This window comes from Corynebacterium sp. 045007 (assembly GCF_040743205.1).
Classification (GTDB): Bacteria; Actinomycetota; Actinomycetes; order Mycobacteriales; family Mycobacteriaceae; genus Corynebacterium; species Corynebacterium jeikeium_D.
In genome coordinates, this window is the sequence record NZ_JBFLKW010000003.1 from 1 (window position 1) to 115,343 (window position 115,343).

General features: G+C 57.5%; 102 protein-coding genes and 1 pseudogene (1 of these 103 running past the window's edge). 38 read left to right on the forward strand and 65 right to left on the reverse strand.

Annotation, left to right across the window (positions count from 1 at the left end; translation table 11 throughout):
* Positions 1-344, reverse strand: a pseudogene (locus AB1Z34_RS02330) (IS256 family transposase); the annotation flags it as partial.
* Between the two features lie 411 nt (positions 345-755).
* Complete coding sequence (locus tag AB1Z34_RS02335) at positions 756-1,253, reverse strand: ferritin (protein WP_150963133.1); 498 nt, start codon at positions 1,251-1,253, stop codon at positions 756-758.
* A 103-nt stretch (positions 1,254-1,356) separates the two neighbouring features.
* Between AB1Z34_RS02335 and AB1Z34_RS02340 the strand changes: the two genes are divergently transcribed.
* The 3 genes from AB1Z34_RS02340 to msrB are packed head-to-tail and all read left to right on the forward strand — an operon-like array spanning position 1,357 to position 3,987.
* On the forward strand, positions 1,357-2,169 hold the full coding sequence (locus AB1Z34_RS02340; RefSeq protein ID WP_367157835.1) for a dihydrofolate reductase family protein: 813 nt from the start codon (positions 1,357-1,359) through the stop codon (positions 2,167-2,169).
* Positions 2,170-2,180: 11 nt separating this feature from the next.
* Positions 2,181-3,569: a glycosyltransferase family 87 protein gene (locus tag AB1Z34_RS02345; RefSeq protein ID WP_253689036.1), complete on the forward strand. Its 1,389-nt coding sequence runs from the start codon at positions 2,181-2,183 to the stop codon at positions 3,567-3,569.
* A complete protein-coding gene (gene msrB, locus AB1Z34_RS02350) occupies positions 3,562-3,987 on the forward strand; it encodes a peptide-methionine (R)-S-oxide reductase MsrB (protein WP_048733231.1) in 426 nt (141 codons plus the stop codon). Before AB1Z34_RS02345 ends, msrB begins: the two co-directional genes overlap by 8 nt.
* Positions 3,988-4,078: 91 nt before the next feature.
* Here the strand turns inward: msrB and hemQ are convergent, their stop codons facing one another.
* The 3 genes from hemQ to hemE form a co-directional block, all read right to left on the reverse strand.
* The gene (gene hemQ, locus AB1Z34_RS02355) at positions 4,079-4,777 is read right to left on the reverse strand and encodes a hydrogen peroxide-dependent heme synthase (RefSeq protein ID WP_049173031.1); all 699 of its coding nucleotides are present in this window, start codon (positions 4,775-4,777) and stop codon (positions 4,079-4,081) included.
* Between the two features lie 84 nt (positions 4,778-4,861).
* On the reverse strand, positions 4,862-6,340 hold the full coding sequence (gene hemG, locus AB1Z34_RS02360; RefSeq protein ID WP_101688167.1) for a protoporphyrinogen oxidase: 1,479 nt from the start codon (positions 6,338-6,340) through the stop codon (positions 4,862-4,864).
* Positions 6,341-6,445: 105 nt separating this feature from the next.
* The gene (hemE, locus tag AB1Z34_RS02365; protein WP_367157836.1) at positions 6,446-7,555 is read right to left on the reverse strand and encodes a uroporphyrinogen decarboxylase; all 1,110 of its coding nucleotides are present in this window, start codon (positions 7,553-7,555) and stop codon (positions 6,446-6,448) included.
* 134 nt (positions 7,556-7,689) lie between these two features.
* On the opposite strand from hemE, the gene AB1Z34_RS02370 reads away from it, so the two are divergent.
* Positions 7,690-8,280: a DUF3000 domain-containing protein gene (locus AB1Z34_RS02370; RefSeq protein WP_367157837.1), complete on the forward strand. Its 591-nt coding sequence runs from the start codon at positions 7,690-7,692 to the stop codon at positions 8,278-8,280.
* 24 nt (positions 8,281-8,304) lie between these two features.
* Positions 8,305-9,606 carry an HRDC domain-containing protein gene (locus AB1Z34_RS02375; RefSeq protein WP_048733241.1) on the forward strand — a complete coding sequence of 434 codons (1,302 nt, stop codon included), beginning with the start codon at positions 8,305-8,307 and terminating at the stop codon, positions 9,604-9,606.
* On the opposite strand, the gene AB1Z34_RS02380 is transcribed toward AB1Z34_RS02375, so the two are convergent.
* The 3 genes from AB1Z34_RS02380 to dut all read right to left on the reverse strand — a co-directional run bounded on the left by AB1Z34_RS02380 (position 9,607) and on the right by dut (position 12,357).
* The gene (locus AB1Z34_RS02380; protein WP_016422659.1) at positions 9,607-10,872 is read right to left on the reverse strand and encodes a class I SAM-dependent RNA methyltransferase; all 1,266 of its coding nucleotides are present in this window, start codon (positions 10,870-10,872) and stop codon (positions 9,607-9,609) included. It lies immediately after the preceding gene.
* A 134-nt stretch (positions 10,873-11,006) separates the two neighbouring features.
* Positions 11,007-11,786 carry a DUF3710 domain-containing protein gene (locus AB1Z34_RS02385; RefSeq protein ID WP_070602519.1) on the reverse strand — a complete coding sequence of 260 codons (780 nt, stop codon included), beginning with the start codon at positions 11,784-11,786 and terminating at the stop codon, positions 11,007-11,009.
* A gap of 118 nt (positions 11,787-11,904) precedes the next feature.
* A complete protein-coding gene (gene dut / locus AB1Z34_RS02390) occupies positions 11,905-12,357 on the reverse strand; it encodes a dUTP diphosphatase (RefSeq protein ID WP_048733249.1) in 453 nt (150 codons plus the stop codon).
* Between the two features lie 166 nt (positions 12,358-12,523).
* Here dut and AB1Z34_RS02395 point away from each other — a divergent pair, with 166 nt between their 5' ends.
* Complete coding sequence (locus AB1Z34_RS02395; RefSeq protein WP_048733250.1) at positions 12,524-13,000, forward strand: DUF3093 domain-containing protein; 477 nt, start codon at positions 12,524-12,526, stop codon at positions 12,998-13,000.
* A gap of 108 nt (positions 13,001-13,108) precedes the next feature.
* On the opposite strand, the gene AB1Z34_RS02400 is transcribed toward AB1Z34_RS02395, so the two are convergent.
* The gene (locus tag AB1Z34_RS02400; RefSeq protein WP_016422655.1) at positions 13,109-13,405 is read right to left on the reverse strand and encodes a DUF4193 family protein; all 297 of its coding nucleotides are present in this window, start codon (positions 13,403-13,405) and stop codon (positions 13,109-13,111) included.
* A 203-nt stretch (positions 13,406-13,608) separates the two neighbouring features.
* On the opposite strand from AB1Z34_RS02400, the gene AB1Z34_RS02405 reads away from it, so the two are divergent.
* Positions 13,609-14,217 carry a LytR C-terminal domain-containing protein gene (locus tag AB1Z34_RS02405; RefSeq protein WP_160310003.1) on the forward strand — a complete coding sequence of 203 codons (609 nt, stop codon included), beginning with the start codon at positions 13,609-13,611 and terminating at the stop codon, positions 14,215-14,217.
* A 9-nt stretch (positions 14,218-14,226) separates the two neighbouring features.
* Here the strand turns inward: AB1Z34_RS02405 and AB1Z34_RS02410 are convergent, their stop codons facing one another.
* Entirely contained in the window at positions 14,227-15,120 is an 894-nt protein-coding gene (locus tag AB1Z34_RS02410) for an inositol monophosphatase family protein (RefSeq protein ID WP_246819566.1), read from the reverse strand.
* A 118-nt stretch (positions 15,121-15,238) separates the two neighbouring features.
* On the opposite strand from AB1Z34_RS02410, the gene ppgK reads away from it, so the two are divergent.
* Together ppgK and AB1Z34_RS02420 are read left to right on the forward strand one after the other, a co-directional pair.
* Complete coding sequence (gene ppgK, locus AB1Z34_RS02415) at positions 15,239-15,994, forward strand: polyphosphate--glucose phosphotransferase (protein WP_367157838.1); 756 nt, start codon at positions 15,239-15,241, stop codon at positions 15,992-15,994.
* Positions 15,995-16,389: 395 nt separating this feature from the next.
* Positions 16,390-17,952 carry an RNA polymerase sigma factor gene (locus tag AB1Z34_RS02420; RefSeq protein WP_049189732.1) on the forward strand — a complete coding sequence of 521 codons (1,563 nt, stop codon included), beginning with the start codon at positions 16,390-16,392 and terminating at the stop codon, positions 17,950-17,952.
* Positions 17,953-18,279: 327 nt separating this feature from the next.
* On the opposite strand, the gene AB1Z34_RS02425 is transcribed toward AB1Z34_RS02420, so the two are convergent.
* From AB1Z34_RS02425 to AB1Z34_RS02440, 4 genes are all read right to left on the reverse strand, one after another.
* Positions 18,280-19,887, reverse strand: a complete 1,608-nt coding sequence (locus AB1Z34_RS02425) for an SLC13 family permease (RefSeq protein WP_070602509.1) — start codon at positions 19,885-19,887, stop codon at positions 18,280-18,282.
* A 282-nt stretch (positions 19,888-20,169) separates the two neighbouring features.
* Entirely contained in the window at positions 20,170-20,610 is a 441-nt protein-coding gene (locus tag AB1Z34_RS02430; RefSeq protein ID WP_070429445.1) for a hypothetical protein, read from the reverse strand.
* Positions 20,611-20,649: 39 nt separating this feature from the next.
* Positions 20,650-22,395 (reverse strand): DEAD/DEAH box helicase, encoded by a 1,746-nt coding sequence (locus AB1Z34_RS02435; RefSeq protein ID WP_048733265.1) that lies wholly within the window; start codon positions 22,393-22,395, stop codon positions 20,650-20,652.
* Entirely contained in the window at positions 22,392-22,640 is a 249-nt protein-coding gene (locus tag AB1Z34_RS02440; RefSeq protein WP_367157839.1) for a DUF3039 domain-containing protein, read from the reverse strand. The genes AB1Z34_RS02435 and AB1Z34_RS02440 overlap by 4 nt, the downstream gene beginning before the upstream one ends.
* 174 nt (positions 22,641-22,814) lie before the next feature.
* Here AB1Z34_RS02440 and AB1Z34_RS02445 point away from each other — a divergent pair, with 174 nt between their 5' ends.
* The 6 genes from AB1Z34_RS02445 to galE all read left to right on the forward strand — a co-directional run bounded on the left by AB1Z34_RS02445 (position 22,815) and on the right by galE (position 28,483).
* Positions 22,815-23,354, forward strand: a complete 540-nt coding sequence (locus AB1Z34_RS02445) for a DUF3099 domain-containing protein (RefSeq protein WP_070429444.1) — start codon at positions 22,815-22,817, stop codon at positions 23,352-23,354.
* A 38-nt stretch (positions 23,355-23,392) separates the two neighbouring features.
* Complete coding sequence (locus tag AB1Z34_RS02450; RefSeq protein ID WP_367157840.1) at positions 23,393-24,958, forward strand: methyltransferase; 1,566 nt, start codon at positions 23,393-23,395, stop codon at positions 24,956-24,958.
* A complete protein-coding gene (gene dtd / locus AB1Z34_RS02455) occupies positions 24,959-25,393 on the forward strand; it encodes a D-aminoacyl-tRNA deacylase (RefSeq protein WP_070546941.1) in 435 nt (144 codons plus the stop codon). It begins immediately after the preceding gene.
* A 136-nt stretch (positions 25,394-25,529) separates the two neighbouring features.
* On the forward strand, positions 25,530-26,519 hold the full coding sequence (locus AB1Z34_RS02460) for a sigma-70 family RNA polymerase sigma factor (RefSeq protein ID WP_016422644.1): 990 nt from the start codon (positions 25,530-25,532) through the stop codon (positions 26,517-26,519).
* A gap of 303 nt (positions 26,520-26,822) precedes the next feature.
* A complete protein-coding gene (locus tag AB1Z34_RS02465; protein WP_016422643.1) occupies positions 26,823-27,503 on the forward strand; it encodes a metal-dependent transcriptional regulator in 681 nt (226 codons plus the stop codon).
* Complete coding sequence (galE, locus tag AB1Z34_RS02470) at positions 27,500-28,483, forward strand: UDP-glucose 4-epimerase GalE (protein WP_069358725.1); 984 nt, start codon at positions 27,500-27,502, stop codon at positions 28,481-28,483. The genes AB1Z34_RS02465 and galE overlap by 4 nt, the downstream gene beginning before the upstream one ends.
* Positions 28,484-28,509: 26 nt before the next feature.
* Here galE and AB1Z34_RS02475 read toward each other — a convergent pair whose 3' ends face one another.
* On the reverse strand, positions 28,510-29,622 hold the full coding sequence (locus tag AB1Z34_RS02475) for a DUF4192 domain-containing protein (RefSeq protein ID WP_224433120.1): 1,113 nt from the start codon (positions 29,620-29,622) through the stop codon (positions 28,510-28,512).
* Between the two features lie 229 nt (positions 29,623-29,851).
* Here AB1Z34_RS02475 and AB1Z34_RS02480 point away from each other — a divergent pair, with 229 nt between their 5' ends.
* Entirely contained in the window at positions 29,852-31,054 is a 1,203-nt protein-coding gene (locus AB1Z34_RS02480; RefSeq protein WP_070643038.1) for a PAC2 family protein, read from the forward strand.
* A gap of 42 nt (positions 31,055-31,096) precedes the next feature.
* Positions 31,097-33,616 carry a DEAD/DEAH box helicase gene (locus tag AB1Z34_RS02485; RefSeq protein WP_367157877.1) on the forward strand — a complete coding sequence of 840 codons (2,520 nt, stop codon included), beginning with the start codon at positions 31,097-31,099 and terminating at the stop codon, positions 33,614-33,616.
* A 78-nt stretch (positions 33,617-33,694) separates the two neighbouring features.
* Here AB1Z34_RS02485 and AB1Z34_RS02490 read toward each other — a convergent pair whose 3' ends face one another.
* Complete coding sequence (locus AB1Z34_RS02490) at positions 33,695-34,627, reverse strand: hydrogen peroxide-inducible genes activator (RefSeq protein WP_049189738.1); 933 nt, start codon at positions 34,625-34,627, stop codon at positions 33,695-33,697.
* 105 nt (positions 34,628-34,732) lie between these two features.
* Between AB1Z34_RS02490 and AB1Z34_RS02495 the strand changes: the two genes are divergently transcribed.
* Together AB1Z34_RS02495 and AB1Z34_RS02500 are read left to right on the forward strand one after the other, a co-directional pair.
* On the forward strand, positions 34,733-35,329 hold the full coding sequence (locus tag AB1Z34_RS02495; RefSeq protein WP_016422637.1) for a peroxiredoxin: 597 nt from the start codon (positions 34,733-34,735) through the stop codon (positions 35,327-35,329).
* Positions 35,330-35,334: 5 nt separating this feature from the next.
* On the forward strand, positions 35,335-35,859 hold the full coding sequence (locus AB1Z34_RS02500; RefSeq protein ID WP_016422636.1) for a carboxymuconolactone decarboxylase family protein: 525 nt from the start codon (positions 35,335-35,337) through the stop codon (positions 35,857-35,859).
* 127 nt (positions 35,860-35,986) lie between these two features.
* Here the strand turns inward: AB1Z34_RS02500 and AB1Z34_RS02505 are convergent, their stop codons facing one another.
* On the reverse strand, positions 35,987-37,204 hold the full coding sequence (locus tag AB1Z34_RS02505) for a hypothetical protein (protein ID WP_323632750.1): 1,218 nt from the start codon (positions 37,202-37,204) through the stop codon (positions 35,987-35,989).
* A 142-nt stretch (positions 37,205-37,346) separates the two neighbouring features.
* Positions 37,347-39,449, reverse strand: a complete 2,103-nt coding sequence (locus AB1Z34_RS02510) for a neutral/alkaline non-lysosomal ceramidase N-terminal domain-containing protein (RefSeq protein WP_367157841.1) — start codon at positions 39,447-39,449, stop codon at positions 37,347-37,349.
* 217 nt (positions 39,450-39,666) lie between these two features.
* Between AB1Z34_RS02510 and AB1Z34_RS02515 the strand changes: the two genes are divergently transcribed.
* The 3 genes from AB1Z34_RS02515 (at position 39,667) to hrpA (ending at position 46,277) form a co-directional block, all read left to right on the forward strand.
* Positions 39,667-41,169, forward strand: coding sequence for a DUF1846 domain-containing protein (locus AB1Z34_RS02515; protein ID WP_147719061.1), 1,503 nt, complete (start codon positions 39,667-39,669; stop codon positions 41,167-41,169).
* 61 nt (positions 41,170-41,230) lie between these two features.
* The gene (locus AB1Z34_RS02520; RefSeq protein WP_367157842.1) at positions 41,231-42,163 is read left to right on the forward strand and encodes a rhodanese-related sulfurtransferase; all 933 of its coding nucleotides are present in this window, start codon (positions 41,231-41,233) and stop codon (positions 42,161-42,163) included.
* Positions 42,164-42,257: 94 nt separating this feature from the next.
* Positions 42,258-46,277 carry an ATP-dependent RNA helicase HrpA gene (hrpA, locus tag AB1Z34_RS02525; protein WP_367157843.1) on the forward strand — a complete coding sequence of 1,340 codons (4,020 nt, stop codon included), beginning with the start codon at positions 42,258-42,260 and terminating at the stop codon, positions 46,275-46,277.
* Here the strand turns inward: hrpA and nrdR are convergent.
* Positions 46,274-46,756, reverse strand: a complete 483-nt coding sequence (gene nrdR, locus AB1Z34_RS02530; protein ID WP_042388651.1) for a transcriptional regulator NrdR — start codon at positions 46,754-46,756, stop codon at positions 46,274-46,276. The genes hrpA and nrdR overlap by 4 nt on opposite strands.
* Before the next feature lie 864 nt (positions 46,757-47,620).
* Between nrdR and lexA the strand changes: the two genes are divergently transcribed.
* The 5 genes from lexA to AB1Z34_RS02555 all read left to right on the forward strand — a co-directional run bounded on the left by lexA (position 47,621) and on the right by AB1Z34_RS02555 (position 52,771).
* Positions 47,621-48,322: a transcriptional repressor LexA gene (lexA, locus tag AB1Z34_RS02535; RefSeq protein ID WP_016422629.1), complete on the forward strand. Its 702-nt coding sequence runs from the start codon at positions 47,621-47,623 to the stop codon at positions 48,320-48,322.
* Between the two features lie 93 nt (positions 48,323-48,415).
* Positions 48,416-49,195, forward strand: coding sequence for a DeoR/GlpR family DNA-binding transcription regulator (locus AB1Z34_RS02540; protein WP_016422628.1), 780 nt, complete (start codon positions 48,416-48,418; stop codon positions 49,193-49,195).
* Positions 49,192-50,163, forward strand: coding sequence for a 1-phosphofructokinase family hexose kinase (locus AB1Z34_RS02545; protein ID WP_016422627.1), 972 nt, complete (start codon positions 49,192-49,194; stop codon positions 50,161-50,163). The genes AB1Z34_RS02540 and AB1Z34_RS02545 overlap by 4 nt, the downstream gene beginning before the upstream one ends.
* Positions 50,164-50,198: 35 nt before the next feature.
* Positions 50,199-52,358 (forward strand): fructose-specific PTS transporter subunit EIIC, encoded by a 2,160-nt coding sequence (locus AB1Z34_RS02550; protein ID WP_256881899.1) that lies wholly within the window; start codon positions 50,199-50,201, stop codon positions 52,356-52,358.
* 140 nt (positions 52,359-52,498) lie between these two features.
* Entirely contained in the window at positions 52,499-52,771 is a 273-nt protein-coding gene (locus AB1Z34_RS02555) for an HPr family phosphocarrier protein (protein ID WP_016422625.1), read from the forward strand.
* Between the two features lie 91 nt (positions 52,772-52,862).
* On the opposite strand, the gene AB1Z34_RS02560 is transcribed toward AB1Z34_RS02555, so the two are convergent.
* The 5 genes from AB1Z34_RS02560 to AB1Z34_RS02580 form a co-directional block, all read right to left on the reverse strand.
* The gene (locus AB1Z34_RS02560; RefSeq protein WP_367157844.1) at positions 52,863-54,206 is read right to left on the reverse strand and encodes a uracil-xanthine permease family protein; all 1,344 of its coding nucleotides are present in this window, start codon (positions 54,204-54,206) and stop codon (positions 52,863-52,865) included.
* Between the two features lie 116 nt (positions 54,207-54,322).
* Positions 54,323-55,930, reverse strand: a complete 1,608-nt coding sequence (hflX, locus tag AB1Z34_RS02565; protein ID WP_367157845.1) for a GTPase HflX — start codon at positions 55,928-55,930, stop codon at positions 54,323-54,325.
* 75 nt (positions 55,931-56,005) lie between these two features.
* Positions 56,006-56,323: a FeoC-like transcriptional regulator gene (locus AB1Z34_RS02570; protein WP_141739556.1), complete on the reverse strand. Its 318-nt coding sequence runs from the start codon at positions 56,321-56,323 to the stop codon at positions 56,006-56,008.
* Between the two features lie 102 nt (positions 56,324-56,425).
* Entirely contained in the window at positions 56,426-58,411 is a 1,986-nt protein-coding gene (gene feoB, locus AB1Z34_RS02575; protein WP_367157846.1) for a ferrous iron transport protein B, read from the reverse strand.
* Positions 58,412-58,454: 43 nt separating this feature from the next.
* Complete coding sequence (locus tag AB1Z34_RS02580; RefSeq protein ID WP_016422620.1) at positions 58,455-58,712, reverse strand: FeoA family protein; 258 nt, start codon at positions 58,710-58,712, stop codon at positions 58,455-58,457.
* 280 nt (positions 58,713-58,992) lie between these two features.
* Here AB1Z34_RS02580 and AB1Z34_RS02585 point away from each other — a divergent pair, with 280 nt between their 5' ends.
* The gene (locus tag AB1Z34_RS02585; RefSeq protein ID WP_070827438.1) at positions 58,993-59,772 is read left to right on the forward strand and encodes a hypothetical protein; all 780 of its coding nucleotides are present in this window, start codon (positions 58,993-58,995) and stop codon (positions 59,770-59,772) included.
* Between the two features lie 60 nt (positions 59,773-59,832).
* Here AB1Z34_RS02585 and dapF read toward each other — a convergent pair whose 3' ends face one another.
* The 3 genes from dapF to AB1Z34_RS02600 form a co-directional block, all read right to left on the reverse strand.
* On the reverse strand, positions 59,833-60,756 hold the full coding sequence (gene dapF / locus AB1Z34_RS02590; RefSeq protein ID WP_101738659.1) for a diaminopimelate epimerase: 924 nt from the start codon (positions 60,754-60,756) through the stop codon (positions 59,833-59,835).
* A 31-nt stretch (positions 60,757-60,787) separates the two neighbouring features.
* Positions 60,788-61,690: a tRNA (adenosine(37)-N6)-dimethylallyltransferase MiaA gene (miaA, locus tag AB1Z34_RS02595; protein ID WP_367157878.1), complete on the reverse strand. Its 903-nt coding sequence runs from the start codon at positions 61,688-61,690 to the stop codon at positions 60,788-60,790.
* A gap of 67 nt (positions 61,691-61,757) precedes the next feature.
* Positions 61,758-62,462: a hypothetical protein gene (locus AB1Z34_RS02600; protein WP_224433129.1), complete on the reverse strand. Its 705-nt coding sequence runs from the start codon at positions 62,460-62,462 to the stop codon at positions 61,758-61,760.
* 161 nt (positions 62,463-62,623) lie between these two features.
* On the opposite strand from AB1Z34_RS02600, the gene AB1Z34_RS02605 reads away from it, so the two are divergent.
* Positions 62,624-63,988: a DUF349 domain-containing protein gene (locus AB1Z34_RS02605; protein WP_101687558.1), complete on the forward strand. Its 1,365-nt coding sequence runs from the start codon at positions 62,624-62,626 to the stop codon at positions 63,986-63,988.
* 166 nt (positions 63,989-64,154) lie between these two features.
* Here the strand turns inward: AB1Z34_RS02605 and AB1Z34_RS02610 are convergent, their stop codons facing one another.
* From AB1Z34_RS02610 to AB1Z34_RS02630, 5 genes are all read right to left on the reverse strand, one after another.
* Positions 64,155-64,904, reverse strand: a complete 750-nt coding sequence (locus AB1Z34_RS02610) for a hypothetical protein (protein ID WP_367157847.1) — start codon at positions 64,902-64,904, stop codon at positions 64,155-64,157.
* On the reverse strand, positions 64,897-66,444 hold the full coding sequence (gene miaB / locus AB1Z34_RS02615) for a tRNA (N6-isopentenyl adenosine(37)-C2)-methylthiotransferase MiaB (protein ID WP_367157848.1): 1,548 nt from the start codon (positions 66,442-66,444) through the stop codon (positions 64,897-64,899). Before miaB ends, AB1Z34_RS02610 begins: the two co-directional genes overlap by 8 nt.
* 107 nt (positions 66,445-66,551) lie before the next feature.
* Complete coding sequence (locus AB1Z34_RS02620; RefSeq protein ID WP_016422612.1) at positions 66,552-67,160, reverse strand: regulatory protein RecX; 609 nt, start codon at positions 67,158-67,160, stop codon at positions 66,552-66,554.
* A gap of 43 nt (positions 67,161-67,203) precedes the next feature.
* Positions 67,204-68,307, reverse strand: coding sequence for a recombinase RecA (gene recA, locus AB1Z34_RS02625; protein ID WP_049170952.1), 1,104 nt, complete (start codon positions 68,305-68,307; stop codon positions 67,204-67,206).
* Between the two features lie 316 nt (positions 68,308-68,623).
* Positions 68,624-68,830: a DUF3046 domain-containing protein gene (locus tag AB1Z34_RS02630; RefSeq protein ID WP_042389280.1), complete on the reverse strand. Its 207-nt coding sequence runs from the start codon at positions 68,828-68,830 to the stop codon at positions 68,624-68,626.
* Between the two features lie 107 nt (positions 68,831-68,937).
* Between AB1Z34_RS02630 and AB1Z34_RS02635 the strand changes: the two genes are divergently transcribed.
* From AB1Z34_RS02635 to AB1Z34_RS02645, 3 genes are read left to right on the forward strand one after another with little or no spacing between them, the layout of a single operon-like run.
* Positions 68,938-69,555, forward strand: coding sequence for a biotin transporter BioY (locus AB1Z34_RS02635; RefSeq protein ID WP_016422610.1), 618 nt, complete (start codon positions 68,938-68,940; stop codon positions 69,553-69,555).
* A gap of 34 nt (positions 69,556-69,589) precedes the next feature.
* Complete coding sequence (locus tag AB1Z34_RS02640; protein ID WP_016422609.1) at positions 69,590-70,291, forward strand: energy-coupling factor ABC transporter ATP-binding protein; 702 nt, start codon at positions 69,590-69,592, stop codon at positions 70,289-70,291.
* A complete protein-coding gene (locus AB1Z34_RS02645; protein WP_367157849.1) occupies positions 70,288-70,908 on the forward strand; it encodes an energy-coupling factor transporter transmembrane protein EcfT in 621 nt (206 codons plus the stop codon). Before AB1Z34_RS02640 ends, AB1Z34_RS02645 begins: the two co-directional genes overlap by 4 nt.
* 5 nt (positions 70,909-70,913) lie before the next feature.
* Here the strand turns inward: AB1Z34_RS02645 and AB1Z34_RS02650 are convergent, their stop codons facing one another.
* The 11 genes from AB1Z34_RS02650 to dapB form a co-directional block, all read right to left on the reverse strand.
* Complete coding sequence (locus AB1Z34_RS02650; protein WP_005509356.1) at positions 70,914-71,741, reverse strand: PspA/IM30 family protein; 828 nt, start codon at positions 71,739-71,741, stop codon at positions 70,914-70,916.
* A gap of 141 nt (positions 71,742-71,882) precedes the next feature.
* The gene (locus AB1Z34_RS02655) at positions 71,883-72,317 is read right to left on the reverse strand and encodes a helix-turn-helix transcriptional regulator (RefSeq protein WP_048733491.1); all 435 of its coding nucleotides are present in this window, start codon (positions 72,315-72,317) and stop codon (positions 71,883-71,885) included.
* 51 nt (positions 72,318-72,368) lie between these two features.
* The gene (locus AB1Z34_RS02660) at positions 72,369-72,911 is read right to left on the reverse strand and encodes a CinA family protein (protein ID WP_258225214.1); all 543 of its coding nucleotides are present in this window, start codon (positions 72,909-72,911) and stop codon (positions 72,369-72,371) included.
* A gap of 24 nt (positions 72,912-72,935) precedes the next feature.
* A complete protein-coding gene (pgsA, locus tag AB1Z34_RS02665) occupies positions 72,936-73,502 on the reverse strand; it encodes a CDP-diacylglycerol--glycerol-3-phosphate 3-phosphatidyltransferase (protein WP_048733493.1) in 567 nt (188 codons plus the stop codon).
* A gap of 31 nt (positions 73,503-73,533) precedes the next feature.
* On the reverse strand, positions 73,534-74,667 hold the full coding sequence (locus AB1Z34_RS02670) for a TerC family protein (RefSeq protein ID WP_088611974.1): 1,134 nt from the start codon (positions 74,665-74,667) through the stop codon (positions 73,534-73,536).
* Between the two features lie 236 nt (positions 74,668-74,903).
* Positions 74,904-78,197: a DNA translocase FtsK gene (locus AB1Z34_RS02675; protein ID WP_367157850.1), complete on the reverse strand. Its 3,294-nt coding sequence runs from the start codon at positions 78,195-78,197 to the stop codon at positions 74,904-74,906.
* Between the two features lie 105 nt (positions 78,198-78,302).
* The gene (locus tag AB1Z34_RS02680) at positions 78,303-78,920 is read right to left on the reverse strand and encodes a TIGR03085 family metal-binding protein (protein ID WP_070602471.1); all 618 of its coding nucleotides are present in this window, start codon (positions 78,918-78,920) and stop codon (positions 78,303-78,305) included.
* An 89-nt stretch (positions 78,921-79,009) separates the two neighbouring features.
* Positions 79,010-81,091 carry a ribonuclease J gene (locus tag AB1Z34_RS02685; RefSeq protein WP_049170842.1) on the reverse strand — a complete coding sequence of 694 codons (2,082 nt, stop codon included), beginning with the start codon at positions 81,089-81,091 and terminating at the stop codon, positions 79,010-79,012.
* On the reverse strand, positions 81,091-81,996 hold the full coding sequence (gene dapA, locus AB1Z34_RS02690) for a 4-hydroxy-tetrahydrodipicolinate synthase (RefSeq protein ID WP_367157851.1): 906 nt from the start codon (positions 81,994-81,996) through the stop codon (positions 81,091-81,093). The genes AB1Z34_RS02685 and dapA overlap by 1 nt, the downstream gene beginning before the upstream one ends.
* A 58-nt stretch (positions 81,997-82,054) precedes the next feature.
* Complete coding sequence (gene thyX, locus AB1Z34_RS02695) at positions 82,055-82,807, reverse strand: FAD-dependent thymidylate synthase (RefSeq protein WP_016422599.1); 753 nt, start codon at positions 82,805-82,807, stop codon at positions 82,055-82,057.
* Positions 82,808-82,827: 20 nt separating this feature from the next.
* Positions 82,828-83,580 carry a 4-hydroxy-tetrahydrodipicolinate reductase gene (gene dapB, locus AB1Z34_RS02700; RefSeq protein ID WP_049170836.1) on the reverse strand — a complete coding sequence of 251 codons (753 nt, stop codon included), beginning with the start codon at positions 83,578-83,580 and terminating at the stop codon, positions 82,828-82,830.
* A 262-nt stretch (positions 83,581-83,842) separates the two neighbouring features.
* Here dapB and AB1Z34_RS02705 point away from each other — a divergent pair, with 262 nt between their 5' ends.
* Entirely contained in the window at positions 83,843-85,231 is a 1,389-nt protein-coding gene (locus AB1Z34_RS02705) for an MDR family MFS transporter (RefSeq protein ID WP_246819623.1), read from the forward strand.
* 97 nt (positions 85,232-85,328) lie between these two features.
* On the opposite strand, the gene AB1Z34_RS02710 is transcribed toward AB1Z34_RS02705, so the two are convergent.
* The 4 genes from AB1Z34_RS02710 to AB1Z34_RS02725 form a co-directional block, all read right to left on the reverse strand.
* A complete protein-coding gene (locus AB1Z34_RS02710) occupies positions 85,329-86,285 on the reverse strand; it encodes an aldose 1-epimerase family protein (protein WP_070643069.1) in 957 nt (318 codons plus the stop codon).
* Positions 86,286-86,442: 157 nt separating this feature from the next.
* On the reverse strand, positions 86,443-88,740 hold the full coding sequence (locus AB1Z34_RS02715) for a polyribonucleotide nucleotidyltransferase (RefSeq protein WP_367157879.1): 2,298 nt from the start codon (positions 88,738-88,740) through the stop codon (positions 86,443-86,445).
* A gap of 457 nt (positions 88,741-89,197) precedes the next feature.
* A complete protein-coding gene (gene rpsO, locus AB1Z34_RS02720) occupies positions 89,198-89,467 on the reverse strand; it encodes a 30S ribosomal protein S15 (RefSeq protein WP_016422594.1) in 270 nt (89 codons plus the stop codon).
* Between the two features lie 141 nt (positions 89,468-89,608).
* A complete protein-coding gene (locus tag AB1Z34_RS02725; RefSeq protein ID WP_187405343.1) occupies positions 89,609-90,604 on the reverse strand; it encodes a bifunctional riboflavin kinase/FAD synthetase in 996 nt (331 codons plus the stop codon).
* Between the two features lie 64 nt (positions 90,605-90,668).
* Here AB1Z34_RS02725 and truB point away from each other — a divergent pair, with 64 nt between their 5' ends.
* Positions 90,669-91,655 (forward strand): tRNA pseudouridine(55) synthase TruB, encoded by a 987-nt coding sequence (gene truB / locus AB1Z34_RS02730; protein WP_367157852.1) that lies wholly within the window; start codon positions 90,669-90,671, stop codon positions 91,653-91,655.
* Positions 91,656-91,671: 16 nt separating this feature from the next.
* On the opposite strand, the gene AB1Z34_RS02735 is transcribed toward truB, so the two are convergent.
* The 9 genes from AB1Z34_RS02735 to rimP all read right to left on the reverse strand — a co-directional run bounded on the left by AB1Z34_RS02735 (position 91,672) and on the right by rimP (position 101,479).
* Positions 91,672-92,385, reverse strand: coding sequence for a 4'-phosphopantetheinyl transferase (locus tag AB1Z34_RS02735; RefSeq protein WP_049170823.1), 714 nt, complete (start codon positions 92,383-92,385; stop codon positions 91,672-91,674).
* A complete protein-coding gene (locus tag AB1Z34_RS02740) occupies positions 92,364-93,689 on the reverse strand; it encodes an MATE family efflux transporter (protein WP_070643404.1) in 1,326 nt (441 codons plus the stop codon). The genes AB1Z34_RS02735 and AB1Z34_RS02740 overlap by 22 nt, the downstream gene beginning before the upstream one ends.
* A gap of 55 nt (positions 93,690-93,744) precedes the next feature.
* On the reverse strand, positions 93,745-94,806 hold the full coding sequence (locus tag AB1Z34_RS02745; protein ID WP_049170820.1) for a DHH family phosphoesterase: 1,062 nt from the start codon (positions 94,804-94,806) through the stop codon (positions 93,745-93,747).
* 42 nt (positions 94,807-94,848) lie between these two features.
* Complete coding sequence (gene rbfA, locus AB1Z34_RS02750) at positions 94,849-95,280, reverse strand: 30S ribosome-binding factor RbfA (protein WP_016422588.1); 432 nt, start codon at positions 95,278-95,280, stop codon at positions 94,849-94,851.
* Between the two features lie 360 nt (positions 95,281-95,640).
* Positions 95,641-96,369 carry a hypothetical protein gene (locus tag AB1Z34_RS02755; protein WP_367157853.1) on the reverse strand — a complete coding sequence of 243 codons (729 nt, stop codon included), beginning with the start codon at positions 96,367-96,369 and terminating at the stop codon, positions 95,641-95,643.
* Between the two features lie 20 nt (positions 96,370-96,389).
* Positions 96,390-99,230: a translation initiation factor IF-2 gene (infB, locus tag AB1Z34_RS02760; RefSeq protein WP_367157854.1), complete on the reverse strand. Its 2,841-nt coding sequence runs from the start codon at positions 99,228-99,230 to the stop codon at positions 96,390-96,392.
* Between the two features lie 129 nt (positions 99,231-99,359).
* A complete protein-coding gene (locus tag AB1Z34_RS02765; RefSeq protein WP_016422585.1) occupies positions 99,360-99,752 on the reverse strand; it encodes a YlxR family protein in 393 nt (130 codons plus the stop codon).
* Between the two features lie 171 nt (positions 99,753-99,923).
* Positions 99,924-100,910 (reverse strand): transcription termination factor NusA, encoded by a 987-nt coding sequence (gene nusA / locus AB1Z34_RS02770; RefSeq protein ID WP_016422584.1) that lies wholly within the window; start codon positions 100,908-100,910, stop codon positions 99,924-99,926.
* Positions 100,907-101,479, reverse strand: coding sequence for a ribosome maturation factor RimP (gene rimP / locus AB1Z34_RS02775; RefSeq protein ID WP_069358755.1), 573 nt, complete (start codon positions 101,477-101,479; stop codon positions 100,907-100,909). Before rimP ends, nusA begins: the two co-directional genes overlap by 4 nt.
* 101 nt (positions 101,480-101,580) lie before the next feature.
* On the opposite strand from rimP, the gene AB1Z34_RS02780 reads away from it, so the two are divergent.
* A complete protein-coding gene (locus AB1Z34_RS02780; RefSeq protein ID WP_049189652.1) occupies positions 101,581-102,546 on the forward strand; it encodes a DUF4439 domain-containing protein in 966 nt (321 codons plus the stop codon).
* A gap of 12 nt (positions 102,547-102,558) precedes the next feature.
* Here AB1Z34_RS02780 and AB1Z34_RS02785 read toward each other — a convergent pair whose 3' ends face one another.
* Positions 102,559-104,331: a proline--tRNA ligase gene (locus AB1Z34_RS02785; protein WP_016422581.1), complete on the reverse strand. Its 1,773-nt coding sequence runs from the start codon at positions 104,329-104,331 to the stop codon at positions 102,559-102,561.
* A 60-nt stretch (positions 104,332-104,391) separates the two neighbouring features.
* On the opposite strand from AB1Z34_RS02785, the gene AB1Z34_RS02790 reads away from it, so the two are divergent.
* On the forward strand, positions 104,392-105,129 hold the full coding sequence (locus AB1Z34_RS02790) for a peroxide stress protein YaaA (protein ID WP_049189654.1): 738 nt from the start codon (positions 104,392-104,394) through the stop codon (positions 105,127-105,129).
* Here the strand turns inward: AB1Z34_RS02790 and AB1Z34_RS02795 are convergent.
* From AB1Z34_RS02795 to mqo, 7 genes are all read right to left on the reverse strand, one after another.
* Positions 105,126-105,407, reverse strand: coding sequence for a hypothetical protein (locus AB1Z34_RS02795; RefSeq protein WP_239271971.1), 282 nt, complete (start codon positions 105,405-105,407; stop codon positions 105,126-105,128). The two genes, AB1Z34_RS02790 and AB1Z34_RS02795, sit on opposite strands and share 4 nt — an antisense overlap.
* Positions 105,400-106,491, reverse strand: coding sequence for a uroporphyrinogen-III C-methyltransferase (gene cobA, locus AB1Z34_RS02800; protein WP_049170808.1), 1,092 nt, complete (start codon positions 106,489-106,491; stop codon positions 105,400-105,402). Before cobA ends, AB1Z34_RS02795 begins: the two co-directional genes overlap by 8 nt.
* Before the next feature lie 10 nt (positions 106,492-106,501).
* Complete coding sequence (locus tag AB1Z34_RS02805) at positions 106,502-107,878, reverse strand: cobyrinate a,c-diamide synthase (protein ID WP_367157855.1); 1,377 nt, start codon at positions 107,876-107,878, stop codon at positions 106,502-106,504.
* Positions 107,872-108,492, reverse strand: coding sequence for a cob(I)yrinic acid a,c-diamide adenosyltransferase (gene cobO / locus AB1Z34_RS02810; protein WP_070603859.1), 621 nt, complete (start codon positions 108,490-108,492; stop codon positions 107,872-107,874). Before cobO ends, AB1Z34_RS02805 begins: the two co-directional genes overlap by 7 nt.
* On the reverse strand, positions 108,473-109,150 hold the full coding sequence (locus tag AB1Z34_RS02815) for a VWA domain-containing protein (protein ID WP_224784241.1): 678 nt from the start codon (positions 109,148-109,150) through the stop codon (positions 108,473-108,475). Before AB1Z34_RS02815 ends, cobO begins: the two co-directional genes overlap by 20 nt.
* Positions 109,151-109,256: 106 nt before the next feature.
* Positions 109,257-110,414 (reverse strand): AAA family ATPase, encoded by a 1,158-nt coding sequence (locus AB1Z34_RS02820; protein WP_016422574.1) that lies wholly within the window; start codon positions 110,412-110,414, stop codon positions 109,257-109,259.
* A gap of 93 nt (positions 110,415-110,507) precedes the next feature.
* On the reverse strand, positions 110,508-112,004 hold the full coding sequence (gene mqo / locus AB1Z34_RS02825) for a malate dehydrogenase (quinone) (RefSeq protein ID WP_016422573.1): 1,497 nt from the start codon (positions 112,002-112,004) through the stop codon (positions 110,508-110,510).
* A gap of 164 nt (positions 112,005-112,168) precedes the next feature.
* Between mqo and AB1Z34_RS02830 the strand changes: the two genes are divergently transcribed.
* Together AB1Z34_RS02830 and mtr are read left to right on the forward strand one after the other, a co-directional pair.
* Complete coding sequence (locus tag AB1Z34_RS02830; RefSeq protein ID WP_367157856.1) at positions 112,169-113,209, forward strand: alpha/beta hydrolase; 1,041 nt, start codon at positions 112,169-112,171, stop codon at positions 113,207-113,209.
* Between the two features lie 67 nt (positions 113,210-113,276).
* Positions 113,277-114,716: a mycothione reductase gene (mtr, locus tag AB1Z34_RS02835; protein ID WP_070429299.1), complete on the forward strand. Its 1,440-nt coding sequence runs from the start codon at positions 113,277-113,279 to the stop codon at positions 114,714-114,716.
* Here the strand turns inward: mtr and AB1Z34_RS02840 are convergent.
* On the reverse strand, positions 114,713-115,343 hold the 3' end of the coding sequence (locus AB1Z34_RS02840) for a cobyric acid synthase (protein ID WP_367157857.1). Its footprint extends 833 nt past the window's final position; only the last 631 of its 1,464 coding nucleotides appear in the window; its start codon lies off the right edge, out of view; the stop codon is at positions 114,713-114,715. The genes mtr and AB1Z34_RS02840 overlap by 4 nt on opposite strands.

A 115,343-nucleotide genomic window follows, 5' to 3' on the forward strand; every position in this document is an offset into this window, starting at 1 on the left:
AGGCATCCGGACTTTAGATAGGTCGCGTCGAGGAAGATTTGGTCATGGATGCGGAATGAGTCGATGGTGGGTGTGGGGATGATCCACCAGCACCATCGGAATCGGTGGTGCATGGTTTGCCTGGTTACGCCATGGTGTGCGGCGAAGGTGGTTAGAGATTGGGTGCCGGTGGCCCATTGGATGAACAAAGCCATGGTGGCGGTGTTTTTGTTGTGGGTTTGGGTGTTGCGGGTAAAGGAGTGTCCGCAGTGGGTGCAGCGCCAACGGGTGGTTGATTTGCTGGTGGTGCCGTTTTTCTTTGTGTTGTTGCCGCATAGTGGGCAGCTGGGGCGGTTGGTGGTCATCCTTTAATCCAACCGGTGTGCGGTTAGCACAAATGTGGCCGGAGGTGCGGGATGGTGTGGGTAATAGCTTTCGGGGAGCTATTCTTTGGTGATTTGTGGTGTGTGGTCTGGGGTTATGGTGGCATGCGGACACACTTTTCTTTACTTAACCCCCTACCGCTCCCCCGGGTTAAGCAGGAAAAATATTGTCCGGCGGGCGTCTCGGCTGGCAGGTTTTCCAATTCGGCGAGCTTTGCTGAGCAGCTCGCTCGTCTAAATGCTATGGACGGTCAGCCCATGACAGCTCCCCGAATTTCGGTTTGGCTGGACGCCAAGCCCATCAATTGATACCCCAGCTAAATAGAAATGACCGCCCTAGGCAGTTAGCCCCAGGGCGGTCATTTCTATCCAAACTGCGAACCGAGCTCGATATTAAGCTGCGTCGCGAGCGCCAAGCTCCCGGTCGATACGCAGCAGGCCAGCACCGTTGTCGCCAACGATCTCCAGGCGACCGATGATGCCACGCACGGTGTCCTCTTCCTCAATCTGCTCAACCACGAAGCTGTCCAGCAGCGGGCGGGAGTCGAGATCACCCTCGCTATCAGCAAGCTTGCGGAGGTTACGGATAGATGCCGAAACCTTCTCTTCATGCTCGAGAGCAATGCGGAATGCATCGATTGCGGAAGTGACCTTCACCTCCGGTGCGTCGACAGCACCAATCTGCGGGTGGTTGTCGCGAGCATCGAGGTGTGCGATGAACTGATTCGCGTGATCAACTTCCTCATCCGCCTGTGCACGCATCCAGTCTGCCATGCCGGAGAGATCCAGCAGGTCCAGCTCGATTGCCAGCTGGCGGTAGACGTGGGAAGCGGTGAGCTCCATAGTGATCTGGTCGTTGAATGCCTTCTCAAGAGTATCTGTTAGTCGCATGCCCCTACTATAAGTCCAACCCTTATAAATGACAACGATTATAACACTTCCCTTATAAGCCAGGCCTTGCCTATTCTGCAATCGTCGGCTTAACCTCGGCGGTATGGCTACACTCACCTCCGTAAGCCCATCGACCGACGAAATTCTGCAGTTTCTTTCTCGACCTGCGCAAACGACACATGATACAGCGGCGGCGTCTCACAACACCTCCACCGTCACGGCCATCGCCGTCACCAGCTTGGACGGACGCGGCGCCGTCGAAGGCACCTCGGGCCAGCTTGGCAACGACACCGATGCCACAGTTTTCAACACGCTTCGCGCGCTTGCCGACGTCGTTTTCGTTGGTACAGGCACCATTGCGTCCGAGGGGTACGGGCCAGTTGAGATACCGGAGTACCTAGAGGCCGTTCGACAGAAGCTAGGTCGCTCCGAGCACGTGGCGATGTCCACACTTTCGCGCTCGTTGGATCTAGATATAGAATCCGACTTTTTCGCGAATGCAGAAGTCAATCCTCCGATAATCTTCACCCCGACTGAGGACGCTTTTAATGATGAAGGAGCAAAGACCGCTCACAAGAACAAAGCTAAAAAGATGGAGTCGGCCGGGGCTCGCGTCGTTAAGCTCCCTAACCCCTCGGTAAAAGCGGCGTTAACCTGGCTGGCTGAACATGGGTATCGGGACATTGTCGTAGAGGGTGGACCGACGATGTATCGAGAAGCATTCAAAAACGGGTGCGTCGACGAACTGTTCCTGACGTTGTCGCCGATGTGGGTGGGTAACGGTCCCCTGACTTTCGGAGAGAACGACCCTGATGAGGACTCGAACTCGACGAACCCGCAGGCTTTTGAAGTGCGGGATATCCTGCATTCCGACTCACACATCTTCCTACGCTATTCCCGCAGCTTCACCCAGTAGGGTGGAGTATTGTGAGTAAACCAAAAATCGACGTGAGCGCAAGCGCAACGGCATTAACGCAAACGTCCAAGGACACGCCAGAGACAAATTCGGTGGCAACACGCCCTCTGTCTCGGCACGTGTCGCGAGGACTCAGCGCTTTCTTGTGGCCTATCGCAGCTGTGGTGGTTTTTCACCGCACCTGGGTTTTGCCGAAAGACGTTTCTGGCACAGATGACTTTACGACGGTCTGGTCGGCAATTAATCGATTCGTATCGCAGGTACCCGTTTATTCGGAAGACTACGTAACAGCCGATCCGCACTATCTGTATTCCCCAGGCGCTACCCTACTTTTAGCCCCGATTGATTTGTTCGGCTCGCTTGAATCGGGCCGAATCTGGTTTGCGGTATTTCAGTCAGCTGCAATCATTGCGGCAATTGTGTTGTTACTCAGGTGGCTTGGTATTGCGCGCTCTGGCCCCATCATTCCAGCGTCGATAGCACTGCTCTACCTCACGGAACCCGTTACCAACACCCTTGATTTTACGAACGTCAACGGTTCACTGTTCCTTGCATTAGTGCTGTTTTTTATTGCACTGACCGAGCGACGCAATATCCTAGCCGGCCTGATTATCGGTATCGCAATCACCATTAAGCCCGTATTCTTGCCAATGCTGTTCCTACCGTTTATGCGCAGGCAGTTCTCTACGGTACTGACCAGTATCGGGGTGGTAATTGCAGCCAATGTCATTGCGTGGCCGCTCATGGTCCAACCACGTGACTACCTAGATATCACTATCCCCTACCTGGGAGTTGTCCGTGACTTTGCAAATGCTTCACTGACTGGACAGCTTGTTTGGCTGGGCGCCCACCCGACACTGATTTTGCTGTGGCAAATCTTTTTCGGCATTTTCGTCTTGGTATCTGTCGTGCTCCTTCTTCGCTGGCTCGAAAGGGATGAGATATTCTGGATTGCTACGACTTCCGGAGTTCTCTTCACCGGCGCGTTCTTCCTTTCCAGCCTGGGACAGCAGTACTACTCGATGACGCTCTTGCCAATGGTTCTCACCGTGCTTCGCCCATTGGTTTTGGCTCGCGACAATGAAGGAAATATTGGTTCGACTGTCATGTTGAATTGGGGCGCAGGACTTGGAGTCGTACTCTGTTTCTTCTACGCCAATTGGTGGATTGATGAAGATGACCTCTTTTTCCCGTGGTTCACGGTTGCAATCGGCGGTATTGGATGGGCCGTTCTTATACTCTCCATCACGGCAGCACTCATTCGAATGACGATTGTGGATGCCGTCAATGGGCGTAGCTTTGCATCCGGCTTCAGCTGGCTGAGCGGCTGGAAGATAGCAGGCAGGAAGCCTAATCACGAATCTGATCTCAAGTCTGAGGAGGCTATTCAGAATGGTTGACTCGCATAGCGAAGACTGGAATCTGAGCGAAGAAGAATGGCGCGAACGCCTCAGTGCCGCGGAGTACCAGGTTTTGCGTCAGGCAGGTACTGAACGCGCCTTCACCGGTGAGTACACCGATACCAAGACTCAAGGTGTCTACCGCTGCCGGGCCTGTGGTTACGAGCTGTTTCGGTCGAACGAGAAGTTCGACTCTCACTGCGGTTGGCCATCCTTCTTCTCTCCACTAGCAGGAGACCGCATTATTGAGCGCCGAGACACGAGTCTCGGCATGGTCCGTACCGAAGTGCTGTGCAGTCGTTGCAAGTCTCACCTCGGCCACGTCTTTGAGGGTGAGGGATACAATACTCCGACCGACCTGCGTTATTGCATCAATTCAATTTCACTCACGCTGGAACCGGACAAGACGGCTGAATAACTAGATAGAGAAGCAGCGCCGCTGGTCAAAATCCCGTCAGTTAACGGGGCTTGACCAGCGGCGCTGCTGATTCTCTCGTTGATTGCGTGAGCTACGGCAGAACGTTGATGATCTCTGCGATGTCATCGACGCGACGTCCCGTGTGGAACGGAATCTCTTCGCGGACGTGCAGACGAGCCTCGGTGTAACGCATCTTCCACATCAAGTCCACAATGCGGTCGAGCTCCGGCCCCTCGAATGCAAGGATCCACTCGTAGTCACCGAGTGCGAACGCCGGGACAGTATTGGCGCGCACATCCGGGTAGTCACGACCGGCCATACCGTGTTCAGCAAGGATGCGGCGTCGCTCGGTCGGCTCCAGCAGGTACCAGTCGTAGGAACGAACGAAGGGGTAAACCGCAATCCATCGTCCCGGCTCTTCACCCATGATGAACGACGGCAGGTGCGACTTGTTGAACTCAGCTGGACGGTGCAGCGCAGCGTTCGACCAGTGCGGAGTGGATGCCTTGCCCAGCGGAGTCTCGCGCAGGAAGGCGTTGTAGAACGCCTGCAGGTCTTCCAGCTTCTCTGCGTGGATCCAGAACATGAAGTCGGCTTCAGCACGCATGGCCGAAACATCGTAGAAACCACGGATGATCAGATCAGTGTCTTCGTAACGAGCCAGGAATTCCTTGGTCTTAGCCACTGCCTCTTCGCGGTTATCACCGAGTGCACCTGGGGTCACCTTGAAGGCAGACCACATGGTGTAGCGGATGGTGTCGTTGAGCTTCTTGAAATCGAGCTTGGTCATTAGTTGTCTCCTAGTTCGGTTGAAAGGTTTGTTTAAAAACGATGGGTCAGCGCCAGTTTCGTACTCAGCACCAATCTCGCAGCTTTATGCCAGCTCCGCAGCAATCTTGCTGGCCGCAGCCTTGGCGTTGGAGATACATTCCGGAATGCCCGGGCCACTGAGCCACGCCCCTGTTGCTGCAAGCTTAGGCACCTCGGCCAAATCCTGGCGAGCAAAATCCATCAGGCCTCCATGCCCCATATCGAAGCGTGGAATCCCCGCCCACCAACGCTGGACGAAAACCGCTGTCGGTTCGGCATCAAAGCCAGTCGCCTTAGCCAAATCTGCTTTTGCCCTGGCGATGAGGTCCTCGTCGCTACGATGCACGTGCGAGTCATCATCAAAACGGCCGAAGCTTGCCCTCACAACGGCACCGTAGCGCTCACCAATATGTGGCCACTTCCGGGACGACACTGTAAAAGCTTTCGCGGACAGGTCAGCACCAATCTCGCACAACACGCCGTTGATCTCCGGCAGTCCTTCCGACGAGTCGAAACACATACCGACCACCGCCGAGTTCGACGTGTCTACCCCACCAATGAGCTCGGCCGCCTCTGGCGCAAGATTGCTCAACAGCTCCGATGTGGTTGCAGAAGGTGCCGCCACGACAACACCGTCGACGTCGATAGTGCTAATGCTCGTGCCGCTTTCCGACGGCAGTTCCACTGTCACCTCAAAGCCGTTGTCATGCTGCCGCAGACCAGTAGCCTTCGTCGACAAGAGGAGTTCGGCTGCCGATTCGTCGACAAGCGTGTTGTAGAGAACCTCGAAGCCATCGCGGAACGTTTGGAAGACCACCGGCCGCTTCGTCTTCGTCGAGTCTGTCGCAGCCTCACTGCTCAGACGCGCCTGCTGCGCCTGCTTACGTGCTTCCAGAACGCGCTGGACAGCGCCGGTGAGGCTGACATGATCACCGGCACTGGCCATTTCATCAAGCGCTGCCGCCAGCTGTGGGATGGTCGCACGCAGGCCCAGGTCGTATGCGGTGGTTGAGTAGACGCCTCCGAGCAGCGGGGAGACGATGCGGTCAACGACTTCCTCACCGAGCCGCGCCGCGACCAGCTGGCCGACATTCATGTCGTCTCCCAGTACCCAGTGCAAGGCTGGAGTGAGCTCGGGGTTCGACTCGGCATCAATCTTGGCGAGGCTGGCCTCGCTGAGGAGGTAGCCCAACCCTTCTGAGCTTCCTGGAATACCGGTGACCGTGTTACGCGGAAGGTCCTTGAGTTCACCGCCAATGTAGAGCTTGGAAGGCAGCCCCGAAGGGGCGACTAGCTGATCTGCCAAACCGAGTTCCTTGAAAAACTCGGTGGCATCGTGACGGAACGCAAGGTACGCCTCAGCGCCCGCTTCAAGAGGGCCGTTAGCTCCTGGTCGAGTCTTCAGCTTGCCGCCAACCTGTGAACTGGACTCGATGACAATTATTCTTGCGGCGGGTCCGAGCTTTTTACGCAACTCATACGCTGCGGTCAGGCCGGAGATACCGCCACCTATGACGGCAATGGTAGAAGGTTGTGCAACCACGGTATTTCGTACGCTTTCTCTATGCCCGCGCCTCGAGCGGGCACGGTCGATAAGACTTGTAGGAAATTAGCTAGTGCGTGTTTTACACGCCTGTTGCGTCGGCTTTTACGTTGCGTGAATGATCTCAACGGCGCGCGTAATCGCGTCGGCATCGGTATTCGGTAGCACCCCGTGACCCAAGTTGAAGATATGTCCACGGGCGTCACCACGCTTAATTGCACGGTCCGCCTCAGAGCAGATGCGCTGAATCTCTTGGGTCATTGCATCTTCACCGGCAAAGAGAATCGCCGGGTCAAGGTTGCCCTGCAATGCAAGGCTGTTTTCCGCCGGGTCTGCGCCTCGGTGAACGTCGGAAAGCGTGGCACGAATGCGGTTGGCAGCAACGTCCAGTGGCACGCGCCAGTCGACGCCCATGACTTCTGGGCCGGCTTCAGCCATCGCACCGAGAAGCTCGCCGGTGCCCACACCGAAGTGGATGCGCGGAATGCCGGCGTCGGCGACAGCCTGGAAGATTTCCTTCGAGTACGGCAACACAAAGCGGCGGTAATCACGCTCGGTGAGATAGCCAGCCCAGGAGTCGAAGAGCTGAATAGCGTCCACACCAGCGCCAATCTGCGCGCGCAGGAAAGCAATCACCATCGGAGTGATTTTCTGCATCAGGTGATCCCACAATTCAGGGTCCGAGTGCATCAGCGCCTTAGTGCGCTCGTGATTGCGGGATGGACCGCCTTCAATCAGGTACGACGCCAAGGTGAACGGTGCACCGGCGAAACCAATGAGTGCCTGGGTATCAGTCAGCTCTTGCAGAATGAGGCCGATACCCTCGGCCACCGGAGCGAGTTGCTCTTCCGTGACTTCCGGTAGAGCCTTGATGTCTGCTTCCGAGCGCACCGGAGTATCCATTACTGGACCGCGGCCAGGAACAATATCCAGGTTGACACCCGCAGCCTTCAGCGGCACGACAATATCGGAAAAAAGAATCGCAGCATCAACGTCGTGCCTACGTACCGGCTGCATAGTAATCTCAGCGAGCAGTTCCGGACGGAAACAGGAGTCCAACATACCGATGTCCTTGCGCACCTCACGGTACTCAGGCAGTGAACGACCAGCTTGCCGCATAAACCACACCGGGCGGCGCGAAGGAGTTCGACCGTAAGCTGCATCAAGAATCGGGGCATCAGTCAAAGTGCGACGATTGTTCATACGGACAATCATGCCCCACTTACCTTAGAAATTGATATGTGGGGTACTAAGAACAGGAAATTCGCTCGCCCTGCTGTGCGTTTTCGACGAACCGCTTGGTCGCTTCCCACTCTTTTCGGCGCGCCTCCCACTAACGCAAGCGTCATATGGCTAAGTTCAGGTGCGTGAATGGAACCGATTCAATGCCACAGAACTTCCGCGCCGCGGTCCAGTCAATGCATTCTGCTGAACTGCGACCTGAGATTGCTCTGGGCACCGTTCGGCCACCGCAGAAGCTGGCACCGTTTAGCCACGCTGTCTCGCTTGAGGTCACGCAGCCCGAAGCTGATATCGTCCCTGAGTCCTCGGACGACGATGCCTTTGGTCGTTTAATTTTGCTCCATGACCCCCGCAGTGAGGAAACCTGGGACGGTGACATGCGCTTGGTTGCATACATCCAGGCGGATATGGATGCCTCCCTCGCGGAAGATCCGCTGCTTCCCCAGGTTGCCTGGCAATGGCTCACCGAGGCTCTGGCTGAGAACAACGCCGAACTGTCGAACTTGGGTGGCACGGTGACTACTACGAACTCTGTCCGCTACGGCGAGATTGGCGGCAAGCCACAGGCCTTTCAATTAGAAATGCGCGCATCGTGGACTGCTCGTGGCACCGACCTGCGCACTCATGTTGAATCCTTCGCTCAGGTACTAGCGAACGTCGCTGGTCTGCCACCCGTCGGCGTATCCCTGCTGGGCTGATACCGACGACCGAAGAGGCGTGCGATGAGCTCCGACGTGGAAACTAGTCCCGACGTAGAAGTAAGACTTGCCCCTGCCGAGGGAACTCCACGCGTGCTTTCCGACATCGACGACATTATTGACGCCGGAGAGCAGCTAGCCCAAGGACACGGTTGGCTCGCAGTCGATACTGAACGAGCCTCGGCATATCGCTACGACGACCGCGCCTTCCTGCTTCAATTTCGCCGCCGTGGAGCGGGCACCTTTCTCATTGATCCCGAAGACGGTCACAAGGCGATGGCCGTTTTCGGTTCCTCAGTCAACGACCTGACCTGGATCATTCACGCCGCTCATTCTGACCTTCCCTGCCTCGCAGCTCTGGGCCTCTACCCCACCAAAGTCATTGACACTGAGCTGGCCGGCCGGCTTCTCGGACTGGAGCGAGTCAATTTAGCAGCTCTGACGGAACGACTCCTCGGAGTTGGACTTGCCAAGGGGCACGGTCGAGAGGATTGGTCTACTCGTCCACTGCCAGCGGATTGGCTGGACTACGCAGCCCTGGATGTCGAGCTGCTCATCGAACTCGCCGAGGTTCTTTGTCAGGCGCTGACTGAGCTCGACCGTTTGGAATGGCTGGAACAGGAATGCGAACGCGAACTTGCTCTAAACCGTAAATACCTCGATGGTCTGCACGTCGGACACTCGTGGCAAGGACTCAAAGGCATTGGGAAGCTGCGCACTCCCGAACAACTTCACGTAGCCCGTGCACTGTGGACTGAGCGTGACGAAATCGCACAGCGCCGTGATGTCTCCCCAACACACGTCATGGGGCACAGCGTTCTGCGTGCAATCGCAGAACAACTCCCCGGTACGCAGCGTGAACTGACTGCAATCCGTGGATTTCCACGTCGCCGTCGCGGTGCTGCGGACGCTTGGTTGAAGGTCGTTAATGAAGCCCGTCAGGAACCAAGGTCGTCATGGCCGAAGCCCCAAAAGCCGCCACGGAACGAGATGCCCCACTTTCGACGTTGGGCTGAGCATGCCCCACAAGCCGCCGAAATTTTCGAAACCACGCGAGACTGCATCGACAACGTCTGTGCCCAAATACATCTGCGCAAAGACACACTCATCACTTCCGCGCAGACACGTGAACTGGTTTGGTGGATTCACAGCCGCGCAGTCGGCTCATTCGTTTTCCGCCACCACGACAACTACGCTGGCGGCCTGCCAGCCGTTACCGAAATCTCCGCTCACCTCAGCGAACAGGGTTTCCGCCCATGGCAGGCACATTTGCTTGCCGACGTGATCGGCGCCAACGTTCTTGCGCCCATGCGGCAGCCACTCTAGCTACAGCTGCTCCAGCACCGCGATGGTTTCAAAGTGATGCGTTAGACCAAATGCGTCCACGACCTCGAGGTGTTTGAACGCGTAGCCATAGTCAGCCCAGTACCGGGCATCGCGGGCAAAAGTCGCCGGATCGCAACCGAAATGTACGACCGTGCGTGGCTTGGCTTCTGCAATAGCGGCAATGGCATCCTTACCAGCACCGGAGCGCGGAGGGTCGAGAACGACGATATCCGGGTTTGGTGTTTCCGCATTAGCAACTTCGCGGCGCACTACCTTGGTGACATCCCCGGTTACGAACCGGACTGGTGCCGCAGGCGACGCATTTCCACTGTGGTCAGCTGCAGTGAAAGCCTTGCGCCCCGCCGTCGCGGCCGCGGCAAAACCCTCGACAGAGAGAATTGAACCCTCTGCGTCAACTAGCTTGCGCAGTGCCGCCGACAGAACGCCTGCGCCACCGTAAAGATCCCAACCGCAGGAGAAAGACTGACCAACCAACAGGTCGATGATGCGCGATCCATAGAACTCAGGGGCATGGCAATGGGCTTGCCAAAAACCGGTCGTCGGCACATCGAAAGTAATTCCGTGAACGGTGTGCTGTGTAGTTGGCTCGCCTTCAATCAACGTTTGCGTGCGGTTCCTGCCGCTGCCGGAAACGTATACAGCACTTCGGTTACCCTCCGTGTCCATGGCCACATGGAGTTCTCCTGGCTTCGGCTTCTTGCTCCCTCGACCGCGAGCAGGCTTAGCAACAGGGATGGTTCCGGCCGTCGAAAAGCCAGCGATGAGATTGGGAACTGTTTGGACGCACTCGGAGCCGATGACGAGCTCGTGGGAACGGGAACGACGTAATCCCGCTCGTCCCTGGGAATCCACACCCAGCCGCACGCGCGTGCGCCAACGGGAGGTCGGAGCCAGTGGAAGAACATCGATAGCTGGCAGCTCGTCGGCGGTGAAACGTCCAAGACGGCGCAGGCAATCGGTCAAGACATCAGCCTTGAGACGCGCCGCGTGCTCAGGATCAATAAAACCCCAGTCGCAACAGCCCGCGCCCTGCTGAGCTGCTTCGCAACGCTGCGAAATTCGATGCTCTGAGGCATCCAAAACCTCAACGACATTGCCGCGCCACAGCTTGGCATCAGGTTTGGCAATTTCGACAACAACGCGTTCGCCGGGGATACCGCCGGTGACGAAACCGATTCGTCCGTCGTAGCTGGCAATGAATTCTCCGCCGGCAGCGGGACGGTCAATAGTCACTTCGATGTTCACGCAGTGTGATACTACCCGCTGACAAGAGAAAAGCCGCCGTCGGGTGACGGCGGCGGGCAGTGCACAGTGGCGTCTGCAGATCCTTTTCTAACTGGTCAAGTAGCTAGCTTCTCTCTGCTGGCGGGTTGACCAAACTAATTGGTGGAGCCATCCGGGTTGATACCAGTAGCGCCTGGCACCTGCCCGGGTTCACCTTCAGCTTGGGCAGCCTGGGTCTGCTGCTGGTATGCCTGACGAATCTGCTCGGCCATCTGGGACGGCAGCGTAACCGGAAGCGGCTGACCTGCTGGCATCGGGTTTTCACCGCGAGAGACGAAGCTACGGGCAAGGAGACCGCGGGCGAGATCTGCGAGTTCCTCCGCCCGATCAGCCGGACCGGAAGCCGTCATGCGAAGCATCCAACGCGGGCCGTCGGCGCCGATGATTCGCATTTCCATATCGGAGGTGCGACCTACGACCTCAGAACCCCACGGCCCCTGCTCGACGTGGACATCGAGGCCATCGGACTCAAGACCGTCCTTGATTTCCTGAGCGGACTCCTCCCAGAGGCCGCCCGACGTCGGAGCAGCGAATGCTACAGGAGTTACGCGGCCATGCTCAGTGGCGACGTGCAGCATGGTTGGACCTGTCGGCCCCATCTCCACCTGAATATCACCAACGTGAGGAATAGGCAGCAGCATCGAACCGAGGTTCAGGCTGGCCTTCGCGAAGTCCGAAAAATCAAACTGCGTCGGGCTAGCGCTGTTGATATCGAAGGGGCCGTTTGCTGGTGCGTTCTCCGCGGCGGTTTCCGACGCGTCGTCATGCACGGTTGCGGTAGCCTCCTCAGAAGCTGGCGCCGCAGAGTCGGTGGTAACGGCCTCTGCCTCAGCAGCTGGTTCTTCTGGCTGGTTCTTCTTTCCAAATGGCCACATGGTGGTTTATTGACACCTCGCTAAAAAGAAATCTTTGTATACGCTTTTGTAAACGCTTTATTGAGCTCTTCACGCATTGAACCACACTTGGTAGGGTCCCCGCGTTGTCAGAGGCGTTTTAAAGCGTCGTGGACACTCCGGTTGACCCGTGACCGCCCGCGCCGCGTTCAGTTTCATCGAGCTCATCGACTTCCACCAGCGGGCTGAGCTCGACCTTCTGCACAACCAATTGGGCAATTCGATCGCCCTTGGCGATCTCCACCGCATTGGTCGGGTCCAAGTTGATCAGGCAGACTTTAAGCTCACCACGGTAACCGGCATCAATCGTGCCGGGAGCGTTGACGATGGACAGCCCCTTTTTGAAAGCCAATCCGGAGCGAGGATGAACCAATCCCACTGTGCCCGCCGGCAAAGCAATGGCAATACCGGTTCCCACGAGCGCCCGCTGCCCTGGTGCTAGGACGACATCCTCCACTGAGCTCAAATCCACACCGGCATCATCGGCATGCGCACGCTGGGGAATCACAGCGTCTTTAGCGAGCTTTTTCACTTGCACCGGGGCATAAGTCATTTCTTTGTATATCCTTCGCTGTCGCGTCTTTTAAGAACCGCACTTCGGCCTTGTCAGTACCGAGCATAGCCGTGCCCTAGAATGGATAACCGTGAGTGGAAAAGATAACCTGCAGCCTCGTCGCGGCGACAGCTCAGCATCCGTCTCTGAAGGTGCGGCAATAACAATGAGCTCGAGCGGAGATTCATCGATTGTCTATTCCGAAAAGCTCTGGGTTCCCTGGTGGTTCTGGGTACTCGGCGCTGCTGCCGTTTTTGTATGCACGGCCCAGATTGGCTTTAACCGTTCACCGATTTGGCTTGTCATCGGCGGCATTATTTGTCTGGCCGTGGGCGTGTGGGTGCTGTTGACTATGTCGAAGACCACGGTGTCCGTAGAAGTGGACAGCACTGGTGAACGCTGGCTTCACGCTGGCACGGCAGTTTTGCCAGCATCGGTTGTTGCCAAATCCCTGGTGGTCCCGAAGTCCGCGCAGCGCAATGCGTTGGGCCGTCAGCTCGATCCAGCAGCATTCCTGGTTACGCACACGTGGATTCCCACGATGGTACTGCTAGTCCTCGACGATCCGGACGACCCCACCCCCTATTGGCTGGTCTCCACCCGCCACCCCGAGGCACTACTTGACAGTTTCTTCGACCGCTAGGTCAAATCTCTCACCGCCGCTACACGCTTGCCGACGGTCCCAGCGCCGCCAGAACCGTGGTAGTGGCGGTTTTCCTTTTTCTAGGAAGCTATCCCGGCTGCGCGGGGATTAGGCACAGTCCTGGCAGATAGGGAATCCATCGCCGTTATCGATTGCGATCATCGAGCGGTGCATCACCATGAAGCAGGAGCCGCAGGTGAATTCATCCTCCCCCTTGGGGGCAACATCCATATCGAATTCTTCACCCGCGATGTCGGCGACCGGCAACTCGAACGGCTCGACAATTTCGCCGTCGTCAGTGTCGTCGATTTCCTTCTCAGCAGATGCAGCCTGAAGGCCCTCAAGGGAATCGGTCTCCAGCTCTTCGGTTTCACGAGTACGCGGGGCATCGTAGTTTACAGCCATGTCCCAAACCTTCTTTCTGGACCTTTGCTAGACATTGTGAACTGACTTTTTCTCGGAGAATACAACGCGTTGAGACGATTGACACCCTGTACTCTCCAGTGCCTTTCTCAGCGGATATTAAGGCAATTCACGCAATCTGTCATCTCTGCAGGTCAGAATAGGTTTCTATGCCTATTAGACGAGGAGACGATAACATGATGGCTATGAGTTCAGGCCCCGCGAGCATTACGAGCGCATCACATCGACGAAAAATTGTTCCCTACGTGGTGGTTTCCGTCGTTGCTGTAGTTATTGCCGCTACGTTGTGGGTGTTGGCATTCCGCAGCCAACCGGCAAGTTATCCGGTGTCCTGTTCCCTCCCCGCGGCTGGGGCCCCTGTTTCCTCCACCACGCTAATCGGAGAGCACGTCGTTCCACCGTCGGATGTTCATGTGCGCGTTTATAATGCCAACGGCAAAGTCGGCCAGGCTACAACCGTCGCCGAGCAATTGCGGCAGCTCGATTTTGTCCTCGATGAGCAGGTTCCCTACGGCAACGACCCTATTGTGGAAAACCAAGACCTCGGTTGCTTCGGCCAGCTGCGTTATGGCGAGGACTTCAATGGCCACGCCGCGGCGCTTCACGCTCTTTTCCCCTGCTTTGAGCTCATCCACGATGGTCGGCCGGATGCAACCGTCGATGTGTCGTTGGGTAAGGGGTTTAAGGATCTCGAAGTAGCCAGCCAGGTTGAGGAAACGATGTCCGCATTGAACCGTGGCGAACAAGCCGACCTAGAGGGTTTGAGCTCGTTAGGCTCGAGCACCTGCTCCTAGACCGACGCACTAATTCCTAGCCTTCGCGATAGCACCATCCAATGCCTCGAAGAACGCATCGGCAACTTCAGAGTTCGCCGCACCGACACCAAAGTCGAGCGGGTCTCCCTCCGGCTGGCCAGTAACGTTGGCACACTGAGTGAATTCCGGGACCCTAATCCTTGCGCCTGCTTCAGCCGCAATCAGAGCACCAGCTGCATAATCCCAAACCTTGATGTCGTGTTCGTAATACGCATCAACACGGCCGTGCGCCACCATGCACAAATCCAGCGCCGCCGATCCCATGCGCCGAATATCTCGACACTCCCCCAGCAACTGCGACGCTATCCGGCCCTGCACCTGCCGGAGACTAGCGGAATAGCTGAATCCCGTTGCCACAAGTGTCTTTTCCAGCTCGGCCGTTGGGGAACAACTAAGCGTCTGCACAGTGCCGTCCCGTCGAGAAACCTGAGCGCCCTCTCCCTTAGCTGCACTGTAAATCTCTCCCGAGGACGCATTTGCCACTGCACCCGCCACTACCTCATCGCCTACGGCGCAAGCGATACTCACAGCAAAATTGGGCATGCCGTAGAGGAAATTCACCGTACCGTCGATGGGGTCTACAATCCAGGTCACCGCTTCGCCCTCGTTGGCAGCCTGCGCTGGGGAACTCGCGCCGTCGTAAAGCCCGCCTTCTTCGCCCAAAATGCGGTCAGAGCTGCTAAACGTCTTGATAAGCGAACGAATGAGCTCCTCAGATTCACGGTCGACGACGGTGACGGGGTCTACAGCTGAAGACTTCGTTTCGGAGCTTGCTAAAACGCCATCGGAGCCGAGTTCGACCCGACGACTGGCGATGTGCGCCGCGGCTGCGCGGGCGATAAGTACCGCGCGATCGCGCAATTCCCTGACGCTGGGTCGCACGGAACCGGGGCTATTCGACGCACTAAACCCCCTATTATCTGCCCTGCTAGCGAGTTGTTCGGTGCCACGCGAGTTAATGCTCATGCCCCCATTGTGTCTGTTTCGTACAATTTGAGCTATGGGACAACGAATTGGATTTGGCATCGACGTCGGAGGCTCTGGAATCAAGGGTGGCCGCGTGGACCTTGATACTGGGCAGCTTATTGGTGACCGCATTAAGGTTTTCACGCCACAGCCGGCAACTCCGGAAGCGGTTGCGGAGACCATTGCAGAAATTGTGGACATTGCGAAGTGGGATTCCGATGTCGGCATCACGATTCCGTCCGTCGTACAGAATCAGATTGCCTTGCTGGCCGCCAATATTGACGGTTCTTGGGTTAATACGAACTGCCAAGAGCTCTTCGCTAAATACCTGCCCAACAACAAGGCACACGTGCTTAACGACGCTGACGCTGCCGGCCTCGCTGAAGTCCAGTTTGGCGATCCGGGCAATAAGACAGGCGCCGTGTTGTTGCTAACTTTTGGTACAGGCATCGGCTCGGCGCTTATTCATGACGGACTGCTCTACCCCAATTCGGAGTTAGGCCACCTCATCATTGATGGCATGGAGGCCGAACACTTTGCATCCGCGAGAGTTAAGGATGTGGAGGGGCTCGGCTTCGAAGAGTGGGCTGAGCGCGTGAGCAAGGTACTTAAGACCTACGAGGCGCTGTTTTGGCCGTCACGGATCATCGTCGGCGGCGGAATCAGTCGCGAACACGAAAAGTGGATTCCGCTGTTGACATGTAAGACTCCAGTTGTCCCCGCAAGTCTGGATAATAATGCGGGTATTGCTGGCGCTGCCTTTGCAGCTGACCAGGGACTTTACCCTTAACCACTTTCATTTCTTATATGGGGATTGGCAGCTACGTGTCGGGCGTGACACGTGCTTGAAACCATGCCCCGTGGCGGCGATTTTCAGAATTGGTTTACAATAAGAAGTTGACTCACGGCAAGGTTGAATAATCAACAGGCTCGAGGAGGATTGGGAAAATCGAATTCCAGCGCACTGCTTCGATGAGGATTTTCACCGATTACTTCTTCGCTAGGAGCCAGAAAGCAACACTGATGACCGTGGCACGAAAAGGTCAGCTCTGAATGTTTTCCATTCGGCTAGTTGGCTATAGACGAAGTAAAGGCGCACCACTGGCGCGTTGAGCTTCTCTTCGACCGAGAGAAGCTGGCGGCGGCTTTGGCGGCGCACACAACGTACATCGTGAAAGGGCGTTCGTGGCAGGCAACGAACTGGGGCAAGCTCAGGACCAATCCACCGGGAGTGGCACCGGTTCAGCTACTCCTGCAAAGAAGGCTGTAAAGAAGGCCATCAAGAAGGCAGTGAAGAAGACCGTGGCAAAGAAGACTGCCGCGAAGAAGACTGCTGCCAAAAAGACGGCTGCTACCAAAACTGCGGCGAAGAAGACGACCGCTAAGAAGGCAGCGGCCAAGAAGACCGTGAAGAAGGCGGCCAAGAAGTCCGTCGCTAAGAAAACCACGCGTAAGGCCGCCGCCAAGAAGGCAACTAAGCGGACAACGGCTGCGAAGGCCACCGCGGCCAAGGCTGCTGCAGCGAAGGCGAAGGACGCGCAGGCTCTCGACGCAACTGAGAACGAAGAGCTCGAGGACGAGGAACTCGACCACGACTTGGAGCAGGAGCAGGACTACGACCCGGATCTGGATGATGACCTCGAAGACGATGATCTTCACGACGATCTGGATGATGACGACCTCGAAGACGACGACCTCGACGATGATGAAGAAGAGGACGACGAGAACGAAGACGAAGACGAGGATGAAGAGGACGAGGGCGACGAGGTCTGGAACGAGGACGAGTCCGCTCGTCTGCGTCAGGCCCGCAAAGATGCTGCCCTCACCGCCTCCGCCGACTCTGTCCGCGCCTACCTCAAGCAGATTGGTAAGGTCGCGCTGCTGACTGCCGAGGAAGAAGTCAGTCTGGCAAAGCGCATCGAGGCCGGTCTGTACGCGCAGTACAAGATTGACGAGGCCAAGGAAGCCGGCGAGCGCATCGCTTACGCTCAGAAGCGCGACTTGCGCGAGATTTCTCGTGACGGTCAGCGCGCCAAGAATCACCTGCTCGAAGCCAACCTCCGTCTTGTGGTGTCCCTGGCAAAGCGCTACACCGGCCGTGGCATGGCTTTCCTCGACTTGATTCAGGAGGGCAACCTCGGCCTGATTCGCGCCGTCGAGAAGTTCGACTACACCAAGGGCTACAAGTTCTCCACGTACGCAACCTGGTGGATTCGCCAGGCAATTACTCGTGCAATGGCCGACCAGGCTCGAACCATTCGTATTCCGGTTCACATGGTTGAGGTCATTAATAAGCTCGGCCGTATCCAGCGCGAGTTGCTCCAGGATTTGGGCCGCGAGCCCACTCCGGAAGAGCTCGCTAAGGAGATGGACATCACCGAGGAAAAGGTTCTCGAGATTCAGCAGTACGCTCGTGAACCCATTTCGCTGGACCAGACCATCGGTGACGAGGGCGACTCCCAGCTCGGTGACTTCATTGAGGACTCAGAGGCAGTCATCGCTGTGGACGCCGTCAGCTTCACGCTCCTCCAGGACCAGCTTGGCGACGTTCTGGAGACTCTCTCCGAACGTGAAGCCGGTGTCGTCCGCCTGCGCTTCGGCCTTACCGACGGCATGCCGCGTACGCTTGACGAGATTGGCCAGGTCTACGGTGTGACACGCGAGCGCATCCGTCAGATCGAGTCCAAGACGATGTCCAAGCTGCGTCACCCATCGCGTTCGCAGGTTCTGCGCGACTACTTGGAGTAAAGCTTTAACCTGAAGTTGTTCAGGGGCTAACAGCTAGCCCCAGAGAATCGGGCTTGAATGAGGTTTCACACCTTATTCGGGCCCGGTTCTCTTTAAGGGGGGGCTAGGGTCAGGGCCAGCGGGTTACTGACTGCGTTTATGTCAAAAATGACCTGAAAAATGGCCTGAAAGTGTCATAAACTCACACAGTTTCACATTTGCAGCCAAAAGCCCCGAACCACCAAAGTGGAACGGGGCGAAGGAGCATCTGAGCAACGCTAGGCGGAGAAGCCCGGTGGCGGTTCAGAGCACTGCTCCACCATCCACTACGGGCTACTACATACCCAGCTAGTACACGACGCCGAATACCCACTGCAGCAGCGTCAGCGATGCCACAGAAATCACGATCAGTGCGACGACGTTCAGCCAGACACCGGCCTTGACCATGTTGTCCATGCTGACGTAGCCGGAGCCGTAGGCGATGGCGTTCGGCGGTGTTGCAACCGGCATCATGAAGGCCGAAGTAGCTGCCAGTGCAACTGGTACGGCGAAAATCATCTGGTCGTGGCCCAGACCGATAGCCATGGCACCTACCAACGGCAGGAAGGTCGCAGCCGTCGCTGTGTTAGAAGTGAACTCGGTCAGGAACAGAACAACGGCACCGACGACAACTACGAGTGCAGCCACTGGCATCCAGCCGAGGGTAGACAGCTGCTCGCCAATCCAGTCCGACAGCCCAGAGGCACCGAACTGCGAGGACAGTGCCAGGCCACCACCGAACAGCAGCAGCACGCCCCACGGCAGCTCTAACGCATTTTCCCAACGCATAAGCTTAACGCCATCAGGACCGCCCGGAATAATGAACAGCGCAATACCCACGGTCATTGCGATAACCGCATCGGCGATCTTGGTGTCGGGCAGCAGCACCGGAACAAAGACCCACGCCAGCGCAGCCGCGATAAACACCATGAGCACGCGACGCTCACCAGCCGACATACGACCGAGGCGCTTGAGTTCATCACGCATGAGTTCGCGGCCACCCGGAATGTGCGTAATCTCCGGCTTGAACAGCACGTTCGTCAACAGGAACCAGGCACAGAACATGAGCACAATCGCCACCGGGACACCGAGCAGCATCCACTGGCCAAACCCAATATTGACGCCTTGCTCCGCCATGTAGGCCGCCAGCATAGCGTTCGGAGGAGTACCAATAATGGTGCCCAGCGAACCAATCGATGCCGCGTAAGCGATACCCAGCATCAGCGCGATACCGAAGTTCGACTTTGGCATCGGGTCATAGCTTGACGACGACTCCTCGGCCTCCTCCAGCGCATCCCCACCGGGGGTTTCAGCGACGGATTCGCTCGCAGAGCCCGTATCCTCTGCAGCAACCTTTTCATCGTGCAGCATTCGGACAATGAGGCTCAGGACGGACACACCGATTGGCAGCATCATCACGGCCGTGGCCGTGTTGGAGACCCACATCGACAGGAAGCCAGTAGCCACCATGAAGCCGAGAATCAGCATCTTTGGTGACGACCCCATGAGCACCAGAACCCACAATGCGACGCGCTTGTGGAGGTTCCAACGCTGCATCGCCAGCGCCAACAGGAAGCCGCCCATAAAGAGGAAGATGGTCGGGTCTGTGTACTTGCCCGAGAAATCCTTAATCTCAGCGAGGTTGAGAATCGGGAATAGAGCCAGCGGCAGCAGAGCCGTAACGGCAATCGGGATAGCCTCGGACATCCACCACACGGCCATAAGCACTGCTACACCTGCGGTTGCACGCAGGTTGTGATCGAGCTCAGCCGGCATAAAGAAGTACACGAGCAGGGCCAGGATGATACCGAGTCCTAGACCGGTGCGCTTACGGAAAAGCTCCCGGCTGAGGTATCCACGGTCTTGTTGGCCCGGTGACAGTTCCGGGGAGTTGTCGCGCGTAGATGTCGCTGCCACGATTCACGCTCCTATTTAATAATCAGCAGACATCCTGTATTGCACGCGTGTTCAAACGTTTACCGCATGTAGGGGATGCCAAATGTGGGTACTTTCTGACACCAATATCATTACCAACACTCGGCCAAATATGAGATTTCACTAAGAAACCCCCGGCCGAAACTGCAGGCAGTTGGGCTTCGGGGGTGGATTACGGGGTTAGCTCATTTCCTGATTGCGTATTTGGCGTTGACCGAAAACTCCGGGCACAAAGTAAGACCGCCATTGATGTCGCTTCCGAACTCACTCCGATTGCTTCATTGGCTGATCAGTACCCATCTGCTTAGAGATGCACTCGGCATACTCTCCAGAGGTGCGCTCGAACTTCTCGCACTTCGACATCGCATCTGATGTCGACGAATACAGCATCAGCGACACCACGGCGGCCGCAATACCCGTCACAATGCCGACCACGCCCAATCCGAACGAACCGCTGATGACCGCGTCTCCCCCAGCTGCCTGCACGCGCTTCTTCGCACTCATTGCCTTCGCCATCGCGATGATGCCTAGAACAATGCCAAAGACACCGAGGATGCCACCAACAATCATCCAGGACATCAAGAGTCCGCCGACGCCAAAGATCAGCGCCAGCACGCCAATAGTCCGACCGTCATTGCCTGGTACAGCCGACAAACCACCGCCGGTCAATTCCGACGGCCTCGACTTATCACTGCTTGCCGACATTCTTCTCTCCACCATAGATTGCTCAGTTCGTTTGAAACCCTACCAATTACGCAGGTAGCTGATGCGATCACGCAACTGTTCCTCGGTACATAGCGCAGTCGGCGGGCCACCACAGGCGCGCCGAACCTCGTTATGCACTTGACCATGTGGCTTACCGGTTCGCGCCGCTGTCATCGACACCAGCGTATTGAGCTCCTTCCGTAACTTCGGCAACACCTCACTGGCCACCTTCTGCGGCCTTGGGTACGCTGATCCCTCAATCCGGTGCACCGCGCCCCCTTCGCCCCCGCTTGACGACGATTCCCTCGCCTCCTCGCGGGCTTCCTTCTCTCGGGCACTGGCGGCTTTAAGCTGTTCATCCTGCCGCTGACGCAGCAAGAGTCGCATCTGATCGGCGTCGAGAAGCCCTGGCAAACCCAGATAATCGGCCTCTTCGGCGGAACCGGCAACGGTTGCGGTGCCGTAGGAGGAGCCGTCGTAGATGAGGTAGTCAAGTTCAGCATCCGCGCCAATGGATTCGTAGGCCGGCAACAATTCGTCGGGCTCATCCTTGCGGCGATTGGCCTCAGCGACCAAGTCATCTTCCCAGCCCTCCGAAGGCCGATCCGGCTTGCCGAGCACGTGGTTGCGCTGCACCTCCATCTGCGAGGCCAAGTCGAGCAGCACCGGAATCGACGGCAAGAAGACCGAAGCGGTCTCCCCCGGCATGCGGCTTCGCACGAATCGTCCGATAGCCTGCGCGAAGAATAGTGGAGTCGAGGAACTGGTCGCGTACACGCCGACCGCCAGCCTCGGCACGTCCACGCCTTCGGAGACCATGCGCACGGCCACCATCCACTCATCGGTGGACTCGGAGAAAGTCTTGATTCGTTCCGACGAGCCCGGTTCATCCGAGAGCACTAACGCCACCGGCGTAGAGGCAATCTGCTCGAGAATGCGTTTGTACGCACGGGCAGTTGCCGCGTCGGAGGCGATAACCAGGCCACCCGCGTCCGGGATATGCTGCCTCATCTGCGAGAGCCGGGTGTGCGCTGCCCGCAGCACAGATGGCATCCACTCGCCCTTTGGGTCAAGCGCGGTGCGCCAAGCACGCGTGGTCTCCTCTGGACTCATCACGGTGCCCAGTCGCGCAGCGAACTCATCACCCGCGCTATCACGCCAGCGAGCTTCACCGGAATAAGCCAAAAAGACCACTGGGCGCACGACGCCGTCGGCAAGCGCATTGGAATAGCCGTACGTGTAATCGGCGACGGAACGCGAGTAACCATCGCCGTCCGGCGAGTAGCGAACAAACGGAATCGCCGCGTCATCGGAGCGGAACGGCGTACCAGTTAGGCACAGGCGGCGTTCGACATCGCCGTAAGCTTCGGAAATACCGTCGCCCCAGCTCTTGGCATCGCCGCCGTGGTGCACCTCGTCCAGAATCACCAATGTCGGCCGAGCGGTGGCTACGGCATGGTGCTTAAACGGATGCACTGCGACTTGGGCGTAGGTCACAACAATTCCCTGGTAGGAGGGGTTTACCACACCCTTGGCGTTGGTGAATTTGGGATCCAACGCAATCCCCGAACGAGCAGCGGAAGCAGCCCACTGCACTTTCAGGTGCTCAGTGGGAACCACGACGATGATGCGCTCGACGATCCGGCGCGACAGCAACTCACTGGCGATACGCAGGGCGAAGGTCGTCTTACCTGCGCCCGGTGTCGCCACTGCAAGGAAGTCCTTGGGGTTAGTCGCCAGGTATTTGTCGAGAGCCTCCTGCTGCCATTTACGAAGCCCGCTCACTTGCGACGCAGGGACTTGTAAATCCGCTCGCAGTCAGGGCATACCGGTGAACCCGGCTTCGCCGACTTCTTCACAGGGAAGGTTTCACCGCACAGAGCAACGACGTAGGAGCCGTTGACCGCGGAGTTCACGATCTGTTCCTTCTTGACGTAATGGAAGAACTTCGGGGTATCGTCCCTCGTCGACTCATCGACGCGGGTATCGGTGCGTTCAATCGTCTTTGTCGTCTTCAATGGAGTGCTCACAGATTCCAATTGTGCCCCATCGGTCAAATTATGCCCAGTGACCCAGGTGCTGGCCGCTGCTGACTGCTGCCTTCCACAGCCATCCACAACATCGCTACGACTACGCGAGCATGCGGCTGCAACGGACATAGCTAGTTGAGACGACCCCACGCCACAGGCGTATGCTAGACAACCATGGCGCGAATCAATGACCGTCGCGACTCCGCGCTGCCGAAACGCGGAAGTTCCCGGCGACGCAAGAAAGACGCGGCGTTGATTACCGACGCCCGCGGCTCTCGGATTCGCAACTATGACCACCGCCGCCACGTCTACGCGGCTCTGCAATGGTCTCGCATTCCGCTGCTGCTTCTTTCCGGCGCTTTTTATCTGTGGTGGGATGTGCCGTGGATTGCAGCGATTCTCATGGTCGTCTCCGTACCCATGCCGTGGATCGCGGTTGTTATCGCCAATGGCGTTGGAGAACCCGCGGACAAGCGTAAGCCGCGCGTCTACAAGCCTGGAGTTGTACGCGAGCAAAACCGCAAATGGGAGGAGCAGCAACGCCAGCGCGCCCTCAAGGAAGCGGAGATGCGCGCGCTCGGTTCTGCCGCCAGTACCGAAGACACCGACGCACGGCCGCAGTCCGGTAACGAGACCATCTCACCCCCCTTCGATGATGCAAATGTCATCGATATGCCGGAAGACGACGATCCGTCGTCAAGCTCCCCTAACTAGCCCCTCCGCCCCGCTTTACGACGAAGGTAGTGCCTACGATGACCTTTTCCCCCTCCACCTTCACCCCACCGACTGATCAGCAGCTTCGTGATTTTGTCGACTGTGCGGAGGAATTTGCCACCGCGCTCAGGCGCCTTGAGTTTTCCAGCGAGTCACTGCGTCGAGTCCTAGGCGCCGAGGGACTGGCCGCGCTGGACCGCGGTGAGCCCGGCGTTGTCGATGTTCTACTTACCGAAACTGAGGGCGTTTCTGCGGACACTGTGACCGCGTTGCGTCTTTTCATCCTGGGCGATTTCGCCGACGCACAGCAGCTATTTGGGGCTGAGCTGACAGCCAAGTTACTGGGCAGCGGCATACTTGCCGGCACCGCCACCAACGCACAGGTGTGTATCGATGTGCGCCCGGTCGAGATTGCGGGAGTCGACCGTATTGTCTTTTCCGACCGCGATGCCTCTATGAGCGATCACGTTCCTGGACCCAATCATGTCTTGGGCGTAGGGCGGGCTTCCCGCTCCCTCCTCGATATTTCGCCGACCTCGGCGGTGGAATCCGTACTCGACCTCGGTGCCGGTTGTGGCGTCCAGAGCCTTGCCCAGCCTGATGCAAAGTCGATTGTCGCGACGGACATTCACCCCCGGGCGCTGTTTTTTGCCCGCGCTACTTTCGCAGCAAATGGCTTCGCCCAGGCGCAGGCCGTCGAAGGCTCGTGGTTTGAACCGGTTGCAGGCAAGAAGTTTGACCGCATTGTGGCGAACCCGCCGTTCGTCGTAGGGCTGCCAAGTGTGGAACATGTTTACCGTGACTCAGGATTGAATCTGGACGGTGCCACCGAACTTATGATCCGCGGTCTGGCCGACCATCTCACCGACGGCGGCACGGCGCATCTGCTCGGTGCTTGGGCCCATATCGAAGGCGAAAGTTGGCAACAGCGCATCGCCTCTTGGCTCCCTGCTGAAGGCCTAGAAGTGTGGGTAACACAACGAGATGTCGCCACGCCGGCGGAATACATCGGCACCTGGCTTCGAGACGAGTCCATCGACCCCCGCAGCCCAGAAGGCTGCGAGCGCTCCCGTGCCTGGCTGGAGCACTTCCGCAACAGCGGCGTGACAGGCATCGGGTTCGGCTACATCACGGTTCAGCGCATCGACGGCCCGACTTCCGCTGTGTGTGAAGAAATGCCTCAGCCTTTGGCCGCTCCCTTCGCCGCCGAAGCCGAGGAGTATCTCGGCCGCGCCGAATGGCTTCGTACACAAACTGCTGACACCATCCTCGAAGCTGCCTTTACTGTGCGACCCGGCGTCGCCTTAGAACGCGTTTCGCTTGCCGACGTCGACAGCGGCCAGGGCTTCACTGAGTTCGATACGCGCATCTCACGCACCGACGGCCCCGCCTGGACACACTCAATCGATGAGTCCGTCGCAACCATCCTGGGTGCACTGCATCCCGAAGCTGCCCTGGGCTCCGTCATCGACATCATGGCAATGTTTGGAGCCTTTGATGAGTCCGAAGTCCCTGCAATCAAGGACGCCCTAGTTCCCATCGTCGTTGACCTGGTTCGCCATGGTCTGATTCTCCCCACCGAGATCTTGGAGGATAAACAGTAAATGAAAGCCGTTCTCACCCGAGTTAAATCCGCGTCAGTCACTGTCGACGGCTCCGTTGTTGGCCACGTTGACGGAGGCGATACCGGCGCCATTTTGGCGCTCGTAGGTGTTGGCCGCGAGGACACTGCCGATGCTTGGGAAACGATGGCCCGCAAGATCGCGGAGCTGCGCATTCTGGATGGCGAGCTCAGCGCTGTCGACGCTGGCGCCCCGGTGCTCGTTGTTAGCCAATTCACGTTGATGGGGGCGACAAAGAAGGGACGGCGGCCGTCGTGGGTAGACGCGGCTCCGGGCCCAGAGGCCGAACCCGTCATAGAAAAAATTGTCGAGAACTTGCGCAATCGTGGCTTGACGGTCGCAACGGGACAATTTGGAGCGATGATGGAGGTCACATCCGTCAATGATGGCCCCTTTACAGTTCTCGTAGAATGCTAGTCGCGGCAGTTTTTCTTAACATTATATTTGCATGGCAAAATTACCCTATTGACATTCATCAACTTTCACGGGAACATTTCCGTAACTCCGTGCGTTGTAGTTATTGAGTCCACTTAAAAATCCAGGAGGCAGATTCATGAAGAGTGCCGATATTCAAAATGACGAACTGGAAGGTCAGCCACGGGACAAGGGGCGCCGCACTGGCAATAACTCCAATCCGTCCGCCGATTTGGTTCGTGTGTATTTGAACGGCATCGGAAAGACTGCTCTTCTCAGCGCTGAAGAAGAGGTGGAACTTTCTAAGCGCATTGAAGCCGGTGTATACGCCGAGCATTTGCTGCAGACCGGCGCGAAAATGACCCGCGCAAAGAAGCGTGATGTCAAGATTTTGGCAAAGGAAGGTAAGGCTGCACGCGCCCACCTACTCGAAGCCAATCTCCGTCTTGTGGTCTCGCTGGCGAAGCGCTACACCAACCGCGGTATGCCTCTGCTGGATCTAATCCAGGAGGGCAACTTGGGCCTCATCCGCGCCATGGAAAAGTTCGACTACACCAAGGGCTTCAAGTTCTCCACTTACGCAACGTGGTGGATTCGCCAAGCTATTACCCGCGGTATGGCTGATCAGTCGCGCACCATTCGCCTCCCTGTTCATTTGGTTGAGCAGGTCAACAAGATTTCTCGTATCAAGCGTGAGCTCTACCAGCAGCTCGGCCGTGAGGCTACGAATGAGGAATTGGCAGAGGAATCCGGCATTCCAGAGGCCAAGATTGAGATGCTGCTGCGTCAGTCCCGCGACCCGGTGAGCTTGGACATGCCGGTGGGCACTGATGAGGAAGCTCCTCTGGGAGACTTCATTGAGGATTCAGAGGCAACTGATGCCGAGGAGGCAGTTGTCGCTTCCCTGCGTCACCACGATGTCCGCAAGGTTCTGTCCACTCTCGAGATTCGAGAGCAGGAAGTTATTAAGCTCCGCTACGGTCTCGACGATGGCCTGCCCCGCACGCTGGATCAGATTGGCCGCCACTTTGGCCTGTCTCGAGAGCGCGTCCGCCAGATTGAGCGGGAAGTTATGTCCAAGCTCCGCGAGGGTGACCGTGCTGACAAGCTGCGTGAGTACGCAAACTAACGCCACATGGCGGTGACATCGATAGGGTTCCTAATTTCAGCCCTGAGATAGAGCTGGACTTCAATGCCGACCCCGTGCCGGAGTTTCATCCACACTGGCGGTCGGCGTTTTCGTCTGCACGTCGAGCTTTCGACATCGCGTACGCTCCCTTCCGTCTCAGCAGCGCCCACCGAACCAAGCTTTTCGCTGCCTAATCAGCACCAAAGCCACTAGATTTGCGAGCCCTAACATCTTTCTTGCGCAAGTGTGGTTATCCTAATACTTGAGTGAAAACTTTTAAGACTGTGTTATCGGAGGAAAACCGTGAGGGATTTGGTTGACACCACGGAAATGTACTTACGTACGATTTTCGAACTCGAAGAAGAGGGCATCATTCCTTTGCGTGCTCGCATTGCCGAACGCCTTGAGCAGTCGGGGCCGACCGTTAGCCAAACCGTTGCGCGCATGGAGCGCGATGGCCTTCTCGTAGTTGCCCCAGATCGCAGCTTGCAGCTTTCCGACGAGGGCCGCAGGCTGGCCACGGCTGTCATGCGTAAGCACCGCCTAGCTGAGCGCCTACTTACGGATGTCATTGGCCTCGAATGGGACAAGGTTCACGACGAAGCCTGCCGCTGGGAGCACGTAATGAGTGACGAGGTCGAGCGCAAACTTCTCGACGTGCTTGACTCTTACACACGCTCCCCATTCGGCAATCCGATTCCCGGTTTGGGAGACCTCGGTGGGACTCAGTCACCAGAGTCGTTAGAGAACGTTCGCCGACTGTCCGATCTAAACCCCGGCGAGTACACCGTTGAGATCGTCCAGATTAACGAAATCCTGCAGGTCGAGCAGAGCTACATGAAGCGTCTCCACAAGGCTGGAATTATGCCGGGTACTGAGGCACTTGCCGAGGTTGCCGCCGGCCGCGTGACTCTCGCCCGTGGTGATCATTCTCTTGACATTCCGGATACTCTGTCTCACGCAATCATGGTGATTATCAAATGAAACTCCTCGTCACTGGTGGTGCCGGCTACGTCGGTAGCGTGTGCTCGGCAGTATTGATTTCTCTTGGCCACGACGTCACCATTCTGGACAACTTCTCTGTTGGCAACCGTGATGCGGTGCCAGAGGGCGCGACCCTAGTCGAAGGCGATGTGGCGGACAAGGCCTACGAGGTTCTGTCCTCCGACAGCTTCGACGGCGTCGTTCATTTCGCTGCGAAATCGCTTGTTGGCGAGTCTGTCGAAGTTCCTTCCGACTACTGGCACAACAATGTGGGCCAAACCCTGAAGCTACTCGACGCGATGCGTGATACCGGTACGAATAACCTGGTGTTCTCTTCGACAGCTGCAACCTACGGCGAGCCAGAGAAGACACCAATTACCGAAGACATGCCAACCGCGCCGACCAACCCTTACGGTGCCACCAAGCTGGCCATGGACTACGCCATCGCCTCTTACGCCAAGGCATACAACATCGGCGCTACCAGCTTGCGTTATTTCAATGTGGCGGGTGCCTGGGGCGGTTTTGGAGAAAACCGTGAGGTGGAAACTCACCTCATCCCACTGGTACTGCAGGTTGCGCTCGGTCACCGCGACAAGATTATGGTCTTTGGCAATGACTGGCCGACTCCGGACGGCACCGCGGTGCGTGACTACATCCACATCAAAGACCTCGCCGATGCGCATGTCTTGGCACTAGAGTCCAACACGCCGGGAACCCACCGTATCTTTAACCTCGGTTCCGGCGACGGCTTTTCAGTTCGCCAGGTCATTGAAACCTGCCGTAAGGTCACCGGTCACCCGATTCCCGCTGAGGATGCACCGCGTAGAGCCGGTGATCCGGCAACCCTTATTGCCTCTTCTCAGCGTGCCATGGACGAGCTCGGATGGAAGCCCAACCAGACGGAGCTTGAAACCATCGTCGCCGATGCATGGGAGTACACCAAGAACCTCGGCGACCGAGCCCACTCGGCGCACCGCTAGGTACTGCAGTACAGCTTGCAGGGTCGCTAATCAATACGCGGCATTTTCACCTTGTATACCCTGCGCAGTACCTCTTGTGCTGCTCCAAGAATTGTGCCGACGCACCTCGGCACAATTTGATTGGCGACCGCAATTTCCAGCAACTGAGTCAGTGAATGATTCGGTTGCTCCCCCGCTGCCTCATCGAGAGCTGTTTGCGCAAAGTTCTCCAGCCCAGCCGCGAACTTTGCGATGGCAAAACACGCTAAAGCGTTAGCACGCAGGCTGCCGCGGTGGACGATTGCGGCCTCGCGCCAGATTTCTCCCATTGATTGCGCCAACTGCGTAGTAATGAAAATCATGGACATATCGCGCAAGGTGACGTTGGTCAGTGCTGCTGCAATGGCATATCCTGCGTTTTCATCGCGCACCGCCTCATGTGCATCCATCACACCATCGGCCACGTTTTCCACGGCGGTTTTGAGCATGTCGAAGTGCTCAATGAGCGCGGGATTGTCCGAACCAATTTTGAGCTTCCTCGGCTGCTCAACGGCTGTCGCTCGTTCCCGGAGGCGTTCAATCAGAGCCCTGTCTTTACTGTCGTGGAATTGGCCACCTCGAAAATAGCTGCGGTACTCCTCATAGTTTTTGAAAATCTGCTCTCCCTGCCGGGAGATTAGATTTGCATTGTCGGTCATCAGACTGTCACCGACAATGCCGACGATCTCTCCCTGCTCGTCCGTGACAACTTCCCCCGCAGCAATAGTGGCAACGCCCGCCAAACGCACCTCATGCAGGCCGCCTTCTCGCAGCCAGCCTGTAATAGGTGTGGAGTCCTTTTCAATCCCCCAGGATTCGTCGATGATAAACACATCTGCGTGAGTGCATCCTTCATCGAGCAGGAAGTCCGCGGCTGCCCGCACCAAGTCAGGATTGTTCTCCATCGAGGCCACATCCTTAATCAGCATCGGGCCAGCATGCGCTGTCGGATCAAACTCGACCTTGCCATCGATGAGATCTTCGACCTGCTGACGATACAACGCCGCAATCACTACCTGCCCCCGCGGATAGAATCCAACGATTCCCGGCAGGTTCGTCAGAAAAACACTCGGCTCAATTTCAGGCTTTTGTCCTGCACCGAAGTTCTGTTTGTTTCCCATTAATTCCTTACCCCTTTTCCCCCATTGGAATAGCTCGACAGCGGACAATCCTCTCGCCATCTGGTGGCTCTCATTGTTATCGAATCCGCAACAGCCTTGCTTGTGCGCGACCGGAAAAATCGGCCCATCTGTGGACTACTTTCTACTTGTGGATAACTGGAATAGTTTCTGCGGTATCGTGGTTGTTTACTTCAAATGACGAAAAATGTGATGCAGGAGGTAGTCGTACGTGAGTGATCCGACCGACAAGCCTCAGGGCAATATGTACGAGGTAGTTTTTCCGGTTCCTGACGTAACGGGAAGCGAGGGCCATCTGACCCTGGTCATTGCACTTAGCGGTTATGCGGATGCCGGTAATGCCGTCTCGGAATCAGCTAGTTTCCTCTTGGATGCTCTCGAGCACCGTCCATTGGTGAACTTTTCTATCGACGAGCTGATTGATTATCGTTCTCGCCGTCCCTCTGTGACGATGAACCACGACCAGATTGTGGATGTATCCGATTTGAACCTGTCACTCAATGTGGTTCGCGACAACGTCGGTAAGCCGTTCTTGCTGCTTTCTGGCCCTGAGCCAGACATGCGGTGGGAGGCTTTCTCGACTGCCGTGGCAGATTTGGCGGAGCGCTACGATGTCGGTCGGACTGTGTCGCTGTACTCGGCTCCGATGACGGTTCCGCACACCCGACCACTGGGCATCATCGCCCATGGCACAGATAAGCAGAAACTCGGTGATATGCATACCTGGGGAAACCGCGTCACAGTTCCGGGTGCTGCGAGCCTGAACATTGAGTACGAGCTCGCAAGCCGCGGTTGTGATGCCTTTGGTTTCACCGCACAGGTGCCACACTATGTCGCGGCCTCTGAGTATCCGCTGGCGTCACTGCGGCTGTTGCAGGAGGTAGCAAAACTAGCCAAGCTCGAGCTCCCGCTTGAGGCGTTGGAGAAGGAATCCGCGCGGGTGGCGGAGCTGCTCAATACGCAGACGAATGATTCCGGCGAGGTCTCTCAGCTGGTCAATCTTCTCGAGGAACAGTACGACCAGGAAGTTCAACGTCGTCAAGAGCTGGAGACTTCTCCCCTGCTTGGACCTAACGGCGAGATGCCTTCCGCCGACGAGATTGGCGCTGAGTTCGAAAAGTTCCTCGCTTCTCAACCGCTGCGCCCAGTAGAGGATTCTTCCTCGCTTGACGACGAGGCGGAGACCCCGGCCAACTCGGATTCCTCGGCAACTACATCAGAGGACACTGACGCATACTCGGAAGAACCCGAGTCGGCCTCGGCGGATGATAGGTCTGCGGAGTTTTCTGCAGACGGCACTGCCGAACAGCCTGAGTCAGAACAGCCTCGGGAAGAGCAGGCGGAAAGCGAAGAATCCGGTGAACCGGAACAACCTCGCCGTCGGCGCGGCTGGAAGCCCTGGTTCCGCTTCTAATCCGGGGTTACCGCTAGGGTGGGAAGCGTGTCACTATCTGAAATGCTTCCCGACCTAGCTGAGGTTCCAGAGTCCCTTTTCGACGATGCGATTATGGACTCGTTCATTGCCTGGACCAGGGATCAGGGCATCACGCTCTACCCGGCCCAGGAGGAGGCCGCTATTGGTCTCGCTGGTGGCGACCACGTCATCCTTGCCACTCCGACAGGGTCGGGCAAGTCCATGGTGGCTATTGCTGCCCACTTCTGCGCCCTCGCTCGTGGCCAGCGCAGCTTTTACACAGCGCCTATTAAGGCCTTGGTCAGCGAGAAGTTCTTTGCCCTCTGCGAGGTCTTTGGCGCTGAGAACGTCGGTATGATGACCGGCGATGCCACCGTCAACGGTGGTGCACCCATCATCTGCGCAACTGCGGAAATTGTCGCCAATATCGCCCTGCGCGACGGGGCCGACGCCGATATTGACCAGGTGGTAATGGATGAATTCCACTTCTATGCGGATCCCGATCGCGGGTGGGCATGGCAAGTGCCCTTGCTCGAGCTTTCCCGTTGCCAATTCCTGTTGATGTCCGCCACTCTCGGCGATACTCAAAAGTTTGAGACGGATTTGAAGGAACGCACGGGACTCGACGTCAACCTCGTTACAGGTACGACGCGCCCGGTACCGCTGGATTTCCACTATGTCTACACACCAGTTCATGACACGCTGGCGGAGTTGCTGGAATCCGGCAAAGCCCCAATCTACATTGTCTTTTTCTCCCAGCGCCAAGCAGCTGAACAGGCGCAAGCACTGACCGGTCTGAAGCTGCTGACGAAGGAGGAAAAGGAGCGGATTCGCGAAGAGATTGGCGATTTCCGGTTTACCACGGCCTTTGGTCGAGTTCTTTCCAAGTTGGTGCGCCAGGGCATTGGCGTCCACCATGCGGGAATGCTGCCGAAGTACCGTCGTTTGGTTGAGCGTCTCTCTCAGACTGGTCTGCTGAAGGTCATCTGTGGCACGGATACCCTCGGCGTCGGTATCAACGTGCCTATTCGCACGGTGCTGATTACCGGTTTGGCCAAGTTCGATGGCCGTCGTAGCCGTATTCTCAAGTCACGCGAGTTCCACCAGATCGCTGGACGCGCCGGCCGTGCTGGCTACGACACCGAGGGCACCGTAGTTGTCGAAGCACCTGAACACGAAATCGAAAACGCCAAGCTGCGGCGCCGGGCCGGCCAGGATGAGGCCAAACTGAAAAAGTTGCGGCTGAAGTCTGTTCCCAAGGGCGAAGTGACCTGGTCAGAGAAGACCTTCGACAAAATCGTTTCTCAGCCGCCAGAGCCGCTGACCAGCCGCTTTGCAGTTACCAACGGTATGTTGCTCAACGTCATTGCTCGTGGTGGCGATACCTACGAACACATGCGTCATCTGCTGCGCACCAATCACGACACCCGCCACCAGCAAAATGAGGCTATTCTGACCGCAATTGAGCTCTACCGCGGTTTGGTCAACGCGGGAATCGTCGTCACGCATGGCGAGGGCGATGACTGCCGCTCCGAGCTGACAATGGAGCTGCAGCGTGACTTCGCGCTCAATCAGCCGCTGTCGCCTTTTGCGATCGCCGCGCTCGAACTGCTGGATAAGGACAGCCCGAACTACGCACTCGATGTCATCAGTGTGTTTGAATCAATTCTGGAAGACCCTCGCCCACTGCTCATCGCGCAGCAGAAAAAGGCACGCGGTGAAGAGATCGCCGCGCTCAAGGCCGAAGGCGTTGATTACACCGAACGTATGAACATCGTCGAAGACATCACATGGCCGATGCCGCTTGCCGACGAGCTGGAGGGTGCATTCGACACCTATGCTCAAGGCCACCCGTGGGTGCGTGAGTTTTCGCTGTCGCCCAAGTCTGTGGTGCGCGAGATGGTGGAAAAGGCCATGACTTTCTCGGACGTGGTATCTGAGTATGGAATTGCCCGCTCCGAAGGTATTTTCTTGCGCTACCTCACCGATGCCTGGCGCACTTTGCGACATACTCTCCCACCGGAAGCCGCTAACGAGGAGCTCCGGGACATTGTGGAATGGCTCGGCGAGCTCGTTGTACAGGTGGATAACTCCTTGGTGGATGAATGGGCGCAGATGGCCGATCCGGACAAGCCATTGGACGAGGAAACTCTCAAGGAAGCGGCTTTTGGCACCGACGAGTCGCGGCCCCTTACGGGCAACGAACGTGCATTCACCCGTATGGTGCGCAATCTCATGTTCCGCCACGTGCAGCTCTTTGCCTTTGAAAAGGAGGAGGAGCTGGCCGACCTGGACAACTACCTCGACGACGCACCGGATTGGCCTGCCGCGATGGATGACTACTTCGATGAATACGATGACCTAGGCATCGATGCAAAGGCTCGCGGTGGCGATATGATTTCGATTGACCGCCAGGCTGGTGAGGGCTTGTGGCACGTGATTCAGATACTCGATGATCCCGAGGGCGACCACGGTTGGCGCTTTGAAGCGGATATTGACTTGGCTGCATCTGATGAATACGGCGAGGTCAGGTTGGCATCGCTGCGAATTATTCAGGGATAGACGCGAAAAACCGGGCTGGAACTGCCAGCCCGGTTTTTGCTTATTTCGTACGCTACTGCGGCATGCGCCAAGAGAGCTTTAGGCAACAGCGTCTATGTATGCTTGCCGTACCAGTTCGGCAATTCGATTGAACTCGCCGCCGCGTACCGATGATGCGCGGTGAACCAGCCCAATGGTGCGTCCCGGCCGTGCCGGACCTTCGAATCGCGCAACAGCCAGGCCGGGTCGGTCGGCCTCAATCTTGACAGCCGATTCCGGTACAAGCGACTGCCCCAACCCACCGGCAACACACTGCACGACGGTCGATAGAGAAGCCGCCCGTGTTTCCAAGCTGGAGGTCTCGCCGTGAACAGCATCGACCTTGCGACAAATATCCAACACCTGGTCACGCAGACAATGACCGTCGTCAAGCAGGAGCAAGTCCAAGTCCCTGATCGCCTCAAGCTTTACGTCTTCTTTACCGGCCAGCGGATGATCCTCTGGCACGACGATGTAGAACTCCTCGTCGTAGAGGTAAATCTCTTCAAAGGAAGGCACATCAGACGGCAGTGCCATGATCGCTGCATCAATGGTGCCGGAGCGAAGTGATTCGATGAGACGCTCGGTCGGCTCTTCGACGATCCTAGGCTTTAGATCTGGCAGCTCGTCACGAACCAACTGGAGGAAGTTGGGCAGCACGTATGGAGCAACCGTAGGGATAACACCAATGGATAGTGGTCCGGACAAATCATCTGTACGGCCAGAGGCGCGAGCAACAATCTCGTCAACAATTTCAGATGCTTGGCGTGCATATGGAATCAGACCGCGACCGAGTGGCGTCACCAGCACTCGGCGAGTCGAACGCTCTACAAGCTGCACCCCCAGTCCCTGCTCAAGGGTGGAAAGCGCTTGTGACAGGCTGGGCTGTGAAATGCCGAGGCGGGCAGCGGCTTGACCGAAGTGACCGGTATCGGCAATCGCGACAAAAGCACGTAACTGAGGCAAAGTGGGCCGATAATCTCTATTACGCATACCTATAAGCTTACACGAGCTTATTAACTTTTTCCTCTTGACGGTTCGGGAATCCATAGGCATAATGGTGTGTGACCCCAAAAGGAATACATTCAGGAGGATTCCATGGCAATTTTGACTGTTGGCGACAAGTTCCCCGAGTTTTCTCTGACCGCTCTCAAGGGCGGCAACCTGCGTGATGCAAACGCTTCTTCTCCGGATGACTACTTCGAGCAGGTAACCAATGAGTCTTACGAGGGTAAGTGGAAGGTCGTCTTCTTCTACCCGAAGGACTTCACCTTTGTCTGCCCGACTGAGATTGCTGCATTCGGCAAGCTGAATGAGGAATTCGAGGACCGCGACACCGTTATTCTCGGTGGCTCTGGCGACAACGAGTTCTCCCACTTCAACTGGCGTGCAACCCACGAGGAACTGCTGGACATCCCGTTCCCGATGTTCTCCGACATCCGCCATGACCTGATGCGTGCACTCGGTGTCGAGAACGCTGACGGTGTTGCAGATCGCGCAACCTTCATCATTGACCCGGACGGCATCATTCAGTTCGTCTCCGTTACCCCGGACGCTGTCGGTCGTAACGTTGACGAGGTTCTGCGTGTTCTCGACGCTCTTCAGTCTGAAGAGGTCTGCGCATGTAACTGGCAGAAGAATGACCCGACCAAGAACATCGACAAGATGGACGTTCTGAAGCAGGAGCTGAAGTAACTCATATGAGCATCGATAACCTTCGTTCCGGTCTACCGGAGTACGCCAAGGACATGAAGCTTAACCTTGGCACTCTCACCCGTTCTACGGAACTCTCCGAGCAGCAGCTGTGGGGTACCCTGCTTGCATCCGCTGCTGCCACCCGCAACGAGACTGTTTTCTCCGAGATCGCCGAGGAAGCCAAGGAGCACCTGTCTGACGAGGCTTTCGAGTCTGCGCTTGGTGCGGCCACCGTTATGGGCATGAACAACGTTGCTTACCGCACTCGCCACATGCTCGGTGATGACTACGCACAGGTCAAGTTCGGCCTGCGCATGAACATCATCTCCAATCCGGGTGTCGAGAAGGAAGACTTCGAGCTGTGGTCTCTGGCAGTTTCTGCCATCAACGGCTGTGAAGCTTGCGTGACTTCTCACGCAAAGGTCGTCCGCGATGCTGGTCTGACCAAGGAGCAGGTCTGGGAAGCTGTGAAGATTGCAGGCACCGTCTCTGGCGTTGCACAGGCTGTCTTCGCTGAGGCTACCCGCTAAATATTCGGAGCTTAGGTTCGGCTTTTGATAGCCGAACGCTCCCCCGCAGGATTACCTGCTGACGAAATAGCGCCCGAGGAACCAATTTTTATCGGTTCCTTGGGCGCTTTTTCTTGTACGTTTTTGGCTACTGCTGTGGCGGGTAATAACCCGGATTCTCCTGGGCTTCATTAACTACTCGACGGCCACCGATGAGCTGACGGTAGATATGTACTTGCACGAGGAGAGCAAGCGGGACTGTGTACAACATACCGATATAGAAGAGCATTGCACCTGCGGAAGAAACAATTGACGTCAGAATGAATGCAACGAGCATCGTCCAATACTGAGGCTTCACCAAGCGCCAAGCGACGACCGGAGCCTCAAGTGCTGTTGCTCGACCATCGAAAACAAGAAGCGGCATAGTCGCTGTGATTGGCATGATGAAGATGGACAGCACAAATACCAACAGGTAGCCGATGGGAATCATCGCAGCTGCAGCTTCACTGCCGTTGGCAGACAGGGATGCTCCAGCGATGAAGAGTGCCATCCCCGGAAGCATGGCGAGCAGCCCCACCAGGAACGTGACAATGTAGGCACCGATAAGAGATCCCCACCGGTTTACACGGAAGAAAGTACCGTAGCTCGGCACTCGCCCGTCGACAGCTTCGAATGCACCGCGCAGCATGAATGCCTGCATCGCGAACATGCCCACCGCAAATAGCAGTGCCATCGCGCCGAGAGTCGCGAACATCGACCCTAAATCCTCAAACGGAACATCGCCTGGATAGTTCGGCTCAAAGTCCGGATCGAAGTCACCAGATGCAAAGAGAATTGCCGCTGCGCCAACAATCAGGGCAACTAGTACGGCGAAGAACGTCAGCATGATGCCAAGCCAGGAAGCAAAATTGCTGTTTAGACTACGAAACGCCGCGGAAAAGGCACGTCCAATGTCGACCTTCGTCGACCCCTGTGCCACAGGCTTCACCGGCGGCTCATCGCCACCTGGCATGTTGACACCTGGAGCAAGCGCGCCGGCTGCAGGATTCCCACCTGCCGGTTGCTGCCAGTAGCTCGAGTCCGCACCATAGGGTTGCCCGGCATAACTATCGCGAGACTCGCCAGTACCGTAAGAAGGAATTTCGCCATAAGCCTGTTCACGGCCGTAAGCCTGATTCCACTCTGGCGAATCCTCTGGTCCACGCGGGCCATGTTGTGCGTCCGAATCGAACCCGTAAGGGTTGTAATCCTGCGAACCATTGTTGGGAAAACCGTGACTCTGGGAGTCATAGTTATTGGACTCATTGTCCCGGCTGCCGTCACCGTAAGGATCGTTGTTGCTATATGGATCGTTTGAGGTACTCATGAAGCAAATTGCTCCTGCCAAATTGACGGATACATACAAATAATGCGCACAACGGACTATACGTGAGACAAGCCCTTGATGAGTTTTTAAAGGCCGAAGTATAAGTCACATTATGCGCATGGACGTATTTAATTGGACGTTCTTACACGAGCTCCACCGCGGCGACTCCCTCGAATTCGTTCAGTGAATCACCGACACCCAACGCGCTACCACGCACGATGATGTCATACTTGCCCGGCGCGACTCCTGCGGTCTCCCAAGTGACCTTGGCGGTGGTATAAATACCGTCCTTGGCAAACTCAATGACAGTTGCTTGGTCCCAGTCGTCGGAAACAATCTCGCCGCGGTCATTCTTGATAAGTAGGTAGCCGTCTTCCAGTCGCAAGTCGTTATTCGGATTTGCCGCGACGAATTGGGCAACGGCCTTCTGCCCTACCGTGATGCTTGCAGTCGATTCGAGCACGTCACCAAAATTCTTGCCCATTGGTGCGGAATCGATAATCTTTCCTCCTGCTGGCGACGGCGGGATGATGCCAGTGAGATCACCTGCAGCACTACCCGGGTCGACAGCCATGCCGTCGGCAAGCGCGTGGGCGAGATCGTGATAGATGGAGATCATCGCACTGAGCGTGTACTTGCCGAAAGCCGTCGCGCCGCCCTCGTAGTCCTGCTGATCGTATTCCTCTGGGGTAACGACGTAGTGTCCATAGCTGTTGGTGTAGCCCTGGCAGATGACAGTGTCGATTGGAACGCCGAGGACTTCGGCGACGTGCTGACGCATGCGGTAACCCGACATCGTGGTGGGTTCAAGGCCGTTGGTGATCAAGGTGAAGCCACCGATGCGGGTGATGGAGAACATATGGGTCTGCTGGAGAAGACCATCGATGTAGCCCACTGGCAGCAGGCACTCTTTCTCACCCTGAATCTCCCCGATATTCTTCGGGAGTACGACGTTATTGAGCTGACGTACCCACGGTGTGCCTCCACGCTGACCCTCGTTGAAACCTAGGGCCGGTTCGCCGCCGCCGTCCTCCTGGCTACTGGCTGCGAAGGCCGCACCGAGGATTGCAGGTCCAGTGCGGTGTGGCTGGCCATCGGGCGTGAATTGGCCATCGATGTCGACATCGCCGAGGTTGACCCACTTGTGGACGGTGGAGATCCCGCCTCCTGGCAGTGCAATGGTCTGGCCTTGGGTAGCGTCAATCTGACGCTGACCGAGAATGCGGGCGGACTCTGCTTCGTCTCCGTTGCCGGGACCCGAATTTGGCACGAGCCCCATGTTCGGGCTGATGTCACCCGGGCACGACATGGTAAATGCGGCGACAAAGGGGGCATCGGCCGGCTCACGGTGGGTAACCCCGCGGTCGACCTCGACCTTCCATGCTGCGTAGCCCTTGTTGTCGCCGTCGATGATGGTGTGCTCGGGGCCGAAGGTGGTCGGATGAATTCCATACCAGTTAATGAAGCCGACTTCGCGACCACCACGACTCACGTGCAGTGTATGGCTTTCCGGATTGACACCATTGGGGAAAAGCTGCTGTTCTTCCTCGGGGTTACGCCTGAATGCCTCCAGGGAGCGGTTAACACCCGCATCCTGGGCAATCCCCTTGGTCAGGTGGATAGTCGACGGCTGGTAATCAGCGTGTGCACGTTCAATAGCCTTGACCACACCGACGACTACAGCTTCGAAAGTGACGGGACGGAATCCGAGAGTAGTCAGGTCGACCATAAGATGGCCCGATGTACCACCCGGCGCGACATGCGTATGAGATGCGCAGATAAGCACGTTGCCCTCGTGGTAGAGGTCTCCGAAGAGAGCTCGCAGTCGCCGCAGAACTTCCATCTGGATGGACTGGAACATGAGCCCCATATCTGCGGTGACGTGGACGACACGGTTGTCGTTGTCATCGCCGAAGATGAATGCACGCGCCATCTGGCGAAGACGCAGACCCGAAGTGGTCTGATCCATGACCGCATACCCATTCATGCCAGCACCGAGTGGCTCACCTGTCATGTCGGCCATTCCTCGGCCGACATTCAAATTGGTCGTCGAGTTCCCCGCGGCGGCAGAAGCCCCGTTTGCAGGAGCGGCGTTTGCCTTTGGTGCACCACTTACGGCAGGCATCATACTCGCAGCTGACACGGCAGTTGCTCCGACGAGGAAGCCTCGCCTGCCCACTTGGTACGGGGCGCGTGCGGTTGGTTCTGCCGAATTCGACGATGATGCCATCTGGGGATCAAGCATGTCACATCCTCTTCATATTTCTTTTTGAATATCAATATGTTGGACTTTAATCAGACAATCCCCTACGCGTGGCCTAATAAGCCAAAGTTTCCAAAATTCCCCCCGCGACAGCAGTAACCGATACGACATTCGTAAGGCGGTATCACTACCATGGACACAGTAGAATTTCGCAAGCTTTAGCGCGCTCCCCCGCAGACACAACTTCAGAAAGGGCACCATGGCTCAGGCTGTCGGTTTTAACCGCGAAAAGTACATCGAAATGCAATCCGTTCATATTAAGAAGCGGCGCGCAGACATCGCAGGTGAAGGCGGCAAGCTCTATCTCGAAATGGGCGGCAAGCTATTTGATGACATGCATGCCTCGCGCGTGCTCCCCGGCTTCACGCCTGACAATAAAATCGCTATGCTCGATCGCCTCAAAGACGATCTGGAAATCATGGTGTGCATCAATGCCAAGGATCTGGAGCGCCACAAGGTCCGCGCTGACCTCGACATCACTTACGAAGACGATGTGCTGCGCCTCGTCGATGTCTTTCGGGAACGCGGATTTCTAGTCGACAGCGTCGTCGTCACGCAGCTTTCCGACGACAACACCCTGGCAAAGAACTTCATTGAGCGCCTACAGCGACTCGGATTGAGCGTCATCCGCCATCGCAATATCGAGGGCTACCCGACAAACACGGAGAAAATTGTCAGTGAAGCCGGCTTCGGGCTGAATGAATGGGCGCAAACGACGCGGGACTTGGTCGTTGTTACAGCGCCGGGCCCGGGCTCTGGAAAGCTGGCGACCTGTCTATCGCAGATTTACCACGATCACAAACACGGAATTCGTTCCGGTTACGCAAAATTTGAGACCTTCCCTATCTGGAACCTGGCGCTCGAACACCCGGTAAATCTGGCCTACGAGGCGGCAACGGCTGATCTCGATGACATCAATCTCATCGACCCTTTTCATTTGGCCGCCTATGACACCAAGGTCACCAGCTATAACCGCGATGTCGAGGTCTTCCCACTGCTGCGCACTCTGTTGGAGAAGCTCGCAGGCGAGTCGCCGTACAAGTCACCGACCGACATGGGCGTCAATATGGCCGGTTACTGTATTGACGATGACGAAGTGTGCCGAGAGGCATCCAACCAGGAAATCGTTCGCCGTTACTACAAGGCTCTTGTCGACGAACACAAGAACAGCGCAGACGACGAAGTCTCACAGCGCATTGCCATGATTATGAGCAAGGCCAACGTGTCGACAGCCGCCCGCCGAGTCGTCGCACCAGCTCTTGAAGTTGAGAAATCTACCGGGGCACCGGGCAGCGCAATCGAATTGCACGATGGCACAATCATCACGGGCAAGACTTCTGAACTACTCGGATGCTCAGCAGCAATGCTCCTCAACGCTCTCAAGAAGCTCGCCAATATCGACCCGGACTTGCACTTGCTCTCCCCTGCTGCCATCGAGCCAATCCAAACGCTTAAGACGCATCACCTGGGCAGCCGCAACCCCCGCTTGCATACCGACGAGGTTCTTATCGCCCTTTCCGTGTCGGCGGCCACCAGCGACGATGCCCGCGCAGCCCTCGCCGAGCTGAAGAACCTTCGAAACTGCGATGTCCACACCACCACCATTCTGGGCAGCGTGGACGAAACAATTTTCCGCAACCTCGGCGTCCTAGTTACTTCGGAGCCTAAGTACCAGAAGAAGGCTCTCTATCAGAAGCACTAAACCAAACCAGCAGTTCACACCGAAAATAGGATAACTGGGAGAGCAGACTAGAATAGTCCCCGTGAGCATCAGCAAGATTCTTCTGTACTACCAGTTCGCCCCGCTGTCCGATCCGCGTGCCATCATGCTGTGGCAGCGTGATCTTTGCGAGTCGTTAGGGCTCAAGGGCCGCATTCTGGTGTCCGAGCACGGCATCAATGGCACCGTCGGCGGTGATCTCGATGCCTGCAAGAGGTACATCAAGAAAACCAAGCAGTACCCCGCTTTTCACTCCATGCAGTTCAAGTGGAGCGAAGGCGGCGCTGATGACTTTCCAAAACTCTCCGTCAAGGTTCGCGACGAAATCGTCGCTTTCGGGGCTCCGGGCGAGCTGAAAGTCGATGTCGATGGTGTCATTGGCGGCGGCACACATTTGAAGCCGGAAGAGGTCAATAAACTGGTCGAGGAACGCGGCGACGATGTCATCTTCTTCGATGGCCGCAACGCAATGGAAGCCGAGATTGGCAAGTTTAAAAACGCTGTCGTCCCGGACGTAAAGACCACGCACGACTTCATCGACGAACTGGAATCCGGTAAGTACGACTGGATGAAGGACAAGCCGGTTATCTCCTACTGCACCGGCGGCATCCGCTGCGAGATCCTCTCCGCACTTATGAAGAACCGCGGTTTCGAAGAGGTCTACCAAATCGACGGCGGTATTGTGCGCTACGGCGAAAAGTTTGGCAATAAGGGGCTGTGGGAAGGCTCTCTCTATGTCTTCGACAAGCGCATGCATATGGAGTTTGGCGATGGCATCGAAGACGAGGACTACGTACAGCTCGGGCACTGCGTCCACTGCGGCAAGCCCACAAACACCTTCCAGAACTGCATCAACGAAGATACCTGCCGTCGTCAGGTGCTTATTTGCGATGATTGCTGGAAGCACACCGAGACACAGCACTGTGGGCGCGAGGACTGCAAGGAAGTTGCCGAAGAGCTAGCGGCGGCAAAGTAGGACGCTCCCTGCTGCCATCGGACTATCTCGAGCACCTCTTAATCAGCACAGATGTGGGTTGTCTCCCCAGACGCGGCTAATCTAGTAGGCAACCATGAGTACTCCTAGCCGTTCTGATAAACCAGCTCCACGTGCCCAGTCGGGAAACCACCACTCCGGCCACCGCAATTCCGCCAGGCCACAGCGCTCTGGCAAACCTGCTAAGGACACGCGTAAAAAGGAGCTCTACCAGCTCGCTGATCAATTGCCGATTCGGGAGGCTCGGTCCTTCCGACGCCGGCTAAAGCGAGCATCCGCGCCGAAGGCGCTGTCTGCAATCTCTGCAGACCTCGACTTTGCGCTGGAGCGGTTAGAAGATCGTCGTAAAGCGATTCCTCGCATCACCTACCCTGCCCAGTTGCCGGTGTCCGCGCGCCGCGACGACATTGCAGAGGCAATTGAAAACAACCAGGTCGTCATTATTGCTGGTGAGACTGGCTCTGGTAAGACTACGCAGATCCCGAAGATATGCCTCGAACTGGGTCGTGGCGTGCGGGGCAAGATTGGTCACACTCAGCCACGTCGTATTGCGGCGCGTTCCGTCGCGGAGCGCATCGCCCATGAACTGGGCGAAAAGATTGGACAGCACGTCGGCTATGCAGTGCGTTTTGATGACCGCGTGGGCAAGGATACCTGCATCAAACTGATGACCGACGGTATCCTACTGGCCGAAATTGGCCGCGACCGACTGCTGCGCGAGTACGACACCATCATCATCGATGAGGCGCACGAACGCAGCCTCAACATCGACTTCCTGCTGGGATATTTAAAGCATATTCTGCCGCAGCGCCCAGATCTGAAAATCATTATCACTTCGGCGACGATCGATCCGGAACGGTTCGCTCGTCATTTCGCGCCTGACGACGAGCACCCTGCGCCCATCATCGAGGTGTCGGGGCGCACCTACCCGGTGGAAATCCGCTATCGCCCGCTGGTGCGGACCGTTGTTGCGAAAAATGGGCAAGAAAAGGAAGTCGCCATCGAGCAGATCGATGGTGTTATCGCAGCGTGTGAAGAGCTCATGCGGCTTGGCGACGGCGATATCCTGGTGTTCTTTTCGGGTGAGCGAGAGATCCGAGAAGCTGCCGAAGCCATCGAGGGCAAACACTGGAAAGGTGTAGAAGCCGTTCCACTATTCGGTCGGCTATCTAATGCAGAGCAGCATCGGATCTTCACTCCGCATTCCGGGCGTCGCATTGTGCTGGCGACCAACATTGCGGAAACGTCGCTGACGGTCCCTGGTATCGAGTATGTCGTCGATACTGGTACCGCACGCATTTCCCGCTACTCCACCCGCACGAAGGTGCAGCGCCTGCCAGTTGAGGACATCAGCCAGGCATCTGCGAATCAGCGCTCTGGACGCTGTGGTCGTGTAGCTGATGGTGTGGCGATTCGTCTCTACAGCGAAGAGGATTTTCTCTCGCGTCCCGAGTTTACGGATCCGGAGATTCTGCGCACCAATCTCGCTTCGGTTGTACTGCAAATGATTTCACTGCGGCTTGGCGCGATTGAGGACTTCCCCTTTGTCCAGCCACCAGAGCACAAAGCAATCCGCGATGGCATTAACCTGCTCACAGAGCTTCAGGCTATTACCACCACGTCGGGGTCTGATGCCCCCGAGCTGACGGACATCGGCCGACAACTTGCCCGTCTCCCAGTCGACCCGCGTCTTGCCCGCATGCTGGTCGAAGGGTACGAGAACACCACTCTCGGGGCGGTAACCGTCATTGTCGCCGCTTTGTCTCTGCAGGATGTTCGCGAACGTCCACTGGAGTTCCAAGCTCAGGCAGATCAGCTACATGCCCGTTTTAAGGACACCACCAGCGACTTCAACTCCCTGCTGAAGCTCTGGGAATACCTGGAGGAAAAGCGCCGCGAGCTTAGCGGTAACCAATTCCGCAAGATGTGCAAGCGCGAGTACCTCCACTATCTGCGCGTTCGCGAGTGGCAGGACTTGGTGCGTCAGCTCCACCAGGCAACGGCTGAGCTGGGCTGGCATCTTTCGGCCCGCAGCTCAACCAGTGGTGTCGACAATCCCGACGAGGTGGCAAAGTCGCTGTTACCGGGTCTGTTGTCGATGATTGGTACGCGCGAGGGCGAGGGCAAGGAGTTTACCGGCACACGCAACACTAAGTTCCTCATTCACCCCTCGTCCGCGTTGGCAAAGAAGCCGCCTCGCTGGGTGATGGCTGCGGAAATCGTCGAGACCTCGCGCACTTTTGCGCGCAACGTCGGCACGATTCAGCCGCAGTGGGTAGAGAAGGTAGCCCCTCATCTGCTCAAGCACCAGTACTCAGAGCCTCACTGGTCTACTAAGCGCGGTGCAGCGATGGCTTACCAGAAGTCGACGCTCTACGGCGTGCCCCTGGTGGTTGACCGTTTGGTGCCTTATCACCGAGTCGATGCCGACGCCGCCCGCTCGATCTTCATTCGCTCTGCGCTTGTCGACGGCGAATGGAACACACATCACGAGTTCTTTAAGAACAATCAAGACAAACTTGCCGAAGCCGAGAAGATCGAGGAAAAGCAGCGTTCCCGCGGCATTGTCGTCGATGACGACGTGCTCTACGCGTTCTACGACTCCAAGCTGCCCGCCTCTATCACCACGGCCACCAATTTTGACCGCTGGTGGAAGAAAACTAAGCCCAAGCAGCCAAATCTACTGGACTTTGATCCCAATAAGCTGCTCAACCCCGAAGCCGGCGACATCGACGACAACGCCTTCCCCGAAATGTGGCAGCAGGGCTCGGTCGATTTCTCTCTGTCCTATAAATTCGAACCGGGCGCCCCTGATGACGGTGTGACTCTCCGTGTCCCCGTGCCTCTTCTTGCAGGTCTGCGTGAAGATGGCTTCGACTGGCAGGTACCAGGTCTTCGCGCTGAGCTCGCGGAAGCCTACATTCGCACTCTGCCGAAGGCACTGCGGAAGTCCGTTGTCCCCGCCCCGGATTTCGCACGCCGCGCGCTGGAGACGATGACTCCGTACTCAGGCCGCTTCGTCGATGTTTTTGCCGATGCTTTACGACGACTCGGAGGCTCGGGCATCAATGGTGCAGACTTTGCCCCTTCGAAACTGCCAGCACACTTGCGCTTTAACTACGCAGTGGTTGACCGCCATGGAAAGATCGTCGATCAGAGCCGGGATCTTGCTGCGCTTCGAGACAAGCATGCCTCGACGGTCTCAACTGCTGTGTCGAAACGTTCGAAGTCTGCAGCACGCGAAGCTGTGAAAAAGTGGACTTCAGAGAACTTGGGCGCCGTCTCAGAAACGGTCAAAAGTACTGTCGATGGTCAGTCCGTCACGATGTATCCGACGCTGGTGACCACCAAGGATGGCGTGGCCATTGAGGTCAAACCAACTAAGGCTCAGGCTGAGGCGACGTTGGCGACCACAAATTTGACAATGCTATTGCGGGATTGCCCAGTAAATGGTGCACAAATGACTAAGGGGCTTCCACTCCAGCAACGTGTTGGCGTGGACGCATGGCCACATGGGGGCGCCGATGGGCTTGTCGAGGACTGCCGTGTCGCAGTGATTCGCGACCGTATGATGGCTGCCGGTGGCCCGGTCCGCGATCCGAAGGAATTCGACAAACTACTCGAACACGTTCGTTCTGGAGTCGCCTCAGAGGTGCGCCAATTGGTCGTCGGCCTTGCCCAGGCAATGCCTCGTTATGTCTCGGTGGTGAATCAGCTAAACAAATGGGAAGGCGATGCCATTGACGATATGCGTCGCCAGCTGGAGTTCATGTTCCCTAAGGGCGCTGTGGCAAGGCACGGTTGGCAGCACCTACGACATTTGCCACGTTATCTCCAAGCGATGGAGATTCGGCTTGAGGAAATGAACCGTGACCCGGACCGTGATGCCGAACGTGAAGATGAGGTGACTGAGGCCCGCGAATACTTGGCGGCAAAGCTTCAGCAGCTGCCTAAGGCACGTTCGAATTCCGCGGAGGTACGGGATATTCAGTGGCTCATTCAAGAGCTGCGCGTCAGCCTTTTCGCACAACGCTTGGGTACCGCCCAGAGCGTATCCCTGACCCGAGTAAAGAAACGTGTGGATAAGCTGCGTTAGTTCTTTTTAACCTCGTTGCCATTAGCCTGCGGCCCTTTCCCCTTCCGCATGCTGGCAATCTCCTGCGCGAAATCGTCCGCGGAGGAAAAGGACTTGTACACCGAAGCGAAGCGGAGATAGCCAACTTCGTCCAGTTCTTTGAGCGGCTCAAGGATGGCAAGGCCGATATCGTTTGAGTCCACCCGGGGCGTGCCTTTCTCGCGGAGGCTCTCCTCCACTTTTTGTGCAAGTTTCTTCAGCTGAGACTCTGATACTTCGCGCCCCTGGCACGCACGTCGAACACCCTGGATAACCTTTTCGCGGTTGAATTCCTCAGGGATTCCATCCCGTTTAACGACCATCAGCTGCGAGCGTTCAATCGTAGAAAAACGTTTGCCGCAATTCAGGCATTCCCTTCGGCGACGAATCCCCATACCGTTATCTATCAACCGTGAGTCCAAGACTCGTGTCTGATCATGATGACAAAACTGGCAATACACGGTCTCCAGTCTACGTCCCACCCAACACCGGAAACTGGAATGATTATTGCGCGGAGTAGGAAGCGTACGTAGACGTAAAGGTGCTTTCGACCGCCTCACTTTGTCCCTGTTCAAAGACCATGCTGCCGAAAACTCCGAAGAAAGCACCAAGCCCTAGAGCCCATACCGCCATCAGGCGAGTCAGGTTAGTGCCTGCGGATACATCACTACGATTGGACTGCTGCGCCCTGCTAACGGATAGAGACGGACGCCCGTAGTTGACCGAGACATGACTGGGCCGCGACCTGTCCCTCCGCATTCGCGCCGATGAAGCCCCATTTCGATTGCGCTGTGCAATACGTGCACGCTGACCGGGCCGAACGATGTGCTGTGTGCAAGACGCACTACGTTCACCCCACACCAACGGGGCTTTCCGTGTCGTCCGAGCAGGGAGCTCGGAAACTTGAGAAAAGTCAATATCAGATGTGCTGCTAACACCAAGTGCGGTTGAAACCGTAGACATCATGTTTTCTCCCTTTCCAACGTTGACTCTCCCACCGTTGCCGGCCTGGAGAGAATAAGAGTTGTACGACCGTTTCCCGACGCTGTGGAGACTATGTCCAAGGGCGGATGCGGAGAATCCGTCTAGACCCTTTCATCAAACGACTGTTCGAGTAACTTGTCATGTTCGATTTATAACACCATGTTCGAATATTGTCTACTGCTATCCGGATTTATTTTCGATTTTCGACATCATCACCGCCTCCGAGCACGGATAATGTACACGTTTTCTAAAGAATTCAAGGGCGCACAGTGTTCGATGCTCGACGATTCGAACAGTTTTGAGTTATGATTCATTCGAAAGAGTTTGAGAAGGGATGTTCCATGGCTCAAAAGAAGAAAGCGAACCCTAAAACACTCACCGATCGGCAGCGTCGGATTCTTGACGTCATTTCGGATGCCGTCGTACTTCGCGGATACCCACCGAGCATTCGAGAAATTGGGGATGCTGTGGGCTTGAATTCCACCTCGTCGGTGGCATACCAACTCAAGGAGTTGGAGAAGAAGGGCTTTCTCCGCCGCGACCCACACAAACCCCGCGCGGTAAACGTAAGGGATTCGAAGTCCTCCGCTGGCACTTTCACTCCGGTAAAGCCTGGGCCAAAGGCTACTGGCACCACCCAAACTCCCGAGATGCCAGAGGACATGCCAGAGCCAATCTTCGTTCCTATCGTTGGACAGATTGCGGCTGGCAACCCTATTTTGGCGGAGCAGCATGTGGAAAGTCACATGGCACTTCCGATGGAGATTACGGGCTCTGGTCAGCTATACCTACTCAAGGTCGTGGGTGATTCCATGGTTGACGCGGGCATTCTCGACGGAGACTGGGTGGTAGTCCGTTCCCAAGACGTGGTCGAACAGGGAGATTTCGTTGCAGCCCTGTTTGAAGATGAAGCAACAGTCAAGGAATGGCACGAAGACGCTGCTGGCAAGTGGCTCATGCCCCATAATCGCGCCTTTGACCCACTCCCCGCGGAGCACGCCAAAATCCTCGGCAAGATTGTCAGCGTCCTACGCAGCCTCTAATTTCCCACATTTTCGTTGCCCGAAACAGACATAAACGGGCATACTGGGAACAGATAGTAAAGCTGAAATTTCTTAACAGCTAAGGAGCGGGGAATGTACGCAGAGGAACGCCGCCGGAAGATTGCGTCTTTGACAGCAGTCGAAGGGCGCGTGACGGTCGCTGATCTTGCGGAAGCTTTCGATGTCACAGCAGAGACGATTCGCCGTGACCTAGCTCAGTTGGATGCAGAGGGCGCAGTTCACCGCGTACACGGTGGCGCTGTGGCTACTCGTTCTTTTCAGACTGTTGAGTTTTCAGTTGCCGCTCGAAAGAACGCGCAAAAGGACGCGAAGCTCTCTATTGCCCGCTGTGCTGCGGATTTTCTGCCTGACTCTGGTGGTGGAATTTTTCTCGATGCTGGAACTACCACCGAGGCTCTTGCAGAGCTGATGGTCCACTCCCCTGATAACCGCCGTTGGTCGGTTGTCACAAACTCTCTTCCCAACGCCATCACACTCGCAGGATCGAACCGCATTGAGCTTCAACTCCTTGGCGGCCAAGTTCGCGTCATTACTCAGGCGGTTGCTGGCGATACGGCACTCCGCACTCTCGCGGTTATGCGTGCCGATGTCGCTTTCATTGGTTCTAATGCCTTGACAATTGACCACGGTCTTTCTACTGCTGATCCGCAGGAAGCGGCGGTAAAGCGCGCGATGATTACGAATGCGCGCAAGGTCATCGTTATGGCGGACTCGACGAAACTTGGCCGCGACTTTCTCGTCAGCTTTGCAGCATTGGAAGATATCGACGTCGTGATTACAGATTCCTCTGCCCCGGAACAGTTCGTCAACGATCTCAGGGAGCAAGGTGTCGAGGTTGTGGTTGCTTCATGATCCTGACCTTGACTGTAAATCCGTCAATCGATCGACTTGCTCGACTCGATACGGAGCTCAAGCGAGGTGGCGTGTTCCGCCTACCAATGGCTGAGGACATGGCTGGTGGCAAGGGAATTAATGTGTCCAAGGCGTTGCACTACGCCGGAGAAAAGACGCTCGCGCTCTACCCGGCATCGGACTCCGGAAAATTCACGCGCCTGTTGGAAGTCTCTGGCATACCCCATGAAGCCATCAACACGACTAACGAAGCCCGCGTTAATCTCACACTCGCAGAGCCAGATGGGACGACCACCAAGCTCAATTCCCCTGGCATGACATTGACGAAAGCGCACCGTAGGCGTGTCCTGGAGAAACTTATCCACCATGCTAAACACGCCACGTGGGTAGTTTTCGCAGGTTCATTGCCCCCTGGTGTCCCCAGGGATTTTTACGTTCAATGCACCGAGGCGGTGTATTCGGTCAACCCGAATATTCGTGTTGCTATGGATACGAGCGACGGCCCACTGACTGAGGTCGTTCGCGCATTTCCAAAGGTGCGACCTTTTTTGATGAAGCCGAACGCCTACGAACTTGGTCAAATCATTGATCAGGACGGCGAAGAACTTGAGGCCGCTGCAGCCGAAGGGAACTATCTTCCCGTAGCGCAGGCTGCTCGTGCGCTGAACGAGCTTGGCGTTTCCGAAGTCCTGGCCACTCTCGGCGAAGCAGGGGCGGTGCTTTCAGTGAAGTCAGGCGGTTGTTTCGCTGCTACCTCCCCCTCGATAGTCGCTCAGTCGACGGTCGGTGCTGGAGACTGTGCTTTGGCCGGCTACGTTATGTCCCGCGAACGCGGTGATAGCTACCAAGATGCACTAACCACCGCCGTAGCTTATGGGGCGGCGGCAACCAGTCTTCCCGGTACGACCATCCCCTATCCAGAACAGGTTCACCCCGAGGCCGGCCGGTTATGGCAGCTCGACACTTAGCTTTTCGATGCCTAGATAAGGAGCATTAGAAAACCATGTCTTCTTCGGCAGATTTTTCCGCTATTGCATCAGACCTAGCCGATGAGTCGACAGTGTTCCTTGACCTAGATATCGGTCCGCAAAAGGAGAAGATCCTTAACTATCTCATCGCTAAAGCTGTAGAGACCGGCCGCGCCACCGACAGCAACGGCATCGTCGCAGCAGCCCTCGAACGCGAAGAGAAGGCCCCGACAGGTCTGTCGGGAGGGATAGCCATCCCCCACTGCCGCCATGAGGACTGGTCGAAGCCGACCCTGATGTTTGCCCGCTTAACCAGCGCTACAGAATTCACCACACCAGATGGGCCGGCGGACCTGCTCTTTTTCATTGGTGTCCCATCTAGTAACAGCGATGTCCACGTCGATATTCTGGCCGCACTCGCAAAAGCACTTCGCGATAAGGGGTTTCGCGCAGCTCTTCGCGGTGCTGAAAGCGATGAAGAGACTGCCCGGATCATTAGCGAGCACGTCACCAAAGCGCCTCGTCGGAAAGCGAAAAAACCTCCGGCGAAGACCAATATCGTCGCCATCACGGCCTGCCCCACGGGCATCGCGCACACTTATTTGGCAGCCGAAGCGCTTACTGGCGCGGCAGAAAGCATGTCTGATGTCACACTAACTGTAGAGACGCAGGGCTCGGCAGGAACCCAGGAAGCCCCCGCAGAGGCAATTGTCCGGGCCGACGTTCTAGTAATCGCAGCCGATATTGGGGTTACGGGGCTTAAGCGCTTCAGCGATAAACCACAGGTCAAAGTGCCAATTCGTAAGGCAGTCAATGAACCTACTGCGGTTATTGAACAAGCGAAGGCAAAAGCAGAACAATCACGGGTTCGCGCCTACGACCGAAAGGCGCCGCAACCTAAAGATGACCACGACAAGGAGGCCGGTTCGCAAACCGGTACTACAGGCGCGGACCCTTCATCTGAGAGGGTACAAGCAACTACGAAGGTGGGGGCACATAAATCATCGTTAGGCGGTGACAAAGCCTTCGGACACTGGGTTCGTGATGCCATTATGACCGGTGTCAGCTATATGGTGCCGTTCGTGGCCGCATCGGGGTTGTTGATTGCGCTGGGATTCCTCGTCGGCGGTCATCAGGTTGGTGTAGTAGCTGACGCCGTGACTAGGGATTTGCGGCTGCCGGAGATTATCGGACTCGATGCCCCGATTGCTGTGCCGACAAAAGATCTCGGCACCGTGCTAATCGATCGTAGTGGGCTGTGGCTGTATCTCGGCTCCGCGCTTTTTGCCATTGGCAACCACGGCATGCAGGTCATTGTGGCTGTAATGAGTGCTTATATCGCCTTTGGCATGGCTGGCAGAGCCGGCATTGCACCAGGCTTTATTGGCGGTGCCATCGCGGTCACGGTTGGCGCCGGCTTCCTTGGGGGCCTGGTGACAGGCATCCTGGCGGGACTAGTTGTAGCCCTACTGTTGAGGATGAAAGTCCCGGACTGGCTGCGACCGCTGATGCCGGTTGTCGTGATTCCTATGCTCGGAGCTATGGCCGTTGGGCTCACCATGTACCTGCTGCTCGGGATGCCGCTGGCGTGGCTGATGACGGCTCTGCAGCAGTGGCTGCAATCACTGGATACGACGGCGGCGTTCCTGTTCGGTGGTCTTCTCGGCGCAATGATGTGCGTGGATATGGGCGGAATGATCAACAAGGCTGCTTATCTTTTTGCCGTCGCAAACATCGCCTCAGCAGATCCCGCATCATGGAAGGTCATGGCCGCTGTGATGGCGGCGGGCATGGTACCTCCATTGGCTACATCTCTGGCAGTTGTACTCCGACCAAAGCTGTTCAGTTCGGCGGAGCGTCAAAACGGCAAAGCGGGCTGGGTGCTCGGTGCGGCCTTCATTTCAGAGGGAGTGATTCCCTTCGCCGCCGCAGATCCGCTACGTGTGATTCCGTCGATTGTGATTGGCGGTGCCGTCACCGGTGGCACCTCAATGGCTTTGGGTGCGGCCACACGTGTTCCGCACGGAGGTATTTTTGTGCTGTTTGCAATCGACAACCCTGTCGCATGGCTTGCTGCAATCGTCTTGGGCAGCATAGTGGCAGCAATTCTCGTTGTGGCAGCTAAAAGCCTGTGGCCGCGGCAAGTCAGCACCGATAATCAAAACCTAGAAGCAGACATTTCAGCGGAAGCGTAGTTTTTACCGCACCGGCTGGTTCATCCCAACGAGCATTTCTACGATTTTCAGCAAACATTCCCCAACCCATCCGGGCAACCTATTAAGCTCAGAAATGGCATCGAGGAAATCGAGAAGCAGAAAGGCAGGATGCCGCTCGCATGGTTACTCAACATGTCCACGTCGGCTCCAAGGTGGGTATTCATGCCCGCCCTGCAACGGTCATCGCTGAGCGTGCCTCCCGTTTTCAGGAAGAAATTCTGGTCGAGCTCCTTGACTCAGACGAGCCCGACAACGAACCGGCCGATGCTTCATCCTCGTTGATGCTCATGGCACTCGGTGCCGAATTCGGCGATGAAGTCACTGTGACCAGTAGCAACGCGGTTGCGGTAGAGAAAATCGCCGAACTCATCGCCCAAGATCTGAGCGATTAAAAGCAATCAGCTTAACGACGAAACATTGTGGCAACGGTCACGTGGTTCCGTCGTTAAGCATTCGTGCGAGATTCTGCCCTGGACGGGTGGCCTACGAGCGGTTCTCGCCGATGCGGTTGTAGAGCCAGTTCAAAATTGGATAGCCGATAATAATGCCGACCGACCCCCAAGCAATGCCCTCCAGCGTCAGCGAACCAATGTCGAGGGTGAGGTTACCGATACCCGCGATCAGCGCGGTGGCGGCAGCGGTGAGATTAACCGGGTTGTTGAAGTCGACCTTTTCGTCCATCCAGATGCGCACACCGAGCAAACCGATCAGGCCGTAGAGCACCATCGTTGCCCCACCGAGCACGCCAGTAGGAATGGTCAAGATGAGTGCGCCGAACTTTGGAATGAAAGCCAGTGCAATGGCGGTGAAAGCTGCCACCCAGTAAGCTGCGGTCGAATAGACACGGGTAGCGGCCATAACACCGATATTTTCAGCGTAGGTAGTGGTACCAGAACCACCAGCTGAACCGGCGATGGTGGTGGCTAGACCGTCTGCAATAAGAGCATCGCCAGCGATGTCATCGAGGTTTCGGCCGGTCATGGCAGCAACAGCCTTGACGTGACCGACATTCTCTGCGATGAGTACTACGATGACGGGCAGACCAATCAGCATCGCATTGAAGTGGAACTCCGGCGCGTGGAATGCGGGCAGACCAATCCAGGCGGCATTGCCGACCGTTTCTGTAGCCTCGGGCGAGAGATTTCCAGTGGCAGCGGCGAAGACCCAACCGATTAGTACGCCGATAAGGACACCCAGACGGCTGACCATACCGCGGCCAGCGACGGTTGCGAAGACAATGGATGCCATCGTGACAAATGCGACCAACGGCTGAGTGGCGAAGTTCTCCGTGGCAGCAGGCGCCAGGTTAAGTCCGATGAGAGCGACGATGGCACCGGTTACTGCAGGGGGCATCACTGCATCGAGGACACGCTTGCCGGCGAACTTTACAACGTAGCCAACGAGCATGAGCGCGATGCCGGCGCAGAGCACGACACCGAGCTGAACACCAATACCCTGCGCCTGTGTCGCGGTCAGTGGTGCGATGAAGGCAAACGACGAGCCCAGGTAAGAGGGCAAGCGATTTCGGGTGATTAGCAGGAAGACAATCGTGCCGATACCCGAGAACAGCAGTGTGGTATTGACTGGGAAACCAGTCAACAGCGGCACCAGAAGAGTTGCACCAAACATGGCAATGACGTGCTGTGCGCCAATGCCAATTGTACGAGGCCAATCGAGGCGTTCGTTGGGAGCCACCACGGCTCCCGGTGCAATCTTTCGACCGTCACCGTGAATATCCCAACCGAAAAGACGGCCACGTTCGGCGTTTTCAGCAGGCGGATTTGCGGAGGTTCCCTGTTGGGTCTCCGTGTCAGAAGTAGAATTCATGGTTGTAATGCTAGTGGATGCCCACCGCAGATCACGCCACGGATACAGCATTAAACCCAGGACTGCCGGAGCTCTTTGTCGCTCTCCCTATTCCAACTCCGCTCGCCCTATTCCGACTAGCCGTCGTTGCTACTATCCTCATTCGCGTCGGCCGAGAAGTCAGTATTCTCTGCAGGTTCGATGTGGTATGCCGACAGTTCATCCGCGAGGCTAGTGGGCAAACGCACATCCATCTGGGTGCCTTGCTCTGTCCATGTCTCCGACAGCACGGTCGCATCTTCGTGGAGCGTGGAGACAATATTGCCCTTGTCATAGGGGATCAACATGTGGACGTGAGACTCCAGCTCATTGAGTGCAAGCTCGAGTCGGGTCTCCAGTTCACCGATCCCCTCACCCGTTCGCGCAGAGACAAAGACCGCATCATCGAGCTGGTGGCGCAGTTGCGCCAGAGTGATGCCATCGGCCTTGTCCACCTTGTTGACTACCAACAGCTCGGGCGGAATCTCGGCCTTTTCTTCCTCCGCGATTTCGTTGATGACTTTGTTGACAGCCTTAATCTGCTCCAGCGGGAATGGGTCAGAGGAGTCTACGACGTGCATGATGACGTCGGCTTCGAGCACCTCTTCCAAGGTCGAGCGAAAAGCTTCAATGAGCTGCGTCGGCAAGTGGCGAACAAATCCGACCGTATCGGTCATAATCACCGTGCGACCGTCGCGAAGCTTGGTGCGACGAGTCGTCGGGTCCAGCGTCGCAAACAGCGCGTCTTCCACCAGCACACCAGCGCCTGTCAGTGCGTTGAGCAACGAAGATTTACCCGCGTTGGTGTAGCCGACAATTGCCACGCGCGGCAGGTGTCCAGCCTTACGACGTGCGCGCTTGATCTCACGCGCAGTCTTCATGCCAGCTAATTCCTTGCGGATTCGCGCCATATCTTGGCGTAGGCGCTGACGATCGGTTTCGATCTTAGTTTCACCCGGACCACGCAGACCCACGCCGCCGTTGGAGCCCGCGCGACCACCAGCCTGACGCGATAGGTTGCCGCCCCAGCCGCGCAGACGCGTGTACAGGTACTGCATTTGTGCCAGCGAGACCTGCGCCTTGCCCTCCTTGGACTTCGCGTGCTGAGCAAAGATATCCAGAATCAGCATGGTGCGGTCAATAACCTTGGCGTCAAGGCGATCCTCCAGCGCCACCAACTGGCCGGGAGACAGCTCACCGTCGCAAATAACTGTATCTGCGCCGGTAGAGGCGACAATATCGCGAAGCTCGTTGAGCTTGCCGGATCCCACGTAAGTACCAGGGTCCGGCTTATCGCGACGCTGCAGCACCATCTCTAAAACTTCCGAACCTGCAGTCTCTGCCAGTGCGGCGAGCTCCTCCATCGCCACTTCGGCTTCCTGCAGGGTCCCGGATGTCCAGACACCGAGCAGCACAACGCGTTCCAGTCGGAGCTGACGGTACTCGACCATCACTTCTTCAGACTCAGTATGTGCTACTGACCTGGTCAGCCGGCGCAGAGAGGAACGCGCCTCCAGATCCAAATCACCGACGGTAGGTTCCCTTTGCGTGCCGACGTTCGTTGCGAACGCATCCCCGGAGGCACTATCAGCGTTTTCGCCAGCATCATTAGCGTCGATGAAAAAATCGTCCATCTCGTGCGAGGTGCGAGCTTGCTGCGACGTTTCGCCGCTGACCTCATCAAAGTTGTTGGAAAAATTCGTCATACTAGCTGCTATTGTCGCATGACAAGCCAAATTCTCCGCATTGTGTGCGGAGAATACCGAGCCGAAGCTCAAGACTTAGGCTGCAGAAGGTGGCCTGCGTGTCAGAACCAGTGCGACCGGACCACTATTAGAACTACCGCCAGCACACGTACCACTGTCGGACATTCCACAGTTGGAACAACCTCCGCCTGGGCACATGCCACCGAGGGATTCTCGGCGCAGTTGGCCGGTGTGTTCCATGCGGTCAAGGATGAGGTCTACCGTTGCTCGCTGCAGGCCAGTGATTTCGCAAATCTTGCGTCGGGAGCTAATGCCCTGCGCAATTGCATCTTGAACGGCTTCTGAAGGCCGACGAGTAACCGTCGTATTCTTCCTGGCTCTAAAGAGTCCCACGGCGATAGCTCCTTTCCGTATCGCGATTCTTGTTGGATCTGATTTCTAGTTCGCAAGTGTGACTTAGTAGCTTTGCCGAAGCTACTAGGAATCGACGAGGCTTTACAGGAACAGCTTCAACCCTTGGAAAACAATCACGGCCAGTGCCCATGCAACGACCAGCTGCGCTAGCAAACCGAAGCCCGTCCACTTCAAGCCGATCTCTCGACGTTGTGCCGCGAGCGTAGCCACGCACGGTGTGTAAGCCAGCAGGAAGATCATGTAGGCCCAGACTGCTGCCAATCCGTGTCCATCGGATGCATTGTCAAAGTCACGTCGAATATTCTCCGCGAGCGGGCTGGAGGCCTGTTCGCTCGAATTGGAGTCGGTGACGTCCTCCACTGCATAGGTCTGTGCCCAGGTAGAAATGACGGCTTCCTTGGCCACAAAGCCCGTCACCAACGGACCTGTCAGAGACCATGTACCGAAACCTGCCGGGTTAAACACAGGAGCAATAGTTTCGCTGACTGCACCGTATGCGGAGTCCTGCGGTGCCAGGTCTTCATCGGCAAAGGAGTGCCCGGAGACAACCGGAATAGACATCAGTAGCCATACGACGATGACGGTGCTGACGATGATTCCACTAGCGGTCTGCAGGAAGCCCTTCAGACGCATCCACATCACAGATAGTGCCAGCCGCGCGGTCGGAAGCTGGTAGGTTGGCAGGTCAATGACCAGCGGTTCCGACGGCATGGTGCGCCACAGGGTCTTACGCAGTGCAAGGCCGGTCAGAACGATCAGCAGAATCGAGATCACGTACATAGCGAAGACGACTGTGCCCGCGTGTTCCGGGAAGAACACCGCACCCAACATGACATACACGGTTAGGCGCGCCGAGCAGGAGGTAAACGGAACCAGTAGAGCCGTCAAAATGCGGTGGCGCGGATTACTCAGCACACGTGTTGCCGAAATCGCTGGCACGTTACAACCAAAGCCAACAATGAGCGGAATAAATGCCTTACCCGGAAGACCAATTGCACGCATGACACGGTCAGCCACCACGGCTGCACGCGCCATATACCCTGAATCCTCGAGTACTGCGAGGCACAGGAACATGAGTGCCATCAGCGGAACGAAGGTCAGCACCATGCCGACACCACCGATGATGCCGTTTACAAGCAGCCCGGTGACAATCGGATGGTCCCATCCCACCGCTTCTAATCCACGGGTAACCAAATCTGCGAAATTACCGGTAATAAGGGTTTCCAAACCGTCCTGCAACGGTGCTGCTACCGTCGTCGTGATTTGGAAGACTGCCCACATAACTGCCAGGAACACAATCGGTCCGAGCACCGGGTGAAGAACCACGTTATCAATGCGGTCGGAGAAAGTCTGGCGATCTTCCACCCCGCCCGTAGATGCCGCAACCGCCGCATCAATCGCGGCAAAGCGTGCGTCGTCCAGGCGTTCAATCGATTCGCCATCGACCTGGCGAATCGGTGACGACACCGAACTACATCCGTCCAGAGCCGCTGCTACCGCGTCGGCCAACCGCGCCATTCCCGCTTTACGACGGGGATCCAGCGCTACCACCGGCATCCCCATAGCTGACTGCAATGCGTCCGGATTCACATCGATGCCCTTGGCCTTGGCAACATCTATTTTGGTCAGAGCCAGAACGATGCGCTGGGCCTGTTCCGCCAATTCCGCGGCCATGTAGAGACCACGGCCCAGTGCCGTGGCGTCGACAACGACAACGACGAGATCCGGGCGTTCTTCTTCCGGTTTCTCGATGAGCATCTCGCGAGTGAGCTCTTCGTCCGGACTCATGGCATCCAGCGAGTAGGCACCCGGGAAATCGATGACATCGTACTCAGCGGCATCGGTCTTCCACGCGCCGCGGCTGACCTCTACGGTCGTACCAGGCCAATTGCCCATCTGCGCTTTCGCACCAGTCAAACTATTGAACAGTGTTGACTTACCGGAGTTCGGTGCGCCGACTACTGCGACAACAGGTGCACCATCCTTTGCTGGTGCTCCGCCACTGCATGCATGGCAGCTGGGCGTGGATGCGAATTTTCGCGTTGAGGAATCCGTAGGTGTTGTCATTGTTTACTTTCAGGAGGGAGGTGAGAAAAGAGATGTAGGGGACCTAACCCACGACGGACATCTTGTGCAGCGTGCTGGCATCGATGGCGTAGCGCGTTGCGCCAGCATGGACGATTCGCCCACCGCCGCTGGTGCTCCGTCCCACAGTGACACTCATTCCAGGGCGAAGCCCCAGTTGCGAAAGCCTGCGGCACAGGCGCTCATCCACATGCGACGCTCCCAGAGTGACGGTTACCCCCACCGGGACGTCGGCAAGCGACTGAATGTCATCCGACTGTTTTCGAGACCGCAATCCGAGCATGAGAAACCTCGCTTATATAGATAAGAATTAAGCTAAGCAAATCGTGTTTACGGAGATGAGCTTACTCTTAGGCATGCCTAAATGGAATAAACCGGGCACACCTAAGGAAAGTTATTTATGCCACACTTAATATTTGCCTATTTAGCGTGGCAGAATTGTTAGTCCCATCCGAATAGTTGCCGCGGCGTGGAGGAATGGTTCTAGGTACCCCAGAGCACAATGTGCTCACGTGCGATTCGTTAGTTCGCAGATGAAGATATGGGAAGTATCATCGAAAAGTATGACTACTGACTTGCGAAGCATTGGCATGGACTACCCCAGCTGGCGAGACGCGATGGAAGCCGCGATTGCCAGTGACAATCTGTCGGTCATCGGCGAGGTCCGCGGTGGCCAGCTGGTCCGTTTCGAAGATTCCTCTGGTGCGCGTCTGCACATCCTGGGTGTTGAACCATTTTCTACCTACGCCGGCTTCGCGGGCAGCCCGACCGTCACTGCCCATGTATCCAGCGTGGACGATGTCTTGGCGCTCGTGGAAATCGTCGAGGATGATCCCTCCTCGGATAACTTTGACAAGGTCATCGAGGTCGCTACCTGCCTGCTGTCACAGGGGCCAATGATTGTTGATGCCGGAACTCAGACTTTTGAGCATGTCGCGCTATCAGCTCTAGCAACTGATTTCACCCTCGACGCATCCATCGAAGAGTACGAGAAGCGCACCGGGGCAATCCCGACAACATTGGACTTCGAAGGTGCTAAGGCAATTGTCGGAGATCAGGTCGGGAAGGCATCGCCTAGCGCAACCGTGAAACTGGCTGGTGTTATCAATAACTCCCGCAAGCATGTCAATGAGCTAACCGGCAAGAAGTTCTGGGTGCTCAACCTTGCTCTGCCGACTCCTATGGACGTACTTGTCCCCGGCGGCGACGAAGCTCCCCAGCCAGGCATGGTCGTTTCCGGTACTTTCTCACTGACCGGTGAGATCATTCCGCCTCAAGGTTGCGGAGGCGGCTGTGGCGATGGCGGCTGTGGTTGTGGCGACGGTGGCTGCGGCGGACACTAGTCCGCTGATTCCCCACCGCTTCCACTACCCCGCTAGTGCTCCTGCAGCACTAGCTACCAGTCACAGGGCTTCCAGCTCAATATCGCCGAGCGTGTGAATCACGCTCGGCCCGGTCAAGGTCGCCGAGAAGTCCCCATCCGCATTGCTGGCCTTGTGGACATCCACAGTCACCACACCGCCGGGCACCTTGACTGTCACAGCCCCCTCAATCCGGCCGGCATCGGCCAGCGCGGCAATAGCTGCCGCAACCGTACCGGTGCCACACGAGCGGGTCTCACCAACTCCACGTTCAATTACTCGCATGGACACCGAATCAGAGGCATCCAGCGGGGTGACAATTTCCACATTGAGGCCGTTCGGGAACATGGCTTCGTCGGCACGCACTGGCTTCGCGACACTACCCGCCGCTTCCAATTCCAGCTCCGCCAGAGCGGCGGCATTTAGGCCAGGCATGACGCAGGCCAAATGCGGATTTCCCACGTCGACACCAATCCCGGCGAATTTCTGGGCATTGTTGCCCGAACCAATGAACGCAGTAGCGAGGCCGAGGACTTCCGGCTGGCCCATATCCACCCCAACGACCGCGTGCCTGCGGCTGAGCTCATCAATCGAAACAGCGCGCAGCCCTGCTCGAGTGCCCACCCGCAAAGTTCCGTCGACGACACTGTCCGGGCTGTGAATCGCGGCAATATAGTGTGCAAAGACGCGGACACCATTCCCGCACATCTCGGCAATAGAACCGTCACTATTCCGGTAGTCCATAAACCAATCGTCGGCTTTAACGCCCTCCGGCAATGCCGCCAAAACACCGGCATCGACGAGTTTCCCCGCACGGGCAACCCGCAGGACGCCGTCAGCGCCAAGACCTCGCTGTCGATCGCACACTGCTGCGACCAGTGATTCGGTCAAATCAATCGACACCAAATCATCTGGAAAAATCAAGAAATCGTTTTGCGTACCGTGGCCTTTGGCAAATGAAACCATGCCCTTGATGCTAGCGGGAGGTCCGAATCTCTTACAGACCAAGTGCGGAAAACGCCTGTCCCGGCACGTCACCGGCAGCGTCTAGCCACATGATCCGATGATCACGGTTGAACCAGGAGCGCTGACGTCGCACATACCTGCGCGTACCAGTAATCGTGCGTTCACAAGCCGTATCCAGGTCGTAAACCCCATCGAAGTAGTCCAGCACCTGCGCATAGCCGATCGCGCGACTAGCGGTCACACCTTCGCGCAACCCTTGCGCAATCAAACTCTCAGTTTCTTCCACCAGGCCAGCGGCAAACATGCCCCGCGTACGCTGTTCAATCCGCGGATTTAGCCATTCCGCCTGCGTGCGCAACCCCAATATGCGAGTGTTCCACCGCGGTGGCTTATCAATCGACGGCTTCGACGCTGCAAAAGGTTTGCCCGTGAGCTCGATGACCTCCAGGGCGCGGACGGTGCGCCGCGGGTCATTGGTCTCAATAATTGCCGCCGCATCCGGATCAATCTCTGCCAGCCGATCATGCAACGCCGCCGGACCGATCTCGTCCTGCACTGTCTCCCACTTCGTACGTACTTCAGGGTCCGTAGGTGGGAACTGCCAGTCGTCCACCAACGCCTGCACATACATCATCGACCCGCCGACAAGGATGGGGACTTTCCCCCGCGCGCTAATGGCCTCAACATCCGCTACCGCCTCACGCTGATACGTCGCCACACTCGCCGGCTGCGTCACGTTCAGCACATCGAGTTGGTGGTGCGGAATCCCCCGCCGCTGGTCCACCGACAGCTTCGCTGTTCCGATATCCATTCCTCGATAGAGCTGCATCGAATCAACATTGACGACCTCACCGCCAAGCTGCTCCGCAAGTACCAGCCCCAAATCCGACTTTCCCGACGCCGTCGGCCCTACCACCGCAATCGGCACCGGCAAGCTCTCACTCTCGAAAGCCGTCACTACCCAGTTCACACTCCTGCACAAAAACTAAAAACGCGCGCTCTTACTTCGCAACACACCGCCAGCTGGCCACGTGGTAGCCGATTCCATAAGGCGCCCTGTCATAGTAAGAACGCTTTACGACGGTCATTCCAGACCCCTTCCAGCTTTCAGCAGCTTTACTCAGCTGCTGCCATAACTCGGCTGCGTACGCGCCGGGAGCTGGAAACACAATATTTTCCACGTTAATACTTGAGCAGTCCTGACCAGCAATCAGACTGCACAGCGCATCAACCTCCGCTGCACCTTCAATTACGCCGACCGGGGAATCGTCCGCAAGGCCGAATGCGCCGTCGGCAAGCACAAGCAGACGCGTGTGACCGGCAGCGAGTGCCTCAGCGATAGAGTCGAAGCACGTTGCCTGAATGACGCGGCCAGTGGGTCCTTCAGAATTCCGTCGCGCGTAGTCTTCGATAAGCCAGCGTCCCAGCAGCTCAGGTAATTCGGTTCCGCCTGACACCGTGACATCAACCCCATACGGAGAAAAACTGCCGGGTGCGCTGGTCTGGTGCGGGGACTTCGCCTGCATCCTGCCAGTGATAATAGCGACCGCGCCGGGCTCCCCGGGTTCGTCATCTGTCCACAGCGTCGCGACGGTTTCACGGGCATGACGGCGCAATTCCGTGGCGATAGGTGCAAAACCACCCAGCTCCTCGACGATGAGGAGCGCACGCGGAACGATAACAAGCCGAGGCAAACGCGAATTCACGTCCTCAACGCTACCGTGAGGGGCTAGTCGATGCCTTAATCCGGCGGTGTTACGCGCGCTGTGCCAAAATTTTTGGGATACTCGAGCACATACCGTAAGTGTTTGATGGCAGCCGTGTCGCGCGGCAGTTCTGCATGAAGATTGGAAGAGGTTTACCCACTATGACCGGTACCAGCAATTCCCCTAAGCCAGGTCCACGCCCGGGTCCACGTCCGGGACCTCGACCAGGCTCAATGCCGGCTCATCGTAAGGCCCCTGGAGCTACTCCAGCGCCTGCGGGGTCGGCCGCTGTGGCACATGCCGTCCACAATGATCCAAAGAAGTTTGGCCGCATTGACGAAGACGGCACTGTTTGGCTGGTCACCAGCGCCGGCGAACGCAATATTGGCTCCTGGCAGGCTGGCACCGTAGAAGAGGGTTATGCCCACTACGGCAAGCGCTACGAGGATCTGGCCACCGAGGTCGAGCTACTGGAATCTCGTGTAGTCTCCCACCCGCAGGAGGCAAAGACCATTTCTCACAACGCAGTTGAACTGCGTGAGAGCCTTGCCACCGCCACGGTCCTCGGCGATATCGATGCGCTGGATAAGCGCCTTGCAGAGGTCATTGCCACCTCCCACGTCGCAGAGGAAAAAGTCGCTCACGACAAGGCAGAGCGCCGTAAGAACGCCATCGCACGTAAGGAAGAGCTCGCCGCAGAGGCCGAAGAGCTCGCAGAGAACTCCACCGAGTGGAAGGTCGCCGGCGACCGTATCCGCGAAATTCTCACAGAGTGGAAGCAGATTCGCGGCATCGACCGCAAAACTGATGATCAGCTCTGGCGCCGTTACTCCCGCGCGCGTGATTCTTTCAACCGCCGCCGCGGTGCCCATTTTGCGGAACTGGACCGCAACCGTGCGGCTGCTCGCCGCGTTAAGGAGGACATCATTGAGCGAGCTGAGGCCCTGAAGACCTCCACTGATTGGGGTGGTACCGCTGCTGCCTTCCGTGACCTGATGGCTGAGTGGAAGGCCGCTGGTCGAGCCCCACGCGAGGTCGATGACAAGCTGTGGGCGCAGTTCAAGGCCGCCCAGGATGAGTTCTTTGGTGCTCGCAACGCGGTCAACGAAGCTCGAGACAGGGAGTTCGAGGAAAACGCTGCGGCCAAGGACGCACTGCTGGCTGAATACGAAGACCGCATTGATCCGTCCAAGGGCCTCGATCACGCTCGCAACGAACTGCGCCAGTTGCAGGAGAAATGGGAGGCCATCGGCTTTGTGCCGCGTGGTCGTGTGCGTGAGTATGAAAACCGCATTGGCGCACTGGAAAAGCGCGTCTCCGATGCTGCCGATTCGCAGTGGCGCCGTACCGACCCCGAAGCACAGGCTCGCGTCCAGCAGTTCGCCGACCGCGCAGCGGAGTTTGAGCAGAAGGCCGCCGAACTCGAGGCGAAGGGCAAGACTTCTCAGGCCGCCAAGGCTCGGGAGCAGGCCGAACAGTGGCGACAGTGGGCAGAGCAGGCCGCGGAGACTCTCAAGGAGCTCTAACAGAAGCTAGTTGTGTGTCGGGGAAGCATGTTCTCGCTCTCCGGCGTCCGCAACAGAATCCTGGCTCAGCTACGCGCTGGCAACGCGTCGATGGTTAAAAGAAAAGGGGCTCTCTTCCGGAGTGGAAGAGAGCCCCTTTACTTACTGCGCTAGTGAAAAAGTCTCACTACTCGTCGCTGACCTGTTCGTCCTGTTCGCCGGTCTGCTGAGAGACATTGTCCGTACTACTTCCCTGCTGGCCACGATTGCGTCGGCGAGCACGTTCACGGCGGTCGTCGACGACCTCAACATCCGTAGTCGTATTCGGTGTCAGGCCCGCCCGCAAGTAAACCTGCTGCGCGCGCAGTACCGGATCGGTGTCAGCGTGCTTGCGACGTTTCGTCGCGATTGCGAGCTGCTCCTTACTACGTCGGAAAGCGATGAAAGTCACGGAGATGGCCAGTAGAAAACTGCAGAAAATACCGAGCATCAGGCCGAAGGAAATACCCTCGCCGGCCAGTTCCTGTGGACGAGACTGACGCATCCAGCCAGCGAAGACTGAGTAGACCATCTGAATACAGGCAAAAAACCAGGTGACGAATGCGAGAATCGTCGTCCGCGTAATCAGCGTGGCAATAGCTAGCAAGACACCTACCACCACGAGAATGGAGTAAATTCGCTCCGGTCGAGTCGTGAAGTACTGATGCGCAACATCCGTATCCAGCAACACATCAAAGCCCAAAACGACGCCAGAGTGCGGAAGGAAGAAACTCGTAATGAGGCCGATGACGGCAACCATCATCGGAATCACTGCACGGCCGAGATCCAGCTCGCCAGCGACCTTGCGCTCCTGAACCCGCAACGCCTGCGCGGATTCCACCGACTGCTCGCTAGTGGATTCCATATCACTTTCCGGCGAAGCCTTGTCACTACTCACAGCCGCATCCCTCACTTACACTCGTTTTCTCCGGGCGCCCAATCTTTGGCAAGCCCAGACCAACTCCAATCGGAGCGGTCGTCGGAGTCTGACCGACCTCTACATTATCCCCCGCCTTAGTGCGGCGGTGTGTGAGCACTCCGGAGTCGGCAATGAGGAAGTGCGGTGCTGAGTCGGTCACGCGTACTGTCACGTAATCACCTGGGCGAATCTTGCGGTCGACGACGCCTGGTTCGCTTTCCGACGGGCTGAAGTGCACCAGGCGGCCATCCCGACTCCGACCAGACATGCGATGAGTCTCCGCATTCTTACGGCCATCGGACTGGCTGACCAGCAGCTCGACTTCCCGGCCGACTAGCTTAGCGTTTTCTTCCTCGGAAATACGCTCCTGAAGCGCTAGCAGCCGACCATAGCGTTCCTTCACAACCTCTGGTGGAACCTGATCCGACATGGTTGCCGCCGGAGTTCCCGAGCGGGGCGAGTATTGGAAGGTGAACGCCGAGCTAAAACGAGCCTTTTCCACCACGTCGAGAGTTTGCTGGAAGTCCTCTTCAGTCTCGCCTGGGAAACCGACAATAATGTCAGTGGTAATGGCGGCATCCGGCATTTTTTCCCTAACCTTCTCCAGAATTCCCAGGAATTTCTTGGTGCGGTAGGAACGGCGCATGTCTTTCAGCACTCGGTCGGAACCGGACTGTAGTGGCATGTGTAGCTGATGAACCACGTTCGGTGTCTCCGCCATGGCGTCGATGACATCATCGGTGAACTCAGCTGGGTGCGGAGACGTAAAGCGCACACGTTCCAACCCTTCAATCTGGCCGCAGGCGCGCAGCAACTTGGAAAAAGCCGAGCGGTCGCGTTCCATGTCAGGGTCGGCGAAGTTAACACCATAGGCGTTGACATTCTGACCGAGGAGAGTCACGTCAGTAACGCCCTGCTCCACGAGTGCCTGCACCTCAGCGAGAATCTCGCCCGGACGACGATCGCGTTCCTTACCACGCAAACTGGGGACGATGCAGAAGGTGCACGTGTTATTGCAGCCTACGGAAATACTCACCCAACCTGCGTAAGTGGATTCACGCTTGGCCGGCAGCACCGAGGGAAATTCTTCCAGCGCGTCCTTAATCTCGACTTCAGCCCGGTCATTATGAGCGGCGCGTTCCAACAAAGCTGGCAACGAACCCAAGTTATGCGTACCGAAGACTACGTCCACCCATGGGGCCTTCTTTACGACGACGTCCTTATCCTTCTGGGCCAAGCAGCCACCGACGGCAATCTGCATGCCTGGGTGAGCATCCTTGACCGGTTTGAGCTGTCCCAATGTGCCATAGAGGCGATTGTCCGCATTCTCTCGAACGGCACAGGTGTTGAAAACGACCAGATCAGGATTATCGCCTTCTGCAGCCGCTACATAACCGTTTTCTTCCAGCAAGCCAGACAGTCGTTCCGAGTCATGGACGTTCATCTGACAACCGAACGTACGTACCTCATATGTGCGAGGCGAAGACTGCTGCTGAGAGTTCAAAGAAGGGGTAGTCACGGCAGTTTAGGTTAGCTGTTTATGGCCCATTTCCCCAATCAGCGACCCCCTTTAAACCTGACGGGTCCGCAGCCGGCGTGCTAATCCGGCGTGCGGTGGCACCGGCGCTAATCTGTGTCCTCTTCGAGTTCCCGGTATCGCTCTTCTAACTGATCCCGAGCAATGCTCATGGACAATTCAGAGGGGAAACCGCGCCGCGCCAGCACACCGACGACTTTGCGTAAATCCTTTTGCTTGGAGTTGAAGTCAGGTGCCACTGTTTTAATAGTGGCCGCTTTCTTCGCCGCTAGCTTCCGGGCGACTTCTTCTTCCGCGTTGTGCGTAATCTGCTCCAACGCATCTGCACGAAGCGAAGCATCAATGCCTTTTTCCTGCAGCTCCCGGTTCAAAACCATCTTCGACTTGCCACGACTAGCAAAGCGCTGCCGCACCCATTCGGATGCGAAAAGCTCGTCATTAACCAATCCACTTCGGGTCAGGTCATCAACGACTTCTTCAATCATCGAGGTTGGAAACTCCTCGACTGCCTCGAGCCTTTCTACGAGTTCCTTGCGGGAACGCATTCGCTGATCGAGCAAGCGCAGTGCCTTAGCACGAATCGGGGCCTTGGATTCCTCACGACCCGCATCGTAGAGCGAACCACCGTCAGCTTCCGCAATCTGCTGAGCAAGCTTTTCGATAGTCTCCCGCACATCGCGGCCGTTACGATCCTCCACGGTCCTCTCTTTTCGTGTGTCGCGGCACTACGCCGTGAGCTAGCTAATCTTCCAAATCATCGAAGTCGATGTCCGGCACGACATCGACAGGGGCATCGATATCGGTCTCATCCTCGACCTCCGCGAATTCCCCGACACCGAGCTTCTTCTTAATCTTGACTTCGATTTCCTGGGCAATTTCTGGATTCTCGCGCAGGTGCATACGAGCCTTTTCCTTGCCCTGACCCAACTGATCGCCCTCGTAGGTAAACCACGAACCGGACTTCTTGACAATGCCGTTATCAACGCCCATGTCAATCAACGAGCCCTCACGCGAAATACCCTCGCCGTAGATGATGTCAAACTCTGCCTGCTTGAACGGCGGCGACACCTTGTTCTTGACTACCTTCAAGCGCGTGCGGTTACCCACCGCATCCTGGCCGTCCTTCAACGTCTGAATTCGGCGTACGTCACAGCGAACGGAAGCGTAGAACTTCAGTGCTTTACCACCCGTGGTGGTCTCAGGAGAGCCGAACATGACGCCAATCTTTTCACGCAGCTGGTTAATGAAGATGGCAGTGGTGCCGGTGTGGGACAGCGCACCCGTCATCTTGCGCAGCGCCTGACTCATCAACCGCGCCTGCAGACCAACGTGGGAATCGCCCATTTCACCGTCGATTTCAGCCTTCGGAGTCAACGCGGCCACCGAGTCAACCACAATGATGTCAATAGCACCGGAACGCACCAACATATCTGTGATCTCAAGTGCCTGCTCACCGGTATCTGGTTGGGATACCAGAAGGTTGTCCGTATCTACTCCAAGCTTGCGCGCATAAACCGGATCCAGCGCATGCTCCGCATCAATAAATGCGGCAATACCGCCCTGCCGCTGCGCCTCTGCAATAGCATGCAGTGCGACTGTGGTCTTACCCGAGGATTCTGGACCATAGATTTCTACGATGCGACCACGTGGGAACCCGCCCAGGCCCAAGGCCACGTCGATAGCGATATTGCCGGAGGGAATAACCTGAATCGGAGGACGATTGTCGTCCCCCAGGCGCATAACTGCACCCTTACCGAAGTCCTTCTCAATATTCGCCAGAGCTACATCGAGCGCCTTCAGGCGATCATTGCCCTGGTTCGAAGCCGTAGCCTTCTTACGAGCCATAGTTCGTTGTTCTTCCTCATTGTCATTGTCGCGGTCATTGTCGCGTACGGTATCGGGTTCTGGAGCCGTACTCAGAGAATGTGTGTCCCGATTTTCATCCAAAACAGAAACTTCGCTCACACTTAATTAGGCGCGAAACTAGCCGTTCCGGTTCCAAATTGGTCCGCGACACCTCTACTGCCGGTTACACCCGGAAGTTATACCGAATCAGACGGATTGACTTCATCAGCACTTTCGATAATATGCGAAACCCTGTTCGAATGGCAACGACACGCAAGAGCCGTCGGCAAGCATTCACCGTCGTCTACGCCGGAACCTATTCGTCAGGACCGTACCAGCGGTCTTCGGGAATATCGTGTTCCCTACACAGCGCCCACCAGATATCCCGAGGTTCGACCCCGTCCTCGAGCAATTCGGCGGGAGTTTTTCCATATTCCATCAGTACGTGGGAATGCAACAGCCACGGGCCGTGCTGAGGCCCAAATTCGTGGTTGACGAAGTTGTGAAAATCGGCCAATCGCATGAGACCAACGTACAAGATACCTGTCACTGATACCTACCTGGCCACCCTCTTTTCATAACCTAATCCCCGGTCCCCTGCCTGAACAGTGCTCAACTCAGGGGTTTAAGATGAGAGCTGTGAATAATTCCAAGGTGTATGACCTCACTATTATCGCTGCTTTCGCAGCACTAATCATCGTGCTCGGCGGCATTGCCATTCCCGTTGGCGGCCTCGGCGTGCCAATCGTGCTACAGAACATGGGCATCGCACTGGCCGGGATGATTCTCGGATTCAAACGTGGCGGCCTCGCCACTACCCTGTTCCTGGCTGTTGGTCTCGTGGGTGTCCCAAACATGGCGGGCTGGAAACCACTTCTCGCCGCACTCCCCGGCCCTACCGTGGGTTACATTGTCGGCTATTTAATTGCCGGTTTCGCAATCGGCGCGATTGCCCAGCAAGCACCACGGGCGAAGGTTTCACGAATCAGCGTCTTCATCGGCGCAGGCCTCGTCGGAGTTCTACTACAGTACTTCTTCGGATCTGTCGGATTGACTTGGCGTATGGGACTTAGCTTCACCGACGCACTGATTACCAACGTCCCGTTTATCCCAGGCGACGTGGCAAAGGTTGTCGTAGCCGCGCTTATTGCTACTGCCGTACTGCAGGCTTTCCCTGATTTGCTTCCCGACGCTGCCAACCGTAAGCAAAGTCGTTTGGTTAAGGAAGCAGCCACCTCGGGCAATTAACCCCACAGAATTAGAAAGGGTCTCGAGTCGCACTATGCCCACCATCGCTTTTGACCGCGCGTCCGCAACCTATTCGGGACGCCAGATACTGAAGCCGACCACGCTAACTCTCACAGAGAACCGCATTGGCATTATCGGCGAAAACGGTGGCGGTAAGTCCACGCTGGTGCGACTCATTAACGGCCTGGGCCCGGTCACTGGTGGCACGGTCACGTATGAGGGCATGAATGTCGCAAAGCAGGCAAAGGCAATTCGCAAGAATGTCGGCTTCATCTTTTCTGATGCGGATAACCAAATTGTGATGCCGACAGTCGCAGAGGACATTGCCTTTTCACTACGCAAGCGAAAACTGCCAAAGGATGAGCGCAACCAGCTGGTGCAGGAAGCTCTTGAGCGATTTGGGCTCGCCAATCATGCTGACGCCTCGCCACACTTGCTCTCGGGTGGACAAAAACAGCTACTGGCGCTGGCGGCAGTGTTAATTCTTAATCCCACGACCATTATTGCCGATGAGCCCACTACGCTCCTCGACTTGCGCAATCGTCTCCACATTCGGAGTATCTTCGCCCAGCTTGAGCAGCAAATTATCGTGGTCACTCATGATCTGGATTTTCTTATGGACTTCGACCGAGTTATCCGTGTAAGCGCAGGAGAAATCGTCGACGACGGTGCGCCGAAGGAAGTTATTGACCGATACGTCAGCGATATGACTCGTGCGGAAGAAGGCCGCTCATGATTCATCCAGCCGATGTCCCGTTAGGGCTTTACCTAAACCATAAGTCCCCTGTGCACAGGCTCCCGACGGCCCCCAAACTCATCATTGTCATCGCATTTTTATTGCTCACCGGGATTCTCGTGGATACCTGGCTAGGCGGGGCGATTGCCCTGGCAATTGTCACCCTCGCTTATGCGGTGGCCAAGGTGCCACCCATGGTTGCTTTCCGACAGCTCCGTGGAGCCGTAGTCATTTTGGCGCTGCTTTCGCTTCTCCTGTGGTGGCGCGCCGGAGGTGAGCAAGCGCTGACGACCTTCCTCGCACTTCTCTCCGCAATCGCAGCGGCAATATTGCTAACGCTGACGACCCGCGTCAGCGACATCATGGATACTTTGACCGCTGCGATACAGCCGTTCGCCCGTCTCGGCCTACCAGTCGACACCATCGCGCTCGCACTATCGCTGACGCTGCGTATGATTCCGCTTCAGGTTATGGCCGCTGCCGAGGTACTGGAGGCTCGAAAAGCCCGAGGGGCTACCGGCTCAATCATTGCCTTCGGCGTACCTGTGGTCATCCGAACCATTAATCGCTCGAAGGCAATGGGCGATTCGCTAATCGCACGTGGCGAAGGTGAGTAGGAGAATTAATTGCCCTCACGCAGCTGGCGCATGCGCTCAGCAACAGCAGGGTCAACGTTGGAGGCAGCGCTTCCCTCGATGGACTTCTGAGCCTCGCCACCAGAGAGCTCGTTGCCACCGTTCATTTCTGCGCGGATTTGCTCCAGGCGAGAGTGCCCAGCAAGCTGAACGCCTGCGGCCTCTACCTCAGCCATACGCCCCTGAACCGAGTTCTGAGCTAGCTCGGCCTGACCAAGAGCGTTAGCGTAACGACGCTCAATCTTGTCACGAACCTGATCCAGATTAGGTGTAGCCCCCGAAGAAATCTGATTCATCGACTGCAGGGACTCAGAGACCTTCTCCTGCATCTTTGCTTGCTCCAGCTGGCTGAGGAGCTTTGCGCGCTCCGCGACCTTCTGCTGCAGCTGCATGGAATTACGCTCGACGGCCTTCTTAGCCTGAGCTGCCTGCTGCAGCGACTGATCGTGCAGAGCCTTCAAATCTTCTACCGACTGCTCAGCAGTAACCAACTGAGCTGCGAAAGCCTCAGCTGCGTTCTCATACTCCGTAGCCTTGGCGGTATCCCCCTCAGCACGAGCCTTGTCAGCGAGCTGCAATGCCTGACGAGTGTTCCCCTGCAGCTTCTCAATCTCAGCGAGCTGACGGTTAAGGCGCATTTCCAGCTGGCGCTGATTACCAATCACCGCCGCTGCCTGCTGCGATAGTTCCTGGTGCTGCCGCTGGGCATCCTCGATAGCCTGCTGAATCTGAACCTTCGGATCAGCGTTTTCCTCAATCTTGGAATCAAAAGCGGCCATCAAGTAATTCCACAGCTTTACAAATGGATTAGCCATAGCGTCCCATACACCTTTCTTATTGCAACTACCTCAAAGCAGGTCTGTGCTTATCGCGCACCCAATCTTAACTAAAGCCGAGCGTCTTCGGGTGCTAAGTACCGGAGCAATGGAATGAAATTCCACCGCCGCAACCAATTTCTACATCGCTGCCAATTCTGGGCTCGCCGAATGCAGGGCCATCGCTGTGGCCGCTTCCATCATCAAATCCGACACCGTCACACCAAGCGCCGCGCATACCGACGCCAGCAGCTCAGATGAGACTTCTTTCCGTCCACGCTCAAGCTCAGACAAATAACCAGGGCTAATAGCCGCATTTTCAGAAAGCTCACGCAGCGTCTGTCCACTACGCGAACGGATATCACGCAGCGTCTCCCCCAGTGCCTCTCGCAGGAGTGGCTCACGGGATTCTCCCCGTTCCGCCAAATCCTGTGCCGTTAACTTTGCAACCGATCCAGGCTGCTCCGCTACAGCCACCCGCGCCGACGGTGCTGTGGCATCCATGGAAGCCTCCAAAGCAGCAGCGCTATCTACCTCTGGGTAGCGAATGGTCATAAGTGCAGTATTGTTGGTCATCACTTTCTCTAACGCTTTAGAGGGCCGACCTGTTCCCAATTTTCAAAAATTCTACTCACCGTCGAGATTCTGCAACAACAGTTCTAACGCCAATACCACTGCTTGACGACGAATCTCCGCGCGCGAACCCTCTTTATTCACCGGCAACCTAACAGCGGTTACCCCATCAAGGTACGAAACCTCCGGCGGTTTCAGACCACACCAGACTTCACCTACTGGGTGCCCATCCTGCATCGCTGGACCAGCAACGCCAGTTAGCGAAATCCCCCAGCCCGCCACTGTCTTATTCGCCACTCCAAGTGCCATATACCGGGCCGTCAACTCGGACACGGGGCCATATGCGGCCAAAACATCCTTTGGCACGTCGGCAAGCAACGCCTTTGTGTCAGTGGCGTAGGTGACCACGCCACCGCGCAGAACGGCGGAGGCTCCCGGTACGGAGGCGACGGTGGCGCAGAGAAGACCTGCGGTAAGTGATTCTGCGGCTGCAAAAGTCTCGCCGCGGGAGGCAAGCGATTGGACGAGTTTAAGCGAAACGCCGTCGACAGCGTCAGCGTTTTCGTCACTCTGGGCGAGATGGTCGACTGTGTTCACAGCTTTAACCTCCACTGAATTCCTCTACGAGACCTTACGCGCATCCACAATGTACTGGATTCCGGTACCGACGGTGACGACGATGGCGGCAATCATCACAATCCAGGACGGCCAGAACAACCAGTCCACTGGCATCAGGAATAGCCCCACTGCTACAGACTGCAGGACCGTCTTTATCTTGCCGCCCCGAGAAGCCGGAACAACACGCCCCTGACGCAGTGCGAACATACGCCAGATGGTGATGCCACCTTCGCGAATCACGATGATGACAGTCACCCACCACGGCAGAATCTCGATGATATTCATACCGATCAGCGCGGCCAGCATCAGCGCCTTATCGGCAATCGGATCGGCAATCTTGCCAAAGTCGGTAATGAGATTACGGCTGCGTGCGAGGTGCCCGTCCAACTTGTCAGTCGCCATCAGAAGCGCGAAGACGACAAACGACCACCAGCGCCAATTGGTGGCTTCGCCGCCCTCCTGAAGAAGTACCCACAGGAATACCGGCACTCCGAGGATGCGAAGCACGGTCAGGAAATTGGGCAAGTTCCAGTTGGAAACACGGCTTGTATCAGCACTTGGAGCAGTCACAGTTGTTACCTTATCTCACAATCGTGTTCGATTAATGCCCAGGCTCGTTCTTACCGATGTGCGAACCGTTAGTTTCGTTTCCGGCCGACGCTGACCTCTCACCGACAGAGGTAGAGGAAGCGTGAGAGCCAAGGCCGTCGTCGTTTCCATAATCATCGTGGTGAACACGCGGAAAGGCAATCGCACCCATGTTTTCATCACGCTTAATCTTGAGCCACGATGCCAGGACAGTCACCACCAGTACGATGACGATGACCGCCAGCGACACCCAGGTCGATACTTCAGGCACCGACACGTTCTCACCGCCGTTAATAAACGGCAGGTTGTTTTCATGCAGTGCGTGCAACAGCAACTTCACGCCAATGAAGGCCAGGATGACACCCAGACCATAAGCCAGGTACACCAAGCGATCCAGCAGACCGTCAAGCAAGAAGTACATCTGACGCAAACCCATGAGAGCCAGGGCATTTGCAGTAAAGACGATGTATGCCTCATCCGTCAGGCCGTAGATAGCCGGGATAGAGTCAAACGCAAACATCACGTCGATAAAACCGATGGACACCAGCGCGATGGCAAGCGGCGTCAAGTAACGCTTGCCGTTTTCCTTAACGGTCAGCTTGTCCTTGTTGTAATGATCCGAAATTGGGACAATTCGACGCAGCCATTGAATCAGCTTCATATCCGACGGATCGGGTTCCGGCTTATCGACGGCTTCGTCGTACACCGTCTTGATAGCCGTGTAAATCAGGAAAATTGCAAACAGGTAGAAAACGTCGGACCACTTGGCAATAACGGCAGCACCAGCCCAAATGAACAGGCCTCGGAATACCAGCGCCATCGCAATACCTAACAGCAAAACCTTTTGCTGGTACTGGCGTGGAATCTTAAACGCACCGATGATGAGCGCAAAGACAAACAGGTTGTCTACGCTGAGCGCCTTTTCAGTGATATAGCCCGATAGAAACTCAATGCCTCGGTGGTGATCCCATAACAACCACACCATTCCGCCAAAAATTAATGCCAAGACTACGTAGAAAGCGGTCCAGCCGCCGGCTTCCTTCATAGTTGGGTTATGCGGCGTGCGAACGTGTGCATAGAAGTCAAAGGCGATAAAACCCATGACGACCACAATGGTGATAATCCATACCAATGCGGGGACATGCATATTAAAAAAAGACCTCCGGTCGTGCGAACATGAACCGGAGGTCTCTCCTGCTTCTGCCAAAGTGGCAAAAGTGACGGCACCGGGATTGAATCTGCACAAAGCAAGTCTGTGCGTCCAATCCGTGCTGACGATAACCGTCACGGGCTAGCGGAAAACATCCGCTTCTACCGGGGATACTCCCCTCCACGTGTGCCGACTATACACGCAATCAGAAACGGCGGTGAGGCTGGGTCGTCCTACGCCATAGACTGATTCGGATCAGCGTCGACTACGTTTACTTCTTCCTTAGGAGCGTCCTCCGGATTTGCGCCCTTGATCATCCACTTAATGGTTTCGAGCTCCTCTGGCTTGACCAGCACCTCACGTGCTTTAGAGCCCTCTGATGGCCCGACGACTCCGCGAGTTTCCATCAGGTCCATCAGTCGACCAGCCTTGGCAAAGCCGACTCGCATCTTGCGCTGCAACATCGAGGTCGACCCGTGCTGTGCGGTGACCACCAGCTCGACTGCCTGAAGCAAATCTTCCAGGTCATCTCCAATATCGGGGTCAATGTTGCGCTCAGCCTCAGCGCTCTTATCCTCTGTGACACCCTCGGTGTAATCCGGCTCGGCCTGTGCCTTAGCTGCATCGACTACGGCCTGAATCTCCTCGTCGGTGACGAAGGCACCCTGTAGACGTCGCGGCTTGCCTGCACCCTGTGGGATGAACAGGCCATCGCCCATACCAATGAGCTTTTCCGCACCGCCCTGGTCAAGAATGACGCGGGAGTCCGTGAGTGACGAGGTAGCGAATGCCAATCGCGATGGCACGTTCGTCTTAATCAAACCGGTGACCACATCCACAGACGGACGCTGCGTAGCCAACACCAAGTGGATACCGGCGGCACGGGCCTTCTGCGTGATGCGCACAATCGCATCTTCGATATCGCGGGGTGCGGTCATCATCAGGTCTGCCAGCTCGTCGACGACACAGACAATGTACGGGTACGGACGGTACTCGCGTTCCGAGCCAAGTGGCGTCGTAATCTCACCGGACTTGACCTTACGGTTGAAGTCCTTGATGTGACGGACGCGGGCGGCCTTCATGTCCATGTACCGCTGTTCCATCTCTTCAACCAGCCACTGCAGAGCCGCCGCGGCCTTCTTCGGCTGAGTGATGATTGGCGTAATCAGGTGAGGAATCCCCTCGTAGGGAGTCAGCTCGACCATCTTCGGGTCCACCAGAATCAGTCGGACATCCTCCGGGGTTGCACGCGTCAGCAGCGACACCAACATCGAGTTTACGAACGCGGACTTACCCGAACCGGTCGAACCGGCAACGAGAAGGTGCGGCATCTTCTGGATAGAGTGCGAGATGAACTCGCCCTCAATATCCTTACCGAGGCCAATCAGCATCGGGTCATCGTTCGCAACGGTTTTGGGCGCGTTGAGTACGTCGGCAAGCCGAACCATCTCACGGTCGTTGTTCGGTACCTCGATACCAACGGCTGACTTGCCCGGAATCGGAGTCAGCAGGCGGACATTGTCGGTCGCTACCGCATAGGCAATGTTGGACTGGAGGTTCGTGATCTTCGAGACCTTCACGCCCGGGCCAAGCTCGACCTCGTAGCGAGTCACCGTCGGACCGCGAGAGAAACCAGTCACTGCAGCGTCGACCTTGAATTCTGCGAATACCTCAGTAATCGCTTCAATCATGCGGTCGTTCGTCGCCGTACGTGTCTTGGGGCGCTCACCTGGGATCAACAAGTTAGTCGATGGCAGGTGGTAGTCAGACTCCGGCGTGCATGCCGACGAAGCGGACGTACCCTCGGCGTCCTTTTCCAATTCAGACTTCGGAGTTGTGGCCGGAATCTTAGAGGCATCGATGCCAGAACGAGCGGCAATGGCATCCATAGTGCGACGGGTAGCCTCAGAAACCGCATCCCGCGAATCGTCGACAGACGACTCGCCCTGCGGGGCACTCTCGGGCGCTACGGTCTCAGGCTGAACGGGCTGTTTCGGAGCTCGGGAAGCGGAAACACGATTGCGTTCGCTGCTGCTCGCTGCAGCAGCCTCCTGCGTCGGGTACTCGGAGTACTCGTCATACTCCTCGTCGGCAGCGTGGTAGTTCGTGCCCCCGACAGCCGGAATAGTCGATTCCGTTTCGGCGGTGTCCCGATGCACAGCATCCGACTGAGTTTCCTCCACGTACTCAGCCGCCGGAAACGCCGGCTCCACCGGGGAGACTCGGTTGCAGTGCTGTGCCCCATGCCGGACATCAAACACTGTGGTCTTTGCCGAATCGTAGTCGACATCCTCAACCTGACGGGCAGGTCGCGGAGCCTGTCGAGTCCTCTGCGGCTCTTCGTCCAAAAGATCGTAGAGGTTACCGTCAGCATCCGGTTCGTCGTAAGGCGCGGGTTCGGGTGCAGACATACGGCTATCCGCGCCACGGCGAGGAGCTCGGTAAGCAGAGCGATCGGTCGAACGCGACGAGGAATGATGCGTGCGGCCGCTGTGGCTTGGGCGACGCTCGATTAGCTGCGTCGGCTGGTCAAAGTCCTCATCGGCATATGCGGTATCCGAATCCCAGCTCGCACGACGTTCCAGCATGTCATCGACATTGCCGTAGGGATCGTCCGATTCCGGCTCGTCGCCGGCACGACGCGAAGACCACTCGGAAAAGTTGAAGTACTCCTTAGTGGCATCGATGAGTTGACGCACCGTCGCGCCAGAGAGCACCAGAGCGCCGTAAAAAACGATGCCCAGCAACAAAACCACGGCGACCCACGAGGTAAACCCGGCTGCTAGCGGCGAACCGATATAACCACCGATTGCGCCACCAGCTGCACGTCGCCCCTGCCAGTCCGCAGGACGACCAGAGCCGATATGCACAATTGCGAGCAGACCCACCACAATCAGCGAAGCTCCAGTAATGGTAGGTGTCAGACGTTCACGACGCGGCATCGCATCCAGCATCATCAATACGGAAACAACACCGAGCAGCACCGGAAGTACAAAAGCGCCGATACCAATGAGCGTGCGCACTGCCGTTTCAATGAACTCCCCCACTGGCCCTGCCAGGTGGAACCATGTCGAACCAGCGAGCACAATTGCCAACGCCAGCACGAGTAGTGCCAGGCCATCCTTCGAGCCCGGTTCACCACCCTCCTCGAAATCTGCGTCGAACTCGTCAGCTGACACGGAGGCCGGTGCCGGCGGTTCAATTACATCGTCATAGCCGCTAGCTGCTTTACGACGCTTCCTACGGGGCTTCGTCGAAAAATCGGCGTCACTTTCGCGCCGCGCCATATTCTCCTCTTCGTTTCGCTTATTTTTGCGACCGCTGACCCGCCGGGCAAGACCGGCCACGCCGCGGGCAGTTTCAGTCCAGGCGCTGGCCAAGCTATTGCCCACGAACGACATGGCGCTAGGAGTGCGCTCGAATTCCTCCGTGGCGCTGTGCACGGGGTATCGCCGCGTGGCATCTGTCTCCGCAGAGCGGGAAGATCCACGACGATTGTCAGTTCTGGTTCGGCTGGTCGCAGACATGACCATTACCTTACAGCTAACACCGGATCGTTTTCACATTAGTCACACGCGTGTCATTGTTTAACAGGCGTGCTGTCGCGACCACCCAGAACTGAGAACGTGATTTTAAAGACTGTTGCGCTTGATGCCCGATTCGTCGCCGTCGATGGTGACGCGTACTTCGTCACGGCCATAGAGCCACAGCACCAGTTCCCCGACGCTTCCGTGGACAGTCACAACTGGAGCACCTTTAGCACTGTTGTCGATTAGGGTCACCGCAACTCCGTCGTCACGCATTAGCACCACGGTCGAGGTCGAACCGCGCAACATCATACGACCGGCAGTAGTGACCAGACGCCACAGGTCCGAAACTCCGGAGGGTGGCAGCTGACGAACGGTCCAGCCTTCCTGGGCACGACGGACATCCTCGTGATGGACGAAGTTCTCCGCAGCGTTGACGTAGCGGTCTGCCCAGTTCATTGGATTCCATCGCGGAGCACCACTACCCCACTTCCCCACCACTTCGACGTAGGGCATTCGATTGACCTCAGCGGTAACAGCATCGAGGCGGTCCGAAAGCGCCTTGACGAACATCCCGCCAGCGGCATCCAGACGGTTTTCGCGAATGTACAGGTGGTTGGCAAGATCCCGGGTCGTCCACCCCTCGCACAAGGTCGGTGCGTCGGGGCCGACGCTGAGCAGTAGATTAGCTAGGTCTTCACGTTCCCGTTCAGCAAAAGTCATAGCTCCAGCCTAGACCAGGCACGGAGAAGCCCGCATCCACACGGTTGTAGGTGGATGCGGGCTCTTAGGCTAAAAGACGCTCTAGAAACTTAGATGCTTTCGCGCGACTCCTGGATTTCCTCATCGGTAACCTCTTCGGCTGCCTCAGAGGACATCGGCACGATGGTCGGAACGACCATCGGGCTGCGACGCCACTTCTGGTTAATGACACGCTCGGTGCGGCGACGAACTTCCTGAGCCATACGGTACGGGTTGTTCTCGCCACTGCCAGCCAGGTCAAAGAGAGTATCGTCAACGACCTGCTCGACGGTTTCGAGCACTTCCTTGGCGTCGTCCGAGTAACCGCGAGCCTGAGCCCGTGGTTTCTCCAACGGGCGGCCAGTGCGGTTATCAATGACGGCTGTGACGGTGATAAGACCACCTTCACGCATTTCAGCACGGTCTGCCAGCACGTCAGCGTCGACGTCACCCATGGTGACGCCATCGACGTAGAGGTTACCGACCGGAACCTGGCCAACTACACGAGCGCGGCCATCAACAAGGTCGACTACCACACCGTTCTGAGCCAGGACAACGTTCTCTGGCTTCACGCCAGTGGACACAGCCAGCTCCTTGTTGGCACGGAGGTGGCGCCACTCACCGTGAATCGGCATGACGTTCGACGGACGAGCTGCGTTGTAGAGGAACAGCAGCTCGCCGGCAAAGCCGTGACCGGAGGTGTGAACCTTCGCATCCTTGCCGGTGATAACCGTGGCACCAATTTGGGCCAGCATGTTGATAACGCCGAAGACTGCCTCTTCGTTACCGGGTACCAGCGAAGAACTGAGGATAATCAGGTCGCCATCACGGACGGTGATCTGACGGTGCTCACGGCGGGCCATGCGAGACAGCGCAGCCATTGGCTCACCCTGCGTACCGGTAGTCACCAGCACGACCTTGTGGGGCGCCATGCGAGCGGCCTCGTTCATCTCCACAATGGTATTTTCCGGAGCGGTCAGCAGCCCCAATTCCTGCGCGATGCGCATGTTGCGAATCATAGAGCGACCGTTGAAGGCAACTTTGCGGCCAGCCTTAACAGCTGCGTCGATGACCGCCTGCACGCGGTAAACATTCGATGCGAAGGCCGCGACGATAACGCGCTGCTTGGCATCCATAATCAGACGGCGCAGAGTTGGAGCCAATTCCGCCTCGGATCCCGAGAAGCCCGGAATCGTAGCGTTGGTGGACTCACACAAGAAGAGGTCGATTCCCTCATCACCGTAGCGGCTCAGCGCCGGCAGGTCAGTCGGCTTTCCGTCCGGCGGGGTCTGGTCCATCTTCACGTCACCGGTGTGGACGACCATGCCAGCTCCGGTCTTAATGACGATGCCAAGGCACTCCGGAATCGAGTGGTTGACATTGAAGAAACGCAGATCGAACGGACCACGCTGAATGTGGCTGGTGTCGTTGACCTCGATGACCTTCGGGCGCTGACGGTGCTCCTGTGTCTTGGCCTGAATCAGTGCCAGGGTAAAGCGAGAAGCAATAATCGGGATGTCCGCGCGCTGCTTGAGCAACCAAGGGATAGCACCGATGTGGTCCTCGTGACCGTGGGTGACCACGAGAGCTTCCACGCGATCCCACTTGTCTTCCATGTAGGAGAAGTCAGGCAGGATCAGGTCAACACCCGGCTCATCCGAGCTCGGGAACAGCACGCCGCAGTCGACGATGATCAGGCGGTTCTTGTACTCCAACACGGTCATATTGCGACCGATTTCGGAAATACCGCCCAGTGCAACCACGCGCAGGCCGTCCTTAGGGGCCTTCGGCGGTGCAGGAAGACGCTGCGTCAAGTCTGCACCCTGCATCGACTGGACTACGTTACGACGGTTGCCACCGCGTCCGCCACGGCCACCCCTCGAACTATTTCCGCGGTTACCTCCACGGCCGCCGCGACCACCGCGGGAACCGCGGTTGGAAGAATTCGAAGAACCTTGGGACTTCTTAGCGTTACCGGAGTTCTTACGCTCACCGGAACGCTGCGAGGACTTCGAGCCGTTGGATTTAGCTCCACCCTTGTCGGAGCCCTTGGATGCAGAGTTATTGGACTGCTCTGCTGCAGCCACGTCGGACTCGGAAGGCGGACCAGCCTTACGAGTTACCTTGCGGGCGCGATTGCGTCCTTCAGCCACTACAGAACACCTGCCTTCCGCATAGCTTCTTCAAGCACCTCAAGCTGCTGGTCATTTGCTGCAATTTGCGGCAAGCGTGGATCTCCTATCTCAATGCCCTGCAGACGCAGAGCGGATTTAGCAAAACTTACACCGCCAAGTGCAGCCTGAGCGGCAAACAGCGGAGTCATCTTCGCGTGGGCAGCCTGCGCACCAGCAAGGTCTCCCTTGTCAAAGCAAGAGCGCACCTCAGCCAGCAGCTGCGGGGCTGCATGTCCAATAACGGAAATAAACCCGGTGGCGCCAATAGACAGCCACGGAAGGTTCAGCACATCGTCACCGGAGTACCACGCCAAATCAGTATTAGCGATAATGCCGGCGGCAGCTCCCAAATCCCCCTTGGCGTCCTTAACAGCCTGGATTCTCGGGTGCTCCGCCAACCGGTAAATGGTATCAACTTCAATCGGAATAACCGAACGCGGCGGAATGTCATACAAACACACCGGCGCCTCGGTTGCGTCAGCCACTGCCGTAAAGTGACGGTACAGCCCCTCCTGGGACGGCTTGGAGTAATACGGCGTGACGACGAGCAGCGCATCCGCGCCCGCCTCCACAGAAGCCTTTGCCAGCTCGATGGACCCGGCCGTGTCATTGGTGCCGGCACCGGCCACGAGCTTAACCTCGTCACCCATCTCTGCACTGACAGCTCGGAGAAGCTCAAGCTTTTCCTCAACCGTCGTAGTAGGCGACTCGCCGGTAGTACCGGCCAGAATGAGTGCATCGCAGCCACCGTCTACAAGATGACCAGCGAGCTGCACACCCGCCTTGACATCGAGGTTTCCGTCCTTATCAAAAGGGGTCACCATAGCTACGGCGACGGTGCCGAAAATGTCAGCACCGCGAGTTGACGCAATTCCTGTGCTCATTGTTGACTACCTTTTCTTAAAAATCTCAATCGACTATATCTTCACACTGTACGTGCGATTACCCCTCGAAGGCGTAAGGACTCGATGCGACGACCGACCCATCCTTCAGAGTGTTAATCTCAAAATCCCCAAAAGCAACAGGAGCACAGCGCTGCAGCTCCCGCAGGCAAGCCACTGCCAACTCCCGAATTTCAGCATCGGCATGCTCAGTCGCACGCATCGAAATGAAGTGGCGCCAAGACCGGAAATTACCAGTAACCACGATTCGAGTTTCGGTGGCATTGGGCAAAACCGCCCGGGCTGCCTGGCGTGCCTGCTTTCGCCGCAAGATAGCGTTGGGCTCGTCGGCCCACTTCTCTTCCAGTGCGTCTAATAACTCACCATAGGCGAAACGGGACTGATCAACCGCGCTTTCGAAAACTCGCAACAGATCCGGGTCCTCCGCAATTGCGGGAGGAACCACAACATTGTTGGAACTGGCCGGCACAAACCGCTGCGACAACTGCGAAAAGGAAAAGTGGCGGTGCCGTGTGAGTTCATGTGCACACGAGCGCGACAGCCCACGAACATAGATGCTTGCACTTGCGTGTTCAAAAAGTGAGGTGTGGCCTACCTCAAGCACATGTCGCAGATATCCCCTATTCGTCGCCGTTCGTGGATTGGGCTTGTCCCACGTTTCATAACAAGCCCTGCCGGAGAACTCAATCAATGCTTCCCCACCATCGGCATCGCTATCAAAGTCGATGTCCTCCGGCGGGAAGAAGTTGGTCGCGGCGATTAGCTGCGCCTTGAGAGTGACATTTTCAGACATTTTCAGTTAACTCCCGGCCATTAAAGTCCCAGGAACGGCTCCAGTCCCACAGTCAGGCCCGGAAAATCCTCAATCTTGCGCACACCCAGCAGAACGCCTGGTACGAAGCTGGTGCGCGAGTAGGAGTCCTGCTTGATGGTGAGCGACTGCCCTTCTGCACCGAAGATAACGGTCTCGTGAGCCACCGAACCGGTCATACGGACTGCGTGCACCGGAATGCCCTCGACCTCAGCACCGCGAGCACCATCGAGAGTTTGCTCAGTGGCGTCCGGCTGCTCCCCCATGCCGGCTTCCTTGCGAGCACGAGCAATAGCCTCAGCAGTGTGGATAGCGGTGCCCGAGGGGGCATCCTTCTTAAAAGGGTGGTGCATTTCGATAACTTCAGCGGAATCGAAGTACGGAGCGGCTAGCTCCGCCATCTTCATGGTCAGTACCGCGGAGATTGCGAAGTTCGGTGCAATAAGAACATTGGCCTCACCGGCGGCGTCGTCAAGCCAGCGCTGCACCTGATCGAGGCGCTCCTTGGTAAAGCCCGTAGTACCCACGACGGCGTTGATGCCATTCTTAATGCAGAACTCAAGATTGCCCATCACAGCGTCGGGCTGAGTAAAGTCAACAATGGTCTGCACACCAGCGGTGACAAGTTCATTCAGGTCATCGCCAGAGTCGAGACCCGCTGCCAGCTCCAAATCGTCGGCGGCTTCAACTGCCTCGCAGATGGTGGACCCTACCTTGCCCTTGGCGCCAAGTACGCCGACCTTGATATTGCTCACAGCTATTGTCCTTTCCCAACGGGTTTATCTTTCTCCCTTACCTTAGAATGTGTTGGCCAACTTGTGTGCCAATGCCCCGTCCGCTTTGCCTTTTGTCGACTTACGACGGGGTTTTTGTTGCGCTAAGATTCCATGTCTTCGACAATTACCTATTTTTGTACCGATATATAGAAAGAGACTTCAATTGGTTTCTGAATCTGAAGATTCCGAACTCAGCCCAAGTTCGGAGGCACCACAGGCCGATGCGCCCAAAAGTGCTTATATGGCCATTTACGTGCTACTAGCTGCGGCATTCATGGCTATCTTGAACGAGACGGTTATGAGCGTCGCAATTCCCGTCGTCAAGGCGGACCTCGGAATCAGCGCAGCTACCGCAGGCTGGCTGACAACATCGTTCCTACTGACCATGGCAGTTGTCATTCCGGTCACTGGATTTCTCATTTCGGCAGTGCCGTTCCGCATTCTTTTCGCGGTCAGTCAAGGACTATTCGTCGTGGGCACTCTCATCGGTGCTTTCGCGCCAAACTTCGCGATCGTTCTGCTCGCACGCATTGTCCAAGCGTCCGGTACCGCAGTGCTGCTGCCGCTGCTGATGACCACGGTGCTCAACGTAGTACCGGAGCATGAGCGCGGGCGCATGATGGGACGAATGAGCGTGGTCATCGCTGTCGCGCCTGCTATCGGACCGACCATCTCCGGTCTCATTCTGGAGATCGCAAATAACAATTGGCATGCGCTTTTCGACACGATGTTGCCGCTCGGCCTAATTGTGCTGGTAGTGGGTGTCATTCTCGTTCCCAATATTGAGGAAAACTCCGCGAAGCCCATCGATATCCTCTCGGTGTTCCTCAGTGCCGGTGCATTCGGCCCGCTGGTGTACGCGCTGAGCCGCGTAGGCGCAGAGTTTTCGCTTATCGACGGAATCCTGTGCGTAGTCGGCATCGTGCTGTTGGTATTCTTCATCATGCGCCAGCGCCGTTTGGCACCGCACAACCGAGCTCTGCTGGATCTTCGAACCTTCCGCACAAAGAGCTTTAGGCTGTCCACAATCATTCTGACCATTGGTTTCATGCTGATGTTCGGTGTGATCATCATTTTGCCGCTCTACCTCAATCTGCGAGGTGTCGACGTCAAGACTATTGGTTTGATTGTGATGCCTGGTCCACTGGTTATGGGCCTTATGGGACCGGCTGTCGGTCGGCTCTTTGACAGCTATGGTCCGCGCCCACTGGCAATTCCCGGCTCCGTTGTCCTTGCCCTCGGTCTTTTCGGGCTCGGCTTCATCTCAGCATCGACTCCGCTGTGGTGGATTGTCGCCTGCCACATCGTCCTTGAGATTGGCCTGGGGCTGCTGTTTACTCCGCTGTTTACATTCGGTCTTGGTGATCTTCCGAAGCGCCTCTACCCGGATGGCTCAGCAATTATGAACACGCTGCAGCAGGTTGCCGGCGCTGTCGGTACTGCACTGTTTGTGGCACTGTCAGCTGTTATTGCCGCTGGCCTGTCCAGCACTGGTGCAGCAGCTCCTGCCGCCGACGACGTGATTCGTGGCTATAGCATTGCGATGTTTACCGCCGCGGGATTTGCCGTGGTGCTAATCTTCCTCACCACGCTGCTCAAGCCGCAGCGGAAGAAGATTGCATTACAGTAGCCCCCCCAAGACCGGGGGGAATACCGCCTAAACTAGGCGGCTTGCTCCCGGCCCGGGATTTCCATTGAGGGGGCTGTACTCTTCTGCGCTGGGAAAACTATTTTCCACCCGTTTCCGCGCGCAGCCCCATGGCAAGAGTTGTTGTCTCTCCAGCCTGAACTCGCAGCAAACCGGTACCGGAGCGTAGCGCATCCGGCGGACATGTCATTGGCTCCACCGCAATCGCATTCCCGTGCCCAGGAAATCCTTCTCGTCGTCCGGCGTCCGCAACATAGACCTGGAAGAACCTGAATTCATCATCGGCCCAGAGCACAGCACCCTTGCCATTTGGCCCAACCAAATGCGCTTCACGACGGCGCGGCGAGTCACTCCCCGCTGCCTCCGCGGCAGCAAAGAAGCAGTGATCCAGCCACAGTCCATCCAGGGATACCCCCTCTCGAAGGCTGGGAACCACTGTCTCCGCTGGCACCGCTGGGCCGGCGGGCAAGTTTCGAATTGGCTCCAGTGGCAGGTTTTTATCAACGGGCAACCGCAGTGTGCAACTGTCGAAATCAGCGCCCAAAGCGCTTAAGTAAGGATGCCAGCCCAGACCAAACGGGCACTCCCTATCGCTGCGATTATGCACTGTGAACTCCGCCGATAGGCCATCTGAGGCTGTGACTTGCCAACGCACGGTCAGACCGAGTTCCCAAGGCCAGCCCGGTTGCGGCTCAACTTCCACGCCCAAGGTGACGCTGCTGTCATCAGAATCGACCACAGACCAAACGCGATCTGCAACAAACCCGTGAATAGCATTCGCCCGGGACGGCTCCGAAATATCTAGTCGATGGACTTCCCCATCAAAGATGAATACTCCGTCAGCGACCCTGTTCGGCCACGGAGCCAGGAGCGTACCTGCGGACAACGGTGGATTGAACCCTTTGGGATAGTCAGTCAGCAGTGGCAGGCCACAGTACTCCAGTGATCTCGGACCACCACCGAACTGGGAAATACTTGCGACATAGTCACCGGCCGCAATGTCAATGAATTCATGATCGTGCGCGACAAGTTGCATGCGCAAATCACCTTCCACGTGGGTTCGAAAATTAATCCGTTCGAAACCCGAGATTAACCCAAAACAAAAGCGCGGTTAGGTCAATTTGTGACCTAACCGCGCCCTCGCTACACGCGTTGTCAGAGGCTACCTACAGCACATCCTCCGTCGCCAAGCATTAGTCGTCTTCGACCGGAACCAGCGAGATCTTGCCGCGGTTGTCGATATCAGCGATTTCGACCTGAATCTTGTCGCCGACGTTGATGACATCCTCGACCTTCTCGATGCGCTTGTCGCCACCGAGCTTGGAGATGTGGATCAGACCGTCACGGCCCGGAGTCAGGGAGACGAAAGCACCGAAAGCGACAGTCTTCACGACAGTGCCCAGGTAGCGTTCGCCGACCTTCGGCAGCTGCGGGTTAGCAATGGCATTAATCTGCTCGATTGCAGCGTCCGCGGCCTTACCGGAAGTTGCCGAGACAAATACGGTGCCGTCGTCCTCGATAGAGATATCAGCACCGGTTTCCTCGGTGATGCCGTTGATGGTCTTGCCCTTCGGACCGATGAGCTCACCGATCTTCGAAGCCGGAACCTTAACGGTGGTGATCTTCGGAGCGAGACCACTCATCTCGTCCGGAGACTCGATGACCTCAGCCATGGTGGACAGGATGGCCAGACGTGCATCACGAGCCTGGGACAGAGCATCGGCCAGAACCTTCGACGGAATACCGTCGAGCTTGGTGTCCAACTGCAGTGCGGTAATGAAGTCCGCAGTACCAGCGACCTTGAAGTCCATGTCACCGAATGCGTCTTCGGCACCGAGAATATCGGTCAGTGCGACGAAGCGGTTCTCACCGTCAACCTCGCCGGAAACCAGGCCCATGGCGATACCGGCAACCGGAGCCTTCAGCGGCACACCCGCGTTGTACAGCGACAGAGTCGAAGCACAGACCGAGCCCATGGAGGTCGAACCATTGGATCCAAGAGCCTCGGAGACCTGGCGAATGGTGTACGGGAATTCCTCGCGGGACGGCACGACCGGCAGCAGAGCGCGCTCAGCCAGTGCCCCGTGACCAATCTCGCGGCGCTTCGGAGAGCCAACGCGGCCGGTCTCGCCGGTGGAGTAAGGCGGGAAGTTGTAGTGGTGGATGTAGCGCTTGGAGGTAACAGGAGTCAACGAGTCAATCTGCTGCTCCATCTTCAGCATGTCCAAAGTGGTGACACCCAGAATCTGGGTCTCGCCGCGCTCAAACAGCGAAGAGCCGTGGGCACGCGGAATCAAGCCGACCTCAACGCCCAAGTCACGAATGTCGGTGACACCGCGACCATCGATGCGGAAGCCCTCAGCGAGAATCTTCTCACGGACAATCTGCTTCATCACTGCGTTGTATGCAGCGCGAATCTGCTTAGATGCAGCTTGCTCGTCGACATCATCGGATACGAAGCGCTCCAGCAGCTGCCCCTCGACGTCCTCCATGTACTCATTGGTGGCGTCATCTCGTTCCTGCTTACCCGGAATGGTGAGCAGCTTGGCCAGCTTCTTAGCGGACTTCTTCTCGACGGCGTCAAAAATCTCATCGCTGTATGCCGGGAACAGCGGGAACTCCTGCGTTTCCTTCGCTGCGCGCTCAGCCAGACCCTTCTGTGCCTCACACAGAACCTTGATGTGCGGCTTTGCTGCCTCGAGGCCAGCGGCGACGATGTCCTCGGTCGGCGCCGGTGCACCGTCAGCAATACGCTTGACGACGGTCTCCCCTGCTCCGGCCTCCACCATCATGATGGCGACATCTTCGACGTTCTTGCCGCGACGCTTGCGGGTGACGATACGGCCAGCGACGACCATCTCGAACAGAGCCTGCTCGTGCTGCTCCTCGGTCGGGAAAGCGACCCATGCACCCTCTGGGTGCTTGTCATCAGCAACGAGCGCGATGCGGACGCCACCGACAGCGCCGGAGACCGGCAGCCCGGAAAGCTGAGTTGCAGCTGACGCGCCGTTGATTGCGACAACGTCGTAACGGTCCTTCGGATCCCAGGACATGACGGTGACAACAACCTGTACCTCGTTGCGCAGGCCCTTGACGAAGGTCGGACGCAGCGGACGGTCGATCAGACGACATGCCAGGATGGCATCGGTAGACGGGCGGCCCTCACGGCGGAAGAACGAACCCGGAATCTTGCCCGCAGCGTACATACGCTCTTCAACGTCGACGGTCAGCGGGAAGAAATCAAAGCCCTCGCGGGGCTGGTTGGAAGCGGTGACGGTGGACAGGAGCATGGTCTCCTCGTCCAAGTAGGTGGTCACCGAACCATCGGCCTGACGAGCCAGCTGGCCCGTTTCAAAGCGAATGGTGCGGGTGCCGAAATCACCATTGTCGATGGTGGCAACGGCCTCGGTAATACCGAAATCCTCATCAAAGAAAAATTCAACAGCCTTGCTGTTGGCCATAGGTTTCTTACTCCTAGAAATAGCGGCGATCATCGATGTCGCCTGTAAAAGATCGAATGAACTTCGTTTGCGTCACGCATTCTACCAGCTAACGCGGAAAGTTCTCGTATTGGACGGATCGGAGATATCTCACTGCCATCTGGGTTCTTGCACCTACGCGGGGTTCTAGGAGTTTGCGGGGCGGGGGGCACTTATCGATGACTTTTCTTGACTCATCGATGGTTTACCGTGTCTTATCGATGGGGCCCGGCACTTGTGCGCACGCTTTCGATCAGCCCCTCCACATGTCGATGAGGGATTCACTTGTGGCCACGCTACAGCGCATCGATGAGTGAATACCACAACGACAAGTGATCAAAAAAAAGACCCGCCGTGAGCTTCCATCCAATGGAAACCCAAACGGCGGGTCTAAAAAGCTTAAAAGCCTTGAATTAACAGAGCAACTTACACCAATGAAGCTCTGTCAAACAGGACCTTAAGGAGAACCTTAGCGACGCAGCCCCAGGCGCTCGATCAGCTTACGGTAGCGCTCAACGTCGTTGTCCTGCAGGTACTGCAGCAGGCCCTTGCGGCGACCGACCAGCAGCAGCAGACCACGACGGGAGTGGTGATCGTGCTTGTGGAACTTCAGGTGCTCGGTCAGCTGACGAATACGTGCGGTCAGCAGTGCAACCTGAGCCTCCGGGGAACCGGTGTCGGTCTCGTGCAGGCCGAACTCCTTGAGAATCTCAGCCTTTTCTGCAGTGTTCAAAGCCATGTAAATCTAACTCCTTGAATCAAATTATGGTCGTTTTTTCAGTCCACATTCTCGGCTTTCCCGGAACCAAACAGCGTCTGGCAGCTGGTTCCTCGCAACTGCTTGTGGACCGCAGTCACAGCCGACGTTTTACTTTAACAGCTAATCGGTCTTAGCCAAAATGGCCTCGGTGTCTGCCACGTCCTGGTTCATCCGGTCAATGAGCTTTTCGACCGAGTCGAACTTCTCCATTCCGCGAATCCGGTCGACAAACTCAACCTGCCCGGCGGTGCCGTAGAGGTCCGCATGACGGTCAATCACGTAGGCCTCGACCGTTCGATCAGTGTCTCCAAAGGTCACATTAGTGCCCACCGACACGGCCGCTGGGTAGCGCACCCCAAACTCGATATCGCCCTTCGGGTCCGGCTCCGGGCGGGCTGCCGTCGGCTGAACCGTGAACCATGCCGCGTAGACACCATCAGCCGGGATTGCTAGGCCCTCAGCGAAGTCAATATTGGCGGTCGGAAAGCCCAGCTGCGCTCCCCCACGCCCCTGACCTGGAATAACATCACCATCGACACGGTAGAAGTACCCGAGACACGAGGCGGCTGCGGACACCGCACCGTCGGCAAGCAAACCGCGAATACGTGTCGACGAAACACGTTCGGTCGAGTCCGCGGCAGTGACGTCGAGAAGGTCGACGATGGTGACGTCGACCCCACACTTACGGCCGTGCTCCGGCATAGTCTCGGCGGTACCTGCGGCCTTCTGCCCATAGGTGAAGTTCTGGCCAACGAAGACGGCCTGTGCATTCAGTTTGTCGCGGACAACGGTGCGTACAAAATCTTCAGCGGGGATACTGGAGAAGTTCTTGTCGAAAGGCACGACGAGCATGGCATCGATTCCCTCCGCCTCTGCCAGCTCGGCACGACGGGAAACGGTGGACAGCGCCGGCGGCACCTTATCCGGGGCAAACAGCGCTACGGGATTGGGGTCGAAAGTCATCAACAGCGACTTCACGCCACGAGCGCGAGCGTCACTGACCGCAGCAGCTATCAGGCGCTTATGCCCAAGATGAATACCATCGAACACTCCGATGGTTACGACCGTGTCCCCCAGGTCTTCGGGTGCATTGTCCAAGCCATACCAAATCTCCACAAAGAGCCAGTGTAACTGGTCACCGTTTAACACACCGCATATAGCGCAACATAGGATTGCGTCTATGACCGACTTCGATCCGATTGCAGACTCCGGCATTGTTATCGTCGACAAGCCCCAAGGCTGGACAAGCCACGATGTAGTGGGCAAACTCCGTCGCATCTTCCGCACCAAGAAGGTCGGCCACTCAGGCACCCTCGACCCAATGGCCACCGGTGTGCTCGTCCTCGGCATCGGCCGCGGCACCCGTTTCCTGCCACATGTCCACGCCGACACGAAGTCCTACCAAGCCACCATTCGACTCGGCGCTGCCACGCTTACCGACGACGCCGAGGGCGAGTTGCTCTCCGAATCCTCGGCGGCATCGGTGACCGATGAAATGGTTCGAGCGGAAATTGCGAAGTTCACCGGCACAATCATGCAAAAACCCGCGGCGGTATCAGCGGTGAAGATTGACGGTATCCGCGCCTACGAGCGCATCCGCCGTGGTGAGAAGGTCGATATCCCTGCGCGCCCAGTGACAATCACCCGCTATGAGGTTCTGGACATCCGCCACGACTCCGATCCTTCGCGCCCCGGGGAGTGCATCGATATCGACGTGGAGGTCGACTGCTCTGCCGGCACTTTCATCCGCGCCCTAGCTCGTGACTTGGGGGATGCACTGAGAGTCGGTGGTCATCTCACTGCTCTGCGGCGTACTGCCGCCGGCGTTTTCACTATTGATGAGGCATTGACTATCGACGAGCTCACGGCGAAAGCCGAGCAGTTCGACACCGCCCATCCAGAAATTGCGGAGATGCGACGCCCAGTCCCGGAGCGCGCCGCTTCCTTGCTGCCGATGAGTCTGGACGAGGCCTGCCTGCGTTGCTTTGATACCCGCGAAATTACTGAACAGCAGGCGACTGATTTGGCTCAGGGCAAGTGGCTGGAGCCGATCGGAAAACCTGGAGTCTATGCGGCGGTGTCACCAACGGGAAAGGTTCCGGCGCTACTCACAGAATCTGGCAAACGGGCTAAGACGGTCTTCGTGGTGCGCCCGGCCACGCTATGACTACCTCTCAAGGATATTAAGACTGCTCGAGCCACACCGCGGTTGCAACGATTCCTGCACCGCGAGCCCAGAAGCCTTTTACTCCGCAGAAGGCGTCGGGAATCTCACGGTGAAACGTTAGCTGTAAAGGTCCGCCTGTGAGTCCTCGGGAAAAACCTCGCGCTGCTATCCGTTTCTTTCGCAGTTGGACGGAGACTTCGTCGAAGTCTAGCCACTGCCCGACTATCGGCTCCCAGAGTTTGTACATTGATTCCTTGGCGCTAAATTGCACCAGCGGGTCAAGGCGTGCTTCGTCAGTGCGCAAGACTGCCTCGATGATTCCTAACTCTAGAGTCTGCTCGACCTCGACATCGATGCCAATCCCCTGCAGCTGTTCAGCGCTCGCGGACACGGCTGCCACGGCCCCGTCGCAATGGCTAATTGACCCCACGACTCCTCGCGGCCACAGCGGCGCTCCGGTGGTCGACATGCCAATCCCATGTGGGGCAGGCTCTCCTAGCCGTTGCACCGCCTCATGCGCAGCGAGGCGCCCTCGGGTGAAATCACGGATTCGAACAGGTGCTGCACTATCAGACAGCCTCAACTCAGCGCTACGGAGCTGCTGCAATTCCGCATCACTAAACGGACGCTCGGCATTGGAGTCAATAACCAGCCGGCTACCGGCGGGCAAATGCCTGGCCAGATACTCCTGGACGTCGGCAAGCACACTCATGCGCTGATGCCGTACCATTTCTCTCCACGGAAACGGGTAGCGACAAAGATGAGTCGCAGAATCATGAAGGCCAAGAGACCGCACCACACGCCGGTCAGCCCCCAGCCAAATGCCTGCGCCAGCCAGACCGGTGGGAGGAATCCGCACAGGACCGCGCTAACGGTGGCGTTACGGAGGAAGGCTGCGTCGCCGGCGCCGAGCAACACGCCATCGAGCGCGAAGACGACACCGCCAATAGGAATCATTGCGACGAGAATCCACCATGGTCCAGCGGTGACTGCGTCAATCACGCCTGTGGCGTCGGTAAAAATGCGGACGATACTGGCATTCCCTACTGCGAAAACAGCCGCTAGGCCGAGGGCAATGACGCTTGACCAGACAGTCACGCGCTTGCCAGTCCAGCGGGCAACGGCCGTGGAGCTACCGCCCAACGCTGCACCGACGAGCGTCTGTGCAGCAATCGCTAGCGAGTCGAGCACCAACGAAATCAGGTTCCACAGTTGCAGCATGACCTGGTGCCCACCGAGCGTGGTCGGCCCAACGCGGCCAGCAACCGCTGCGGCGGAGAGGAACGCTACCTGGAAGGACAAGGAGCGAACGATGAGATCGCGGCCGAGGACCAGCTGGCTTTTGATAATGGCGCCATTCGGGCGCATGGAGAGCTTGCGGCTAGAGCACTCTTTGAAAAGACGGCGGAGGAACAGCCCGCCGGTAATCAATTCGCCGAAAAGAACGGCCATCGCAGAGCCCTCGAGACCGAAGGCGCGGACCAGCGGCACAATCACAATGGCGGCCGGAACAAGGCCTGAGAGCACATATAGCAGCGGCGCGCGGGTGTTTTGGATACCGCGCAGCCAACCATTTCCGGCCTGTGCAATCAACGTCAGCGGAATGGCGAAAGCAGCAACTCGCAACCACTGCCCGGCATCATGAGCGACCTCCGGATGAGGAGCTAACCAACCGGTAAATACTGGTGCTAGCCCCACGATGATGGCAAAGAGGCTAAGGCCCACAAAGATGGCGACCCACGTCGCTTGCAGTCCCTCTTCAACCGCCTCGTCCACGTTGCCCCTGCCAAAGGCTCGCGCTGATCGGGCGGTCGTGCCGTAAGCCAAGAAAGTGAGCTGCGTAGTTACCACGGAAAATACCGTCGAACCAGCGGCAAGCGCCGCAAGCTGGACAGCTCCAAGCCGACCAATGACAGCCGTATCCAGCAGCACATAAAGTGCGGGCGCGGCAAGAACACCCAACGCTGGCAGCGCCAGCGAAACGATTGCGCGAAGGCTGACATCTGACTTCGCACTGTGCCCGGTTCGCTCTATGCCAGTTTGCTCAATCTCAGTGCGCTCCTGAGTTTCTCGCGAGTCCGACAATCCCCTAGGCCTCGCTCGTGCCTCGGCGTGCCTGGGCTGCGACATCGCTGGTGTCCAGGATGGCCTGCAGCAGCTCATCCTTGCTGCACTCCCGAGTCAGACCGGCGGCACGCTCGTGGCCACCGCCGCCAATTTCCAGGGCGACCTGGGAGACATCGACAAGCTCGCGAGAACGCAGCGAGACGGCCCACTGGTTTGGCTCATACTCCTTAAGCACGGCACAGACGTCGGCCGCATTAGTCGTACGCACAATGTCCACGACCGATTCAATCTCATCGTGGCCAACTTCGGCGGTCTGGTCGTGCTCAATGACGACGTGGATTAGGCCAGCGCCGTCGCCCCACTCGGGCACCAATGTCGCGGTGGAAAGCACCTTGCCCAGGAATGGAAGGTAGGCAAACGGATGTTCTTCCAGCAGCTGTGCACCAATCGTGCGCGGATTGAGCCCCTTATCCAGCAGGCGCGCCGCTGCAGTGTGCATGCGGGAATGGCCGAACTGGAACGATGCGGTGTCCGTCAACAGCCCTGCATAGAGAGCATGAGCCATCGGCGTGGTCAGCTTGATACCCCAGACACCAAAGAAGTCCAGGAGCACCATGGTCGAGGACTCTGCGCGTTCGTCAACCATGTTGACGGACCCAAAGCGAGTGTTGGTCGCGTGATGGTCAACATTGATAACGCGGTCGGAGGCCATCACGCGATCTTCCAGCGCACCGAGGCGCCCCGGGCTTGCGCAGTCGACAGTCACCCACGTGTCAATGTCTTCATCCAAGTCCGTGTACTCGACAAATCGCTCCCATCCGGGGATGGTCAGCAGCGACTTGGCTGGCAAATCGCTCTCGCCGTAGCTGGCGACAGCAGAAATGCCACGTTGTACAAGAGCCATGACCATCGCAGATGCGGCACCAATCGCATCCGCGTCGGGGTGAACATGGGCAATGACGCCGACCTTCTTGGCGTCGGCAAGCATATCCTGCATCTGCTGAATCGGCTTGGACATGCGGCGATTAATCGCCTGGGAAAGCTGGTGAGCTGCCTGCTCCTGAGCCTGCGGAGAAGTGGTCACGTGGGTGCCCCTTTCATCGATAGATGTGGCCGGTGGAGAGTTTTACTCCTCGTCGCGGTATGGGTTGGCATCGCCTGCGGGCTTTGCGTTTCTAGCCTGCTCAGCCAATTCCGCGTCGCGCGCGCGAGTCTTATCGAGCAGCTCCTCAAGGTGCGCGGAAATCTCCGGCACGGTGTCAACCTCAAAAGCCAGCGTCGGTGTGTAGCGCACACCGGTGCCACGACCGACCAGGGAACGCAGCTGCCCCTTCGCCTTTTCCAGCGCTGCTGCTGCCGACTCGTAGTCCGGTTCCTCGTCGAGCGTACGTCCGCGCACAGTGTAGAAAACTGTGGCGTCGTGCAAATCGCCGGTGACGCGGCAGTCGGTGATAGTCACAAACTCCAGCCGCCGGTCCTTAATCTCACGCTCAATTGCGCTGGCGACAATCTCCTGAATACGCTTGGACAGCCTGCGCGCGCGTGCTGGATCTGCCATTTTTGGCTACTCCCTATCTATCTCTACCTGTGCGTAACGATTCGTAGCTAGACCCCATTTAGCGTGGGGCCTGAAGCGCCCCTTCACTGACAAAGACCCATTTGGGATCCGGCAAAACGGTTCAATACAAAGGACTGCTAATACTAACACGCAAAACACTACTCAACTTCGAACCGCATGTTTCGCGACTTCGCCCGCACCCGTTTACCGAGTGCAGTCAATTGCTTCGCCGCACGCTCGCCCTTTGTTTTAACCCATTAATCATCACGACAACACTGTCACCACCATCGATGTCATCGACGGCATGGGGAGTCGCTACTACGGAATTGCGCAGCTGAAACGCAGCCTACCCGTACGCTCTTAACGGCGCTCCACGAAGTTGTACATCGGTAACCCATTAACATGAGAGCAGTCAGGCAGTGAATCCATCACACTGTCCTGCAATGGTGTTTCTCCCTCGATGCCGAAAATCCATTTAACCGCAGCATTACCTAAATCCAGCGGATGGAAAAGGTAACTTACCTCACCATTTTTATCCTTGGGCGCCACGCTGCCATGGGTTTGTTCCCATTCAGCCACATCCGTCGGATGTAGTACCTCGACGTGTTCACCGTTAGCGAACGGTACCTCGAAATCCAACAGTCTTCCAGAGCTGAAAAACCGCTGCATGTCAAAGTCATAGTCTTCGCAACTTGCTGCTAATTCCCTGGTAGGAGTCTTGTAGTGGCAGAAATCGACAACACTATTGATGCACAGTGACCAACTCTCGCGAGGATCGTTCGCCAACGCTGGGTCCTCAATAAGGTCGTATACGTCGTCGGTCCCGAAAAGCAGCGTTGACCCAAACGCTACCGCGTGGAAGTACCAATTATGACCATCCTCAATGGTTTCTTCGGAATCAAAGGCGAATTTCCCTGGCCAAATCTTGTCCAATTGCGCAAGAGTCTCCTCTGCGCTCACAGGAGGATAATTCAAAATATTCGTTCGCGGCAGTTCATCTGAGAGTGCAAAGAGATTAGTTTTGAAGCCCATAACGAACACGATACGCAAAAAGGCGCTCCCCGAAGGGAGCGCCTTATCAAAGTTCACGCAGTGTTTAGCTTACGTCGCTACGTGCGCGGAACCTCGACCATCTCGTAGACCTCGATAACGTCGTCCACCTGGATGTCCGGGTAGGAAAGCACCATACCGCACTCGTAACCGGCTGCGACCTCGGTGGCATCGTCCTTCTCTCGCTTCAGCGACTCGATAGTCGCCGAATCCGTAATGACGTTGCCGTCACGAACCAGGCGAGCCTTCGCGTTGCGGCGGACCTTTCCGGACTCGACCATACAGCCGGCGATGAGGCCAACTGCGGAGGACTTGAAGATGGCGCGAATCTCTGCACGACCAATCTCCTTCTCCTCGTAGACCGGCTTGAGCATGCCCTTCAGAGCAGCCTCGACATCCTCGATAGCACGGTAGATCACCGTGTAGTAGCGGATGTCAACGCCCTCAGCATTGGCAACCTCGGTGGCCTTGCCCTCGGAGCGAACGTTGAAGCCGATGATGACGGCGTCAGACGCAGCAGCCAGCGTGACGTTAGTCTGCGTGACAGCACCGACACCACGGTCGATGATGTTCAGAGCGACCTCGTCGTCGACCTCGATCTTGAGCAGGGCTTCTTCCAGTGCCTCGACGGTACCGGCGTTGTCGCCCTTCAGGATCAGGTTGAGGGTGTTGGTCTCCTTCAGAATCTCGTCCAGGTTCTCCAGGGAGACGCGCTTGCGACGACGTGCTTGCAGCGCATTACGACGACGTGCGTCGCGGCGGTCTGCAATCTGGCGGGCCGTACGATCCTCGTCAACAACCAGGAGGTTGTCACCAGCACCCGGTACGGAGGTCAGGCCGAGCACCTGAACCGGACGGGAAGGACCGGCCTCATCGACGTCGTTGCCGTACTCATCGACCATGCGGCGAACACGACCATATGCGTCACCGACAACGATGGAATCACCGACGCGCAACGTACCGCGCTGAACGATAACGGTTGCCACCGGACCACGGCCACGGTCAAGGTGAGCCTCAATGGCGACACCCTGAGCGTCCATATCCGGATTGGCGCGCAGATCCAGCGAAGCATCGGCAGTCAACAGCACTGCTTCGAGAAGCTGATCGATGTTGAGACCTTGCTTAGCGGAGATATCGACGAACATAGTGTCGCCGCCCCACTCTTCGTCAGTGAGACCGTATTCAGTCAGCTGACCACGAATCTTCTGCGGATCTGCAGTTTCCTTATCAATCTTGTTGACTGCAACGACAATCGGCACATCAGCGGCCTTGGCGTGGTTAATAGCCTCAACCGTCTGCGGCATGACGCCGTCATCAGCTGCAACAACCAGAATCGCGATATCGGTCGACTTGGCACCACGAGCACGCATGGCGGTAAACGCCTCGTGACCCGGGGTATCCAAGAAGGTAACCTTGCGCTTCTCACCGTCGAGCTCCACCGGCACCTGGTAGGCACCGATGTGCTGGGTAATACCACCGGACTCGTGGCCACCGACGTTGGCCTTACGAATCGTGTCCAACAGGCGCGTCTTACCGTGGTCGACGTGCCCCATCACAGTTACCACTGGCGGGCGCTGCTCCAGGTCCTCATCGTCGCCCTCGTCCTCACCGAACTGGAGGTCAAAGGACTCGAGGAGCTCGCGGTCCTCATCCTCAGGCGAGACGACCTGGACCTTGTAATCCATCTCGTCGCCGAGCAGCTGCAGGGTCTCGTCGGAGACCGATGCAGTTGCCGTCACCATTTCGCCGAGGTTGAACAACGCCTGGACCAGCGATGCTGCATCGGCGTTAATCTTCTCAGCGAAGTCAGACAGGGATGCACCACGTGCGAGGCGAATGGTCGTGCCCTTACCGTTAGGCAGCTTAACGCCGCCCACCACGGATGGTGCCTGCATTGCCTCGTACTCGTTGCGCTTCTGACGCTTCGACTTACGTCCGCGACGCGGGGCGCCTCCTGGTCGCCCGAATGCACCTGCAGTTCCACCGCGACGTCCGCCGCGACCACCGCGCTGTCCGCCACCCGGGCCACCCGGGCCGCGACCACGGCCGCCGAAGCCACCGCCACCGCCACCGCGGCTTGCCTTTGCAGGCATCTGCCCCGGGTTCGGGTGCGAAGGCATCATTGCCGGAGTCGGACGATTGCCGCTCGGCTTATTACCGCGCCCCTGTCCACCCTGCGGGCGAGGGCCACCCTGGCGTGCTCCCGGCTTCGGGCCCGGACGGCCGTTTCCACCCTGCGGGCGAGGGCCGCCCTGGCGTCCACCCGGCTTCGGACCCGGACGGCCAGGACCGCCCTGCGGACGCGGCATGTTCGACGGCCGCGGTGCCGGACGGGAGGATCCGCCGGTCGAGAATGGGTTGTTCGCCACACGCGGTGCGCGTGCGCCTGGCTTCGGCCCCGGCTTCGGGCCAGCAGGCTTCGGCTGGCGTGGCATTTCCTGTCCCGGCTTCGGCGAACGGGACGGTGCAGCTGGCTTGGCACCCGGCTTTGCCGCCGCTGGTGCAGCAGGCTTAGCGCCTGGCTTAGCTGCTGGCTTGGCACCCGGCTTTGCCGCCGCTGGTGCAGCAGGCTTAGCGCCTGGTTTTGCAGCTGGCTTGGCACCCGGCTTTGCCGCCGCTGGTGCAGCAGGCTTAGCGCCTGGTTTTGCAGCTGGCTTGGCACCCGACTTAGGAGCAGACTTAGCTGCAGCCTTGGTCGCTGGGGCCTGGGCAGACGCGTCAGCACCTGCGCCAGCATTCTTCTCTTCGTAGACCTTCTTCATCTTCCTGACGACGGGTGGTTCCACCGTCGAAGAAGCGGTCTTAACAAACTCGCCCTGAGCCTTCAGCTCGGCGAGTAGTTCTTTGCTGGTGACCCCGAGCTGCTTAGCGAGCTCATGGACACGTAGCTTTCCGGACACTGCTCTCCTCACTAGTGGGGGCCGAGCAGCGCCCGATGGCGGATTCGTCCGCGCACCGAGAGCGCCTGCAGGGCTCCCTCTTATCTATTGCCGTTCATCGCTGATGCTTCATCGTGTGCTCATCAGTGTTCAGGTCTTTCTGTTGTCATTTTTCCTGCCTCCCTGCTTAGCGACACGCACATCGTCAGCGGGGGCGAAACCCTCCGCCGCTTCGTAGTGCGTGGCGATAAACTGTTTAACCGGAAACGCATCTACCTGCGTAGATACCTTCAGTGCGCGGCCAAATGCACGGCGCTTGTCGGCGATCTCCCAAGCCTTTAGTGTTGGGGTGATCCAGGCACCTCGCCCCTGCATCCGACGATGCGGATCAGCAACGACGGCTACTGAGCCATCTGAACGGGTGGTGGCGACAATGCGTAGCAGCTCCGAGCAATTGTGGCGCTGCTTAGTTGCAATACAGGTACGTGTGGGTGCAGGCGTATGAGTTGTCGAATTCGGGTTTAGCACCCGCGAAGTCGTCATACTCCTGACGCACCCACCTTCCTGCTAAGAAATTCAGCGCGAAAATTCGCATAGGAAAATCACGCCTTGTCGTTTGGCCACCTCCCAGCATAACCCGAAAAGGCGGAAAAGTGCCAACCCCCTAGGCACTTTCCCGCCACTTTCGCAACCGCTGGGACGCTGACGTTGTGTCTACTCCGCGTCGGAGTGGATATCGATTCGCCAGCCGGTCAGACGAGCCGCCAGACGGGCATTCTGTCCCTCCTTGCCGATAGCAAGAGAGAGCTGGTAGTCGGGCACCACAACGTGTGCACGGCGCTCGTCCATGTCCAGAATCTTGACACTAACTACCTTGGCGGGCGCCAGCGAGTTACCAACGAACTTCGCCGGATCCTCGTCGTAGTCGATGATGTCAATCTTCTCGCCCTTGAGCTCATTCATAATCGAGTTCACACGCTGACCGCGGGGCCCAATGCAGGCGCCCTTAGCGTTGAGGCCCTTGACCGTGGGGCGTACAGCAACCTTGGTGCGGTGACCGGCCTCGCGCGCAATGGAAATCAATTCCACTGCCCCATCGGCAACTTCCGGAACTTCAAGTTCGAAGAGCTTACGAATGAGCTCCGGATGCGTGCGTGACAGGTGAATCGCAACACCGCGCGGTGTCTTGTTCACACCGACGACGTAGCACTTGATGCGGTCACCGTGCTTGAGTTCCTCACCTGGCAGCTGCTCAGCCGGCATCAGAATACCGTCTCGGCCGTTGGCCTCCGAACCGATGTGGACGACGACAATGCCCTTTTCATTGGCATAGACATCGCGCTGGACCACGCCGGAAATGACCTGATTAGACAGGTCTGCGTATTCGTCGAGAACCTTATCGCTCTCCGCATCCCGCAGACGCGAAAGGATGGTCTGACGAACAGCGAATGCAGCGGTACGCTCGAAGTCCTCCGGAGTGTCGTCCCATTCGGAGATGAGATTGCCCTCGTCGTCTCGCTCCTGGGCAAAGACTATGACGTCACCGGTCTCACGGTCGATTTCGACGCGCGCATACTGTGCCGGTGCGGTGGTGTTACGGTAGCTTTCACGCAGTGCTCGGGCGACCAGTCCCAGCATTTCGTCGACAGGAATACCCTTTTCCTTTTCCAACGTTCGCAGGGCAGCTAGTTCAATCTTCACTTGTTATCCTCCAGCCTGGTCAAGGCATCGTCATAGTCTAGTCCCGCAAAATCCTTCTCGGCTGCGGGCGGATTAGAGAATTCAACTTGTACCACTGCACGGGCCACATTGGTTAATTGGACACGCTGGCCAACAGCCTTCAAACGTCCCTTTGGCCCCTTAGAGGTAACGAGAATGATGGATTCTTCATCCGGCGACAGCGCACCAATGCGGGCTGCAATCGCGGAACCGTCGGCAAGCGAAATCTCCGCAATACGACCACGGTTACGACGCCAGTGCCGAGGCTGAGTCAGCGGTGCGTCAATACCAGGAGTGGAAACTTCCAAGGTGTAGCCCTGAGCGCCGAAGTCGGCTTCACCACGTGCCTCCGCGGCATCCAGAGCCGAAGATACTTCATGCGTGGCTTGTTCCAGAACATCGAGGTCAGGACGCTCATCTGCGTCAACTAACACAATGACCTGTGACTTTGCGCCGGCGCGAACGACCTTGACATCTTCCACATCCAGGCCGATTTGTGCGAGCGCCGGGCTCACAAACTGTTCAATTTTCTCGGGTGCGGGTATCGCCATAGTCGTAGAGTCTACAGGTCAAGTACTAGGAATTGCGCACCTGGGCGGTTTCCACACACCGCGTTGACACAAAGTGCCGCCCGCCGTGGCACCATAGTGAGGTGATTGTTGAACCTCCCTCCCCCAGTTTTGCTTCCGCATCGCATCGCACTCGTACTCTCTCGCGCCGTGGCTTCCTCGCTGCTGCCCTCGCCGTGGGATCACTTCCTGCGCTTTCCGCGTGCTCGCATCTGGTGGCACCGCGCCCCGATTACGCCATTGAGGTTCTCCATGCGCTGGCGGCGCGCGATGCACAGTCGCTTAGCGACGCCAATCCTGACCTCGCAGCGGTGCGCTCCGCGCAGGTTACCGAACTGGATAAGGAAATCACACGCGCCTGCGGCACCCACAAGGACGGTAAACCTGTCGATGAATGTGGCTCGGACGTAGCAGTCCCAGGATCCCTGGTTACCGGTTCCGACGCGAAGCTACTGCTCACGGACTCGCGAAACAATCCCGTACTGACGAATGCCCTGGATTCACGCACTGCATTGCGGGAGGAGCACACTGCGCGCCTCGCCACGGCTGTCGATGGCGGTATCGTCCTCGCTCTGCGTGTTGCGGGCGCTGAGTGGGAGGAGCTTGTCCCATTGATTCCCAGTGACAGGGATGAAATCTCGGGTGCCGAAGAACAGATGACTAAGGCACTGCAAGCCGAATACATGATGATTTACGGTGTCGGCGTAGCCGCACCACGTGTCGGAGGCGATACCACTACTGCACTTTTGGCCCGTGGCGAGCGCCACCGAATTTTGCGCGATCGTGCCCGACTAATTTTGGAGGATTCCGACGTTGAGGTGCCGGAGAGCGCACCTGGCTATATGCCGGAAGGCGCTCCTTCGCCAGATACGGCACCCGTCGATTACATGATTGCATTGGAGCGCTATTGTGCCCAGGCGTGGGAAGACGTATTGCTCGCTGCTAATAACCCTCGGATGCGTATGTTCGCGCTGCAGGCAGCTGGCGTGGCTGCCGCCGGAGCGGCAGCGCTAGGTGGCAACAACTTGGAGCCGTTGCCCGGGCTCTAAGCCTTTGCCGCCTTAAGCCTTGCGAACCAGCTCCGCGACGTGAGCTGCAATGCCGTCAGCGGCGACCTCGTCGGTCTCGTTGGTCAGGCGGTTACGCAGCTCCACCTTGCCGTCCGCGTAGCCACGGCCAAAGATGACCACAAACGGCATACCCAGCAGCTCGGCGTCCTTGAACTTCACACCGGGGCTGACCTTCGGACGGTCGTCGAAAAGCACCTCAATGCCCTGCTGGCTGAGGTCTTCCGCCAGCTGTTCAGCGGCCTCAGCTGCTTCGGCGTTCTTGCCGGCCACAGCGATGTGAACCTTGTACGGTGCCGCGGCAACTGGCCACTTGAGGCCCTTTTCATCCAACTGCTGTTCCGCGAGGACAGCGACCAGGCGGGACACGCCAATGCCGTAGGACCCCATCGTCGGACGAGCACGCTTACCGTTGACATCGAGGATGTCGATTTCAAAGGCGTTGGTGTACTTGCGGCCCAACTGGAAAATGTGACCGATCTCGATTCCGCGCTCGATCTTTAGCGTGCCATGCCCCTCCGGAGCCGGGTCGCCGTCACGCACCTCTGCGACATCGCAAATACCGTCAATCTGGAAGTCGCGACCAGCGACCACATCGACGATGTGCTTGCCTTCCTCGTTGGCTCCTGTAATCCAATTTGTGCCCTCCGCCACGCGGGGGTCAGCAAGGACCTTCACACCGCGATCGGCGAGCCCCTGCGGGCCGACGTAGCCCTTGATCAGGAAGTCATTGGCTGCGAAGTCCTTGTCCTCCAGCAAGCGCGCCTCACCCGGTTCAAATGCGACTTCAAGACGCTTTTCATCGACCTCACGGTCACCGGGAACCAGGATTGCGGTGAGCTGTTCCGGCAGGGCGTTGCCCTCCTTATCGACCTTCTTCGGGTCGACGGCGACGAGAACGCACTTCAAAGTATCGGCAGCAGTGACCTCGCGTCCGAGGTCCGCGCCATTGGCCCAATCAACAAGTGCTGCGATTGTGGTGCAGTTCGGAGACTCGTAAACCTTCGCCTCCGGCTGTCCCTCAATCGGCTGCGGTTCGACTGCCGGAATCTTCACGGCTTCCACATTGGCGGCGTACTCACCGTCGGTGGAGACTACGAAGGAGTCTTCGCCACTTTCACTAACAGCCAGGAACTCCTCGGAGGCCGAACCGCCCATAGCGCCGGAGGTGGCGTGGCAGATTTCGTACTTAATGCCCAGCCGGTCAAAAATTCGCTGGTAGGCACCGCGGTGCTGCTGATAAGAATTCTCCAGCCCCTCGTCGTCCATGTCGAAGGAATAAGAGTCCTTCATCACGAACTCGCGGCCACGCAGAATACCTGCACGCGGGCGAGCCTCGTCGCGGTACTTGGTCTGAATCTGAAACAGCGTCGTCGGGAAATCCTTGTAGGAGCTGAAAAGATCCTTGACAGCCAGCGCGAACATCTCTTCGTGCGTCGGCCCCAGCAGGTAGTCCGCGCCCTTGCGATCCTTCAGACGGAACAGCTCGGGGCCGTATTCGGTCCACCGATTCGTCGCCTCGTACGGTTCACGCGGGAGCAGTGCAGGGAATGCCAGCTCCTGTGCGCCAATGCCTTCCATCTCCTCGCGCACAACCTTCTCTACGTTGCGCAGAACCTTCAAGCCCAGTGGCAGCCAGGAGTACACACCAGGGGCAGTTCGCCGGATGTAGCCGGCACGGACGAGCAGCTTGTGGCTAGGGACCTCGGCGTCAGCTGGATCCTCGCGCAGTGTGCGCAGGAACAGCTGGGACATTCGCGTAATCATGAATGCTGATTTTACCCGTCGATCATTCTTCGCAACATGCGGGGCATTACTATGGTGCCCATGCTCGTAGTCCTACCCCCATCTGAAACCAAAGCCACTGGTGGCAGCCATCCCGCAGTGGACTTTTCCTCGCTGAGCTTCGGCTCCCTCAACCCCATCCGCGAGCGCATTGCAGCCGATCTCGTGGAGTTAAGTGCGAACAGGGAGGCCGCGATGAAAACACTGAAGCTGGGGCCACGGCTTGCTGACGAAGTCACAGCTAATGCCGCGCTCCTAGAGTCGCCGACCATGCCGGCTCTCGAGCGTTATACCGGGGTGCTCTACGACGCACTCTCCCCCAGCGATTTGCCGGAAACCGGCCGTGCTCGACTCGCCATCGGGTCAGCGCTCTTCGGTGCCATTGGCGGAGACGACCTCATCCCCCACTACCGTCTCTCTGGCACGGTCAAGCTCCCCTTCGCGGATCAGCCTGCCGACGCAGCTCCGACGATGAAGCGCCGTTGGGGCACCGCCATCACCGAGGCTCTCAATGATGTCGACTTCCTCATCGACCTTCGTTCCGGCACCTACGCCAATTTGGGCAAAGTCAAGAGCGCGACAACGATGACCGTGCTCACCGCCGAGGGCAAAATCGTCAGCCACTTCAACAAGCACTACAAGGGCCTATTTGCCCGCGCCATCGCCCTTTCCGACACGGCACCGACCTCCCCCACAGAGGCCGTCGACATCGCACGCGCCGCAGGATACGACGTCTCGCTTGACGACGACACCCTCATCTTCCGCGTCCCGGAAAACTAAATGTCGTCGTTGTAGCGCTTCCGGCCTGCCACAATGGCGGCAATGAGCGCAATGACAGCGATGAAAATGCTGTCGTATCGCGAGCCTTCTCCGCCGAGGAGAAGGAGGCGGAAAATAATCATGGCTCCGAGGTAAAACACCAGGAAGGTCGCAGCGCCCATCCAGATAGCGCTACGCAGCTGATCGTCGGCAAGCAGCCGAGTAACAAGCCCTGCCTTTTGCTGCTCTGGCTCTGGTTTCTTCGACTTGTTGTTGCTCGACTTGTTGTTCTTACTCATCGCCCTCATCCAGGCCCGCGACTTCACCGATGACGATAACGGCGGGCGGCTTGATTGCCTCTTCGACCATTTTCTCGCCAAGCTCGCCGAGTGTGCAGCGTAGCGACCTCTGATTCGGCAGCGTGCCGTCCTGGATGACCGCAGCCGGAGTCTTCGGGCTGCGGCCGGCCTTCATCAGAGCCTCGGCAATCTTTGGCCCGTTCTTAACTCCCATAATGATGGCAATAGTGCCGTGCATCCGGCCCAGCGCATCCCAATTGACCAGCGATTTCCTGTGCCCCGGTGGGACGTGACCGGACACAACAGTGAATTCATGGTTGACGCCACGCATAGTAACTGGGATGCCAATCGTCCCCGGTACCGCCAGTGCTGAAGTAATACCCGGCACAACGCGAACCGGTACCCCAGCCTTCTGTAGCTCCTGAAGCTCTTCAAAACCGCGGCCGAAGATGTACGGATCGCCACCCTTGAGCCGGACCACAAAGTAGCCCTCACGGGCACGATGAACTAGCAGTTCATTGATGCGCTCCTGAGCCATGGCGCGGCCGTAAGGAAGCTTGCCGGCATCAATAATCTCGACATCCGGCTCCAAGTCACCGAGCAGCGACAGTGGACCGAGGTGGTCTGCAACGACAACGTCGGCAAGCCGGAGCAAGCGACGCCCCTCAACGGTAATCAGACCGGGGTCGCCCGGGCCACCGCCTACGAGTGCGACCTGACCAGCGAGGTCCCCAGCGCGCGACGCGCGACGGCCGGTCAGCGCCACAGGAGTAAGCGGGCTGGAAGCCCCGGTTTCATCATCGACGAGAATACCTCGGCGGTGTCCCTCTAGAGTCACCTCACGCAGCAACGCCTCGTCACAGCAGACCATGAGAGCCTTGCCCCAGCTCATCGCCTCGGTAAAACCGGTGCGGGTCAAAGTAATACGGCCGTCTGCAGCCCAGGCCTCAATCGCAGTTGTTACTTCCCCACCTTCACACACAGTGACATCAGCGCCAGAGTCCAACAGCCGAGGAATCACGCGCTCTGCAGCCGTGGAACCGCCAATCACCAACACACCGTAGTCTTTGAGAAGCAAACTCATAGCTAACACTTTACCCGGCGCACGAAGCGACAAAGCGACTGACGTTCCCCGGCGCACCCGCCGGATGAACATGCAGGTAACCGGCATGAATCCGCCCAGACTCGGAAACGAAGCCGTCGCGAACTGTTTCGCCTTGATATCCACGCCAACCCCAGGCTGGTTGCCACCCGGCCGCAGCAGCGACACTTGCGGTGTCATCGGTGAGGGCTGTCTTGTGGAACTCGTGACCGCGCACGCGCGTTCCTACCGGGCACACCACAGAATCAGTCAGCGCCACAGCCTCCCGGTACCCCAGCTTCAACCGTGCCATGTGCGCTCGCCCCGGGATGATGCCACACATACGGCGCCCACCGAGATCTTCAAGCAGCCAGAGCAGCCCCGCGCATTCGCCGTGAATCAGCGCACCATCGTCGGCAGCCTGACGTAGATCGCGGCGAATGTCATCACGAATAGATAGCGCGTCGGCATGCTCTTCCGGGAATCCACCGGGCACGATGTAGCCTTCGGCTTCCGGCAGTTCGTCAACCAATGGGTCGAAATCCACGACCTCGGCTCCAGCGGCCTGCAATAGCTCACGGTGCTCTGCATAGGTAAACGAGAACGCAGGACCCGCCGCGACCGCCACGCGCACGTGGCGATTAAGAGCCAGCGGTACAACGAACTGTGCGGGGTTCCATGGCTCAGCTGGATAGGGCTGCCGGGCAAGCTGGATAATCCGGTCTATGTCGATGTAGGTCTCCACCAAGTTGGCCATCGATTCAATGACCGCTTCTAGCTGCTCACCCTGCTCGACTGCAGTGACCAGCCCCAAATGCCTGCTGGGCACCTCAATATCAGTCACTCGCGGAATAGCGCCGAGCACCTCGACCCCCATGGCCTCCACAGAACGGGTAATGATGTCCGCATGCCGCGGGCTGCCCACCTGATTAATAATCACGCCACTGACACGGACGTCAGTGCGAAGCGTGGAGAAACCGTGGACAACAGCCGCCGCCGACTGCGACATATGCCGGGCATCAATCACCAACACCACCGGAAGGCCCAACAGTGAGGCAATCTCAGCCGTCGAGCCCTCCACCGATAGCGGGTCGTCACCAATGCGGCCGTCGAAAAGCCCCATAACCCCTTCGACCACCGCAATATCGCTGTCGGCAGCTCCATGTGCGTAGAGCGGCCCAATCATCTCAGGCGCGCACATAAAGGAATCCAGATTGCGCCCGGGACGACCAGCGGCTACCCCGTGATAGCCAGGATCAATATAATCGGGTCCGACTTTGAAAGGTGCCACCGCGTGACGACGCGACAGTGCACGCATCAGCCCCGTGGAGATTGTCGTCTTTCCCGTGCCTGAAGCTGTCGCCGCGATGACAATTCCAGGCGCTACCACTCGATGCCCTTTTGTCCCTTACGTCCGACATCCATCGGGTGCTTAATCTTGGTCATCTCCGTCACCAGATCCGCGACCTCCACGAGCTTCGGATCCGCATCGCGGCCAGTCATCACCACATGCTGGCGGCCGGGACGGTTCCTCAATGTCTCCACCACATCGTCGACATCAATCCAACCCCACTTGATTGGGTAGGTGAACTCGTCGAGGACGTAGAAGTCGTGCACCTCATTTTCCAGGCGCCGTTTAATCTCCTGCCATCCCTCGGCAGCAGCTGCCGCATGGTCCTCCTCAGTGCCCTGCTTACGCGACCAAGACCAACCTTCGCCCATCTTGTGCCATTCGACCGGGCCGCCTTCCCCCGTGTCGTCGTGAAGCCCGCCCAACCGGCGCATGACAGCTTCCTCGCCAACCTTCCACTTTGCCGACTTTACAAACTGGAAGACACCGATATTCATCCCCTGATTCCACGCGCGCATCGCCATACCGAATGCCGCGGTGGACTTGCCCTTACCTGGGCCCGTATGCACCGCAGTAATCGGAATCATGCGACGCTGCCTGGTGGTCAGTCCATCGTTGGGAATTGATTTGGGGTCAAGCTTTCCTTGTGCCATGGTCTCGATGATAGGCATGGACCACGCCCGCCACGGCTTCGGCATTGAGTTCGGAGAGATTTATGCAGGTCGCACCCAATTCCACGCTGAGTTCCTGTGCCAGCCCCAGCCGCACGCGAGAGCGCTCACAGTCGATAACCACCGTCGCCGCCAACGCTTGACGACGGATCTTTGCGGCCACAGCCCTCGCCTGCTGCAGGCCATTTTTACCCGTTGCTCGGCCGTCGGAGAGCAAGACCATGATTGCGCGCCGTGTGGGCTCCCTATGGGCTTCCCGAACTACCACTTCGTGTGCCTTCAGCAATCCTTCGGCCAATGGAGTTCGGCCACCAGTGCGGACATCTGCGAGGCGACGTACTGCGGTGTCGATAGACTTCGTCGGCGGTAAAACTAATTCGGCGTTATTTCCGCGGAAAGTAACGACAGCGACTTTATCGCGGCTTTGGTAGGCATCACGCAGCAGCGATGTGACCGCGCCGGTGACGGCTGCCAGACGGTCGCGTGCTGCCATGGAACCCGAGGTGTCCACGACAAAGACGACCAGATTGGACTCAGTTCCCTGTCGAATAGCGCCGTGAACGTCCTCCGGTTCCAGAGGGATCATCGAGTCGCCCATCCGGGCGCCACGATTGGCCGCCGCCAACACTGTCGCCGGCACGTGGAGACCATGGCCTCCCCGCTCGGCACCAATGGTGCTGCCCCGCGGGCCAATGGCCTTGGAACGCCGGCCGGAATCCCCTTGGCCGACACCGTCAACGCTGATTTTACGAACGGCGAAAGGGGGCGCCTTCAGCGGCGCGACCTCCCTTCGATCCCGCGGAATTCGACTGTTGCGGCTCCTGAGGCTCGGAGTTGGAGTCGAACTGGGAGGGCTTCTCAGGTTTGACTTCGGGCTGGTCTGAGGTCTCCGAATCCGACTCTGGCTGATTCTGGTCATCTCGGAACTGCTCCTCTGCATCCTGCAGAGCATCGTCGAGCTGTTCCTGGTCCAGTCCTGGTTCATCAAAGGGGTCACGGCGACGACGGTGCGGCAGTGCCATTTCCGCAGCTACCTTAATGTCTTCAGCAGTGATCTCAATTGGATTGCCGGGTGCCGGCTGCGCCGACTCGTCCCCGGCTACTCGCCAGGCAGCGTGAGCGCGGGCGGTACGTGCAATGACGATGTCGGCACGCATCCCGTCCACATCAAAAGCAGCGCACACTGTGGCAATTTGACCAAGAATGTTGGGGGTCAATTCGACGTCGTCAAGCAGTGCGCGCGCGCGATCGATGCGGGCGTGCAGTGCCTCGTCGTCGGCGGCGAACCGCGTGACAAAGCTCTCCGGGTCGGCGTCAAAGTCGAGGCGGCGGGCGACGATTTCCGCGCGGACAGCCGGATCCTTGGATGCGGTGACGTCGATGGCGAGACCAAAGCGGTCGAGAAGCTGGGGACGCAATTCGCCCTCTTCCGGGTTCATCGTGCCGACCAACACGAACCTGGAGGTTGCGGAGTGCGAGATGCCATCGCGTTCAACAACCACGCGACCGGTGGCTGCGGCATCGAGAACGGAGTCAACGAGATGATCCGGCAGCAGGTTGATCTCGTCGACATAGAGAATGCCACCGTCAGCCGCGCTGAGTAGTCCCGGGTTGAACTGTGCGTGTCCGGTAGTCAGGACGGTCTCCACATCGATGGAGCCTACGACTCGATCTTCCGTAGCGCCGAGTGGCAGGTTTACCAACGATCCGCTGAGAAATGGCGCCAACGCGCGGACCGTAGTGGTCTTCGCTGTGCCCTTCTCACCGCGGATGACGACACCACCAATCTCCGGGGATAGCGCGGTCAGAATCAACGCAAGCTGTAGTCGCTGCTGCCCGACGATCGCAGTAAAAGGAAAAGTGGGCTCTGTTTGTGCAGTGGTCGCTGACGTGATTTTTTCCATAAGCACAGTTCTACCCCACTGCGAACGGATGGCTCACAGCGGGGTAGAACAATGTTGGCTTAATTGAACTCTTTGAAGCTCTTCAGCGAGTTACTAGCGCTCCAGCTTCAGGGCCTTCTGGGAAGCCTCCCAGACCTCCTTGAACAGAGCCGGGTCATCAGCCAGGTGCGTACCGTAGGACGGGACGAGCTCCTTCAGCTTCGGAGCCCACTTGCCCATGTGGCGACCGAAGCAGCGCTCAATCAGGCTGATCATCACGGCCGGAGCGATGGAAGCGCCCGGGGATGCACCCATCAGGCCGGCAATGGTGCCGTCCCACGAGTTGATGACCGCGGTACCGAACTCGAGGGTACCGAAGACCGGAGCCTTCATCGGCTTAATGACCTGGACGCGCTGACCAGCGACGATCAGCTCCCAGTCCTCTGGGCGAGCGTTCGGGACGTACTCACGCAGGGACTCAATACGTGCGTCGAAGTCCTTCAGAACCTCAGTAATCAGGTACTTGGTCAGCCCCATCTCCTGGACACCAACACCCATCATGGACGGCAGGTTGGCCGGACGCAGGGACTTAATCAGGTCCAGGTTGTTACCGTTCTTGAGGAACTTCATGTTCCAACCGGCGTACGGGCCAAAGAGCAGGCCGCGCTTGCCGTCGATAACACGGGTGTCCAGGTGCGGAACGGACATCGGCGGCGTGCCGACGGAAGCCTTACCGTAGACCTTGGCGTCATGCTTAGCAATGACTTCCTCGTTGGTGCAGCGCAGCCACTGACCGGAGACCGGGAAGCCACCGAAACCGCGAATCTCGTTAATACGAGCCTTCTGCAGCAGCGGCAGTGCGTCACCGCCGGCACCGACGAATACGAAGTTGGCAACCAGGGTGCGAACGTCCTTGGTGTGCAGGTTCTTCACGGTGACGATCCACTTGGAACCGTCGCGCTTCAGACCGGTGACCTCGTGTCCGTAGCGAATCTCAGTACCCATATCGGACAGTGCGGCCAGGTACTGCTTGGTCAGTGCACCGAAGTTAACGTCCGTACCATTCGGGTTACGAATAGCGGAGACCGGCTTGGAGAAGTCACGACCCTCGGACATCAGCGGAAGGTACTCAGCGAAACGGTCCGGATCCTCAATGAGCTCCTGACCGTGGAACAGTGGCTCCTTCTCAAGTGCCTCATAGCGACGACGCATGAACGCCATCTGCTCCGGACCCTGAGCGAAGGTGGTGTGATCAACTGGGTTGATGAATTCCTTCGGGTCAGTCAGGGTGCCGTTTTCAATCAGCGAGGTCCACAGCTGGCGGGAAACCTGGAACTGCTCATTAATGAGCTTAGCCTTGGTGACATCGACCTTGCCGTTCTTCTCCGGCGTGTAGTTCAGCTCACACAGAGCAGAGTGGCCGGTGCCAGCGTTGTTCCACGGGGAGGAAGACTCCTTGGCGGGCTGATCGAGACGCTCGAACAGAACCTGTGACCAGGATGGCTCGAGCTCCTTGAGCAGCACACCCAGCGTCGCACTCATTACACCTGCACCAATGAGGACGACGTCTACCTCGTCGCCACTGGAAGCAGGAAGCTTGTTATCAGCCATTTTGCTGTCAACATCCTTACTAACTTGATTAGTGATTCAAACTAGCGCTCGCTCACATGCGCGCACACAACTAAAGACGCAAAAAGAGAGCTACCGTCTCAGTCCATAATCTATTGTGGCACACATTCCCACTACCCCCGGTAATCGGCGCTAGGCTTGACCCTGTGACTACCGATATTCCCGATTTCGTTACCCCCACCTTTAACCCCGATAACCTAGGCGAAGACTACAGCCAACATGTCATCGAACTCGGCCAGGACCCCGACGGTGAGGGATCCGTACACGCGGTATTGGTCCGCTACTGCCCCGACTCGTCGGCAAGCGACTTCCAAAAACGTCCGGCGGTTCTATGGATTCACGGGATGTCGGACTATTTCTTCCAGAAGCACGTAGCGGAACGGTACCACGCCGAAGGCTACGCCTTTTACGCTATTGACCTGCGTAAGTGCGGGCGCGCGCACCAACCTGGGCAGACTTGGCATGGCTGCAGCGATCTGACGAATTACTTCGAGGATCTCAACAGGGCACTCGCAGTGTTAGACCACGCCGGTCATACAACTGTCACTGTTAATGCGCACTCCACTGGTGGTCTCATTGCCGTGCTCTGGCTCGATTGGTTACGAAGCACAGGCGGCCATTGCCCGCAAGCACCCAATATTTCCGTCACGGCTGCCGTCTTGAACTCACCGTGGCTGGCTCTGCACGTTTCCCGGGCAAAGGCTCCCGTGTACTCGCTGGTGACTCGTGTTATGTCGCGGATTCGCCCCAACAGTCTTATTCCAGTGCAGTCTGCGGGCGGCTATGGAAAATCCATTAGCGCCGACCACCAGGGGCGTTGGGAGTACAACCGCACTTTCAAGCCGCTGGCTGGCCATGACAAGAACTGGCGTTGGCTCAATGCCATCATCGTCGGCCAGCAACGTGTCAGCCGCGGTATCGATACCGGCGTGCCGACGCTCGTCCTCCACTCGGACAACTACCTTCTCGGCTCCGACTACACACCGGAGCTCAGCCGCGTTGACTCTGTCCTCAACACTGAGCAAATTGCCGATGCCACTGCCCACTTGGGACCGCAGGCTCGCAACGTCGCGATTCCGGGTGCTCTCCATGACGTCTACCTTTCCGCACCCGAAGCACTTGACCGCGCTTTTAATGAGACCTTTCAGTTCCTTGCCACAGTCAATCCAGGAGACAGCTCAAAATAGGAGCACAGAATAGGAACTCGGAATAAATCAGCATTCAGTACGGTTGAACCAAACTAGTTTGACCAGAATGCTAGGAGTGCTTGTGACCACTGAGAATTCGCCTGAGACTACCCCACGCCACTACGACGTCATCATTATCGGAACCGGGTCCGGCAATTCCATTCCAGCCCCAGCCTACGACAATGTCCGTATCGCTCTGGTGGAGGAAGGACGTTTCGGCGGTACTTGCCTCAACGTTGGGTGTATTCCCACCAAGATGTTCGTTCTGGCCGCTGATGCCGCCCGCAACATCCGCGAGGCCAGCCGCCTGGGTGTGCACGGCACCTTCGACTCCGTTGATCTCAAGCAAATCCAGGATCGCGTTTTTGCCCAGCGCGTCGACCAGATTGCCGACGGCGGCGAGGCATACCGCCGCGGGGACGAGACTCCCAATATCGATGTCTACGACCGGCACGCAACGTTCGTCGGCCGCCGCACTATTCGCACTGGCATCGGCGAGGAAACCGTCGACATCACAGCCGACAACATCATCATCGCTGCAGGCTCCCGCCCTCACGTTCCGGGCCTCATCGCAGACTCCGGGGTCGATTACTACACCAACGAGAACATCATGCGCGTCGACAAGCTCCCGCGCGAAATGATCGTCGTCGGCGGCGGCTACATCGCTAGCGAGTTCGCGCACGTCTTCGCCTCCTTCGGTACGAAGGTGCACATGCTGGTGCGCTCCGATGTCATGCTGCGTGGCTCAGACGCCGCTATCTCCGAGCGCTTCCACGAGGTTGCCGCCCGCGACATTGACATCCGCATGAACACCTCCATCACTGAACTCTCCCAGGAGGGCGAGATCGTCACGGCCACGCTTGACGACGGCACGGAGATCGCAGCCGATGCCCTGCTCGTGGCAACCGGACGCATTCCCAACGGTGACCGTATGGACCTTGCAGCCGGTGGTGTGGAGATGCACGACGATGGTCGCATCAAGGTTGACCAGAACGGCCGCACCTCTGCCGAAGGTGTGTGGGCGCTGGGCGATGTCTCTAGCCCGTACCAGCTGAAGCATATTGCCAACCATGAGGCCAAGGTTGTCTTCCACAACGTGCTGAACCCGTCGGACCTGCGCGAATTTGACCACCGCTACATTCCGTCGGCAGTCTTCTCACATCCGCAGATTGGTCAGGTCGGTATGACCGAGGATGAAGCTCGCGCCTGGGCTGCGGAAAATGGCACGGAGATTACCGTGAAGGTACAGAACTACGGCGATGTCGCCTACGGCTGGGCGCTGGAGGATCGCGACGGCTTCGCTAAACTGATTGCGGACCGCTCCACCGGCCGCCTGCTGGGTGCGCATTTCATCGGCGAGCAGGCTGCCACCCTAGTGCAGCAGTGCATCCAGATGATGAGCTTCGAAATGGATGTGCGCGAAGTTGTCAAGGGCCAGCACTGGATCCACCCAGCACTGCCAGAGCTGATTGAAAACGCAATCCTGGGCCTGGAGTTCGATAACTAGCCCAGCTGTTCAATACCTGTGGCCTGGGCCAATGCGGGCCCAGCCAGGTACTTCTCGACTGCATTGGCCAACAGGTCGACCTGCAGCAGCCGTTCTCCGGCAAACGAAGTATTAGGACTGACTTCAAAGCCGTCCCGACCGACGGCAACTGCAACTTCCATCAGCAACTCACGGCGCGCCTGATCATTTTCCAGGTAGCCGTGGCGGTGCGTGCCCATCACCATGCCACGCCGCGCCCCTTCTTCAGGCTCAGTGATAAAAGGCGCCTCGCTGCTTCGCACAACCTGTCCATTGTGGACTTCGTAAGAGCCATCCGGGTGGCTCACCAGCGTCTTCGTCCCCGCGAATTCAATGTCGGTATCGAACACGCCAAGCCCGTTCACTGTCCCGGCTACCGACTCCACCGAGTCAGTGATGGTGGTGCAGAGCATTTGGAACCCACCGCAGATGCCAATCAGCGGCAGCCCTCGGGCGGCTCGGTTCTCCAGTACGTCGTCAAGCCCACGCTCGCGCAACCACTTGAGATCGGCGACCGTCGACTTCGTCCCGGGCAACACGACCAGGTCGGCGCGAGCAACGACCGACGGATCGACCGTCCACTGCACGTGTACCCCTGGTTCACAGGCA

Bases quoted from the DNA above. Each gene is read 5' to 3' on its own strand.
- AB1Z34_RS02335 (WP_150963133.1), bottom strand. From the start codon at position 1,253: ATGCGACTAACAGATACTCTTGAGAAGGCATTCAACGACCAGATCACT.
- AB1Z34_RS02340 (WP_367157835.1), top strand. From the start codon at position 1,357: ATGGCTACACTCACCTCCGTAAGCCCATCGACCGACGAAATTCTGCAG.
- msrB (WP_048733231.1), top strand. From the start codon at position 3,562: ATGGTTGACTCGCATAGCGAAGACTGGAATCTGAGCGAAGAAGAATGG.
- hemQ (WP_049173031.1), bottom strand. From the start codon at position 4,777: ATGACCAAGCTCGATTTCAAGAAGCTCAACGACACCATCCGCTACACC.
- hemE (WP_367157836.1), bottom strand. From the start codon at position 7,555: ATGATTGTCCGTATGAACAATCGTCGCACTTTGACTGATGCCCCGATT.
- AB1Z34_RS02370 (WP_367157837.1), top strand. From the start codon at position 7,690: ATGGCTAAGTTCAGGTGCGTGAATGGAACCGATTCAATGCCACAGAAC.
- AB1Z34_RS02375 (WP_048733241.1), top strand. From the start codon at position 8,305: ATGAGCTCCGACGTGGAAACTAGTCCCGACGTAGAAGTAAGACTTGCC.
- AB1Z34_RS02385 (WP_070602519.1), bottom strand. From the start codon at position 11,786: ATGTGGCCATTTGGAAAGAAGAACCAGCCAGAAGAACCAGCTGCTGAG.
- dut (WP_048733249.1), bottom strand. From the start codon at position 12,357: ATGACTTATGCCCCGGTGCAAGTGAAAAAGCTCGCTAAAGACGCTGTG.
- AB1Z34_RS02395 (WP_048733250.1), top strand. From the start codon at position 12,524: ATGAGCTCGAGCGGAGATTCATCGATTGTCTATTCCGAAAAGCTCTGG.
- AB1Z34_RS02400 (WP_016422655.1), bottom strand. From the start codon at position 13,405: ATGGCTGTAAACTACGATGCCCCGCGTACTCGTGAAACCGAAGAGCTG.
- AB1Z34_RS02405 (WP_160310003.1), top strand. From the start codon at position 13,609: ATGAGTTCAGGCCCCGCGAGCATTACGAGCGCATCACATCGACGAAAA.
- ppgK (WP_367157838.1), top strand. From the start codon at position 15,239: ATGGGACAACGAATTGGATTTGGCATCGACGTCGGAGGCTCTGGAATC.
- AB1Z34_RS02430 (WP_070429445.1), bottom strand. From the start codon at position 20,610: ATGTCGGCAAGCAGTGATAAGTCGAGGCCGTCGGAATTGACCGGCGGT.
- AB1Z34_RS02445 (WP_070429444.1), top strand. From the start codon at position 22,815: ATGGCGCGAATCAATGACCGTCGCGACTCCGCGCTGCCGAAACGCGGA.
- AB1Z34_RS02450 (WP_367157840.1), top strand. From the start codon at position 23,393: ATGACCTTTTCCCCCTCCACCTTCACCCCACCGACTGATCAGCAGCTT.
- dtd (WP_070546941.1), top strand. From the start codon at position 24,959: ATGAAAGCCGTTCTCACCCGAGTTAAATCCGCGTCAGTCACTGTCGAC.
- AB1Z34_RS02460 (WP_016422644.1), top strand. From the start codon at position 25,530: ATGAAGAGTGCCGATATTCAAAATGACGAACTGGAAGGTCAGCCACGG.
- galE (WP_069358725.1), top strand. From the start codon at position 27,500: ATGAAACTCCTCGTCACTGGTGGTGCCGGCTACGTCGGTAGCGTGTGC.
- AB1Z34_RS02475 (WP_224433120.1), bottom strand. From the start codon at position 29,622: ATGGGAAACAAACAGAACTTCGGTGCAGGACAAAAGCCTGAAATTGAG.
- AB1Z34_RS02485 (WP_367157877.1), top strand. From the start codon at position 31,097: ATGCTTCCCGACCTAGCTGAGGTTCCAGAGTCCCTTTTCGACGATGCG.
- AB1Z34_RS02490 (WP_049189738.1), bottom strand. From the start codon at position 34,627: ATGCGTAATAGAGATTATCGGCCCACTTTGCCTCAGTTACGTGCTTTT.
- AB1Z34_RS02495 (WP_016422637.1), top strand. From the start codon at position 34,733: ATGGCAATTTTGACTGTTGGCGACAAGTTCCCCGAGTTTTCTCTGACC.
- AB1Z34_RS02500 (WP_016422636.1), top strand. From the start codon at position 35,335: ATGAGCATCGATAACCTTCGTTCCGGTCTACCGGAGTACGCCAAGGAC.
- AB1Z34_RS02505 (WP_323632750.1), bottom strand. From the start codon at position 37,204: ATGAGTACCTCAAACGATCCATATAGCAACAACGATCCTTACGGTGAC.
- AB1Z34_RS02510 (WP_367157841.1), bottom strand. From the start codon at position 39,449: ATGCTTGATCCCCAGATGGCATCATCGTCGAATTCGGCAGAACCAACC.
- AB1Z34_RS02515 (WP_147719061.1), top strand. From the start codon at position 39,667: ATGGCTCAGGCTGTCGGTTTTAACCGCGAAAAGTACATCGAAATGCAA.
- hrpA (WP_367157843.1), top strand. From the start codon at position 42,258: ATGAGTACTCCTAGCCGTTCTGATAAACCAGCTCCACGTGCCCAGTCG.
- lexA (WP_016422629.1), top strand. From the start codon at position 47,621: ATGGCTCAAAAGAAGAAAGCGAACCCTAAAACACTCACCGATCGGCAG.
- AB1Z34_RS02540 (WP_016422628.1), top strand. From the start codon at position 48,416: ATGTACGCAGAGGAACGCCGCCGGAAGATTGCGTCTTTGACAGCAGTC.
- AB1Z34_RS02545 (WP_016422627.1), top strand. From the start codon at position 49,192: ATGATCCTGACCTTGACTGTAAATCCGTCAATCGATCGACTTGCTCGA.
- AB1Z34_RS02550 (WP_256881899.1), top strand. From the start codon at position 50,199: ATGTCTTCTTCGGCAGATTTTTCCGCTATTGCATCAGACCTAGCCGAT.
- AB1Z34_RS02555 (WP_016422625.1), top strand. From the start codon at position 52,499: ATGGTTACTCAACATGTCCACGTCGGCTCCAAGGTGGGTATTCATGCC.
- AB1Z34_RS02560 (WP_367157844.1), bottom strand. From the start codon at position 54,206: ATGAATTCTACTTCTGACACGGAGACCCAACAGGGAACCTCCGCAAAT.
- hflX (WP_367157845.1), bottom strand. From the start codon at position 55,930: ATGACGAATTTTTCCAACAACTTTGATGAGGTCAGCGGCGAAACGTCG.
- feoB (WP_367157846.1), bottom strand. From the start codon at position 58,411: ATGACAACACCTACGGATTCCTCAACGCGAAAATTCGCATCCACGCCC.
- AB1Z34_RS02580 (WP_016422620.1), bottom strand. From the start codon at position 58,712: ATGCTCGGATTGCGGTCTCGAAAACAGTCGGATGACATTCAGTCGCTT.
- AB1Z34_RS02585 (WP_070827438.1), top strand. From the start codon at position 58,993: ATGACTACTGACTTGCGAAGCATTGGCATGGACTACCCCAGCTGGCGA.
- dapF (WP_101738659.1), bottom strand. From the start codon at position 60,756: ATGGTTTCATTTGCCAAAGGCCACGGTACGCAAAACGATTTCTTGATT.
- AB1Z34_RS02605 (WP_101687558.1), top strand. From the start codon at position 62,624: ATGACCGGTACCAGCAATTCCCCTAAGCCAGGTCCACGCCCGGGTCCA.
- recA (WP_049170952.1), bottom strand. From the start codon at position 68,307: ATGGCTCGTAAGAAGGCTACGGCTTCGAACCAGGGCAATGATCGCCTG.
- AB1Z34_RS02630 (WP_042389280.1), bottom strand. From the start codon at position 68,830: ATGCGATTGGCCGATTTTCACAACTTCGTCAACCACGAATTTGGGCCT.
- AB1Z34_RS02635 (WP_016422610.1), top strand. From the start codon at position 68,938: ATGAGAGCTGTGAATAATTCCAAGGTGTATGACCTCACTATTATCGCT.
- AB1Z34_RS02640 (WP_016422609.1), top strand. From the start codon at position 69,590: ATGCCCACCATCGCTTTTGACCGCGCGTCCGCAACCTATTCGGGACGC.
- AB1Z34_RS02645 (WP_367157849.1), top strand. From the start codon at position 70,288: ATGATTCATCCAGCCGATGTCCCGTTAGGGCTTTACCTAAACCATAAG.
- AB1Z34_RS02650 (WP_005509356.1), bottom strand. From the start codon at position 71,741: ATGGCTAATCCATTTGTAAAGCTGTGGAATTACTTGATGGCCGCTTTT.
- AB1Z34_RS02655 (WP_048733491.1), bottom strand. From the start codon at position 72,317: ATGACCAACAATACTGCACTTATGACCATTCGCTACCCAGAGGTAGAT.
- AB1Z34_RS02670 (WP_088611974.1), bottom strand. From the start codon at position 74,667: ATGCATGTCCCCGCATTGGTATGGATTATCACCATTGTGGTCGTCATG.
- AB1Z34_RS02675 (WP_367157850.1), bottom strand. From the start codon at position 78,197: ATGTCTGCGACCAGCCGAACCAGAACTGACAATCGTCGTGGATCTTCC.
- AB1Z34_RS02680 (WP_070602471.1), bottom strand. From the start codon at position 78,920: ATGACTTTTGCTGAACGGGAACGTGAAGACCTAGCTAATCTACTGCTC.
- dapA (WP_367157851.1), bottom strand. From the start codon at position 81,996: ATGAGCACAGGAATTGCGTCAACTCGCGGTGCTGACATTTTCGGCACC.
- thyX (WP_016422599.1), bottom strand. From the start codon at position 82,807: ATGTCTGAAAATGTCACTCTCAAGGCGCAGCTAATCGCCGCGACCAAC.
- AB1Z34_RS02705 (WP_246819623.1), top strand. From the start codon at position 83,843: ATGGCCATTTACGTGCTACTAGCTGCGGCATTCATGGCTATCTTGAAC.
- AB1Z34_RS02710 (WP_070643069.1), bottom strand. From the start codon at position 86,285: ATGCAACTTGTCGCGCACGATCATGAATTCATTGACATTGCGGCCGGT.
- rpsO (WP_016422594.1), bottom strand. From the start codon at position 89,467: ATGGCTTTGAACACTGCAGAAAAGGCTGAGATTCTCAAGGAGTTCGGC.
- truB (WP_367157852.1), top strand. From the start codon at position 90,669: ATGACCGACTTCGATCCGATTGCAGACTCCGGCATTGTTATCGTCGAC.
- AB1Z34_RS02735 (WP_049170823.1), bottom strand. From the start codon at position 92,385: ATGGTACGGCATCAGCGCATGAGTGTGCTTGCCGACGTCCAGGAGTAT.
- rbfA (WP_016422588.1), bottom strand. From the start codon at position 95,280: ATGGCAGATCCAGCACGCGCGCGCAGGCTGTCCAAGCGTATTCAGGAG.
- AB1Z34_RS02765 (WP_016422585.1), bottom strand. From the start codon at position 99,752: ATGACGACTTCGCGGGTGCTAAACCCGAATTCGACAACTCATACGCCT.
- rimP (WP_069358755.1), bottom strand. From the start codon at position 101,479: ATGGCGATACCCGCACCCGAGAAAATTGAACAGTTTGTGAGCCCGGCG.
- AB1Z34_RS02785 (WP_016422581.1), bottom strand. From the start codon at position 104,331: ATGATTACGCGAATGTCCCAGCTGTTCCTGCGCACACTGCGCGAGGAT.
- AB1Z34_RS02790 (WP_049189654.1), top strand. From the start codon at position 104,392: ATGCTCGTAGTCCTACCCCCATCTGAAACCAAAGCCACTGGTGGCAGC.
- AB1Z34_RS02795 (WP_239271971.1), bottom strand. From the start codon at position 105,407: ATGAGTAAGAACAACAAGTCGAGCAACAACAAGTCGAAGAAACCAGAG.
- cobA (WP_049170808.1), bottom strand. From the start codon at position 106,491: ATGAGTTTGCTTCTCAAAGACTACGGTGTGTTGGTGATTGGCGGTTCC.
- cobO (WP_070603859.1), bottom strand. From the start codon at position 108,492: ATGGCACAAGGAAAGCTTGACCCCAAATCAATTCCCAACGATGGACTG.
- AB1Z34_RS02820 (WP_016422574.1), bottom strand. From the start codon at position 110,414: ATGGAAAAAATCACGTCAGCGACCACTGCACAAACAGAGCCCACTTTT.
- mqo (WP_016422573.1), bottom strand. From the start codon at position 112,004: ATGGCTGATAACAAGCTTCCTGCTTCCAGTGGCGACGAGGTAGACGTC.
- mtr (WP_070429299.1), top strand. From the start codon at position 113,277: ATGCTAGGAGTGCTTGTGACCACTGAGAATTCGCCTGAGACTACCCCA.